At 38.8% G+C, this 115,343-nt stretch carries 95 protein-coding genes, 2 tRNA genes and 1 other annotated feature (1 of these 98 running past the window's edge); of the genes, 30 read left to right on the top strand and 67 right to left on the bottom strand.

All coding sequences use genetic code 11. From position 1 onward, the window contains the following. A protein-coding gene (gene rsmA, locus T501_RS07775; protein WP_026510973.1) for a 16S rRNA (adenine(1518)-N(6)/adenine(1519)-N(6))-dimethyltransferase RsmA crosses the window boundary here: on the top strand, window positions 1-67 show its final stretch. 800 nt of this gene lie to the left of the window's left edge; 67 of the gene's 867 nt are visible here — the last part of the coding sequence; the start codon falls outside the window, past its left edge; its stop codon occupies window positions 65-67. A 19-nt stretch (window positions 68-86) separates the two neighbouring features. Next, the gene (locus T501_RS07770; protein ID WP_044914141.1) at window positions 87-851 is read left to right on the top strand and encodes a TatD family hydrolase; all 765 of its coding nucleotides are present in this window, start codon (window positions 87-89) and stop codon (window positions 849-851) included. A gap of 70 nt (window positions 852-921) precedes the next feature. On the opposite strand, the gene nrdG is transcribed toward T501_RS07770, so the two are convergent. The 3 genes from nrdG to murI all read right to left on the bottom strand — a co-directional run bounded on the left by nrdG (window position 922) and on the right by murI (window position 4,905). Further along, the gene (gene nrdG, locus T501_RS07765; protein WP_026510971.1) at window positions 922-1,452 is read right to left on the bottom strand and encodes an anaerobic ribonucleoside-triphosphate reductase activating protein; all 531 of its coding nucleotides are present in this window, start codon (window positions 1,450-1,452) and stop codon (window positions 922-924) included. 232 nt (window positions 1,453-1,684) lie between these two features. Further along, window positions 1,685-3,901 (bottom strand): anaerobic ribonucleoside-triphosphate reductase, encoded by a 2,217-nt coding sequence (gene nrdD, locus T501_RS07760; RefSeq protein ID WP_026510970.1) that lies wholly within the window; start codon window positions 3,899-3,901, stop codon window positions 1,685-1,687. 173 nt (window positions 3,902-4,074) lie between these two features. Continuing rightward, complete coding sequence (gene murI / locus T501_RS07755; RefSeq protein ID WP_044914140.1) at window positions 4,075-4,905, bottom strand: glutamate racemase; 831 nt, start codon at window positions 4,903-4,905, stop codon at window positions 4,075-4,077. A gap of 31 nt (window positions 4,906-4,936) precedes the next feature. On the opposite strand from murI, the gene T501_RS07750 reads away from it, so the two are divergent. Further along, a complete protein-coding gene (locus T501_RS07750) occupies window positions 4,937-5,389 on the top strand; it encodes a hypothetical protein (protein WP_044914139.1) in 453 nt (150 codons plus the stop codon). Here the strand turns inward: T501_RS07750 and T501_RS07745 are convergent. The 3 genes from T501_RS07745 to trmB all read right to left on the bottom strand — a co-directional run bounded on the left by T501_RS07745 (window position 5,380) and on the right by trmB (window position 7,256). Further along, a complete protein-coding gene (locus tag T501_RS07745; RefSeq protein WP_044914138.1) occupies window positions 5,380-6,060 on the bottom strand; it encodes an SH3 domain-containing protein in 681 nt (226 codons plus the stop codon). The genes T501_RS07750 and T501_RS07745 overlap by 10 nt on opposite strands. A 180-nt stretch (window positions 6,061-6,240) precedes the next feature. Then, on the bottom strand, window positions 6,241-6,564 hold the full coding sequence (gene trxA, locus T501_RS07740; RefSeq protein WP_026510966.1) for a thioredoxin: 324 nt from the start codon (window positions 6,562-6,564) through the stop codon (window positions 6,241-6,243). 53 nt (window positions 6,565-6,617) lie between these two features. Then, on the bottom strand, window positions 6,618-7,256 hold the full coding sequence (gene trmB / locus T501_RS07735) for a tRNA (guanosine(46)-N7)-methyltransferase TrmB (protein ID WP_026510965.1): 639 nt from the start codon (window positions 7,254-7,256) through the stop codon (window positions 6,618-6,620). 141 nt (window positions 7,257-7,397) lie between these two features. On the opposite strand from trmB, the gene T501_RS07730 reads away from it, so the two are divergent. Beyond that, window positions 7,398-8,810, top strand: a complete 1,413-nt coding sequence (locus T501_RS07730) for a D-alanyl-D-alanine carboxypeptidase family protein (RefSeq protein WP_050008193.1) — start codon at window positions 7,398-7,400, stop codon at window positions 8,808-8,810. Window positions 8,811-8,821: 11 nt separating this feature from the next. On the opposite strand, the gene T501_RS07725 is transcribed toward T501_RS07730, so the two are convergent. Further along, a complete protein-coding gene (locus tag T501_RS07725; RefSeq protein ID WP_044914137.1) occupies window positions 8,822-9,778 on the bottom strand; it encodes a 3'-5' exonuclease in 957 nt (318 codons plus the stop codon). A 13-nt stretch (window positions 9,779-9,791) separates the two neighbouring features. Continuing rightward, entirely contained in the window at window positions 9,792-10,886 is a 1,095-nt protein-coding gene (locus T501_RS07720; RefSeq protein WP_044914135.1) for an NHL domain-containing protein, read from the bottom strand. A gap of 523 nt (window positions 10,887-11,409) precedes the next feature. On the opposite strand from T501_RS07720, the gene T501_RS07715 reads away from it, so the two are divergent. Beyond that, complete coding sequence (locus T501_RS07715; RefSeq protein WP_044914134.1) at window positions 11,410-12,792, top strand: TrkH family potassium uptake protein; 1,383 nt, start codon at window positions 11,410-11,412, stop codon at window positions 12,790-12,792. A gap of 12 nt (window positions 12,793-12,804) precedes the next feature. After that, window positions 12,805-13,458 (top strand): potassium channel family protein, encoded by a 654-nt coding sequence (locus tag T501_RS07710; protein WP_026510962.1) that lies wholly within the window; start codon window positions 12,805-12,807, stop codon window positions 13,456-13,458. A 19-nt stretch (window positions 13,459-13,477) separates the two neighbouring features. Here the strand turns inward: T501_RS07710 and T501_RS20115 are convergent, their stop codons facing one another. From T501_RS20115 to T501_RS07685, 5 genes are all read right to left on the bottom strand, one after another. Next, on the bottom strand, window positions 13,478-14,911 hold the full coding sequence (locus T501_RS20115) for a CapA family protein (protein ID WP_050008192.1): 1,434 nt from the start codon (window positions 14,909-14,911) through the stop codon (window positions 13,478-13,480). A gap of 6 nt (window positions 14,912-14,917) precedes the next feature. After that, window positions 14,918-17,284, bottom strand: coding sequence for a DUF3160 domain-containing protein (locus T501_RS07700; protein ID WP_050008191.1), 2,367 nt, complete (start codon window positions 17,282-17,284; stop codon window positions 14,918-14,920). Window positions 17,285-17,429: 145 nt separating this feature from the next. Next, window positions 17,430-18,086, bottom strand: coding sequence for a CD3324 family protein (locus T501_RS22520; RefSeq protein ID WP_330377017.1), 657 nt, complete (start codon window positions 18,084-18,086; stop codon window positions 17,430-17,432). A 1-nt stretch (window position 18,087) separates the two neighbouring features. After that, a complete protein-coding gene (locus tag T501_RS07690; RefSeq protein ID WP_044914133.1) occupies window positions 18,088-18,798 on the bottom strand; it encodes a hypothetical protein in 711 nt (236 codons plus the stop codon). Between the two features lie 130 nt (window positions 18,799-18,928). Then, window positions 18,929-19,159 carry a hypothetical protein gene (locus T501_RS07685; RefSeq protein ID WP_207641185.1) on the bottom strand — a complete coding sequence of 77 codons (231 nt, stop codon included), beginning with the start codon at window positions 19,157-19,159 and terminating at the stop codon, window positions 18,929-18,931. Between the two features lie 98 nt (window positions 19,160-19,257). Between T501_RS07685 and T501_RS07680 the strand changes: the two genes are divergently transcribed. After that, complete coding sequence (locus T501_RS07680) at window positions 19,258-19,728, top strand: RpiB/LacA/LacB family sugar-phosphate isomerase (protein ID WP_044914131.1); 471 nt, start codon at window positions 19,258-19,260, stop codon at window positions 19,726-19,728. 539 nt (window positions 19,729-20,267) lie between these two features. On the opposite strand, the gene T501_RS07675 is transcribed toward T501_RS07680, so the two are convergent. The 13 genes from T501_RS07675 to tig all read right to left on the bottom strand — a co-directional run bounded on the left by T501_RS07675 (window position 20,268) and on the right by tig (window position 34,865). Then, complete coding sequence (locus tag T501_RS07675) at window positions 20,268-20,738, bottom strand: GNAT family N-acetyltransferase (protein ID WP_050008190.1); 471 nt, start codon at window positions 20,736-20,738, stop codon at window positions 20,268-20,270. A 407-nt stretch (window positions 20,739-21,145) separates the two neighbouring features. Further along, the gene (locus T501_RS07670) at window positions 21,146-21,481 is read right to left on the bottom strand and encodes a type II toxin-antitoxin system RelE/ParE family toxin (RefSeq protein ID WP_044914130.1); all 336 of its coding nucleotides are present in this window, start codon (window positions 21,479-21,481) and stop codon (window positions 21,146-21,148) included. Further along, the gene (locus T501_RS07665; RefSeq protein WP_026498735.1) at window positions 21,478-21,792 is read right to left on the bottom strand and encodes a type II toxin-antitoxin system RelB/DinJ family antitoxin; all 315 of its coding nucleotides are present in this window, start codon (window positions 21,790-21,792) and stop codon (window positions 21,478-21,480) included. Before T501_RS07665 ends, T501_RS07670 begins: the two co-directional genes overlap by 4 nt. Before the next feature lie 534 nt (window positions 21,793-22,326). Further along, on the bottom strand, window positions 22,327-23,097 hold the full coding sequence (locus T501_RS07655) for a class I SAM-dependent methyltransferase (RefSeq protein ID WP_044914128.1): 771 nt from the start codon (window positions 23,095-23,097) through the stop codon (window positions 22,327-22,329). Then, window positions 23,090-23,608: an NUDIX hydrolase gene (locus T501_RS07650; protein WP_044914127.1), complete on the bottom strand. Its 519-nt coding sequence runs from the start codon at window positions 23,606-23,608 to the stop codon at window positions 23,090-23,092. Before T501_RS07650 ends, T501_RS07655 begins: the two co-directional genes overlap by 8 nt. Window positions 23,609-23,686: 78 nt before the next feature. Then, window positions 23,687-24,463 carry a class I SAM-dependent methyltransferase gene (locus T501_RS07645; RefSeq protein ID WP_044914125.1) on the bottom strand — a complete coding sequence of 259 codons (777 nt, stop codon included), beginning with the start codon at window positions 24,461-24,463 and terminating at the stop codon, window positions 23,687-23,689. A 3-nt stretch (window positions 24,464-24,466) separates the two neighbouring features. Continuing rightward, on the bottom strand, window positions 24,467-25,243 hold the full coding sequence (locus T501_RS20110) for a hypothetical protein (RefSeq protein ID WP_050008189.1): 777 nt from the start codon (window positions 25,241-25,243) through the stop codon (window positions 24,467-24,469). A gap of 514 nt (window positions 25,244-25,757) precedes the next feature. Next, on the bottom strand, window positions 25,758-27,413 hold the full coding sequence (gene guaA / locus T501_RS07635) for a glutamine-hydrolyzing GMP synthase (RefSeq protein ID WP_044914124.1): 1,656 nt from the start codon (window positions 27,411-27,413) through the stop codon (window positions 25,758-25,760). A gap of 105 nt (window positions 27,414-27,518) precedes the next feature. Next, window positions 27,519-28,949, bottom strand: a complete 1,431-nt coding sequence (locus T501_RS07630; RefSeq protein WP_044914195.1) for a deoxyguanosinetriphosphate triphosphohydrolase — start codon at window positions 28,947-28,949, stop codon at window positions 27,519-27,521. A 38-nt stretch (window positions 28,950-28,987) separates the two neighbouring features. Then, complete coding sequence (locus tag T501_RS07625) at window positions 28,988-30,427, bottom strand: C40 family peptidase (RefSeq protein ID WP_044914122.1); 1,440 nt, start codon at window positions 30,425-30,427, stop codon at window positions 28,988-28,990. 242 nt (window positions 30,428-30,669) lie between these two features. After that, window positions 30,670-31,905, bottom strand: a complete 1,236-nt coding sequence (locus T501_RS07620; RefSeq protein WP_155994811.1) for a glucosyltransferase domain-containing protein — start codon at window positions 31,903-31,905, stop codon at window positions 30,670-30,672. 299 nt (window positions 31,906-32,204) lie between these two features. After that, entirely contained in the window at window positions 32,205-33,596 is a 1,392-nt protein-coding gene (gene asnS / locus T501_RS07615; protein ID WP_026510953.1) for an asparagine--tRNA ligase, read from the bottom strand. 15 nt (window positions 33,597-33,611) lie between these two features. After that, the gene (tig, locus tag T501_RS07610) at window positions 33,612-34,865 is read right to left on the bottom strand and encodes a trigger factor (protein ID WP_044914120.1); all 1,254 of its coding nucleotides are present in this window, start codon (window positions 34,863-34,865) and stop codon (window positions 33,612-33,614) included. A 177-nt stretch (window positions 34,866-35,042) separates the two neighbouring features. On the opposite strand from tig, the gene T501_RS07605 reads away from it, so the two are divergent. Next, entirely contained in the window at window positions 35,043-35,516 is a 474-nt protein-coding gene (locus T501_RS07605) for a type II secretion system protein (RefSeq protein WP_026510951.1), read from the top strand. Window positions 35,517-35,622: 106 nt separating this feature from the next. On the opposite strand, the gene T501_RS07600 is transcribed toward T501_RS07605, so the two are convergent. Further along, window positions 35,623-36,903: an O-acetylhomoserine aminocarboxypropyltransferase/cysteine synthase family protein gene (locus T501_RS07600; protein WP_044914119.1), complete on the bottom strand. Its 1,281-nt coding sequence runs from the start codon at window positions 36,901-36,903 to the stop codon at window positions 35,623-35,625. A gap of 272 nt (window positions 36,904-37,175) precedes the next feature. Then, complete coding sequence (locus T501_RS07595; protein WP_044914118.1) at window positions 37,176-37,823, bottom strand: hypothetical protein; 648 nt, start codon at window positions 37,821-37,823, stop codon at window positions 37,176-37,178. A gap of 565 nt (window positions 37,824-38,388) precedes the next feature. On the opposite strand from T501_RS07595, the gene ispE reads away from it, so the two are divergent. Both ispE and T501_RS07585 read left to right on the top strand, forming a co-directional pair. Beyond that, the gene (gene ispE, locus T501_RS07590; RefSeq protein ID WP_081843079.1) at window positions 38,389-39,261 is read left to right on the top strand and encodes a 4-(cytidine 5'-diphospho)-2-C-methyl-D-erythritol kinase; all 873 of its coding nucleotides are present in this window, start codon (window positions 38,389-38,391) and stop codon (window positions 39,259-39,261) included. 19 nt (window positions 39,262-39,280) lie between these two features. Next, complete coding sequence (locus tag T501_RS07585; RefSeq protein WP_044914114.1) at window positions 39,281-39,715, top strand: YwiB family protein; 435 nt, start codon at window positions 39,281-39,283, stop codon at window positions 39,713-39,715. Window positions 39,716-39,717: 2 nt separating this feature from the next. On the opposite strand, the gene T501_RS07580 is transcribed toward T501_RS07585, so the two are convergent. The 3 genes from T501_RS07580 to T501_RS07570 all read right to left on the bottom strand — a co-directional run bounded on the left by T501_RS07580 (window position 39,718) and on the right by T501_RS07570 (window position 42,932). After that, window positions 39,718-40,623: a dihydroorotate dehydrogenase gene (locus tag T501_RS07580; protein WP_026510947.1), complete on the bottom strand. Its 906-nt coding sequence runs from the start codon at window positions 40,621-40,623 to the stop codon at window positions 39,718-39,720. Window positions 40,624-40,687: 64 nt separating this feature from the next. Further along, on the bottom strand, window positions 40,688-41,488 hold the full coding sequence (locus tag T501_RS07575; RefSeq protein WP_026510946.1) for a dihydroorotate dehydrogenase electron transfer subunit: 801 nt from the start codon (window positions 41,486-41,488) through the stop codon (window positions 40,688-40,690). 13 nt (window positions 41,489-41,501) lie between these two features. Continuing rightward, the gene (locus T501_RS07570; protein WP_044914112.1) at window positions 41,502-42,932 is read right to left on the bottom strand and encodes a dihydroorotase; all 1,431 of its coding nucleotides are present in this window, start codon (window positions 42,930-42,932) and stop codon (window positions 41,502-41,504) included. 85 nt (window positions 42,933-43,017) lie between these two features. On the opposite strand from T501_RS07570, the gene T501_RS07565 reads away from it, so the two are divergent. Then, window positions 43,018-43,749, top strand: coding sequence for a lysophospholipid acyltransferase family protein (locus tag T501_RS07565; protein WP_044914110.1), 732 nt, complete (start codon window positions 43,018-43,020; stop codon window positions 43,747-43,749). An 86-nt stretch (window positions 43,750-43,835) separates the two neighbouring features. On the opposite strand, the gene T501_RS07560 is transcribed toward T501_RS07565, so the two are convergent. From T501_RS07560 to T501_RS07530, 7 genes are all read right to left on the bottom strand, one after another. After that, window positions 43,836-45,050, bottom strand: a complete 1,215-nt coding sequence (locus T501_RS07560; protein WP_026510943.1) for a D-alanine--D-alanine ligase family protein — start codon at window positions 45,048-45,050, stop codon at window positions 43,836-43,838. Between the two features lie 70 nt (window positions 45,051-45,120). Next, entirely contained in the window at window positions 45,121-46,803 is a 1,683-nt protein-coding gene (locus T501_RS07555) for a DUF6020 family protein (RefSeq protein WP_044914108.1), read from the bottom strand. Between the two features lie 24 nt (window positions 46,804-46,827). Next, window positions 46,828-48,486: a Mur ligase family protein gene (locus tag T501_RS07550; protein ID WP_044914106.1), complete on the bottom strand. Its 1,659-nt coding sequence runs from the start codon at window positions 48,484-48,486 to the stop codon at window positions 46,828-46,830. A 15-nt stretch (window positions 48,487-48,501) separates the two neighbouring features. Then, the gene (locus T501_RS07545) at window positions 48,502-49,290 is read right to left on the bottom strand and encodes an alpha/beta fold hydrolase (RefSeq protein WP_026510940.1); all 789 of its coding nucleotides are present in this window, start codon (window positions 49,288-49,290) and stop codon (window positions 48,502-48,504) included. A gap of 87 nt (window positions 49,291-49,377) precedes the next feature. Beyond that, a complete protein-coding gene (locus tag T501_RS07540; RefSeq protein ID WP_044914105.1) occupies window positions 49,378-50,925 on the bottom strand; it encodes a glycoside hydrolase family 9 protein in 1,548 nt (515 codons plus the stop codon). Continuing rightward, entirely contained in the window at window positions 50,922-53,219 is a 2,298-nt protein-coding gene (locus tag T501_RS07535; RefSeq protein ID WP_026510938.1) for a hydratase, read from the bottom strand. The genes T501_RS07540 and T501_RS07535 overlap by 4 nt, the downstream gene beginning before the upstream one ends. 203 nt (window positions 53,220-53,422) lie before the next feature. After that, complete coding sequence (locus T501_RS07530) at window positions 53,423-55,903, bottom strand: glycogen/starch/alpha-glucan phosphorylase (RefSeq protein ID WP_044914104.1); 2,481 nt, start codon at window positions 55,901-55,903, stop codon at window positions 53,423-53,425. Window positions 55,904-56,182: 279 nt separating this feature from the next. On the opposite strand from T501_RS07530, the gene T501_RS07525 reads away from it, so the two are divergent. The 5 genes from T501_RS07525 (at window position 56,183) to deoC (ending at window position 61,999) form a co-directional block, all read left to right on the top strand. Then, on the top strand, window positions 56,183-57,430 hold the full coding sequence (locus T501_RS07525; RefSeq protein WP_081843078.1) for a BMP family lipoprotein: 1,248 nt from the start codon (window positions 56,183-56,185) through the stop codon (window positions 57,428-57,430). Window positions 57,431-57,676: 246 nt separating this feature from the next. Beyond that, complete coding sequence (locus tag T501_RS07520; protein WP_026510935.1) at window positions 57,677-59,212, top strand: ABC transporter ATP-binding protein; 1,536 nt, start codon at window positions 57,677-57,679, stop codon at window positions 59,210-59,212. 2 nt (window positions 59,213-59,214) lie between these two features. Beyond that, a complete protein-coding gene (locus T501_RS07515) occupies window positions 59,215-60,375 on the top strand; it encodes an ABC transporter permease (RefSeq protein WP_044914102.1) in 1,161 nt (386 codons plus the stop codon). A gap of 2 nt (window positions 60,376-60,377) precedes the next feature. Next, window positions 60,378-61,322 carry an ABC transporter permease gene (locus tag T501_RS07510; protein ID WP_026510933.1) on the top strand — a complete coding sequence of 315 codons (945 nt, stop codon included), beginning with the start codon at window positions 60,378-60,380 and terminating at the stop codon, window positions 61,320-61,322. A gap of 17 nt (window positions 61,323-61,339) precedes the next feature. After that, window positions 61,340-61,999, top strand: coding sequence for a deoxyribose-phosphate aldolase (deoC, locus tag T501_RS07505; protein ID WP_044914100.1), 660 nt, complete (start codon window positions 61,340-61,342; stop codon window positions 61,997-61,999). A gap of 69 nt (window positions 62,000-62,068) precedes the next feature. Here deoC and T501_RS07500 read toward each other — a convergent pair whose 3' ends face one another. From T501_RS07500 to T501_RS07485, 4 genes are all read right to left on the bottom strand, one after another. Then, window positions 62,069-62,818, bottom strand: a complete 750-nt coding sequence (locus tag T501_RS07500; protein WP_044914099.1) for an SGNH/GDSL hydrolase family protein — start codon at window positions 62,816-62,818, stop codon at window positions 62,069-62,071. Window positions 62,819-62,998: 180 nt separating this feature from the next. Continuing rightward, complete coding sequence (locus T501_RS07495) at window positions 62,999-64,492, bottom strand: glucosyltransferase domain-containing protein (protein ID WP_044914097.1); 1,494 nt, start codon at window positions 64,490-64,492, stop codon at window positions 62,999-63,001. A 182-nt stretch (window positions 64,493-64,674) separates the two neighbouring features. After that, a complete protein-coding gene (gene ileS, locus T501_RS07490) occupies window positions 64,675-67,866 on the bottom strand; it encodes an isoleucine--tRNA ligase (protein WP_044914096.1) in 3,192 nt (1,063 codons plus the stop codon). Window positions 67,867-67,905: 39 nt separating this feature from the next. Further along, window positions 67,906-68,153 (bottom strand) — a binding site (T-box leader). Between the two features lie 128 nt (window positions 68,154-68,281). After that, window positions 68,282-69,208, bottom strand: a complete 927-nt coding sequence (locus tag T501_RS07485; RefSeq protein ID WP_044914094.1) for a phosphatase PAP2 family protein — start codon at window positions 69,206-69,208, stop codon at window positions 68,282-68,284. A gap of 137 nt (window positions 69,209-69,345) precedes the next feature. Between T501_RS07485 and T501_RS07480 the strand changes: the two genes are divergently transcribed. Continuing rightward, entirely contained in the window at window positions 69,346-70,164 is an 819-nt protein-coding gene (locus T501_RS07480) for a TrmH family RNA methyltransferase (RefSeq protein WP_044914093.1), read from the top strand. Between the two features lie 28 nt (window positions 70,165-70,192). Here T501_RS07480 and T501_RS07475 read toward each other — a convergent pair whose 3' ends face one another. The 3 genes from T501_RS07475 to T501_RS07465 all read right to left on the bottom strand — a co-directional run bounded on the left by T501_RS07475 (window position 70,193) and on the right by T501_RS07465 (window position 71,935). Then, window positions 70,193-71,098 (bottom strand): tRNA modification radical SAM protein MnmL/YtqA, encoded by a 906-nt coding sequence (locus T501_RS07475; protein ID WP_044914092.1) that lies wholly within the window; start codon window positions 71,096-71,098, stop codon window positions 70,193-70,195. 110 nt (window positions 71,099-71,208) lie between these two features. Next, the gene (locus T501_RS07470; protein ID WP_044914091.1) at window positions 71,209-71,400 is read right to left on the bottom strand and encodes a helix-turn-helix transcriptional regulator; all 192 of its coding nucleotides are present in this window, start codon (window positions 71,398-71,400) and stop codon (window positions 71,209-71,211) included. Between the two features lie 10 nt (window positions 71,401-71,410). After that, a complete protein-coding gene (locus T501_RS07465) occupies window positions 71,411-71,935 on the bottom strand; it encodes a hypothetical protein (RefSeq protein WP_044914089.1) in 525 nt (174 codons plus the stop codon). A 253-nt stretch (window positions 71,936-72,188) separates the two neighbouring features. Between T501_RS07465 and T501_RS07460 the strand changes: the two genes are divergently transcribed. From T501_RS07460 to T501_RS07450, 3 genes are all read left to right on the top strand, one after another. Continuing rightward, window positions 72,189-72,261 (top strand) — tRNA-Gly (locus T501_RS07460). A gap of 416 nt (window positions 72,262-72,677) precedes the next feature. Next, window positions 72,678-73,172: an RNA polymerase sigma factor gene (locus tag T501_RS07455; RefSeq protein WP_044914088.1), complete on the top strand. Its 495-nt coding sequence runs from the start codon at window positions 72,678-72,680 to the stop codon at window positions 73,170-73,172. Between the two features lie 20 nt (window positions 73,173-73,192). Further along, window positions 73,193-73,966 carry a hypothetical protein gene (locus T501_RS07450; RefSeq protein ID WP_044914087.1) on the top strand — a complete coding sequence of 258 codons (774 nt, stop codon included), beginning with the start codon at window positions 73,193-73,195 and terminating at the stop codon, window positions 73,964-73,966. A gap of 138 nt (window positions 73,967-74,104) precedes the next feature. Here T501_RS07450 and T501_RS20105 read toward each other — a convergent pair whose 3' ends face one another. Both T501_RS20105 and T501_RS07440 read right to left on the bottom strand, forming a co-directional pair. After that, window positions 74,105-74,725 carry a nucleoside 2-deoxyribosyltransferase gene (locus tag T501_RS20105; protein WP_050008188.1) on the bottom strand — a complete coding sequence of 207 codons (621 nt, stop codon included), beginning with the start codon at window positions 74,723-74,725 and terminating at the stop codon, window positions 74,105-74,107. 183 nt (window positions 74,726-74,908) lie between these two features. Next, window positions 74,909-76,132, bottom strand: a complete 1,224-nt coding sequence (locus tag T501_RS07440; RefSeq protein ID WP_207641184.1) for a sensor histidine kinase — start codon at window positions 76,130-76,132, stop codon at window positions 74,909-74,911. A 155-nt stretch (window positions 76,133-76,287) separates the two neighbouring features. Between T501_RS07440 and T501_RS07435 the strand changes: the two genes are divergently transcribed. From T501_RS07435 to T501_RS07425, 3 genes are all read left to right on the top strand, one after another. Next, a complete protein-coding gene (locus tag T501_RS07435) occupies window positions 76,288-77,028 on the top strand; it encodes a LytR/AlgR family response regulator transcription factor (protein ID WP_044914085.1) in 741 nt (246 codons plus the stop codon). Window positions 77,029-77,195: 167 nt separating this feature from the next. Then, window positions 77,196-77,381 carry a hypothetical protein gene (locus T501_RS07430; protein WP_026510909.1) on the top strand — a complete coding sequence of 62 codons (186 nt, stop codon included), beginning with the start codon at window positions 77,196-77,198 and terminating at the stop codon, window positions 77,379-77,381. Window positions 77,382-77,760: 379 nt separating this feature from the next. After that, a tRNA-Gly gene (locus T501_RS07425) sits at window positions 77,761-77,833 on the top strand. Window positions 77,834-78,072: 239 nt separating this feature from the next. Here T501_RS07425 and T501_RS07420 read toward each other — a convergent pair. The 4 genes from T501_RS07420 to T501_RS07405 form a co-directional block, all read right to left on the bottom strand. Then, the gene (locus T501_RS07420) at window positions 78,073-79,326 is read right to left on the bottom strand and encodes a hypothetical protein (protein ID WP_044914084.1); all 1,254 of its coding nucleotides are present in this window, start codon (window positions 79,324-79,326) and stop codon (window positions 78,073-78,075) included. A gap of 336 nt (window positions 79,327-79,662) precedes the next feature. After that, the gene (locus T501_RS07415; protein WP_044914083.1) at window positions 79,663-81,459 is read right to left on the bottom strand and encodes a type 2 periplasmic-binding domain-containing protein; all 1,797 of its coding nucleotides are present in this window, start codon (window positions 81,457-81,459) and stop codon (window positions 79,663-79,665) included. A 226-nt stretch (window positions 81,460-81,685) separates the two neighbouring features. Continuing rightward, entirely contained in the window at window positions 81,686-82,624 is a 939-nt protein-coding gene (locus T501_RS07410) for a carbohydrate ABC transporter permease (protein WP_081843088.1), read from the bottom strand. Window positions 82,625-82,678: 54 nt separating this feature from the next. Continuing rightward, complete coding sequence (locus T501_RS07405; protein ID WP_026508973.1) at window positions 82,679-83,587, bottom strand: ABC transporter permease subunit; 909 nt, start codon at window positions 83,585-83,587, stop codon at window positions 82,679-82,681. A 266-nt stretch (window positions 83,588-83,853) separates the two neighbouring features. Here T501_RS07405 and T501_RS07400 point away from each other — a divergent pair, with 266 nt between their 5' ends. Further along, window positions 83,854-85,854 (top strand): right-handed parallel beta-helix repeat-containing protein, encoded by a 2,001-nt coding sequence (locus tag T501_RS07400; RefSeq protein WP_044914082.1) that lies wholly within the window; start codon window positions 83,854-83,856, stop codon window positions 85,852-85,854. Window positions 85,855-85,955: 101 nt separating this feature from the next. Here T501_RS07400 and mgtE read toward each other — a convergent pair whose 3' ends face one another. The 6 genes from mgtE to T501_RS20100 all read right to left on the bottom strand — a co-directional run bounded on the left by mgtE (window position 85,956) and on the right by T501_RS20100 (window position 94,725). Next, window positions 85,956-87,311, bottom strand: a complete 1,356-nt coding sequence (gene mgtE, locus T501_RS07395; RefSeq protein WP_026508975.1) for a magnesium transporter — start codon at window positions 87,309-87,311, stop codon at window positions 85,956-85,958. A 362-nt stretch (window positions 87,312-87,673) separates the two neighbouring features. Continuing rightward, on the bottom strand, window positions 87,674-89,938 hold the full coding sequence (pflB, locus tag T501_RS07390) for a formate C-acetyltransferase (protein WP_044914081.1): 2,265 nt from the start codon (window positions 89,936-89,938) through the stop codon (window positions 87,674-87,676). 289 nt (window positions 89,939-90,227) lie between these two features. Beyond that, window positions 90,228-90,962 (bottom strand): pyruvate formate-lyase-activating protein, encoded by a 735-nt coding sequence (pflA, locus tag T501_RS07385; protein WP_026508977.1) that lies wholly within the window; start codon window positions 90,960-90,962, stop codon window positions 90,228-90,230. 28 nt (window positions 90,963-90,990) lie between these two features. Next, window positions 90,991-91,656 carry a hydrogenase nickel incorporation protein HypB gene (gene hypB, locus T501_RS07380; RefSeq protein WP_044914080.1) on the bottom strand — a complete coding sequence of 222 codons (666 nt, stop codon included), beginning with the start codon at window positions 91,654-91,656 and terminating at the stop codon, window positions 90,991-90,993. A 42-nt stretch (window positions 91,657-91,698) separates the two neighbouring features. After that, window positions 91,699-93,708, bottom strand: a complete 2,010-nt coding sequence (locus T501_RS07375; protein ID WP_155994810.1) for a Na/Pi cotransporter family protein — start codon at window positions 93,706-93,708, stop codon at window positions 91,699-91,701. Window positions 93,709-93,780: 72 nt separating this feature from the next. Beyond that, window positions 93,781-94,725 (bottom strand): GNAT family N-acetyltransferase, encoded by a 945-nt coding sequence (locus T501_RS20100; RefSeq protein WP_050008187.1) that lies wholly within the window; start codon window positions 94,723-94,725, stop codon window positions 93,781-93,783. A 104-nt stretch (window positions 94,726-94,829) separates the two neighbouring features. Between T501_RS20100 and T501_RS07365 the strand changes: the two genes are divergently transcribed. Next, on the top strand, window positions 94,830-95,357 hold the full coding sequence (locus T501_RS07365) for a peptidylprolyl isomerase (RefSeq protein WP_044914079.1): 528 nt from the start codon (window positions 94,830-94,832) through the stop codon (window positions 95,355-95,357). Window positions 95,358-95,567: 210 nt separating this feature from the next. Here the strand turns inward: T501_RS07365 and T501_RS07360 are convergent, their stop codons facing one another. The 10 genes from T501_RS07360 to T501_RS07315 all read right to left on the bottom strand — a co-directional run bounded on the left by T501_RS07360 (window position 95,568) and on the right by T501_RS07315 (window position 107,872). After that, window positions 95,568-96,470 carry a diacylglycerol/lipid kinase family protein gene (locus T501_RS07360; protein WP_044914078.1) on the bottom strand — a complete coding sequence of 301 codons (903 nt, stop codon included), beginning with the start codon at window positions 96,468-96,470 and terminating at the stop codon, window positions 95,568-95,570. Window positions 96,471-96,722: 252 nt separating this feature from the next. Next, the gene (locus T501_RS07355; protein WP_026508981.1) at window positions 96,723-96,989 is read right to left on the bottom strand and encodes an HPr family phosphocarrier protein; all 267 of its coding nucleotides are present in this window, start codon (window positions 96,987-96,989) and stop codon (window positions 96,723-96,725) included. 36 nt (window positions 96,990-97,025) lie between these two features. After that, entirely contained in the window at window positions 97,026-97,970 is a 945-nt protein-coding gene (whiA, locus tag T501_RS07350) for a DNA-binding protein WhiA (RefSeq protein WP_044914186.1), read from the bottom strand. A gap of 5 nt (window positions 97,971-97,975) precedes the next feature. Further along, window positions 97,976-98,839 carry an RNase adapter RapZ gene (rapZ, locus tag T501_RS07345; RefSeq protein ID WP_044914077.1) on the bottom strand — a complete coding sequence of 288 codons (864 nt, stop codon included), beginning with the start codon at window positions 98,837-98,839 and terminating at the stop codon, window positions 97,976-97,978. After that, the gene (gene murB, locus T501_RS07340; RefSeq protein ID WP_044914076.1) at window positions 98,836-99,768 is read right to left on the bottom strand and encodes a UDP-N-acetylmuramate dehydrogenase; all 933 of its coding nucleotides are present in this window, start codon (window positions 99,766-99,768) and stop codon (window positions 98,836-98,838) included. Before murB ends, rapZ begins: the two co-directional genes overlap by 4 nt. Continuing rightward, window positions 99,765-100,733, bottom strand: a complete 969-nt coding sequence (locus tag T501_RS07335) for an ROK family glucokinase (RefSeq protein WP_242832924.1) — start codon at window positions 100,731-100,733, stop codon at window positions 99,765-99,767. Before T501_RS07335 ends, murB begins: the two co-directional genes overlap by 4 nt. 26 nt (window positions 100,734-100,759) lie before the next feature. Then, complete coding sequence (gene hprK / locus T501_RS07330; protein ID WP_026508986.1) at window positions 100,760-101,698, bottom strand: HPr(Ser) kinase/phosphatase; 939 nt, start codon at window positions 101,696-101,698, stop codon at window positions 100,760-100,762. 48 nt (window positions 101,699-101,746) lie between these two features. Beyond that, window positions 101,747-103,624, bottom strand: coding sequence for an excinuclease ABC subunit UvrC (gene uvrC / locus T501_RS07325; RefSeq protein ID WP_026508987.1), 1,878 nt, complete (start codon window positions 103,622-103,624; stop codon window positions 101,747-101,749). Window positions 103,625-103,675: 51 nt separating this feature from the next. Then, window positions 103,676-105,973, bottom strand: coding sequence for an ATP-dependent zinc metalloprotease FtsH (ftsH, locus tag T501_RS07320; protein ID WP_044914075.1), 2,298 nt, complete (start codon window positions 105,971-105,973; stop codon window positions 103,676-103,678). A 126-nt stretch (window positions 105,974-106,099) separates the two neighbouring features. After that, window positions 106,100-107,872: an ASKHA domain-containing protein gene (locus tag T501_RS07315; RefSeq protein WP_081843075.1), complete on the bottom strand. Its 1,773-nt coding sequence runs from the start codon at window positions 107,870-107,872 to the stop codon at window positions 106,100-106,102. A gap of 443 nt (window positions 107,873-108,315) precedes the next feature. On the opposite strand from T501_RS07315, the gene T501_RS07310 reads away from it, so the two are divergent. The 5 genes from T501_RS07310 to T501_RS07290 all read left to right on the top strand — a co-directional run bounded on the left by T501_RS07310 (window position 108,316) and on the right by T501_RS07290 (window position 115,142). After that, a complete protein-coding gene (locus T501_RS07310; protein ID WP_044914073.1) occupies window positions 108,316-109,527 on the top strand; it encodes an SPFH domain-containing protein in 1,212 nt (403 codons plus the stop codon). A gap of 19 nt (window positions 109,528-109,546) precedes the next feature. Beyond that, window positions 109,547-110,632, top strand: coding sequence for a TFIIB-type zinc ribbon-containing protein (locus tag T501_RS07305; RefSeq protein WP_044914072.1), 1,086 nt, complete (start codon window positions 109,547-109,549; stop codon window positions 110,630-110,632). A gap of 26 nt (window positions 110,633-110,658) precedes the next feature. Then, window positions 110,659-111,474: a TPM domain-containing protein gene (locus T501_RS07300; protein ID WP_026508992.1), complete on the top strand. Its 816-nt coding sequence runs from the start codon at window positions 110,659-110,661 to the stop codon at window positions 111,472-111,474. A 203-nt stretch (window positions 111,475-111,677) separates the two neighbouring features. Beyond that, entirely contained in the window at window positions 111,678-113,447 is a 1,770-nt protein-coding gene (locus T501_RS07295; RefSeq protein WP_044914071.1) for a GGDEF domain-containing protein, read from the top strand. Window positions 113,448-113,450: 3 nt separating this feature from the next. Beyond that, window positions 113,451-115,142: a GGDEF domain-containing protein gene (locus tag T501_RS07290; protein WP_044914070.1), complete on the top strand. Its 1,692-nt coding sequence runs from the start codon at window positions 113,451-113,453 to the stop codon at window positions 115,140-115,142. The last annotated feature ends 201 nt before the right edge of the window (window positions 115,143-115,343 follow it).

Below are 115,343 nucleotides of genomic sequence, written 5' to 3'. Positions count from 1 at the left end.
CGGGGAAAAACTGAGCTTGGAAGAATTTGCCAGACTTGCAAATTTACTCTATCCCCTGACTAAGTAAAGCATTTTAAGGAGAACTAATGATTTTTGAAACACACGCTCATTATGATGATGAGGCATTTGATAGCGACAGAGATTTACTTTTATCCTCTATGAAGGAAAATGGAATTGGAACTATTGTAAACGCAACTTCCAGTAAACGAACTGTAGAACAATCTATTGAACTGACGAAAAAATATCCATTCATTTATACAACCATAGGTGTACACCCCAGTGATTCTGCTGAAATGAACGATTCAGAATTGAAATGGCTCGAAGAAATGTGTTCTTATGAGAAAGCCGTAGCCGTTGGCGAAATTGGTCTCGATTATCATTACGATGAACCGTCAAAAGACATCCAGAAAAAGTGGTTTGAGGCCCAGATAGAAATGGCAAAGCGCACAAAACTCCCTGTTATCATTCACTCAAGAGATGCTGCTAAGGATACTCTTGATATGATGAAAGCTTTAAATGCCAGAGAAGTTGGCGGTGACATTCACTGTTTCTCCTATTCAGTTGAAACAGCAAGAGAATATCTTAATATGGGATTTTTCCTGGGAATCGGCGGAGTAATAACTTTCAAAAACGGAAGAAAACTTCGTGAAGTTGTCGAGTATGCTCCCATTGAGCAGCTCGTTATAGAAACCGATTCTCCTTATCTATCACCTGAACCCTACAGAGGAAAAAGGAATTCTTCCCTTAACCTGCCGTTTGTCATAGAAAAGATTGCTGAAATCAAGAATCTTTCCGCAGAAGAAGTCATTGCCATTACAGACAATAATGCCAGAAGACTTTATCATCTGTAATATTCGACTTCATGCAGCCTTGACCAGAATAGGCTTCGGATAATTTATGGGCGTGGGAAACATGTAACAGTTAATTATTTAACTCTGACAGAATAATTTCCCCGGCCCGTAACGATTCCTGAACCATGATAATTCTCTGATTGGAAGACCCTCTGAATTTTAATGTTATATCTTTAAGATCCAGCTTGAATTCTCCATCCACCAGCATATCGATATTATTCAGTATTTCCATGGTATCATCCGAGTGGCATCTTTTATTATTTTCATCCAATAGTTCTTCCCAGGTATAACCACTGTAAATCCATATGTTTTTTCCCGGAAGTTCCTCTTTTATACGCTTAATAAACGGATTTATAGCCTTCTGATTTAATATCTCCATAGGCTCGCCACCAAGAATTGTAAGTCCTGCGATATATGCAGGCTTCAGGGACTCTATAATTTCATCCTGCGCTTCCTCTGTGAAAGGCTTTCCAAAATTAAAATCCCATGTCTCCTCATTGAAGCAGCCTTTACAATGGTGAGTGCAGCCTGATACAAACAAGGAAGTTCTTACCCCCTGTCCATTAGCAATATCTGTAGTCTTTATTTCTCCATAGTTCATATTTTATTTCCTATATTCTTTCATTAAATTATGAATATCAATTGCGACATTCTCATGTGAATGGTCATTCATAGCAAGGTGCTGTTTATTTTATGAAATTCCACCGGAATTCCAATAAGTCAAAAAGGGACTACCTAAAGATAGCCCCTTTCTATATTTAATATGATTTACGTTTTCTGATCATGCCGGAGAACAAAATTAGAATTTCCGTCAAACTGAAAATCCCAAATATTTACAGATGTAATACTCTCTCTTTAATCTCCTGTGTACGTCCCTGATTCCAATACTGCGTACCAATGTATCCACATGTACGTCTGGCTACATTCATCTTTGCCTGGTCTGTATTTCCACAGTTAGGACATTTCCAGATGAGCTTTCCATCTATATCAGTTTCGATCTGTATCTCTCCATTATAACCACAGCACTGGCAGTAATCACTCTTTGTGTTGAGCTCAGCATACATAATGTTCTCATAGATATACTGCATTACAGAAAGTACTGCCTCTATGTTATCGTTCATGTTCGGAACTTCAACATAGCTGATAGCTCCTCCAGGAGAAAGTGCCTGGAACTCAGATTCAAACTTAAGCTTTGTAAATGCATCGATCTTCTCAGTTACATGAACATGATAGCTGTTTGTTATATAGTTCTTATCTGTTACACCATCGATAATTCCGAAACGCTTCTGAAGCGCTCTTGCGAATTTGTATGTTGTAGATTCAAGAGGTGTTCCATAAAGGCTAAAGGAAATATTTGTCTCAGCTCTCCATTTAGCACATTTATCATTCATGAACTGCATTACTCTCAGAGCAAAATCCTTACCGGCAGGATCAGTGTGTGTCACACCCTTCATGAATTTTGTACACTCACAAAGTCCTGCATAACCCAGTGAAATAGTTGAATAGTTTCCATAAAGAAGCTTATCAATAGTCTCACCCTTTTTAAGTCTTGCAAGAGCTCCGTTCTGCCAAAGAATAGGTGCAACATCTGAAGGAGTTCCAATAAGGCGATTATGTCTGCACATCAGTGCCTTTTTACATAACTCCGTGCGCTCTTCCATGATTTCCCAGAATTTTGCTTCATCACCGCCTGAAGAGCATGCTGCATCTACCAGATTTATTGTAACAACACCCTGATTGAATCGTCCGTAATATTTATGTTCACCCTCTGTATAATTCTGTGCTTTTGAAATATTACCCTTATTGCACAATCCCTCAGCATTTTCTTCGCTGTCGACTGTAAGGAAGCTTCTGCAACCCATGCATGGATAAACATCGCCTGATTTATATTCCTTCATCTTCTTGGCAGAAATATAATCCGGCACCATTCTCTTAGCTGTGCACTTAGCCGCAAGCTGTGTAAGGTACCAGTAACGAGTACCTTCATGGATATTGTCCTCATCCAAAACATAAATAAGCTTAGGAAATGCAGGAGTAATATAGACTCCCTTTTCGTTCTTTACACCGATGATTCTCTGCTTAAGCATCTCTTCTATAACAAGTGCAAGGTCATCTCGAAGCTGTCCCTCCGGAACCTCATCAAGATACATAAAGACTGTGATGAAAGGTGCCTGACCATTTGTAGTCATCAATGTGATGACCTGATACTGGATAACCTGTACGCCACGCTCTATCTCCTTGCGCACACGCATCTCAGCAATATCCTTTATCTGTTCATCTGTAGCGTCCATACCTGCATCTATAAATTCCTGACGCACTTCTCTTCTGAACTTTTGTCTGCTTACATCTACAAAGGGTACAAGATGTGAAAGTGTAATACTCTGTCCGCCATACTGTGAGCTTGCTATCTGTGCGATGGCCTGAGTTGCTATATTACATGCGGTAGAGAAACTCTTGGGTCTCTCTATCATAGTCTCTGAAATAACTGTTCCGTTCTGGAGCATATCCTCAAGATTCACAAGACAGCAATTGTGCATATGTTGAGCAAAATAATCTGAATCATGGAAATGTATTATTCCGTCCTTGTGAGCTTTAACAACATCCTCCGGCAGAAGGAATCTACGGGTAATATCTCTGCTCACCTCGCCTGCCATATAATCTCTCTGCACGCTGTTTACAGTAGGATTTTTGTTGGAATTCTCCTGCTTAACCTCTTCATTGCTGCACTCGATGAGAGACATAATCTGCTCGTCAGTAGTATTAGACTTACGGACAAGGGCATGACGATAGCGATATGTTATATATTTGCGGGCAACCTCAAATTTACCGGACTCCATGAGTCCATCCTCAACCATATCCTGGATTTCCTCAACGTTTGCCGCTCTGGTAAGTCTATTGCACTTCTCCTCTACCTTAGCTTCAATGTCCTTAATTTGATCTTCAGATAAGCTCTGGTCAGGAGTCACTTCCTTATTTGCCTTCTCGATAGCTGCCAATATCTTGGAACCATCAAAAGTAACCTCTTTACCGCTTCTCTTAATAATCTTCACTGGTTAACCCCCTAGTTATTAAATAATAATCAATAATTCCTCTAGAATTTTATACTTGTTGCGCTTAAAATCTAATTTTTTGGAAAAATAATAGCCACCCGAAACTATATCTTGTGGCTATATATAAAATATAATACATTATATAGTATTAATCAAGTAACAATTTATCGTTATCAAATATTCCTTACAAACTCAAGCCTGTTCAGCATTCTAAGGTATTTAGACAATCTGTTGTTATCCGTAATTTCGTCTCCTGACTCATAGTAGCTGGTATGATAACCAACCACTATATCTTGTGGTTGGTTAAAGATGATCTTACTATCTGCATCTTTTTTAATATTTAATCCAAGAACGTCTCCAAGATGATGAACTGTTCCGTAATTTCCATCTACCAGAAGCATTTTTTCACCGAGAATTTCTCTGTATAAAGGCTTAAAATAATTAAAGTGCGTACATCCAAGAACCAGCGTACTGTATTTCTCATCCGTAGCCCCTATTTCTGAAAATTGTTTCCTTATATAGTTCTTTACAGCATCGCTTTCATAATCCTCACGTTCTGCGAATCCAACAAGTTCCGGCATCGCCAAAAGATCGGCTCTGTGCTTTACATCAACTCTCATGAGAAGATTAGCTAGTTTCTTCTCTCTGATTGTCACAGGTGTTGCCATAACCAGAATCCTTTTATCACAATCTTCAGCATTCTCCACTGCCGGTTTTACAGCAGGTTCCATTCCCAAAATCGGAAGATCATATTTTTCCCTTAGCATTTCAACAGAAACACTTGTTGCTGTATTGCAGGCTATCACTATTGCATCAACTTTCTTTCCGATTAAAAATTTTACTATTTCATCGGTAAAACCTTTAATCTCTTCTTCGGTCTTTAAGCCATAGGGTACATGCCTGGTATCCGCATAAAATATATATTCCTCGTCAGGAAATCTATGATAAGCTTCGTTAAGAACTGATAGTCCTCCGATACCGGAATCAAAAATTCCTATTCGCATATCTTCTCTCCTTGTTGTATCATTATTAATTATGAAAGATTTAATTACATTTGAACTACAAAAATTATATGACGATTCACATGTAAGCCCATTTATTCAGGAGCTTTGTGAATACTACACCTACGGTCTCGACTATGAAGACGGATCTTACCAGGACGAAATCGAGCCTCGTAAAATTGTTGAGCCCGTTTATACTCTGTTCCTTTTACAGAGAAGAGAGATTTTCCTGGATGAGCTCTCTTATATCCGCAAAAAATATCCTCATCTGTTCTCAGGTGTAGAACAGCTTTATGAGGATATTCTAATAAACATGGACATACGTATTCTGGAATCAAAATGCGCTCAAAAACTTGCCGATGCGCTCGACAACAAAGTATCCTCATCAGAAATACTTGAAAAAATCGAAAACCTCTGCTCCCGATATGAGGATTTCTGTGAGGCCCTTGATCCATTCTATTCGTGGATCCATAACTTTTATTCCTGAACTGCCGCGTATTTCATAGAGCAAAAGAGAAGCTGACCTTCATAATTAATTTGAGCCCACTCCCCATCGTCACTTACAGCCACCCTGTCAATGACCGTTCCCTTGGGAACCTTCGTGACAATAAATTCATCACTGGCTGTAGATGGCGTATTTCTTAAATTCAGATCCGCGGTTGTGACTATTTTATCATCTGTACGAGTGTATCCGGCGAGCTCCAAAACCTCAACTTTGGTTTTTGCTTCATCAGGATCCGGCACCAGATATCTGTCATAGACCTTGGCTTTAAAAATCATTCCTATAAGGGTCAGTATTATGATTCCGGTGATGATTGAAGAAATCCTTACTATTATTAAGGGATCTATTCCTTTTCCACCGGTTTCTTCATCCTCCCAATCCTCATCAGCCACTACTCTGGTCTTCTTCCGAAAAGCTTTGGATTTTTCTTCTGCTGCCTTTTCATCCTCATCCAGATAAAACTCTGACGAATCCTCTTCAATACTATCCCGCTCTCTGTCCATCGCTTCGTGCTGAGTTCTATAGTACTCTTCCCTCTCATCAGCGCTCAAAAAATCAAGCGGATCCTGGATTTCAATATTTATTTCTTCTGTAACATGTTCATCATTTGTTATCTTTTTTCTATAATCGTTAAAATTTCTGATATTGTCCGACATGACTTCTCCTCCGGGAAATCCCTTGGTCAACATCTCCCCCTGAATAAGCTCCACTAAATAAATCCAATAGCCCGCACGAATGCACATCCATAGTGAAGCATTACATAAAAGAATGTCGGGTAGACTGACAAATCTGTCTACCCGAGCCATATAATATCACATATTCAAATCAAATTAAAATCATGACACAACTTTATCAATCATGCCCTGAAGCTTAGCTTTACTCTGAGCTCCTACTGCCTGGTCAACCAATTCGCCATCCTTTATGAAAGCAAACATGGGAATTGACATAACGCCATATTTCTGCGCAATCTCAGGCTGCTCATCCACGTTTATCTTACCAACCTTGAGTTCTCCATCATATTCCTTGGCAAACTCATCAATCATGGGTGCCATCATCTTGCACGGTCCGCACCAGTCAGCCATAAAGTCGATCAGTACCGGAAGCTTACTGTTGAGAACTTCTTCTTCAAAGTTGTCAGTTGTAAATGTGTACTCAGCCATCGTCCACCTCTTTCCGCGATAAGAATATCGCTAAAAAAAATAATGTAACCACCCTACCGCTTAATAATATATTTGAAGATTGGATTCCCTTTCGCGGAAAACTTCTCCTCATATTCTGTCATGATATTTCCTTCATTCATTGAAGCATCATTATGCAAGTCATAGGTAACAGCTTCAGCATGCCACCCTGCAGTATTAAGTTCCATCAAAGAAAAATCGAATAGCTCTCTGTTATCTGTCTTAAACTCCAACTGTCCGTCTTTTTTCAGAATCTGATCATATCTTCTGAGGAAGCTGCTGGAAGTAAGTCTTCTCTGTGCATGTCTCTCCTTGGGCCAGGGGTCTGAAAAATTAAGGTAAATCCGATCGACTTCCCCTTCTTCAAATACCTCTGTGATTATCTCAGCTTCCATCCTTATAAATCTGACATTTGTAAGTTCAAGCTCAGTCTGCTTCTGAACTGCTCTTAAAAGTACACTTGAGTACTTCTCAATTCCTACATAATTAATATCCGGATTGACTGCTGCCAAATCCATAATGAAACGTCCTTTACCCGTTCCAACCTCAATCCTTATGGGATTATCGTTACCGAACACTTCTTTCCATTTGCCCTTATTCTGTTCCGGGTTATCAATAGTGAACGGACTTTCTGCGATTCTCTCTCTTGAACCTGCTATATTTCTAAGCCGCATATAATAAATCTTACCTCTCAATATATAATTAAATTGTACCACCAAATGCCACATATTGAAAAGTTTTTGCAGCTTTATCTTTGGTTTTTATCCTCTTTTAGTGTATCATAAACTAACAGAATACTGCTATAAGGAGTTTATATGTATTTCAGTAATTTTGTTAAAAAGACATCTGCTTTGATCATATTTTTAAGCCTATTAATAGAATTCCCTCTTGTGAGCCATGCGGAGTCCGATGCAGAGAGTGCTCAGGTTGCAAGGAAGTCACTTCCTATCCAGAGTAATGAAATCCAGGGCTGGCCCGAGGGCCCACAGATAGGCGCTGAAGCCGCCATCCTGCTTGATGTAAACACAGGAACAATACTTTATGAAAAAAACATTCACGAAGAATTATATCCTGCCAGCACGACAAAGATAATGACATGTCTGCTTGCTGTTGAAAATGCAAGCCTTGATGACCGTGTAGATTTCTCTTATGATGCGATCCATTCCGTTCCTGCTGACGGATCAAAAATCGGAATGGATGCAGGAGAATACCTTTCACTTGAAGAATCCCTGTACGGAATAATGGTGGGTAGTGCCAATGAAGTATCAAATGCAGTCGCAGAGCATGTAAGCGGCTCAATAGATGCCTTTGTAAACCTTATGAACGAAAAGGCTTCGTCACTTGGATGTACCAATACCCATTTTTCAAATACAAATGGACTTCAGTCTCCTGACCACTATACAAGCGCCTACGATCTTGCCCTTATTGCAAAAGAGTTTTTCTCGAACGAACTGCTCTGCAGAGTAGGCAACACACCGCGATATCATTTTGCACCAAGTGCAGGACAACCTGATGACTTTTATCTTAATAACAAGCATAAACTTATCACCGGAGAAATACCTTACGAAGGAATAGTTGGAGGAAAAACCGGATATACTGACCTCGCCAGAGAAACACTGGTTACCTGCGCTGAAAAAAATGGCATGAAGCTGGTGTGTGTTGTGCTCATGGAAGAATCACCTGCACAGTTTACAGATACTGTGACTTTATTTGATTATGGTTTCAACAACTTTAAATCAGTAAATGTAAAAAGTGAAGAAACCGGATACATTCCAAATGATAACGCCTTTTTCACATCAAATGATGATATTTTTAATACTCAAAGCATATCTTTTGAATTTGGAAGAAATGATAATGTTATACTTCCTGTAACTGCTTCCCTGTCTGATGCAGTATCAACTGTTTCATACGACGGAAATACTGATTCTACAGGGATTGTATCCACAATCAACTACTCCTTTAACGGAGTTCCGATAGGTTCAGGACACATCCTCATTTCCCAGAGCGCCCAAGGCGGTTCTTCAAATGACTATTCTTCATCATCAAGAATGATTTATATCAATATGAAGATCATCCTTGCCGTTGTAGCCGTTACCGGAGGTTCAATAATATTTCTTATTTACCTGGCATCCTTGATCGGAGCATTTTCAGGAGTAAGTAAAGAAGACAGAAAACGACTTAACAGACGTAAACGTGAAGCAAAAAAGCGAAGCGGTCCAAGATTTTAAAAAAAGGCGGTTTAGTCCGCCTTTTTCTTATGATCTCCAAGTTTATTAAAATTTTTCTTTTCGGATTTTGCTTTAACCTCTTCCATCTCTTTATCAGTGATGAATTTAAGCGTCTTTACAGCATAATACTTCTGACTCTCTGCCTTTTTTAGTCTGACCTTTGCCTTCATAAAGCCATGCTCTTTACATAATGATACACTGTAAAAATGCTTTCCATTATTGGAAAACCACTTTACCTTTCGTTTTATCGGCTTATTGCAAAGGTAACACTTCGTCCCCATAACCTCAGGATCTGAGAGGAGTTCTTCTTTTGATTTAAACTCTCTGGAGATGTATTTTGCATAATGCTCGAAAATGATGTGAACCTCCTGGTCCTTGGTTTTTGGTGTCACATAATTATCGAATGAGTAATTATAAAAAACCTTTCTGCTCAGTTCACAAAAAATCCTCGCTGTATAATCCGCATCTGACAACGCCCTGTGAAATGCAGTATCCTTCTCCATCCCAAGACTCTCTGTGGCATGCTCAAGAGATCTTCTCATCTTACCATCTTCATATTGTATGCTGAAAAGCTTTTGAACATCATAAAAAGGTAATGGTCTGTCAGAAAGAAGTGGCAGATCATAAAAATCCATATTCCTTTGAAGCTCAGTCAGATCCAAAGGTCCCCATGTACAAAAAGTAGGCTCTTCACCGCACCAATCAAGAAATTCCCTGATAACAGTCACAAACTCTTCACCGCTCTGCAGATCTTCCATTGAAATATGAATCAGATCCTCAGTAATCTTATGCATTTTTTTATAAACAGTAGGTCTTATAAGTTTGCTGAATTCACCAGTTCTTTTTCTATTTTCATCAAGGCGCACCGCGCCTATTTCAATAATCTCAAAAGGAAGTGATTTTCCATTCTTCTCTTTTACTGTTTTACCTTGATTCCATTCCAGATCAAATACTATATAATTTCCCATGTTTTTATCCTGACTATATGCTTATAGAGTATATTCTCCTGCCAAAGTTGTCGGCAACATACAGTCTTCCTCCATAAATACAAATTCCAATAGGAGATACAAGCTCCGCATCAGGAGACAAACTATCCTTGATTTCAAGGCTCTTTACCTGCCCATTTTTTATACATCTGACAGCCCCGTTAACAGTATCCGCAACATAGACTGTCCCATCATCTCCTACAGCAAGTCCCTTAGGGGATGAAAAAGTCGCCCCTAGTGCATTTCCGTCATCAAACCCTTCTTCGCCGCTTCCTGCAACAACTTCCAGATCATTCTTTGACTTTGGAACGCTGAGGTCTGAAGTACTCACTTTTACAATGCGGTTTTTCCCGGTCTCTGCTACATACAGATAGCCCGCTTTCCAGAACAATCCCATAGGACTGTCAATTCCCTCAGCAAAAGTACCGACCGACCCATCTGAAAAAACAATCTTTACATCATCTGAATGTGTATCTGCTATGTAAAGATTTCCACCATCATCCGCAGATATTCCTGTAGGATAATCGTAAACCGAACCATCTTCAGATGAATTAAGTGTATCGACCTTTCCGGCATTTATAATTCTAAGCGAATTATTATCCGTATCAGTCACTGCCATTCCGCCCATAAAAGGGGCAATGGCCCAGGGCATTTTAAAGAGTGCCTCAGTTGCATCGGCATCATTATAGCCGCCCTGCGGTTTGTCATATATATCCCGCGAACTTTCTGCTCCCGCATAGATCTCTGCCGAACTGTCTGTTACTTTCCAGATACATTTTGAAAATGTATCCGTTACATAAAGGACATCATCATATACACACATTCCACATGGTTCAATTGTATCAGGCAATTCCTCCAACGCAAATTCCGCAGCATAGCCATTAGCAATTGAATTAATACCGTCTCCCTGTTCTAGGGAAGTTATCTCTGCATCATATGGTATTTCTTCTGACTCCTCTGCTTTATCTGCCGATTTGTCAGAATTTCGTTCCTTAAAAAGCCCGCAGGCAACCATAGAACCGGTAAAAGCTGTTACAAGAAGAACCAACACTAGCACTAACCATTTAAGGCCATTTTTCTTCTTTTTCATTCTTCCCCCTTATCTTCACACCATCCACAAAACTACAGCTTACCTGATATATATCGAATTACATCTATGTTTTACTATCCCGAAAAATTCAAAACAATTAACAAATTATCAATTACATTATACATTATTGATAGTATGCTTGAATACTTCTATATATATCGGCACAAACACATGATTTGTTACTGTTCACACCTTACGGTGCTCACAGCAACTGGATTTGCCCATTCCAGTTGCCTTCGGCAAAGGGGCAAATCCTATATTCAAGACGTAGAACATTCTCACGCTCAGCGCAGCAAGTGCGCAGAGCTGTCTGAACAGTAACCATGATTTCGTTTATATAATTCAATAGGCACGCTCTGCATAGCACTTACACATAGCTGTTTAAACAGTAACCTGGCTACACTATTTCTTCGGAAATTCAAAAATCTATAATGTTATGTAGTGATTTTATCTGCTATAATTGGCATTCAAGGAAACAAATTATCAGACAAAAATACTTTAACCTCTAAGGATTAATAAATAGATGACGGAATTATTCAACCTAAAAAAATTCAAACCGACACCTGTACAGATTATACCTGCAAGTTTCTTCATAACCATTCTCATGGGTACCATTCTGCTGATGCTGCCATTTTCATCTTCCAATGGGAATCATACAGGTTTTGTTACTGCATTATTTACTGCTACAACATCAGTTTGTGTCACAGGTCTTGTTGTAGTTGACACCTATGCTCATTGGAGTCTTTTCGGTCAACTTATAATCCTTATCCTTATTCAGATAGGCGGACTTGGAATGATTACCATTGCATCAATGCTTATGGTGATTACTCATAGAAAATTCACTCTCGGAGACAGGCTTCTTCTTCAGGATTCCTTTAACTTAAATTCGAATTCAAAGCTCCTTCTTTTCCTTATCAGAGTTCTAAAAGGAACGTTTATTATGGAAGGAATAGGTGCAATATTTTATTCCTTTGTATTTATCCCGGAATTTGGCGTAAGGCGAGGCCTATGGATTTCTGTTTTTAATGCAATATCTGCTTTCTGCAATGCCGGAATGGATATCATAGGCTCAAACAGTTTAATCGATTATAGAAGCAATCCCATTGTTATGAGTGTTACAATGATTCTGATCGTTATGGGTGGTATAGGATTTGTTGTCTGGTTCGATATTTTACATACATTTAAGCAGGGCTTATCCAGGAGATTTTCTCCATTCACAATTATTACAAGGCTCTCAGAACACAGCAAACTCGTTATTACTTTTACAGGGATTCTGATTATCAGCGGAATGTTACTGTTTTTGTTAACAGAATACAATAATCCCTATACTATAGGAGAGCTGGGATTTGGTGCCAAACTGGCAAATTCCCTGTTTGAATCCATAACCCTGAGAACTGCCGGTTTTGCTACGTTTTCTCAGGAAAAACTCACCATATCATCCTGTATAATAGCATACGTATTAATGTTCATTGGTGGATCTCCAATAGGAACCGCCGGCGGTATCAAAACTGTAACAATATTCTTACTTATTATGAATGTAAAGTCATACGTTGCACATCTTGAAGAAGATGTTGTTTTCAAACGCAGAGTTACCAGTGAATCAATGAGAAAAGCTTCTGCTGTAGCATTTATTGGAGCTGTGGCCATTTTCACCCTTTCACTTTTGCTTTCAATAGTAAACCCTGCCCCTCTGGAAGATATACTTTTTGAAATTATTAGTGCATGCGGTACTGTCGGGCTTACAAGAGGGATGACTTCCTCGCTTAATATCGGTGGCAGATTAACTGTTATTCTTGCCATGTATCTTGGAAGAATCGGACCCGTTTCGTTAGTTGCTCTGTTATCTCGTAAAAAATATGATAAGAATAAAATAAATCATGCTGAAGGCACATTTTATGTTGGATAAGGAAGGAATAAAATGAAAAAATCTATAGGTGTTTTGGGATTAGGAAAATACGGCGCCAGTCTGGCAGAAACATTATATGATCTCGGTCAGGATGTACTTATTGCAGATCATGATGAAAAAACTGTGCGTGATATGGCTTCAAAAGTCACATCTGCGGTATGTGCTGACCTTGAAAATGAAGATGAAATCTTAGCTCTTGGTCTACAGAATCTTGATGTGGTGATAACCTGTATGAGCAGCAATATTGCCGCCAGTATCATGTGTGTTACGATTGCCAAAGAGAAAGGGGTCCCGGTTGTCATAGCCAAGGCCTCATCCCCACGAATGATAAATCTCCTCACAAGATTAGGTGCAGATAAGATTATTTTCCCTGAAAAGGAAGGCGGTATACGTTCTGCCATGATTCTTGCATCACAATTTATTCAGGACTATTTCGAGCTTGATGAAAATCTCTGCATGATAGAATTGCAGCCAAAAAAGAACTGGATCGGCAAAAACCTCATTGAACTTGACCTCCGAAGAAAGTACAACATGAATGTGGCCGCTATAAAAAACAAAGGCGGATACTGGGGCTACGTCAATCCTTCACAAAAACTAAAAGAAGAAAACTTACTCATGATAATTGTCGAGAAGAATGACATAAAAAGAATCCAGCGGCTTGAATAAAGCACGCTGGATCGCACTACTAATAGGTAGCATCGATTTTTTTCAGACTATAATCTGTTATTTTTATTCCGTCATAGGTATACTTTATGGTAAATAAAGCCTCCCCTCCTACCTTTGTCTCATCAGACATTTTCTGATCAGCCCTGAAGTTTCCGAGGGAATAATATACCAGCATGTCTCCTCCATCAGGTCGTTTAAGCAATTCATATTTCTGCAATACATGTGGATGAGTTCCTATAACTACGTCTGCCCCAGCATTTGCAAGCAGTTCTGTCATCTCCTTTTGATAATCACTTATCTCTGTTTTATATTCATCTCCCCAATGGGCATATACCACAACAAAATCCGCTTCATTCCTGGCCTTCTTGATATCTTCCATAAGGCGCTTCTTTTCTTCTTCAGTCTTTGGAAAATAGTGCACAGTGTAAGGATATCTTTCCGATGCATCCATTTCTCCTGTTCCATACGTGTAGCTAAAAAGCGCAAGTTTTATGCCATTTTTGCTGAAAACTTCATAAGGTCTGTATTCTATATCTTTACTATTTTGAATTCCCAAAACCGCAATATCGTTATCATTATAAAAATCAGTTGTAACATCTATTCCGTATATTCCTTTATCAAGCGCATGATTGTTTCCGCAAACAGCTATATCAAAGCCTGCTTTCTTTATTGCTTCGCCAACCTCAAGCGGTGATCCGAAAAACGGATATCCGGAAACTGCTGCCTTTTTATCAACAAGTATTGTCTCTGCCTGTATCGAAGCAATATCTGCAGAATTAATTTCCTTTAAAAACGGCTTATATAAAAAATCAAAGCTTCCAGCTTCATAATTAAAGGCATGCTCATAAATTGTTTTATGAATTATGTTATCCCCAAAAGCAATAAATTTTACCCCATTATCAATGTTTTTTAGCCCAAAACCTTTCCAGGTCCAAAGTGAACAATTATCATCTAAATCTTCCGTCAAAATAATGGCATTGTTTTTCTCCATGAGCTTCATTCGTCGCACAAACATCCCTATATCAGAGGCACACCATTTTTGTCTGACATTTTCCTCTTCAATATCATAGATGAATATGTGCTGAGAAAAGCTGTCTTCATCATCGGTAACCCAGAATGGCATAGCTTTACCATATCTGCCAATTTTCCACAAAAGAAGTATCAGCTCTTCATCATTATCTCTATCCAGATCAGTAATAAAAGCATCCTGAACAAAAATCTCTTTACCACTCTTCCATATTTCTTTTCCGGAACTATTGTATATTGTTGCACTTTTTTCGGAGAGACTAAGCTTAATCTGATCTGTCACAGTCACTGTCTTTTCGTTCCACATGATCCATTCGGGAAGTGATTGCAGCTCTGCTGCCCTTACGCTAAGTCCCTGCCTATATGAAATTGTAATAAAAAAGGCTGCCGCCAATAATAGCAGCAGCCATAACCTTTTCTTACTCATATATTTTTACTTTATGAGATATCCCTTTGTCCAATCAGGTTTTTCCGGTGAATCCTCATTTTCAACCCAGTTCCAGTCATCATCAAAGTGTCCGTTTGACAGCGCTTCACGCCACTCTGAATCAGTCATACGGTTAGAAATCGGAACTGTAAACTGATAGAAGCTGTAAACACTTCCTTTTCCTACATGAAGTTTTCCATTATCAATCGGAAATACTACATAAATTGTATTTGCTGTTCCTGTTCCTACCTCAAGAACCTCTCCATTTGGATCAGTTGCAATATCTGCAACCACCGGACACGGAGCCTGATAACTGTAAATAAGATCCTCATCTACATTCTCTTTATTAGCCTCAATCCAGAAATGCTCGAGATTTCCACCGTACTCCCTTATGAAATCATAATCCTCTTCAGTAAGCTCCTCGTTCTTAAGCTCCTTTTCCGATATTGCAAGAAGTCGCAGTGCTATCTCTGACAAAAGATCCAGATCCTTTTTTGCATTATCATCAATCATTCCAAAGGAATCCAGTCCTTCTTTTGTCTTTGTGGAAAGGAATGCAAATCTGCTGTATACCTTTGGTTCGGGATCTACATAACCTCTATCATCAGGAATCTCATCATCTTCTCCACCACCCATTTCTGCAAGAACTTGTTTTGCATACAAAATGGTGTCGTGTTTAAGTTCAGTATAAGAACCTGCAAAGGTTTCCAGATCTTTCTTTGCCCAATCATCAGAAAGCATATATGAAGGATAACCTTCCGTCTTCTTTTCAAGAAGCGGTCTTAATGTGTTTAACCACCCGGAATAAAGGCTCACATTCCAAAGCTCAGGATCATCTCCTGCAAAATAGCTCTTAAGAGTAGTTACATTATCTGTATAATTTTTAAAATCGGTTGCTCCCTGCTCATCAAGTATTTTAAATGCTTCTTCTGATCCAAGGACAGCAGCTGTATCCAGTGCATCAGGAAGATATCTCTTCTCGTCTTTACTGTTTTCCTCGACAGAACGATAAATAAGTCTCTGCATTATAGCAGCATCAATAGTAAATCTTTGTCCCATAAATCTGAAGGAAGGAATTACATTCTCCTCGGTTTCCATAACCGGTATGGAATTGATTTTAGGAGGATCCAGCTTCTTAACTGCGTCAGCAACCTTACCAAAAGCTTCTTCATTTTCTGCTATTTCAGAAATCTCAGGAATCTTGCCATAACTATTATCGAGTATCTCTGAAAGACATATATATCCCGGATCATCCGAAGTTCCTGCGAAAAAGCTTGTAATATTATATATACTCATCCAGTCATCCGGATTCTCTGAAACAGCTTTTGTGATAAGAATTGCACTTCTAAGTTTGTCCTCATCCTCAAATGCAAAAGGAATCCTTCCATACCACATCATGGTGCGGAAGTACTTTTCCATTTTCTCATCGCCTTCATAATATCCCCTGGGCTTATACTGGCTATAGTCTTCCTTATCACCTGATACTGCACATTCATCTATTCCTTCAGCAGCCATTATCTTGTCATATTCAGCTTTTACAACTTTGCTGAAGGCTTTGTCATCTATTGGCGCTTTTACGGAATCATCCAATAACAGATTACCAATATAGAAAAATTCAAGGTTAGCCAGAGCTGATTTCTCATAAGCTGTTCCCTTTAATTCTTCATATTGCTCCTTTGTTATATTAAGCATAGACTCACTGAGAGCTTTTAGCTTATCCGAAAGATAGTTAGACTCTGTCTTTTTCATCAAATATGAAAAATATAAGTGGTATGTATGCATTAATGAATCTACAGTTATGAAGCTCGGAAACATATTGTATCTGTTTGCTTCATAAATATCGAAGAATTCATCGTAATCCGAATCTGTAACCGCAAATGAGTTTTTAATAAGCAGGTCCCTAAGCTTTCCGGGATCATTATACTCACTGGCATTTTCAGGATTGAAAATATAGTCAAATCTTTCATCGTATTCTACATTAGAAAAATCATCCGCCACTTTATAAGCAGGCACGGAAGGAACAAGATTTTCGTCATAATATATTTCTTCTTTATCTCCAAGCAGGTAAACATTATTTACTTTAATGCCTTCAGAAGAATCTGATTCAGCATCCTCATTTTCTGAACCATCTTCGGTATCTTCATCCTGTACCTCAACCTCACTATCTACGGAAGTATCATTCTTCTGGTCGTCTTCTACTGTTTCATCAGACTCATCAGATGTCTTTTCCGTTCCCGTAGCATCAGTTTCTTCAGCTTTTCCCGTATTTTCAGTAGAAGTATCATTCGAAGCAGTATTAGCACTATTTGCAGATGAACACCCTGATAAAACAATAGTCAGGGCCAAAATCATTGATATTGTCCTTTTTCTCATTGTTATTTCCCTCATCTAATAATATGAAATTACGTTTTCGATGTGACAATATAAAGTATATCACAAAATCTACATCAATGCTTAATACACTTCAACGCACTATTATGTCTTCATGTGCTCATACCGGTAGCTTTTTGTTATAAGTTCATTTCCCTCTCTGAAACTGCTTTCCGAAATTATTCAAGTAATAACTGTATTCCTCGTTTCTGATGAAAACAAATGCCTGGTGGGCATTTTTCTTTTCCTTTCTCAAAAGAGCCAGATAACTTCCTCCACAGAAACTTCTAAATCTGTGATTCTCAAATATGATAATCAGCGGTACATCAGCACCGCAATCCGACTCTTCCCCGGCACATTCCCTGCCATCATCCTCTATAAGGCGAAGCGGAATCTTTACAAGTTCAGATAAGAAAAACTTCGATTCACCAGGCATTTCCAATCCTGCGTTCTCCAGGTATATCCTTGCCCATTCTTCGCCTACACCTGCATTCGAATACTGCTCGGCAGAATATATAGATGGTGAATACTCAGGAAGCTTTATCTTCTTTCCATATACAATCTTTTTAATTGATTCGGGAGACAGGTAAAACTCCTCAGCCAGTTCCATTATTCCGGCACCAGCCGCATATCTGCTGCAAATGACAGCATTTCTCTTATTCAGTTTTTTACGATATCCGGATGCTTCTCCCCAACCCTTTGATTTTTCGTTTTTTGGTATATAGATTACTTTTCCTTCTGCATACTTTTGCACTTCCTCCAAAAGGCTTGCAGGGAGAATATCCTTGGCATTTTCATATTTCATATTACTTAGTCAGTCTGTTCAATCGTTCTTCCAGTTCATTTATTGATTTAGTAATGGATTCACAGGACTCAATATCATCGATGGAAGAGTGCCACATGAGTGTATGAAGCCCTTTAAAATACGCCATACAAAGAAATCGTTCCCTAAAGTTCTTTATCTCAATATTCTTTTTCACGGCATATGCATACAACTTTTCCGGAACCAGTAGATATGGCTTGTTGAGATCGAGAATAGCAAAATCCATCAAAAAGTCCATTATCCCGGCACGTCCCCAATCTGCGCAGTATACTTTTCCTGCATCATCCACGATCATGTTAACAAAAAATGTGTTATTGTTTGCAAGGAATCTTTGACCTTCACAGTAGGGTTCATACTGCATGATCTTTGCATATATACTATCAAAATAGTCTTTCTTCAAGAAAGTTGTCTCAAACATCTGTGTCCAATTATGCCAATAACCTTCCTGATTCTCATTAAAGGTCTCCCGGACAAACTCTTCGAAGGTAGCAAATGGTGCTTTATTATCTTCGTCAAATTCACCGTATCCGGTTAAGGAAGAAATGTCAGCTGCAGCTATCTCAAAGATCATATCAAAAAAATGTTCATAGTTCTTTTCAAACTCTTCTACTGAAAGTTCATTGGCACATCTGCCCTTTGGACTCATTTCAATCTTATCAACAGTCAGATTTTTTATAAAAATATCTCTGTTCATTTTTATCATCCTTTCGTATTATCATGTTTGCTTTTTAGTATCGGCGCCTTACAAAAAGAATAATAACGAACATCTGCGCTATGTCATATAGAAAGAATCGTTATAATGAAACTTTACTCATTCTCTTTTGTCATAGTACTATCTCATAATACAGATAATCCCCTGTATAAGCGTATTCTGTATCATTCGTTTTTCTGTCATACAAATCAAATCCAACCGACTCATAGTTCTTAGGTGCAACCAGATTGCTGTTCGTGCATACAATAATTCTTTTTAAGCCTTCGTACATATTCCTTTCAGCTTGAAGATTCTTATTGTAGTTCCATATATACAAATCTATCCGGGTCTTCTCCCATGACAATAATATATTCAGGCATTTACGCTTTCCCTTAGATAATTATAAATGTTATGATGTTTGTAGAAAACCTTATATTCTGCTTTGTATAGGAGGATGATTCCATGAAAATAGCAATGGCAAATGATCACGCCGGAACTGCAATGAAGAACGAAATCAAGAAATATCTATTAGAAAATGGCTACGAAGTTGAGGATTTCGGAACCTATGATGAGGAAAGCTGCGATCTTTCCGATTTTGTTTACCCTGCAGCTCTCTCAGTAGCTAAGGGTGAATGTGACAGAGGAATCTTCTGTGATGGAGTTGGATATGGCAGCGCACTCATCGCAAACAAGATAAATGGCTGTTATGCCGCTGTATGCCAGGATCCCCTTTGTGCCACCCTTGCCCGTCAGCATACGGATTCCAATATACTCTGCCTTGGCGCTAAAATAATAGGCACTCTTATTTCCATGGAGATAGTAAAAACCTGGCTTAATACTGACCCTCTTATGGATGAGAAATACAGAAGAAGAGTTCAAAAGGTATGCGATATTAACGATAAATGCTGCGTACCGGTAAGTGAACTGAAATGATATTAAGCGGTTTTTCATAGTCGAGATGTTTAAGAACTCCGTAAGTAAGATCACCACCGGAGATGCCATATATCGCGGTCACCTCGTTATCTATGTAAAACCGCATCTGTAAACCTACAATTATGTTCCACAATCATCCCCACAATAAATGTATACATGAAGAAAGCATGCGTTACTAGTGTTTTGTCTGGGTGACTTTTGATTTAATTACGAAGTATCATTCTCAATAGGCTAGGAATCTGAATGAGTCGTAGCGGTGGCTACGGCGATTGAAGATGACGAAGCGTATTGAGAATTAGACAAGTAATTTATCAAATTGTCATTCAGACAAGACACTAGTGCTGCTGTCATTAAATACCTCTACTTTTTACGAAGTATAAATTGTTCTTCTGCAAGGCGATTGACGCCAACGCAGCAGAAGACAATTTAGACAAGTAATAAAGTCGACTTATTTGATGACAGTAGCACTAGGGTGCAGTTCTCTCGTTTACTTGTCAATTATTGCACAAAACGTTCCGCTCTTTCCTTTGTTTGGCAGATTATCTCCGCAGTTGATAATACTTGAAATCGCCTTCCTCCCTAATAAACTTAAACCCATGCTTATCGAGTATATGCTGACTTCTTACGTTCTTTGCAACAGTATCAGCGTTGACAGCTAGCATTCCCAGTTCTTCAAATGCATACTGAATAGCCAGGCGCTCAGCTTCTGTTCCGTATCCCTTGCCCTTAACCTTATCATTCTGCATGTGGATACTAAGTGTGCATTCCTTCTTATCATAATCAATTTGCTTTAGCTGCAATTCGCCGATAGTCTTTCCGGAAAGCATGATTACAAACATTATTCTTGATGAATCTTGCTTGGAATCAAAATATCTGTTTACCACATCTTCGTTATATACATATGGTTTGAATAACCCCATATCCATATAGATAGATTCATCATTTTCCCATTGTTTATAAAGTTCGTGGCAAAGTTTTCTCGTCATGCCTTGCAATTTCAGTTCTTCCATTTACTTCCTCTCCCTAAAGCCCATTAAAAAAAACCCCGAATTCGGGGGTTTTAAATCACTTGAAAGTCTTTCGACACTGCTTCAAATCCATATGTAGACCAACAGATATTACTCTAATTCTAGAAAAGCATCAACATCTAGTGAGATTAATTTTCTTTTATAGCTATATATTGTTATGGTTTTACATTAATTCCATCGATTTTTTTGCTTTTTATAACTTTTTGCAACCAAAATGCAAAGGTAACGACCATAACAAATTTTTTCTTTTATTACTATAACGTAAGAAAAAAGTATTAGTGACACATCTTTCCATATATCAAAAAACAGCCTCTAGCTAAGACTGTTTTTAAATAGTAAGCCAAACACCGATGGTAATAATGAAATTTGAATAGCATAATTTCAAAGTATCACTCATCTAAAATCATCTGCTTTAAATATTTATCCTGATCCCTTGAACTGTGAACAATACCGGTAACCTGTACCGCAGCGTGTTCAACATCAATCCAGAAATAAACAAGATAATTTCCAATATTTGTTTTCCTGACTCCTTCCGTTCTCCATGGTTCTTCATCTACAAGAAACCATTTCTCAGGATTTACTGAAAGATTTTCAAGAAGTTCATCAAATGAATCCATAAGAGTCTCTGCAGCATCCGGATTTTTCAATACAACTGCTATATGCCATGCAATACATCGGAGCTGTTCTTCCGCCTGCCTGGTCAGTCTAACTTCAAATCTGTTCAACGCGTCCACTCCCTTATATCCTTTTTAATGTCAGAAATAACATCTTTTGCAGGGCGGCTCTCATTATTTTTTGCCTGCGAAAGGCCTCTTTCCATCATAATGTCGAATTCCCTGTCGGTCATTTCATCCCTGGCTACAGGATTAGTAGATAAGTCGAATGTAAAAGGTATTCCCCTTGTTCTTATAATTTTCTTATAAAGTGCATTTATGACTACAGAGCTTGATATACCAAGCTGGCTCAGAATCTCCTCTGCTTCTTCTTTTACTTCAGGCTCAACTCTTGCCAGGATGGTTGCTGTTTTGTTTGCCATACATATCACCTCTCTTTCTGTCTTTATTTTAATGTATATCTATTAGATATACAACGGTCAGGTTGAAATTTCATTCTATGTTCATAACTCTTCATGCCAATATCCTTCCAATCCTAGTAATTTTCTATACTTGACGGCGTATGGTGGGGCTCCCATCTGATAAAGTTCCCATTTCGCTTGGTAAGGAAACCAATACATAGTGTACCTTTGTAATATCTCCACAAATTGATTTTGCACCTTTATCCGGCTTAAGATTCTTGAAAAGAGTGAATGCAAAATTTTTGCAACCATTTTGCAACCACTAAAAAAGGGAACCCACTGTTTAAGCGGATTCCCACAATTTATCGTCTATTCAAGCTCGCAAATATAAATTTGCTATGTGGTGCAAAACATGATGTTTTCGTTCATTATCAGTTCATTTCTGAACGATTTGAATGATTTCAATACATTTTTCTAAGATTGTATTGTCATTTTATTGTCACGAGTGACAATGCGATTGTAACACACTTTTCACCGATTAAACACTATTGCCTTCTAAAGTTTCCTTGCTTTTATACAAAATGATAGCGGTAGCATTTTGGCTTTTCTAGTCTTTGCATCCACACCTCCTGATGCATTTCTGGATGCTTCATCGCATTCCTCAACAAGCTGCTCTATCACAAATCCTGCTTTTGCAAGCGCGTTTATATATGTGGATATCTTGCGATTACACAGCACTATCTCACTATCATGAACAGGCATCTTGAAGTAACTTTCATCATAATAGCTTTTTGTCATAGAAAGCTTATCACCATCAAAAACATCCTTCCTCTCGGCACAGGACCAGGCTATGCAATAGTTAAGTGTATGATGCCAGCTAAATATAAACACGCCGTCCTTTTTAAGGTAAGCTGCTATCTTGTCAAACGTTCCCTGCAGATCCGTTGTCCATCCGATGCCATAAATAGAATAGACATAGTCAAAATAGTTCTTGGGAACATTTAGTTCATCCTCCATTTTGGCGCAGGCAAGATTCACTGTATATCCATTTTCTTGTAAAAGCTTTGCAGCGTTATCAAGCTGCTTTTGAGATAAATCAATTCCCCAAAGCTCTCCTGCTCCTCTTTTTGCATTATATAAAAGAGAATGCCCACTACCACAGCAGATTTCAAGCATCTTCTTATCATTTACATTCCCAAATAATTTAAGATCATCTTCAGTTGGAAAACGAACCCCATACTCAGGAAGCGCTGTAGTCCCAAACCATAAATCTGCATGCTCATCCCAGTAGTTTCTGTTAATCTCTATTATCTCTTCATCACGCATAAAACGTAGTAGTCTCCCCACCTATTAAGTTTCTCTCGTCTGAAACAATATGTTCTACCCCATCATGATTTGATTGCAAATATTCTTTCATAAAAGTCGGAAATGCTTTGTACTTATCTAGCTCTGATATGGGAAGCCAGTGCATGCTCTCCCTGACACCCTGTGTATAACTGTCACTGTTTAGCTGCCTTGTTCCTCTGGACTTCATCACAAAATAAAATGCTATCTCATGACAGTCCATGCCTTTTAATGCTCCCTTATTTTCATTAAAGAAGTTTTCATGAATAACGGCAAGATGATCAATTTCATAATGAATGCCTGTTTCTTCAAACACCTCTCTTTTAGCTGCATCCTCAGCGGTTTCTCCCATATGAACAGCACCGCCAATTGAATAGTAGTAATCATCCTTTTCATTCCCGGCAAAAAGTACGCAACCATTTTCTACAATAATGGCTGCTGCGCGGTACCTAAACCACTTATTGTCCTGCGTAAATCCGCAATTATATTCCATATCTCCTCCAACAAACATTTTCTTTGATTGGTAATTCCCTTTTGTACATCTACAACTATTATTTTCACACTATATTCTTCATTTCCGTATATACCAGCTGTATCCATAGAATACTAGCTGTCTTTCTATCCCATCAAAAACCGGAGACAAGGATTCCATCATCCATTTTCTTGTCTCATCAGCACTGACATTTCCGTTCTCTATCTGAGCATTAACATTAGACTGGATCATCATAAAATCCACGAACTTATCAAGGGTAAAATGGTACTCCATGTCATATTCTGTCTGCTTTTCCATGACAAAGCCTTCAATCAGGTCAGCCTGAGTCCACTTGTTTTCTTTTCTTGGCGGCTTAGGAAATCTGCTCAGATACTCATCCCGGTACCATCCGGTATAGGCATCATTTCCTACCATTCTGTCTGTAATCCCAAAATCATAGATTACAACAAGCCCATTATCATCCAGAATTTCAGCCATATTCTTCATGAACTTCTTTTCATCAACCCAGTTGATGCATCCTGCTGCCGTTACAATATCGTATTTTTCATCCGGAATCCTTGTTTCTTCCGCCTTTGCCGCATAAAAGGAGTATGACTTGTCTGTGCCATAAATCTCATTGCATACTTCAACCATCGATTCAGCTATATCTGTTCCTGTCACCTTGTCACAAATGAGCCTCAGTGCCTTGGTTGAAAGCCCTGCTCCGCAACCCACGTCAAGACCATTTTTGAACATATAATCCTCAGGAAGTCTTAAGTCTTTCTTGAGCTGCTCTATCACTGACTTATGAAGCCAGGGTCTCTTGGCATAGCCATGCGCTATTCTTTTAGAGTCAAATGCCTTATTATCCATCATGAATTATAACAAAAACTCCTTTATCTTCTTTTCTATTTGCTTAATGTCCAGCGTTATTTCATCGGATTCCATAGAAATAACCAACTCTTTTCCCACTTCAATTCCCATCTTATCAAACTGATTAATCTTTAACAACGCGTGTCTGGCATAATCCCCGTCCGTTATTAACCCAAAATGCTCCCAATAGATCGTTTTTCTTGTTCGCACATTAAGCAATGCAAAATCAGGGTATAGTTTTTTCCCATTGGGAAGAGCTATTTGAGGCTCATAGACGTAAGGAATGTCGAACTTTTCAAACATGTCTGCCAATATCTTTTCTGATTTTGATCTGACAAATTCTCCCCTTGCCGTCAGATATTTCCCCTTCTCAGGAAAAGTATTGGTTTCTCCGATGTTATGCGCTCTCCAATCTGTAATATATGCTTCATCGGAGGGAAATAGTGGCGTTACCAACGCTTTTCTGGCTTCGCTTAAGTCATCATAAACTCTTACAATAGAACCAATATCATATATTTTTGTAAACCTTTCAATACGGTATCGCACTGTCAACAAATTATCCAATAGCGCAGCGTAGTAGTCTCTTTGAACAATACGCTTTACCTTATAAATATCCTTTTCTTTAACATATTCCAGCTTACCGTCATCTTTCTGTAAATAGTATTGATATCCATTCTTTCTCTTTGAGCTTCTGACCGGTCTGTCGTCACTAACTTTTATAGCATTTAGAGATTTCCTTGTTGCGGTTATAAGCTGATCAAGCCATTTGATCTGCTGCTTCAATTCATTTGAATAGTCTTGTATTGCCTTTTCCTCCAGATTACATTTATTATTGCTTTTTATTTAATTTCAGCCTTTCTTTGATAACACTCCAGATAACTTGTGATCTTGTCAGAAGTGTCTTTTGGGGCATCACACGCTTTCTTTCGACACTCGAATATTTCTCTAATACTTATACGAGTGTCGAAAATCACTTTTTCTCTTTATTTCTTGGGAAATTCAACACTCCATTCCACTCTATATCCTTCTGCAAGTGTCAAGAAGCCTCAGAGCATCCCTCCAAACACGTAAAGCATCCTAAAAACGACACTCCCAGCCTCATGATTGCATTAATCGAGTGTCATATTATAATGGATTCTGAGTGGCCGGATAATACATGCCACAAAAAAGAAAAACTTAGAAGTTAGAAACCTAAAAGACTATAACTCAAAATAATCAAAAAAGCAAGAAACACCCCGGAAGCTGCAGTTTCATACAACTTCCGGGGTGTAGCATTCACTAAATATACTCGGAAATATTATTCCATCTCAATTGTTCCCGGTGGTTTAGAAGTCAGATCGTACATTACTCTGTTGACTCCCTTTACCTCATTAATAATTCTGTTCATAACAGTCTGTAATATTTCCCAAGGAAGGTTTGTAGCATCAGCTGTCATGAAGTCTGAAGTATTTACTGCACGAAGGGCAACCGCGTAATCGTAGGTTCTGAAATCTCCCATAACGCCTACTGAGCGCATGTTTGTAAGTGCTGCAAAATACTGAGCAGGTAACCAGGAAGGATTTTTACCATTCTCTTCGCGGTAGGATGCTGCTGCCTTTGCAATCTCCTCACGGTATATTGCATCTGCGTCCTGAACAATTCTTACTTTCTCAGCAGTTACTTCACCAATTATTCTGATTCCAAGTCCCGGTCCGGGGAAAGGCTGTCTGAAAACAAGGTGTTCAGGAATTCCAAGCTCCAATCCTGAAGCTCTTACTTCATCCTTAAAGAGCATTCTGAGAGGTTCAATTATTTCCTTGAAATCAACATAATCAGGGAGTCCACCTACGTTATGATGGGACTTAATAACAGCACCCTCTCCGATTCCACTTTCTACAACATCGGGATAAATCGTTCCCTGTACGAGGAAATCGACCGCGCCAATCTTTTTGGCTTCTTCCTCAAATACACGGATGAACATTTCTCCGATTATTTTTCTTTTCTTCTCAGGCTCTTCAACACCCTTAAGTGCTTCATAAAATCTTTCCTGAGCATTTACACGAATAAAATTAAGGTCATAGTCACCATCAGGACCAAATACAGCCTCAACTTCATCGCCTTCATTTTTCCTAAGAAGACCATGATCTACAAATACGCAGGTTAATTGTTTACCTATGGCCTTACTCATAAGAACTGCTGCTACTGATGAATCCACTCCTCCTGAGAGTGCGCAAAGAGCACGACCATCTCCAACCTTCTCGCGGATTTCCTTTATGCTGCGTTCAACGAAATCAGCCATTTTCCAGTCACCGGCACAGCCACAAATATTCATAACGAAATTTCTGAGCATCATTGTACCGCACTCTGTATGCATTACTTCCGGATGGAACTGTACAGCATAAATATTTCTATCCTGGTTTTCCATGGCTGCAACAGGGCAGTTTGCTGTTTTAGCAATTACCTTAAAGCCTTCAGGTGCCTTGGAAATATAGTCAGTATGGCTCATCCATGTTGTAACAACAGCCTTGGCACCACCGATTTCTCCATCATTAAGCTCGCTTTCAAAAGCATTATCTGAATAACGAACAGGAATACCTTCCTCGTTTTCAACAAAACCGTTAAAAAGTGCTGATGCAGTATCCAAAAATGTTTCTGTTTTCCCGTACTCACTTACTGGAGCGGTCTTAACCTCACCACCATTTAAAAATGCAGTAAGCTGAGCACCATAACATATGCCCAACACCGGAACTCCAAGATTAAAAAGCTCCTTGTCACATAATACTGCCTGATCTCCATAAACACTATTAGGACCACCTGTTAAAATGATTCCTTTGAGATTCATCTTGCGAAGTTCATCAAGCCCGATATTGTAAGGGTGTATCTCACAATATACATTACATTCCCTGACACGTCTTGCGATCAGCTGCTTATACTGTCCGCCAAAGTCAAGAACTACAACCATTTCTCTTGCCATATTATCCTCTTTCATAGGTGATTATTATAAAAACAAGTTATTGCTCCAATTACAATAAATGTAATACAGGAAAAATGCAAGCAAAAAGCACAAATCAAAGCTATATTAAATCAGACCATTAAGCTCCTGATACAATCTTTTTGCGTAGCTGTCTGTCATTCCGCATATGTAATCTGTAACAAGCAGAAGCCTTAAATATAATTTCTCATCCTTCGGCCTGCCCTCTGAATAGATGTGATATATTCTTTTATAATTATCAGAGATAAATGAAATCATTCTCAAATCGATAGGTCTTAGCTTTTTATCTGTATCATAGTAAATGGCTGCAGGAACAAGTCTGTCTAAAAGATAAGACAAAATCTGATTAGCGCTCACTTCTATCTTAAGTATAGGTTCTGAATTAAAGGCATATTTTACGGCTATATCTCCAAGTGCATCTACAATATGCTTGCCCTCAGTTCCGTCAAGAAGTTCTTGCCCAAAGGAGCCATCCATTATAGCAGTATAATGTGAAGCAAAGCTTTCTGTCGCCTGATAAATCAACTTGCCCTGAACTGCAACTATCCAGTTCTGTACTGCATATTCTCCGGGATCATTTACTCCATGTTCAATACCCTTTTCATATCTGTATTTAAGTGTTTCTATAAGTGATCGGTATTCTTTGTCAGAATTATCCTCATAACATCTTAGTTCAAGTTCCCTCAATAATATATCAAAGCTGATTCTTCCCTTTTTATATGAATCCTCAATATCTGCAGTCCTATATGCAATATCATCAGCAGCTTCCAATATGTATGTTAATGGATGCCGTCTTCCGTTTAATCCGCAGGAATACTCAATATCTCTGAAAAGCTCTCTATCTGCATAATAGTAACCCATTTTGTGACAGCAGATATCCTTACTTTTTTTATCTACGTTCAGTGAAGATACCGGGTATTTTATTATTGTAGCAAGCAGAGCCTTGGAAAGATTCATACCGTGTTCATCAACAAGATAATGAAGTTTGGTAACAAGTCGCAAAGCCTGTGTATTACCTTCAAAATTGTAAAAATCATTCTGCATCTGTGGATTTAGAATCTGACTTAAAGTTTTCCCTTCTCCAAAGGAATCCAGCTCAAAATTAAGCTTTGGCAGGTTCTCTTTAAACCATTCTCTTATCACGGTCTCCCCAAAGTGCCCAAAAGGAGGATTTCCAATATCGTGTAAAAGCCCGGCACATTGGAGAATATCGCATATATCCTGCTGATATGATGCTTCAAAGCTCTCATCTTTTATTTCAGTTACAATTTTTCTCGCAATATTCTGTCCAAGCGATTTACAAAATGAAGATACTTCCAGTGAATGCGTAAGCCTGGTGCGCACAAAGTCAGATTGATCCAATGGAAAAACCTGCGTTTTATCCTGAAGTCTTCTAAATGATGCACTTCCTATTATTCTGTGATAATCCTTTTCAAATTCACTCCTCAGATCCTTTGAGCCTTCATGCCTGCTAATTGGCCTGATTCGTTCTCCACAAAGTAATTTCTTCCACTCCAATATAAAATCTCCTCTGACAATCTCAGCCTCTGGCAAGATTATCCTACAAATCTTCTAATAGTCAATATCGTCCTGTATGTCGCATTTTCATATTTTATTCCTGTTCTGGCGGTACTTGCATGAACGATTTTGCCGCCACCAAGATAGATTGCAACATGTCCGCCATAATATATAACGTCTCCTGCCTGAGCATTCTGATATGAAACCTCTCTGCCGTATGTTGCCTGTGAATATGATGATCTTGGAACAGTTATTCCAAATTGTTTATAAACAGCATATACAAAGCCGGAACAATCAGCGCCGTTAGTCAGACTTGTTCCTCCCGCAACATAAGGATTACCAACAAACTGGCATGCATAATTAGCAATATTCTGACCTGTCGCAGAACCCGACGGAGCAGGTACTGTATTTGCCGGTGCTGCTGATGAAGCTTCACTGGCAGCATTTGATGCATCTGATGAACTCTCCTGAGTGTTGTCTCCATCATCCGGATCATCATCGTCATCATTATTTTGAGCAAGTAGTTCTGCTTCCTTTGCCTCTTTTTCTTCTTTAGCCTTTTTCTTTGCAGCTTCCTCTGCTTCTTTCTTTTTTCTGGCTTCTTCCGCTTCCTTTGAAGCAGCTGCATCAGCGGCTTTTTTAGTTTTCTTTACCTCATCCTGTTTGGCATCAATTTTAGCCTGTAATTCTTTAATCTGAGCCGTTTGCTGCTGCAATTGCGCGGTATATAATGCCGCACTTTGCCTTGCTTTAGCCAGCTGAACATCAAAATTGGCATACTGTTTTCTATATTGGTCTATTACCTGTTCAACATGCGCCTGTTCTTCCTTAAGCTCATATTGAGAAGTTTCCAGCTCAGACTTAGCCTCCTCAAGCTCATCGCCATACTGCTTTGCAGCTTCCTTAGCTCCTATAAATTCAGCCAGTTTAGTTCTATCATAGTCATACAATTCCTCTACATAACCGGCTTTGTTCAACATATCTCCAACACTTTCAGCCTGAAGCAGAATCTCAGCATAAGAAAATTCTCCTTTCTCATACATGAATTTTATTCTCTTCTTCATGGCATCATAGAGAGTTTCTTCCTGTGCTTTTGCTTCCTCATATTCCTGTTGTGTTTTCTCTATTTTTATCTGTGTGTCTTCGATATCTGCCTGAATGAGATCAATACTTGTAAGGAGCCCTGTGAGTTCTTCCTTAGCTTCATCAATTCCTTCCTGGATTTCAGCCTGTTCTCCCTGGATTGAACTGATGTTTTGATTTGCACTGTTTAATCCACTTTGGCTTTCCTTTTTTTGAGACTCAATGTCGTTCTGCTGTTTTTCAAGCTCCTTCTGTTGCTTCTCAAGTTCTTTCTGCTGCTTTTTCAGTTCTTCACTTGTTGTAGCAAAAGCCGTAGTCGTAGTAATAGTAAGCGTAGCTGCAGTTAAACCTATGCACAATATCCTATTAAATATCTTAAAATTAAATCTTTTCATTTATTCCCCATTGCTTATAAACAAAACTTTTTATCATATTAATTATATCATATGAACAATTTTTTGCTTGAAAAATACCTCCTTCACACATTATGTGTAAGGAGGCATTAAATAAATTTGATTATTCAAAGATCATCTGATATGCAGTTATCACCTACAAATTATTACCTTTCAATCATTAGCCGGTATCATCTTGCTATTGAAGTAATGGCGATCACATAAGCTTACGTATAACATATATCTTAATAGATGCACCAATATGCAGTGTTACCATCAATCACTACCTGCTCATCTACATCAAAATGATCCCAATTCATATCTTTGAAATACTTTTTTCTGACTTTATTCCCGGACATAGAACTCTTTTTGAATCGCCTTCCATAAGGAGTTCCATTTGTCTCTTCTGTATTAACGAAATTATTATCATCTGCGCTGTATTTCAGATTGTTCGTATACTCTAAAAGACTATACGCTACATTTCTGGACGTACGCTCATTTATCTGATCTAATGTATAGTAGACATTTTCGTAGTAATTAAAGGACTCATCATCTACACACACAGCTATTTCATCTACCGTAACTCCATTTATTTCTTCATAATTGTCAATTTTATTAAGTACAGCTTCTGCACATGCTAAATCCTGCGTGTTGGATATGTAGTGATTTATGGCAATCTGCTGGCAGGAAAAAATCTGTACAATAACAGCAATCATGGTTACAGCCTGCGCATACTTTTTAACCCTTGCGCCTAATTGAACATATCCAAGAAAAGTCATGCATCCAAGCGCAGCATAAAGCGTATATATAACTCGCGGTGCCTTAGACTGAATAAGTGGAATCGCCAGCGCAAGTAAAAACATCACAATTCCTGCAAACAGGAACGTAAATACTCTTTCATTTTCCTTCTTACGCGAAATTATGAGTAATAAAGTGATTACAATAACAACTAACAGATTTATAAAAGGAACCGGAAGCAGTCCTATTCCATTTTTAAGGAAGTCCCAAAAAAGTCTTATTACACCGGCTATACTATCCAGAACCCCCACCGATGAAATGGGCTTCGGGTTATCTGTCATAACTCCCAAAAACTGCATCAATTTGGTGGATTCATAATTCAGGAGTCCCACAAAAAGACAGCTGAAAGAAACTATAAGTCCTCTTACCAGCATTTTAATATTCAGCACATAGTTGCCCTCGATCAGAATGTACAAAAGTGCATATATTGCACAGACAATTACAGAGACCTGATATGTCGATCCTCCAAGTATCATGAATATGGCAGCCAAGACATATTTCTTCCCGGCAAAAAAATAAAGCGCGATTGCAGTAAATAACACATAAAAACTGTAAACAAAGCACTCAGGAAACATCAGATATTCTGAAAACAGAGTACTGATAAAAGGCAAAATAAGAAGTGCTCTTCCGAAATACTCTTCATAAATACTGCCAAATTCACTATTCTTTTTTACCTTTGCCATGATGACTTGCTGATATATAAACGCACCAAGGGACACAATAAAAATATGGAGTATAAAGAAATATTTATATTTATCAGGCAATATTATTCCCATTTTATATAGAAGCAGTTCCATAACAAACGGGATATAACGACCATATGTGAATTCAGACTCGATGTTAATTAGCGGACTTAGATAATGAATCATTGTATCTGATCCAAACCCAAATCTATAAAATCCCTGGTACGCAAAAATAATGAGTACCAGGGTAAAAATATACGCTACTATTGAATTTATGTCTTTTTTGATTCTATCCATAATTATAAGTCGCAGTTTCCAACTGTTCTGGGGAATGACTCAACGTCACGAATGTTACCCATACCTGTAAGATACATAACGCAGCGCTCAAATCCAAGACCAAATCCTGCATGTCTTACTGATCCATAGCGGCGAAGATCAAGATAGAACTGATAATCTTCCTTCTTAAGTCCCAGCTCATCCATTCTCTTTTCAAGGATTTCGAGGTCATCTTCTCTCTGGCTTCCACCTACAATCTCACCAATTCCAGGTACAAGGCAATCAGCAGCTGCTACTGTCTTACCATCCTCATTAAGCTTCATATAGAAGGCCTTTATTTCCTTAGGATAGTCAGTTACGAATACAGGCTTCTTAAATACCTGCTCTGTAAGGAATCTCTCATGCTCTGTCTGAAGGTCTGAGCCCCACTCAACCTTATAATCAAACTGGTCATTATGCTTCTTAAGTATTTCAACTGCTTCTGTATAAGTAATTCTTCCGAATTCACTATTAGCAACGTTCTTAAGTCTTTCGATAAGTCCCTTATCAACAAATGAATTGAAGAACTCCATCTCAGCAGGAGCGTTTTCAAGTACATAATTAATTACATACTTGAGCATAGCCTCAGCACAATCACAATCATCCTTCAAATCTGCAAAACACATCTCAGGTTCGATCATCCAGAATTCTGCAGCATGTCTTGTTGTGTTAGAATTCTCTGCTCTGAATGTAGGTCCAAAAGTGTAAACATTCTTAAAAGCAAAGGCATATGTCTCAACATTAAGCTGTCCTGATACTGTAAGGTTAACTGGTTTTCCGAAGAAATCCTGTGAGTAATCAACCTGTCCATCCTCTGTCTTAGGTACATTGTTTAAGTCCATGGTTGTTACCTGAAACATTTCGCCTGCACCTTCACAGTCACTTCCTGTAATAAGAGGAGTGTGAACATAGACAAAACCTCTCTCCTGGAAGAATGAATGTATTGCATATGCTGCAAGAGAACGAACTCTGAACACTGCCTCAAATGTATTTGTGCGGGCACGCAGATGAGGAATAGTTCTCAAAAACTCAAGGGAGTGACGCTTCTTCTGAAGAGGAAAATCCGGAGTAGAAGGTCCCTCTATTGTGACTGTCTCAGCCTGCATTTCGAAAGGCTGCTTTGCGCCTGGTGTCAAAACAATTGTACCCTCAGCTATTATTGCTGATCCAACATTTAACTTACTTACCTCAGCAAAGTTATTAAGACTATCTGAATATACTACCTGTAATGGTGTGAAATAAGTTCCGTCATTCAAAACAATGAATCCAATTGCTTTTGAATCGCGGATACTTCTGATCCATCCACCAACTGTTACTTTTTTATCAGCATATTTCTCCGGAGCCTGAAAAAGCTCTCTGATATCTGTCAGTTCCATTCTTGCCTCCTATTATCACTCAGCAGTATCTGCTTCTTCTGAACCAGCTGCCGCATCTGTACTTTCTGTTGCCTCTGCATCCTCTGCAGTATCGTTACCTTCCTCAGCTTCACTGCTCTCTGCTTCTGCTGCATCTGAAGTTGGTGCAGGATCAGTAACATTAGCATTTTCAGCAAGGAATTCAATCACCTTATTAGTGAGGAGATTCTCTTCAATATTTTCTACATCTACAGTCTTTTTATATTCATCAACACTGTCAATTGTCTTGCCTTCTTCAGCAGTAATATTGGCATTGGTCATATCATTCTGAAGCTTCTCATTAAGCTCATCCTCTGTCACTTCAATTCCCTCAAGCTTGGCAATTGCTCCAAGCATGATAAACTGCTCTGCAAGCTCTATTGATTTATTATCAAGATACTCAGTCTGCTCACCTGAAAAGCCTTCCTGTGCCATCATCATTGAAAGAACCTGATCTGTTGTGTAGTTAGTTCCATAATTTGCTGAGTAATATGATGCAACCATGTTAGCCTGATCGCTGTAAAGTCCTTTGAATCTTTCCAAAGCAGACTTGGGAGGCTCAACAAATTTACAATTGGCAGTAACAGCTTCAAGTATTTTTGAGTTTACTTCGTTCTTATAATCTGTCTGTTTTTCCTCAAGAAGTCTGTCTTTAAGGTAAGTCTTAAGCTCATCAATTGTTGAAACATTCTCAATTCCCAGTGAAGCAGCATATGCATCATCAAGATCAGGCTTAACTTTAATACTGTTAACCTTTACGGTAAAGATTACGTCTGCTCCTGCAAGCTCTGCAGCACTGTAGTTATCAGGGAATTTAAGGTTCAGATCCCTTGTCTCACCAATCTGAGCACCTACAAGACCATCTTCAAAACCATCTATAAATGTTTTGGAACCTATTGTAAGATCATAACCTTCAGCAGTACCACCATCGAATACCTCTCCGGTATCAGCTCTTTTGCCGGAATAATCAATATTTACCGTATCGCCTTCCTGAACAGCTCTGTCAGTCACCTCAACGGTAGCTTTCATTGAAGAGCTGATATACTGCATGTATTGCTCAACTTCTTCGTCATTAACCTCAGGGGATTTAACCTCAATTGAAACGCCTTTATAATCTCCAAGTGTCACATACTTATCTAAATCAATATCTTTAAGATATGCAGCATCTGCACCCGCTCCGGATTTTGCACATCCTGCAAGCATACTGGCAGCAACTACTACAGCCGTCATTGCAGTTATAAATTTTTTCATAAATATTTACTCCTTAATTTAACTTCCATATTAAAATAAACTTTTTTTATACTAGCACAGTTTCTTCTTATGTTAAAGTATTTTGTTGCCTGATACGCAATTCAATGATAAAATACAATCTGCACAGAAACTTGTAATATTTAATAAATTGTTTAGTTTTAAATTTGGAGGAATGTTTTGAATCCGGTATTAATCGTTATTTTAGTAATCTTTGTTATACTCGCAATCGCTCTGGTTGTGCTTACAATTCTCGGAAGACGGGCTCAGAAACGACAGGAAGAGCAACAGGCACAGATGGAGGCAATGAAACAGAGTGTTTCGATGCTTATCATTGATAAAAAGAGAATGAGAATCAATGAAGCTGGTCTTCCCTCCGCAGTTCTTGAGAACACACCTAAGCTCCTTCGCCGTTCCAAGCTTCCAATCCTAAAAGTTAAGGTTGGTCCTCAGATCATGAATCTCGTTTGTGATGAAAAGATTTTTGATTCTGTTCCGGTAAAGAAAGAGGTTAAGGCAGAAGTCAGCGGTATCTACGTTTTATCTGTAAGAGGTATTCGTGGTGGCAATGCAGTAGTTGAAGAAAAGAAAGGCTTTTGGAAAAATCTTGTTGCTAAGGCTCAGGAAAAAGCCGGTGCAAAGCCCGTTAAATAATCTTATAAACATCAAAAAAATTAAACATCCTTAATTCATAAGCTTATGAATTAAGGATGTTTTTTTGGTTAAAGGATATTTTTAATAATGGCAAATTTTAAATTATTTATATTGCTGCAAAGCCTTTTTCAAGGTCTGCAATAATATCATCAATATGTTCCGTACCTATTGAAAGTCTGATTGTACTCTGACTTATTCCCTGATCCTTAAGCTCTTCATCGGAAAGCTGGGAATGAGTTGTTGTAGCAGGATGAATTACAAGGCTCTTTACATCCGCAACATTTGCAAGAAGTGAGAATATCTCAAGATTGTCGATAAACTTCCATGCTGCTTCTTTTCCACCCTTAATTTCAAATGTGAAAATGGATGCACCTCCGTTAGGGAAATACTTTTCATAAAGTGCATGATCAGGATGATCTGCAATTGAAGGATGATTAACCTTTTCAACCTGAGGATGTGAATTCAGGAATTCTACAACCTTCTTGGTATTCTCTGCATGTCTGTCAAGTCTGAGCGACAATGTCTCTACACCCTGTAAAAGTAAGAATGCATTGAATGGTGATATAGTAGCACCTGTATCTCTAAGAAGGATTGCTCTGATAAATGTTACAAATGCAGCAGGGCCAACAGCATCATAGAAAGATATACCATGATAGCTGGGATTGGGCTCAGCGATATTCGGATATTTGCCGCTTTCCTTCCAGTTAAACTTTCCTGACTCAACAATTATTCCGCCAAGAGTTGTACCATGACCTCCGATGAACTTTGTAGCAGAATGTACAACAATGTCTGCACCATGTTCAATAGGTCTGATAAGATAAGGTGTTCCGAATGTATTATCTATAACAAGAGGAAGTCCATGCTTATGTGCAATCTCAGCAATCGCATCAATGTCCGGAATATCACTGTTAGGATTTCCCAATGTTTCAAGATATATAGCTCTTGTATTATCCTGAATAGCACCTTCTACTTCATCAAGATTATGTGCATCAACAAAAGTTGTATTTACACCGTACTGCGGTAATGTATGTGCAAGAAGATTGTAGCTTCCACCATAGATGGTCTTCTGAGCAACGATATGTCCACCATTTGCTGCAAGTGCCTGTATTGTATATGTTATTGCTGCTGCTCCTGATGCAACCGCAAGTGCTGCACTACCGCCCTCAAGAGCTGCGATTCTTTTTTCCAAAACATCCTGAGTTGAATTTGTAAGTCTTCCATAAATATTTCCCGCATCAGCAAGTCCGAATCTGTCTGCTGCATGCTGGCTGTTTCTAAACACATAGGAAGTGGTCTGATAAATCGGAACCGCTCTTGCATCTGTTGCCGGATCAGGCTGCTCCTGCCCAACGTGTAACTGAAGTGTCTCAAACTTATAATTGCTCATACCTTTTCTCCTCTCTTGCAAAGCTCTTAAGCTGTTTTTTCGTCTCTGTAACTTGTTGAAAAAATAATACTTCTATTTGCCTACCATGTCAATAGGTAATACAATCACTATACACTTACGTTACCTATAAGATCTGCTTATATATAAAAACCTCTTTCTCCGAAACTACTCAGAGAAAGAGGTTATACCCTTCTTTCATAATTAAATTTATCCCAAAACTCAATAAAACCGCATAAAACACCGAAGACTGTGATCACTTTAAAATCTCAGCTTTAAACGATTTCAGGGTTATCCTCAACCGGCGCTTCTGTATTATTCTTAGCTGCCATATCATCGAACCCTTTCATCACAGCATCATATGTCTGCTTTGAAATATCAGGCAATTCTTTTCCCCAGGATTTTGTGGCTTCTTTAAAGCCTTTTTCAAATGCGGAACGCATCTTGTCAATCTGGCCGGGATCCCCGCCTGTTAATGCATTTGCAAAATCCAAAATGCGTTGTGAAGTCTGCTTAACTCCCCAATAGCCATCCTCAGAGATCTCTTCCTGCGCCTTTTTCTTTGCAGCTTCATCAATAGTAAAATCACCCTTTGCCAAAAATGACCAGATATCATCAGCTTTTCCAATGGCAACGCCCTGCTTTGACATCATCTGTGAAACAATATCCTTAAGCTGATTCTGCCTCTCTTCAAGGTCATTTTTCAACATACTGATCACTGCTTCATTCTTCTTATAGGTTTTATTGGTCGAACCTACGGCACTGGTATTATCCGACTTTTCAAAAACCGCAGCCTTATCGTTTTTTGCCTCAGCGGTCTTTGCCGTTTTATCTTCAGATGTAGCTTCTGCGGCTTTTGCGGTCGTTGTCGGCTCGTAATACGTGCTGGCCTGGTCTAAACATGTAACTCCGTTTACGCCCATATGAACTCCTTTTCTACGCCAAATGATCTGACGCCGATACGACTATGTATGCCTAGTGTTTTGTCTGGGTGACTTTTGATTTAATTACGAAGAATCATTCTCAATAGGCTAGGAATCTGAATGAGTCGTAGCGGTGGCTACGGCGATTGAAGATGACGAAGCGTATTGAGAATTAGACAAGTAATTTATCAAATTGTCATTCAGACAAGACACTAGACATACTTACAGTATTACTCATCTTATTTATCGTCTTATATCACTTTAACCTTAAGTAGTTTTTCCATACTTTTCAATTAAAAAAATATAAAATTATTGTTGCCTCTTTTCTTATAAATGTATCCCATAAACAATTTATAAACTCCGCCTGTTTTAACTATTTGGGTCATTTTGTGCTATTATACAAACAGCTAAGATAATCTTTGGACATTAATTTTATACCTTTGCCGGGTATACTTTCTAATTAAAGATGCAGACCGGTCAAATATGGTTTCTTCTTTCCTAAGAAAAATTATGCCTTAGATGTCTTATCTGATCATGTTCTTATAATTAATGGAGGATAATAAATTTGATCACTAGAAACGCATATGCAAAAATCAACCTTGGCCTTGATGTCACAGGCAGGCGGGATGATGGTTATCACCTCGTAAGAATGATAATGCAAAGCATTGATCTATCTGATAAACTTAGTTTTTCTGAAAGAACAGACAGCAAAATAGTCATAGAAACTGATGATCCCAGGATTCCTACAGATGAGCATAATCTCATATGGAAAGCCGCTGACCAGCTAAGAAATTACTGCAATGTTCCGGACAAAGGCGCTACAATCCATTTGGAAAAGCATATTCCCATGGCAGCCGGAATGGCAGGTGGCAGTACAGATGCTGCTGCAACATATATCGCATTAAACGAGCTTTGGAATCTGTCACTTTCCATAGAGCAGTTATGTGATCTTGCTATAAAAAAAGGTGCAGATATTCCCTACTGCATCAAGGGTGGCACAGCACTTTCTGAAGGAATCGGAGAAATTCTTACTCCGCTTAAAGACATGCCATCATGCCATATCGTTATAGCCAAGCCGGCGCTCGACGTTTCCACAGCCTGGGCTTATACAACCCTGGACTCCGCTCCTATTGAAGATCATCCTGATATAGACGGCATCAAAGATGCCATTGAAGCCCATGATCTTTCAGGGATAACAGCACGTCTTGGCAATGTATTGGAGCCTATAACATCCGGAAAATATACTGTTATAGAAGAAATACGCCAAATTCTGCTTGCTAACGGTGCTATGGGGGCACGTATGAGCGGAAGTGGTCCTACAGTTTTTGGTATCTTCGATAATAAAGATCTTTCACATGCTGAAAATGCTGTAAAAGAACTGCAGAGCAAAGGTATTGCCCCGGAGTTATTCATCACAAAGCCACTTACAACAGTTTAATATATTAGAAAGGATTTACATGAACGGTACTATTAAAATAATTGGTGCCCACGACCACGGAACAGGAAAACCTGAAATCGTAAAACACGAGCAGAAGGCTTTCTGTGAATTTGATGGTTCAAATTATATAATTACTTATTCCGACAATAACGAGGAAGAGGATTCTGCCTCCGGCATATCAACTCACAGACTGGAGATTGGAGAAGGTTACCTGAGAATGGCACAAACAGGAGCCGTCACATCAGATCTTCTATTCAGACTTGGTGAGACATGGGATACTGATTATCAGACACCTTACGGATTAATGAAGATGACTGCTATAACCCGTAATCTCATGATGGAACTCAGTAAAAAGAAAATCACCGCCCATGTGCAATATGAACTGCAGCTGGACGGTGAAAAGCTATCTGATTCCAAGGTACGTATATCATTTATACCTGACATGACAGATTGACATTATTTAACTGCTCCTATCAGTTCGTTAATGTCATCAATTTTCTGTTCAGACATATATCTTTCTATTCCTTCAATTGTGTTTATGGTAGCATATGGATCATGAAAATTCATGGCACCAACAGCAATTGCAGTTGCTCCTGCAAGCAGGAATTCGATAGCATCCTCTGCATTAGCAATTCCTCCCATACCTATAATAGGTATATTTACAGCATGAGCCGCTTCATAGACCATTCTTACAGCAATTGGTTTAATTGCAGGACCGGATAATCCTCCGGTTCTGTTTGCAATTGCAAAGGTCTTCCTATAAATATCAATTTTCATTCCTGTGATTGTATTAATAAGTGAGATAGCATCGGAGCCTGCTGCCTCAGCTGCTTTCGCCATATCGGAAATACTTGTTACATTTGGGCTTAGCTTCATTATAATTGGCTTTTTGGAGTGCTTTTTTATCTCTTTTGTTATGTCATACAAAGCATCAGCATTTTGTCCAAAAGCTATTCCGCCTTCCTTAACATTTGGACATGATACATTGATTTCGAGCATATCCACAGAATCTTCATCAGAAAGACGTTCAACAACATCCACATAATCCTGAACACTTTTTCCGCATACATTAACTATAACTTTTGTATCAAAATCCTTTAAAAATTTCAGATCTCGCTCAATCATCACATCCACTCCGGGATTCTGAAGTCCTATAGCATTTAACATGCCTCCATAAACCTCTGCAACCCTTGGTGTTGGATTTCCTGGCCATGGCACATTTGCAACGCCCTTTGTAACGACGGCCCCAAGCCTGTTGAGATCAACAAATTCGGAGTATTCCATACCTGAACCAAAAGTTCCGGAAGCTGTCATAACCGGATTTTTAAATTCCACCCCTGCTATATTAACTGATGTTTTCATCGATTTTCACCTCATTATACTCTGTATCTATATTTTACCTGAATAATTTGAATCCGGACAAAGATCACAGTTCAAGATCATCTGCATCAAACACGGGTCCATCAGTACATATTCTTGCATTATTAACATGTGAATGCTCATCGACGTTTTTGGTCTTGCATACACATCCAAGACAGGCTCCAACACCACAGGCCATGCGTTCCTCAAGACTTAAATATGCCTTTGCGGATATTTCCTTTGCATAAGCTGCAATTCCTCTAAGCATTGGCATGGGACCACATGCGTAAATAACATCTGCCGTAATATTATTTTCTTTGCAGGCATCTATTACATTCCCTTTTGTTCCCACACTACCGTCTTCTGTTGCTATAAATAGCTCTCCATTATTCTTAAATTCATCCAAAAGAAACGTGTCTGAATTTCTATATCCCATAACCATGGTCACACTTTCAGCAGCATCATTTCCTTCTTTGCCTTTAAGCTCTTTTGCAAGTCCTAAAAGCGGCGGAACACCTATGCCTCCACCGATTATAAGCACTCTTTTGCCAGCTGCTTTATCAAGAGGAAACCCATTGCCTAAAATTCCTAACACATCTACGGATTCTCCCTGCCCGTATAGAGCAAACTCAGCAGTACCACTACCTGCTATTCTGTACACAAGCCTTAATATCTGCTCATTCTTATCATATTCGCAAATGCTGATAGGTCTTGGAAGAAGAGTTGATCTGTTATGTGTATAAACTCCTATAAACTGTCCTGGATTAGCATCCTCCGCAAGACAGGTCCTTAACCTTAAATCCATGATGTCGTTTGATAACATATGCTGGGATACAACCTCAGCAGTTATTTTTTTCTTTTTGGGCATGTTCTTCTTCCTTTCAATTCTTATAAACTATTTTTCCTGCACATATAGTGAAATGAATTTTCCCCGGTAATTCCTCGCCTATAAATGGTGAATTAGATGCTTTTGATGCAAAGCTTTCCACTTTCCAGGTTTCTTTGTCTGAAAAAATCACAATATCTGCCGGACCGCCTTCATATATTCTGCCAACCGGAAGTGCAAGATAGGTATTCTCCATTGGATCCTCCATATCCGGTACAATGGCATTAAGGTTATAAATTTGGGCAGGCTGACAGGTCATTCTTGAAAGCAGTGTCATAATATCCATATGACCTTTACTTACAAGCTCTCTAAGGCCAAGCCCCAGAGATGTCTCAAGACCTATTATCCCGCTGGGAGCTTTTGTGATTTCTCTTTCCTTCTCCTCCTTTGTATGGGGAGCATGGTCAGTTGCAATGGTTTCGATAGTACCATCCACCAGACCTTCTATAATAGCCAGACGATCTGCCTCTTTTCTCAGTGGCGGATTCATCTTGGCCATGGTTTTATGCTCTATGACTGCAGAATCGGTAAGTGTGAAATGATGCGGTGTTGCCTCCGCATGTATCCCGGGATTAAGCTTTCTGGCTTCTCTTATCATCTCAACAGCTTCCCTTGTACTTATGTGCTGAATGGTAATCTCTGCGCCTGTCTCTTTAGCTATCTCAATATCCCTTTTTACCATTTCAATTTCAGCTTCTCTTGGAGATCCTTTTATTCCTAAGGCATCCGCAGCTTCTCCGGCATTGATACCGTTATCTGTAATAAAGGACGGATCCTCTTCATGAAGACTTAGAACTTTTCCCAGTTCCTTTGCCTTTAAACAAGCTTCTCTCATAAGTTTCTCGTCAATTACAGGCTTTCCATCATCAGTGAAAAGGACAACTCCTTCCTTTAAGAGAGCCTCCATATCCGTAAGTTCTTTTCCGTCCATCCCTTTAGTGATGTTTCCACAGGTAAAGACTCTGATACCTGTCTGTTCACCTTTTTTTAGTGCATATCTTATTGTCTCCGGATTATCCATGGACGGTTTTGTATTCCCCATCATTACAACAGATGTGAACCCACCTTTTTTTGCAGCTTCGGCTCCGGTATTTATATCCTCTTTATTGGTAAATCCGGGATCTCTGAAATGTACATGTGCATCTACAAGGCCTGGAGCAACAATCATTCCTCCTGCGTCTATTTCATCCAGCTTTGGTCCGCTAAAATTATCCGCATTAAACCGGTTATCTGCATTATCCTTATCACCTGCCTGCTCAATGCCCATCTGCATCATGCTAAGGTATGATAATGCTTCACTTGCCATGTCATCAAGTGTACCGCAAAACCCTATTTTGACAATTCTTCCATCGTTTATCAAAATGTCTCTGTAACCATCGATCCCACTTGCAGGGTCGATCAATCTTCCATTCTTTATTAGAAGCATATTGTTTTCCTTTTCTGAATTCTTATTCCTTATCGTATTGTGGTATAATATAACATCATACTATATGTTTGTCGGAGATTCATTCATGATACGTTTAATTTTAGTTTTTTTATTTTTGCTTGTATTTCTGCTTTGCAGTATTTTTATACAATTTGTTCTTTGGATAATTGGTAAGTTCAACATTGATATTAAGAAAAAAACATCCCTTCGCATAGTTAGTTGGGCTTTTAGATGTGTAGCATTCCTGGCAGGTGCCAAACTTACCGTAATAGGAGAAGAAAACGTTCCAAAGGATAAAGCAGTTCTATATGTAGGAAATCATAGAAGTTACTTCGATATTGTTCTTAGTTATTCCAGAGTCCCAAGACTTACAGGATATATAGCCAAAAAAGAAATCATCAAGGTTCCGGTTCTATCCCAATGGATGAAAAACATGGATTGCCTCTTCCTGGACAGATCTGATATAAGACAGGGACTCGAAGTTATCCTGTCTGCAATTGATAAGGTCAAGAATGGAATTTCAATCACAATATATCCTGAAGGAACACGAAACGGTACAGACGAGATGCTTCCATTCCATAAAGGAAGTTTTAAAATTGCTCAGAAAACCGGTTGTCCTATAATTCCTATGACCATAAATAATTCCAATGCGATCTTCGAGGATCATCTTCCTTTTATTAAGAGATCACATGTGGTTCTCGAATATGGAAAGCCTATATACATAGATGACCTCTCTCCAGAGGATAAGAAGAATATCGAAACTTATTGTCACAATTTAATTCAGGAAACATATCAAAAAAATAAGGCGTTGGTATAACGCCTTATTTTTTCGCTCCTGGTATCTTGTCTTGATGACTTTTGATTTAATTACGAATCATCCAGCCAAGACACTCGTAAAGAAAATCACATTTTGCTTCCCTTAGAACCACCACCAAGCTTAACTCCTTCAAGAACGTTAGTCTCAAATGAGAATACAAGCTTATGGTTCTCACGATCCTGTTTAATTGCAATTTCTATCATATCATCAAGCAGCTGAGAATACTTCTTTCCAAGGGGCTCCCATAAATAGAAAGATAATGATCCCGGAATAGTATTGATCTCGTTGAGGTAGATTTTTCCTGTCTCCTCATCCAGCATAAAGTCTATTCTTGAAACTCCGCTGCAGCCAAGACACTTAAATGCATCTACAGCCATTCTGCGAACTTCAGATCTCTGCTCATCAGTTATATTTGCAGGTATTTTTCTCTTAAGGCTTGCCATACCCTTGGATCCGCCACTCTTTGCTCCGCCTGTCTTTGCTCCCTTTGAACCTGAGCCACCGATATATTTATCCTCAAATGATAAAATATCATCTGAATTTACAGGCTCTTCACATTCTGACGCCTCAGCATTTTCATAATCACCAAGGACTGAACAGTTGATTTCCTTAAGTTTAACGATAGCAGGCTCAACCAGAATTTTCTTTGAAAACTCAAATGCCAGCTCAAGAGCCTCGGTAAGCTGCTGTCTGTTTCCGGCCTTGGATATTCCGATACTTGAACCAAGATTTATAGGTTTAATGATCACAGGATACTTGAAATTCGATTCAATCTTATCCATCAAACCTTCAGCATCCTCATAATCTGTCCAGGTATAGCACTTGCAATCAAGAACAGATATTCCATTGTCCTTGAGCACTGTCTTCATTACATATTTATTCATTCCAACTGCTGAAGAAAGAACATCACAGCCAACAACAGGAAGTCCCAATGTCTGTAAAAATCCGGTAAGAACTCCGTCCTCTACGTTAGTTCCGTGTACGATAGGAAAAGCAATGTCCACGCTGGTAATGATATTATTACCAAACTTCTTCATTGGATAACGGACAAGATTGACTTTGTTTCCTTCTTTTATCCAGACAACCTTGGTGCTCTTGTTTAAAAGCTCCGGAATATGTGTATACTCCTCGATCTTATCCATGCTCTCACCAACATAGAAGTCATTATCCTTGGTCATGTATACCGGAATAACATCATACTTATCTCTATTTATATATCCTATAGCCTGAATAGCTGAGATGATGGAAATCTCATGCTCTGTACTTTTTCCTCCAAAGAGAACTGCAAGCTTTAATTTCAAAATTAACACTTCCTTTCAAAAACATCTTTTAAAGTCATACACCAAAAGTATAGACTTATCTGCGAAAATTTCAACTTCTTTTATTTTTAACCCCAGCCATGGCAAGTATGATCGGTGATGCGAATATCAGGCATAGCGCGTATCTACTGTAATTCATCGGACTGACAACCAAAAACAACACCGATACAAAAAGCGGTACCAAGATAATCAGCTCAGGTCGCTTTCTTCCATTTTTGTTTAGTACTTTTTCTCTAATAACCATATAATAAAATAAATAAACAGGTATCCAGAAGGAGTATAGTACCTGAGAGAAAAGCAGTCTTATTACCGGCAATAGTGAAATCTTATAATAAAGCGAGATCAATCTGTCTCCCAATACTCTGGGTAATATATGATGTATTTCCCCAAAAACTCCTGCTGCCATAGGAATATCCCCAAAAACCTGTATTCCGGCTCCGGGAGAAAAGAAATTCCCACAGATAGAAAATGTAGCTCTCAGATATACTATAGGATGTCTCAGTCCCATCCTGAACCATAACTTTAAGTATTCACTTATGTCTCTGTCACTTGCACTGAGTTTAAATGTATCTTTTACAGGATCTGTAGCTTCAAAAGAGAAGTTCTCCTTTATTTTTTCATAATCCAGAACAGCATCAATAATTTTCTTATCTTCTTCTGTAAACTCCTCTTCGTTATCACGGACAAGTCTTGCAGTCTGATGGAAGATCGTTCCATAAAGTTCCTGCTTACCTCCCGGATAGACATTTAATGCAGGGTATACAACCTTTGGAAATATTACAAACCATACTACCATGCTGATCATTGAAACCAGAATTATTTTGTACCGGTTCCTGTCTTTAATAAAAAGTGTGGCAATGCCTGTAAATAACACTACATAAACGCCGGTATTCAGAGTCACGCAAAGCATCAATAATATCAAAAGGAAAAGTATCCAGGATTTTGCTGGTTTACTATCCATCGCTGCAAAATATCTATAAAGACTATAGATGAAGAGAATAAACAGCAGACTATGCATAGTGTTTTTCAACATGCAGATCATGTACATCGGTATGAAAGGCATGAACATAAAAAATACTCTTACTGCTTTGATCAGATATCTTCCATTATTTGTCTCTGCATTATTGTACAAATCATCCAAAATACCGGAAATCAGAATTGCACCAAGTGCCATCTGACATAATATGTATAATAAAAATCCGGCTGTTGCGCTTCCGAAGAATCTCCCGATTCCTATAAAAAATGAAAAGATGAAAGTTGGAACTATCGGATGATGGGCATTAAGAAAGACATTTACAGTCTCCTGTCCTTCAATAAATCCAAACGGGACAGGTGCCACACCGTCAAAAAAGTCATTAACCTGATTTACTGTATCATAGTTCGCTACACCGGGAAGAAAAATTATAAGATATGGAACCCACGCCAAAAACATCATAACAGCCTGCTTTAAACGGTTGATCTCCACAGATGATGAAGCTGTTGCTTTTGATTTTTCATTATTAACCAGAAATTCTATTATTCTTACTGCCGCATAAAACATAGCTGTATACACAAAAAACAGGACTATATATCGACGTACAATAAACCTGTCCAGAAAAAGATGATCGTCTACAGCATTTTTGTTAAATACAGTTATCAGGGACATAATAACAGAAAAGGCAGCATCCAATGCTACCGCCTTTTCTCCTCCACCAAAGAGTGTCCTTTTTAAAATAAGACTTTTCTCCTGCTTCATTTTTATCCTTACTGTTCTAAAATTTTAGAGATAATTGTCCGGAAGATCATTTTCCAAAAGAATAACCTTTTGCTTACCTGCATCAATCTCATACATAAGATCTGTTGCTTCCTTAAGACCTTCCTTTACAAATAACTTATCTTCTGAAAAGCCTGCTTCCAAAGCGCCTTCCCTGATGGGCTTTGTGTGCTCACTGCCCACTAAGATTATATAGTCTGCGGCTTCTGCTGCCTGCTTTCCAAATTCCTTGTTGTATTCAGCTTCTTTTTCACCAAGTTCAACCATACCCGGTGTAACAAGAATCCTTACACTATCTTCAAATTTTGACAATGTGTCCAGAGCTCTCCTTGCTCCCATAGGATTTGAATTATATGCATCATCAATTATACTAATATTTCCATGCTTCTTAAGCTCTTGTCTGTGCGGAGCAGGTGTAATCCTTCGTACTGCCATTTTAAGTTTACCCATGGGAATCCCCATCGTATGTGCCATAGCAATAGCACCGGTAACATTTGTGACATTGTGCTCGCCTAAAAGCTTCATTGAAAAATCTGCCGTATCCCCGTTAGGAGCTGTAACGGTAAAGCTCGCGCCATCAGATGAATACTTAACATTCGAAGCCCTGTAATCACATACCTCACTAATACCGTAAAGGATGACATTTTTATGGCGAATGTTATTTCTTATCAGTTCATTATCACCATTAGCAAATTTTAATCCCTGGCTGCTCTTCTCCTGGACTGCGTCAAAAAGTTCGAGCTTCGTATCAACAATATTCTCTATAGAATGAAATGTCTCCAAATGCTGCGGTCCAATCGATGTAAGCATTCCATCGTCAGGATGAACTATGTCCGTGATTTCCTTTATATCATGAACATGTCTTGCTCCCATCTCACAGATAAATATTTCATGCATCGGTGTAAGCTGTTCACGTATAGTACGCACAACTCCCATGGGAGTGTTATAGCTCTCAGGAGTCATAAGAACTCTGAACCCCTCTGAAAGCAAAGTCCACAAGTAATACTTTACACTGGTCTTACCATAGCTACCGGTAATACCTATAATTCTGATACCGGGATGCTCTTTTAAAATTCTCTGAGCATCATGTATAAACCAGTCATTTACTTTCTTCTCAATTGGTTTGTTGATTAAATTAGCCAGCGCAACAACAAGCGGAAGAAGTCCGACAAATATGGCAATAAGCAGGAAAGCCACTCCTCTTCTTCCATTCGTATCAAGCGTGAAATTTGTCACACCATTCTTAGTCGCAATAAAGAAACCTGAAAGAGCTTCTTTTGATGTGACAAGAAGGAACACCGCTGATACTGCAAATATAATTAACAATACAGCATAAGTAACAAAAAGCCTCTGTACTCTTTTAGTAATCACAAACTTCTTCTTTGCCTTATGCGGAATATACTGGAATATAAGAAAGATCAGAAATACCAGCGACAGGATTCTTATTATTCTTGCAGTGCTGTTACTTCCCAGAAATCCGGCAATTATCGTAAGGAATAAAAATCCGACATGTAATCCGTATCGCTGCGGTTTTGACCTAAGATACCTGAAATATCCCTGAAACTGATAGGATGAAAGCTGTAGCATATGAGTATAATGTCTAAGTCCAAGTACTACCACTGCCAGATAGGCAACTAAATATATAACAGAAATAAAAATATTCATTTGTTTTCCTCGGTTCTACATTTCAATCTTCAGGAAGCTTCCCAAGATTTTGTTATACATATATTGATTATCTAAAAACGAATAATGCCCTGCTCCCGGTATAACGGCGAGCCCTGCTTCAGGCATAAGCTCCTCCATCTTCTTTCCATCAGAGAGAGGTGTTGCAGTATCCTGATCCCCCCAGATAAGTAAAGCCGGCATATTTACACTTGGCATATATTGGGTAAGGTCCTCATTAACAACCTTTACCAGACTTCCTCTCATCACAGGTGATGCAGCTGCATAGTCTGCTGATCCGAATTTCTTTTTCAGATTTTCCAATGTATTAGGGAATGCTTTAGCTATACCGGTTTTTATCAAAACATTTTTATAGAACTTATACCGTTTCGTTCTGCCTGACTGTTTTCCTGATGGTACAGGCTTTATACCTGCACTATCCGTAAGAATCACTCTCGGAATCCTAAATCCAAGCTCCTCTTCAGTCTTTGTTCCTATCATTTTTATTATGACTCTGCCGCCCATTGAATGGCCCAAAAACATTATTTCTTTCTCATCAGGGTAAAGCTTCTTAATAAAATGGATAACAAAAGTCACAAAATCGCTGACTTCCCATGAGTCCTTTGGCTCATCGCTTTTTCCAAAGCCTGGCATATCCATTCCAACTACATGGTATTTTTTTGAAGCAAATCTGAATATTCCGTCAAAAAGATCCACGTTTGAACCCCATCCATGTAGCAGAATAAGCAGCGGTCCCTCGCCTTCATCCCTGTAATATATTTTTAAACCATCTATTTCTGTGTTCATAATATTCCTCTGTGTATAAATAATATACCCTAAACGATATTGCACAATCCGCGGATACAGCAGTTTTCATAAGAACATAATACAGTATTATTCTTTAATCACACTCAACATAAAAATAAATTTCGCATTAAGCAGCGGCTGGTTCATTATTCCCAGAGCTTCATCAGAGTCCTTATAGGTTCTCTCAGTAGTATCTGTTACATAATTAATAGCCTCGGGATTTCTACCCATAAGGTAATGCGCATGATTTTCTATAATAGTAGTATACTCATAATTATATATTATATGATCCGTAATTGTTATAGTTCTCATATCATCCAGAAGCTGCTCATGGTCTTCACTTGTTACCATATACTCAGAGCTCCTTGCAGCATCAACAATATCTGTGGTTTTTGCCATCAAAAGCTTCATTATTTTAGAACATACATCTACATTCACCTTCTGATTTGTAGAAATATAGGTTATGCCTCCAAGAAATATATCTTCATTACTTCTAAAAAGAGACTCAAATCCATCTGACCCAAAATAAGATGTAAGAACCTGCTCATAATTTGAAGCACCTGTGGCCCTATACAGCTGCGCTGCTGCATAAAAACCCTCAGCATTTTCTCTTACATTTTCTTTACCTGCATAAAGATTGTATGCTCTGTCAGCACATTTTAAACAATTGGTGGCAAAATCAGAATCATAGCTCTGATATAAATAACTAAAATCAGCCAACAGCGTGGCAAATCTTATTGTCGCTTCCATTGTAATGGGAGTTATCTCGACTTCTGCCTGCATTAAGTCATCAGATTCATCTCTTATAGTAAGGGCAGAGCCATAAACCCCGCCTGTTCTCTCATCCTGCATTTTGATGAGCCAGTCAACCTCATATTTTACCTCATCAAGAAGATCTGGTATTCCATTTCCACTTTCCGGTATTCCTGAATCATCTGTAACAGCATTTGGATTCATCTCATAAGCAAGAAGCAGATTTTGAGCTATCTTGCATCCAAGTACTGTATCTCTGTCAGCCTGAGAATTAAGGTGCCATCCCCCGGAAACATCCAGCTTCCTGGCCGGATTCTCCTGAAGATGAGCCTCTGTTGTATGGCATGCCGCATGTGCTTCTTCACCGCTAAATTCCTCAGAGATCAGCATCCCACATCTGTTTTTGTAATACTTTTTACAGGCTTCATTAAAAATGTCATCGTACAGATCATTCTGAATTCTAAAGGCATATGAACTTCCAATCTTATCAGCATAAATATAATAAGATCCATCCTCTATCAGGTCAGAAAAATAGCCTTCTTTAATTTCAACACCTTCATCATCGTGATTAGTTGTCCTCATCTGACCTGTATATTCAAGTTCATTATCCAGATTATAAACATAAAACTTATCAGGAAGATCATTACCTTTAAATATTACTGCCTTCTCGGCACCGGTTCTATAGCCGTTCTGATCCACTAAAGCACTTGGAATACTTACAGGAACATCATATACGACATTTAGAGCAGGCTCGCCTCCCTGCGTATCCTGCTCTGTCACCATTTTATCATTTTGATCAGCTTTGGCGCACCCACACAACAAAGCTGTCATCATCAGAGCCGCTAAAGGCCCTTTAATTCTATTAAAATTAATTCTTATCATTTCTTGCCTGCGCGATTGTAATTAATCAGACAGCCATCCAATATAATCTCGCGTTCGTTATCTGTAAGATCTCCAAGAGTCATTGTAAACTCTGTAAGCTTTCCTTCTGATACTGCTACTGCCTTGATCAATTCAGATTTTTCTTCAACCTCACTTCTGATATTCGGAAGGAATATGAAATCGAGATTTTTAAACGGAAGATCTCCTTCCTTAATAACCAGCGGAAGCATTCCCCAGTTGATAAGATTTGAACGATAGCGCTTTGTAGCATACTCATTAGCCACATTTGCCCATCCACCGAGAACCTTCTGGCAGGATGCTGCCTGTTCTCTTGCAGAACCATCACCGGGTTTTACAGCAAATATTGTTGATCCAATTCCTGTATTTGATGTAGCAACATCAGGATATGAAGCCAGTACAGCTTTTACAGCCTCTTGTACATCACTACTCATATCCTCAAAAGGAATATCCTTAAGTCTCTTCTCTTCCTGCTCATGAATTTCCTTTGCTCTTCCTACGTATTCAGGATCCTTTCTTGAGAGTGTAAACTCTGCAAGACCAATAGGATTAGATCTGTAGGATGATGTCTCTCCTGAAGGAATAAGCTCATCTGTAGTAGTAACAGGATCATGAATCTCAGAAACAACCTTAAGAAGAAGATTCTGAGGAAGCTCTGACATTTTAGGCCAATCCTTGATATTTGGTCCAAACTGCAGCTCTGCATTTGGATCTGCAACACCGTGAGAGTCAAATACACGGTTTGCATAAATTTCCTTATCGAAATGATAAGTGTATTTGTTAAATTTACCGTCAAAAGCTGTAGCAGGTGTAAGAACGCCCTGATTTGCTGCTGTTGCGGCAATTGATCTGGCATCCATCAAAGCTACAGATGCAATCTGGCCATTCTGAACCTTGGATCCCTCACGGTTAGGGAAGTTTCTGGTTGAATGACGTATACTGAATGCGTTATTTGCAGGAGTATCGCCCGCACCGAAACATGGTCCGCAGAATGCAGTTTTTAATATTGCACCTGTTTCAAGAATCTTAGCAGCAACACCGTTCTTCACTATTTCCATGAATATAGGAGTGGAAGCCGGATATACGCTAAGTGTAAATCTGTCATTTCCCGTAAATCTGCCTTCGAGTATATCGGCAGCTGCACAAATGTTCTCAAAACCGCCGCCTGCACATCCGGCTATAACACCCTGATCAACCATAAACTTTCCGTTTCTGATCTTCTCTTTGAGTGAATACTGGATCTTGTCTCCAAAGCTTACTTTTGCACGCTTCTCAACATCTGCAATAATATCCTCAAGATTAGCATTTACTTCATCAATCTCATAGGTATTGCTTGGATGGAAAGGCATAGCTATCATTGGCTTGATTGTAGAAAGATCAACCTCTACAACTCCATCATAATATGCAACTTCTCCGGGCTTAAGTTCTTTGAAATCGCCGCTTCTTCCGTGAATTTCATAGAAATTCTTAATCTCATCATCTGTTTGCCAGATAGATGAAAGGCATGTTGTCTCAGTCGTCATAACGTCGATTCCAATACGGAAATCAGCGCTGAGATTTTTCACACCGGGACCTACAAATTCCATTACCTTGTTTTTAACATAACCATCGCCAAAAACTTTTCCGATAATAGCAAGTGCCACATCCTGAGGTCCTACCCCATGCATCGGTTCACCGCTAAGATAGATAGCAACAACACCGGGCATTGAAATATCATATGTCTGGCTAAGAAGCTGCTTTACAAGTTCCGGTCCGCCTTCACCCATGGCCATTGTTCCAAGTGCACCATACCTTGTATGTGAGTCGGAACCAAGTATCATCCCGCCTCCTGTCGCAAGCATCTCTCTTGCGAACTGATGAATTACTGCCTGATGAGGCGGTACATAAATTCCGCCGTATTTCTGGGCAGCTGTAAGACCATACATGTGGTCATCTTCATTTATTGTTCCACCAACTGCACAAAGAGAATTGTGACAGTTAGTAAGTACATATGGAATAGGAAATTTCTCCAGTCCTGACGCACGCGCTGTCTGAATAATGCCTACGTAAGTAATATCATGGCTTGTAAGCTTATCAAATTTGATTTCAAGCTTATCCATGTTTCCTGATGTGTTATGCTTTTGTAAAATACCATAAGCAATTGTGTTTTTCTTTGCTTCTGCCTTATCAATCTGCTTACCAAGCTTTGCGCTAACAGCTGCTCCGGCACCATCTGTATCCGGTATCAGATCCGTTCCGTTAACTAAAAATGCGCCAGTTTCATACGTCTTAACCATTAAATCTCCTACCTTTCTGCTTAAATTATCTACTCCCACGTATTATACTTTAATATGCTAAATTTGTGTACTTTTTTATTACTGTAGTGTCATGGTTTCTGTTCATAAAGCTGTGAGCACCGTAAGGTGTGAACAGCCTTACCAGGTACTCTAAAAAGAATTAAGCCGGCTGGATAACCAACCGGCTTATTTTACCCTTTGTTTCAGCTCTTTGATAAATCAAGCTTATCAATGTGCCAGATTTCATCAACATACTCCTGAATTGTTCTGTCAGAAGAGAATTTTCCACATGATGCAGTATTAAGTATTGCCATCTTAGCCCATTTTTTCGTATCTCTGTAAGCTTCAGAAATTGCTCTCTGGGCTTCGATATATGACTCGAAATCCTTGAGGATAAAGTACTGATCAGCCTTGTTTGAATTATAGGTGTTCAGAAGTGAGTTAAACAAAGGTCTGAAAAGTTCTCTATCATTTGAGAACGTACCGTCAACCAAATGATCCAATGTCTTCTTAACATTTGGATCTCTTTCATAAATCTCTCCGGGATTGTATCCTCCATTCTTTTCAAATGCAATTACTTCTTCTGATGTGAGACCGAAGATAAACATGTTCTCATCTCCAACCTCCTCAAGCATCTCTACATTTGCTCCATCAAGCGTTCCAAGTGTAATGGCGCCATTTAACATCATCTTCATGTTACCTGTGCCGGAAGCTTCCTTACTTGCGGTAGAAATCTGCTCTGAAATATCAGCTGCAGCAAATATCAGTTCAGCATTTGATACTCTGTAATCCTCTATAAATACAACTTTCAGCTTGCCATTTATTGAAGGATCGTTATTAATTACATCTGCAACAGAATTTATAAGCTTGATCGTGAGCTTCGCAGTCTGATACCCGGCTGCTGCCTTGGCTCCAAATATATATGTCTTTGGAGTGTAATCCATATCAGGATGTTTTTTAAGCGTATCATACACATACATAACATGAAGTATATTAAGAAGCTGGCGCTTATACTCATGAAGTCTCTTAACCTGCACATCGAATATAGAATTGGGGTCAACATCTATACCGTTGTGCTCCTTAATATATTTAGCCAGACGTATCTTATTGGCATGCTTGATCTCCATGAATTCCTTCTGGGCTTTTTTATCATTTGCAATATCCTTAAGCCCCTCAATAAGTGATAAATCTGTAATCCAGTTTTCACCTATTTTCTCAGTAACCCAATCCGCAAGGAGAGGATTTGCATGCATAAGGAAACGTCTCTGGGTAATACCGTTTGTCTTATTATTGAACTTTTCGGGATACATCTCATAGAAATCCTTAAGTTCTCTCTTTTTCAGGATTTCTGTATGGAGTCTTGCAACACCATTTACCGAGTGTCCGCCCACAATGGCAAGGTGAGCCATCTTTACCTGATTATCATACAAAATGGCCATACTTCTAATCTTACCCTGCACATCGATGCTTGGAAGATTTGAATACTGTCTCATGATCTGATCCACAAATCTTCTGTTTATCTCATCAACAATCTGATAAATTCTTGGAAGCAGTCTCTGGAAAAGGTCTATCGGCCATTTCTCCAATGCCTCAGCCATAATAGTGTGGTTAGTGTAGCAGCAGGTTTTCATTGTAACGTCCCATGCTGTATCCCATGAAAGGAAATACTCATCCATAAGAAGTCTCATAAGCTCTGCAACTGCCACAGTCGGGTGAGTATCATTTAACTGGAAAACTGCTTTTTCATAGAACTTGCTGATATCATCATGGCGTCTCAAATATCTCTTAAGTGCAGTCTGAACTGATGCAGAAATAAAGAAATACTGCTGCTTAAGTCTCAGTTCTTTTCCGGCTATATGATTGTCATTGGGGTAAAGAACCTCGCAAAGCTGACTGGCAAGATTTTCCTGCTCAACCGCTTTCTGATAATCGCCCTTGTCAAAGGAATCAAGCTCGAAGCAGTTGATTGGCTCAGCATCCCATATTCTCAAGGTATCAACCACACCATTGCCATAACCAACTATAGGAAGATCGTAAGGAATCGCACGTACTGACTGATAACCTTCCTGCCTGAATACATTTCTGCCCCTGTCATCAACGAAAACATTTACATATCCGCCAAATTTTACTTCCTTGGCATATTCAGGTCTTCTCAGTTCAAACGGATTACCATTTTCAAGCCAGTTATCAGGCGCTTCTACCTGATATCCATCTATGATCTTCTGTTTAAACATTCCATATTTATAACGTATTCCACAGCCATAAGCCATATATCCCAGTGAAGCAAGGGAATCCAGGAAGCATGCTGCAAGTCTGCCAAGACCGCCATTGCCAAGTGCCGGATCAGGTTCCTGATCTTCAATAACATTAATATCAACCCCCAGCTCATCAAGGGCTTCCTTAACCGGTTTGTATGCCTGCAAATTGATGAGGTTATTACCAAGTGCGCGTCCCATCAAAAATTCCATTGACATATAGTAAACAATCTTTGGATCCTGTTCGTTTGCCGCCTTCTGGGTTGTCATCCAATGATCAACAATCGCATCTTTAATTGCATAGGCAGATGCCTGGAAAATTTCCTGCGGTGAAGCCTCTTCGATAGTTTTACGATACAACGTTTTTACATTATATAAAACGCTTCTCTTGAATAATTCTTTGTCGAATGCTAATGGTTTTTTCTTCATCATTTCCCTCCTCTAAGAAAAGAACAATACATTGACATTATAACGTAATATCGCTCACTGGTGTAGTTGTTTTTACATTTTCCTGAATATATTGCTCATATATAACTAATTATCTTTTGCATTATCATGCTTACAGTGTAAGGCAGATAGTACAAAAAATCATAGTGCAACTTGTGAAAAATATAATATATGATTATAATGTAATTTAGGATTGTATGTTTTCTTGCATACAATGATTCTAATGTTTAGTTTTTATTTAAAGAAAGGGAGAAAAACATTATGAAGAAGTTACTTGCAATGGTGCTTACAGCATCACTTACTTTCAGCCTTGTTGCTTGTGGCGGATCTGCTTCCACTACAACCGATACAGCTGAAACCGCTGTAGAAGAGACATCTACAGAAGAGACAACAGAGGCAGCTGCTGAGGAAGAATCTACAGAAGCTGCTGACGCTACTGAAGAAACTGCTGAGACTGCTGACACATCTGACAAGAAAATCGCAATGATCACAGACTCAGGAGACATCACAGATATGTCTTTCAACCAGACAACATATGAAGCTTCAAAGGCATTTGCAGAAGCTAATGGTGTTGATTATCAGTACTACAAGCCCACAGAAGATTCTGATGAAGCTCGTATCGCAGCTTTCAACAACGCTGTAGCTGATGGCTACAATGTAATCATCGTTCCCGGCTATCTTTTCGCTGGCATGATTGCTAACGTTGCAGAAGCTAACCCTGATGTAACAATTATCGCTCTTGACTGCTCAGAGTTCGATTTCACAGACGCTGGAATGCCTTCACTTCCTGAGAACGTTTGCTCATTCACATATCAGGAAGAGCTCGCAGGCTACATGGCTGGTTATGCTGTAGTTAAGGAAGGCTACAAGAAGCTTGGCTTCCTTGGCGGAATGGCTGTTCCCGCTGTTATCCGTTATGGTTTTGGTTTCGTACAGGGTGCTAACGATGCTGCTAAGGATCTTGGCAACGCTGATGAAGTAGAAGTTAACTATGTATATGGTGGTCAGTTCTACGGTGACGAATCCATCACAGCTACAATGGATACATGGTATCAGGGTGGTACAGAAATCGTATTCGCTTGCGGTGGCGGTATCTTCTCATCTGCTTGCGAGGCTGCTATCAAGGAAGGCGTCAACGGCAAGGTTGTTGGTGTTGACGTTGATCAGTCAGGTACAATCGAAAGCCAGTACGGCGTTAAAGGCCTCTGCGTAACATCAGCTATGAAGGGTCTTGGTGCAACAGTTAATTCTACACTTACAGATCTCTTTGCTGGTGACTGGTCTAAGCACGCTGGTAAGATTGAGAACCTTGGTCTTATCTCAGGTGATGATGTTTCTGTTAACTATGTACAGCTTCCTACAGAGACATGGTCAATGACAAACTTCACAGTTGATGATTATAAGACACTTGTTGCTTCTATGTATGCTGGTGATATCACTGTTTCAAGCGATATCGAGACTATGCCTGCAACAGATATCAAGGTTACTGAGTTTGATAACATCCACTAATATATAGAATTTCTTAATTTTCTTAGAGATTCCATCTTATAAAATAACCGACTATTATTTTTGGAGCTGACGTACGAAAATACGTCAGCTTCTTTTTTTCTATAAGCAGTATTAAATTTTTAAAAAAACTTGCAGTAAAATATAGTTTCGGCCATGAAGTCATAGCAACCTAAATGTACTACTTAAGCGTGTTTTATGGTATTATAAGACTGTAAATTAATTACTTTAACAGAAAGGTGTGCCACTATGGAAGATTATGTAATTGAAATGTTGCATATCACTAAAGAATTCCCCGGCATAATTGCAAATGACGATATTACGTTGCAATTGAAACGCGGCGAAATCCATGCACTGCTTGGAGAGAACGGCGCAGGGAAATCCACTCTTATGAGTGTACTTTTTGGTCACTATACACCTGAAAAGGGTGTAATAAAAAAGGATGGCAAAGAAGTAAAAATCAGCAATCCAAATGATGCGACCGCACTTGGTATAGGAATGGTTCACCAGCACTTTATGTTGGTTGATATCTTTTCTGTACTTGACAATATCATTTTGGGTTCAGAGCCAAATAAATTTGGCTTTCTTACAAAGGCAGCTGCCAGAAAAAAGGTATTGGATCTGTCAAACAAATACAATCTCAAGGTTGATCCCGATGCTTTGATTGAGGATATCACTGTTGGAATGCAACAGCGAGTTGAGATTCTCAAGATGCTCTACAGAGAAAATGAAATCCTTATCTTTGATGAGCCAACTGCTGTTTTAACTCCTCAGGAGATCGACGAGCTCATGAAAATCATGAAAGAGCTCGCAGCAGAGGGTAAATCCATTCTTTTCATCACACACAAGCTTAATGAGATTATGGCTGTCGCTGACAGATGCTCAATTCTCAGAAAGGGCAAATATATCGGAACAGTAGATGTAAAGAACACTACAAAAGAAGAGCTTTCTTCCATGATGGTAGGCCGTAACGTAAAATTTGCTGTTGATAAAGCACCTGCACAGCCAAAAGAAGAAATCCTTAAGGTTGAAAATGTTTGTGTAAAGAGCAAACTTCACAACAACGATTCTGTCCACAATGTTTCATTCAATGTACGTGCCGGCGAGATCGTATGTATAGCAGGTATCGACGGAAATGGTCAGACAGAATTTGTAGGAGCTCTGACAGGTCTTGATGATATCGAGAGCGGCAAAATATCTCTTTGCGGCGAAGATATAACCAAGAAGTCCATACGATATAAGAGCACACATGGCATGAGCCATATTCCTGAAGACAGACATAAACACGGCCTGGTACTTGATTACACCCTTGAGGAGAACATGATACTCCAAAGATACTTTGAGCCTCAGTTTTCAAAGAATGGAATTTTGAAAAAGGGTGAAATGAGAAAATACTCAGACAAACTTGCTGCTGCCTTTGATGTCCGCTCAGGTCAGGGGGCTACCACAATAGTTCGCGCAATGTCCGGTGGTAATCAGCAAAAAGCTATTGCTGCCAGAGAAATGGACAGAGATCACAAGCTTCTGATTGCTGTTCAGCCAACCAGAGGTCTTGATGTAGGTGCCATAGAGAATATCCATGAAGCAATCGTTAAGGAACGTGACGCAGGAAACGCTATCCTGCTTGTTTCATTGGAACTCGATGAGGTAATGAACCTCTCCGACAGAATTCTTGTAATGTATGAGGGTGAAATTGTCGGTGAAGTTGATCCCAAAACTACTACCCTTCAGGAACTTGGACTATATATGTCCGGCGCTAAACGCGATACGAGAAAGGAGGCATAATTGTGAAGGAGAAAAAAAGTCTTTTTCAAAATCCCGGATTTCAAACACTTTTAGCTTCTATTCTCTGCGCAGTTTTTGGAATAATTCTTGGTTTTATCATTCTTTTACTGATGAATCCGGAACATGCGACTGAAGGAATGTTTGCTATCCTCAAAAACTTTTTCAAATATGCAAATAATAAAACTAATCTGATGTATTACTTCGGATCTACACTTGTAAAGTCAGTTCCCGTAATACTTTGTGCAGAAGCCATCCTCTTTGCATATAAAACCGGTCTTTTCAACATTGGTTGTGCCGGTCAGTATACAGTAGGCATCATTGCAAGTCTATATACTGCCCTCGCCCTTCATTGGAACTGGTTTTTCTGCCTCTTATCAGCTATTGTGGCAGGTGCTGTATGGGGTGCAATCTGCGGATTCTTTAAAGCATATTGCAATGTTAATGAAGTTATTGCAGGTATCATGCTTAACTGGATTTCGCTCTACATCTGTAACATTGTACTTGGTAATAAGATTTGCATGAATACCACAAAGTCTGAAACCTATGACATAGCAGGTAAAAATCCTTCCGGTATACTTCCGGCATTTCTTGCAGACTTTTTTGGTCAGAATAAATATGTTACTATTGCCGTTCCGCTGACAGTTATAGTTGCCATATGTATTCTTTTTGTTCTTAACAAAACAACTTTTGGTTATGAATTAAAAGCAACCGGTCACAGCAAGGATGCTGCTAAATACGCAGGAATGAATGCAAAAAGAAATATCATACTCAGTCTTGTAATTTCCGGTGCAATCGCCGGTCTTGCAGCTGGTCTGTACTATCTGACAGGAATTGAGCATTACAAGATTGCTTCCTCAGTACCCGGCATGGGCTTCTCAGGAATAGCTGTTGCATTCCTTGGAGGACTTAACCCTATTGGTTCAATATTTGCAGGCTTCTTTGTAGAATACATAACACTTGGTGGTCAGTATCTCAACACTAACTACTATAATCCTCAGGTTGCGGATCTGATGATCGCTATCATCATTTACCTTTGCGGTTTTGTTCTTTTCTTCAAGACAATAATGTCAAAGCCGGTAAGCAAGCTGGGTACAGCACCATCACCCACACCTGACAAAAAAACTGATGCAGCTGACAATACAGCTGACAAGAAGGAGGTGTGAGTATGGGATTACTTATTCAGTACACACTAATTTTCTCCGCTGTATTAATACTTGTTGCACTTGGAGGTATGTTTTCCGAACGAAGCGGAATCATCAATCTGGGACTTGAAGGTATAATGGTATTTGGAGCCATGTCAGGCGCTATGGTAATGGTACTACTTCCTGCAGATGCTTCAAAAATAACTGTTATCTTCCTGACATTGCTTGCTGCTGCCGCAGCCGGAATGGTTTCATCCCTACTGATTGCAGTCGCTTGTATTCATTTTAATGCGGATCAGACACTTATTGGAACCGCTCTTAACATGCTTGCAACTGCAGCAGCTACAGTTATTGTAAAAGCATTTAACACAGCACGCTCAAATGGCACTGATTTCTCAGCAAAACTTGATTATGTCAAAGGTCATGATGCTTTTGTCTTCAACGCTTTTGGCATTCAGCTCAGCTGGTTTATTATAGTAGCCGCATTATTACTGATAATCTCTATCGTAATGTTCTATAAAACCAAGTTTGCTCTTCGTCTGCGCGCCTGCGGTGAGCATCCTCAGGCTGCTGAGTCTGTTGGTATCAGTGTATATGCAATGAGATATTCCGGCGTACTGATCTCAGGATTTTTAGCTGGTATTGGTGGAATAATTTACATTGCTGCAGCAAACTCAACATGGCATTTCGACTATGGTGTTGCAGGTGCAGGTTTCCTCTCACTGGCAGTTATGATCTTTGGTCAGTGGAAACCTGAAAGAATTGCCTGGTCTGCAGTACTTTTTGCAGTATTCAGATCACTTTCTAACGTATATATGGGTATTGATTTCTTACATGCTCTGCCCATATCCGGAACTGTATACAACATCATGCCTTATGTGATTTCACTCCTTGTACTTGCATTTACTTCCAAGAATTCCAGAGCACCCAAGGCAGAAGGAATTCCTTATGATAAGGGACAAAGATAATTTGAAAGGATATAATTATGGATATTAAAGAAATTCTCAATCATTGCGATCACACACTTTTAAAGCAGGAGGCAACCTGGGATCAGATAAAAGAGATTGCTGATGATGCTATTAAATACAACACAGCTTCTATTTGTATTCCTCCATGCTATATAAAGAGAGCTAAGGAATATGTTGGTAATAAGGTTCAGCTTTGCACAGTTATAGGTTTCCCCAATGGAAACATGACAACAGCTACCAAAGTATTCGAGACAAAGGACGCTTTAGAAAACGGAGCTGATGAAATTGATATGGTAATCAATATCGGTGAGTTAAGAGCTAAGAACTATGACTATGTACTCAATGAGATAAAAGAGATCAAAGCTGCATGCGGCGACAAAATCCTAAAGGTAATCATTGAAACCTGCCTACTTACTGACGAAGAGAAGATTAAGATGTGTGAGCTTGTTACAGAAGCAAAAGCTGACTACATCAAAACATCCACTGGTTTCTCTACTGCAGGTGCTACTTTTGATGACATCGCATTATTTGCAAAGCACATCGGTCCCGATGTTAAAATGAAAGCAGCCGGCGGAATCGGAAGCATTGCAGATGCTGAAAAATTCATGGAGCTTGGCGCTGACAGACTCGGAACAAGCCGTATCGTAAAAATAGTCAAAGAAGAAAACCTTCTTTAAAAACATAAAGCTGATGGATGATCATTACTTCATCCATCAGCTTTTAAATTACTGGAAAAAAATAGTTAATTACCGAATAACACTAATTGCCTCTGTACTGTCTTTATCAGACTCTTCTACAAGACCGAATTCATCAACCTTTTTAATTATCTGATTCACAGTATAATTCCAGAGTCTTACTGTCGGATTTGGAACATAGTGAACACCATTATTATCTCTGGCAGCTATATGCTTCTTAGTATAAGAATACAGATTTATGGTTTCAACATCATTCTTCTTTGCCCATTTATTAAGTCCCTGGTTAAATCTCTGCATGATTCCATCATTATAATAGAGACAGTCTCCAAGATCTCCAAGCTTGCTGTTATCAGAGTAACCAATGGTACATAGAACCAAATGCAGATCTTTCTTCTTGTTCAGCTTTTTATAATATGAAGAATACTTTGAGAAATCGCCATGATCATTGGCACCCATCCAGGATACTACTACATCAAAATTATTCAGATTAACTTTTTTCAATGTGGATTTCATATATCCATATGTAGCACCGTCTTTAGCATAAACAGTAATATTGTTATATACTTTACCTTTGATCTCACTCTTTTTGGCACTAAACATGTCCACTGTTCTTGAATCTCCAATGAACAATACCCTGACACTATCATCTATACAAGTTTCACAATACTTATCAGAATGTGCTGCTTTTGAAACAAGCGCAAAATCTGCATCTAGTACAACGAAAGAGCTTGCAAGCATAATAATAGATAAAAAAATAGATACTTTTTCCCTGATCTTTGAAATAGAACTGCTCTTACTCATATATCTTCTCTCCCACCACTTAGAAAACCGCAAATAAACCATTTGCTATGAATAATTACTCTAATAAAAGTGTATAGGATAAAAGTGAAGATATACTTTACATACCCTTAAGTATCAATAAAAGATAATAAAATCTTTTTGAACAAAAATAAATATTGAGTTTATGTTTTATCCAATTTCTTAATATATACATATATGAAGAGTATTGCCATCAAATATCAGCTGTTCATCTGAATAAGTATCCCAATTTAAGCTACCAAAATAATCCGTCAGCTCCGACTTTGGTTCTCCTTCTGTGTAATCAGTTCCAAGATAATAGTTCAAAGAATATGTCCTGCTCCAGCCGGTAGCCTGGGCTCTTGTACTGCTTTCGGTTTTTTCAAAGCCTGTATCCTGCCAGGTCCTTGCCATATCGCTGTAATAACATAAAGTATCTACAGTACTTCCCGTCGCTGTTTCGTACTCTTTAATTTTCTCGCCTATTATATTGCACAGATACAAATCTGCCTGATTGCATCTATATCTCTCAATAAAACACTTATGGAAAATAGTGTATTCTGATATGCAGATTATCCCTATTAAAGCAAATGAAAAAACTTTAATCGCATAATTCAGTCTGTCTTGTCGCTCACCCTTCTTTAACTCTGCAATAACATAGATAATGATGATACCAAACAGTGATGCATAAGTATAAACAACCCTTGGTGATATTTCAGAGTCATTAAGGAATACTATGGCAAAACTCATTACAATACAGCCAATCGTCTCATATGTAATAAGTAAAAAGTGCCTTATAAAGTCTCTTCTTTCGTAGACAAGAAAAAGCACAATGATCACCGCAAGTATCATCAGCCAGGTGCTAAAGGAGCCTCCTCCCAGATATGAAAACTTTTCAGTACTTACACTTTTAATTGATCTGAAAAAGGCTGAAAATGACTCTGATAAACTACCTCTTTGAGATAATCGCTCTACCGGAAAAACGAATTTAGCCAACAGGAATGCGATCATCATCGGGATCAGATACATACATGCAACATATATGTTCTTTTTAATGAATTCTTTTGTATTAAGAGCAATAAAGGCCAGACAAAGCACCACATATAAGGCTATCAGTGTCTGATACATTAAAACCGATATCAGCAATGATATAAGAACCAGCACCGACCGACCAGCATTTCTTCCGGTTAAAAGACCTTCCGAATCATCCCTGTCCCCACGAAAGATCCTTTCTGTCAAATACAAAGCATATACATTCAATAAAATGACAAAACAGAACATTCCTTTTTCAATAAACAGAAAAAACTCCACAAAGAACGGATTTACAATAGTCACAAACGCTGTGACAACAGAAAGAATGTCATTCTCAAAGTATCTGTTAATGACACGTGAAAGGAGGAAAATTGAAAATCCCAAAAATAAAAATGCAGATAAATAGGATATCTGATACTTTATTCCTGAGGACAAATGTAATTGCTCAATCAGATAATACAGTGCTCCCTGAAGAACTCTTCCATTGTCATATATCTTCACTTTCCAGTTATCATCCATCATGAGAGCTGCATAAGAATCTGTTGCATATTCTATTGTTCTGTCTATTCCAAAATAAATCAGCACTAATAAATATGAGCATATAATACCAACTCTGGAATTTTTAACTGCTTTTATAAAATCCATAAATCCTCCCATTGCGAACAAAACTGTTTACCATGTACCTGATTGTAAAATGAAAACACTATTTACGGTTTTCTTAAGAACATGCTTCATAATATTTTGTAACACAATATCTGTATAAATAACAAATGATCCCTTCCTGTACTTAACATTTGTTTCATACAAAAAGAGATCATTTGTATTAATTAAAGTTTTTCAACACCGATTGTAACTTTTTCGCCGTTGATATCCCATTCCTTGGCATTTGCAACATCACTGTCATAAACAATTTCAGTAGCAAGTACCTTTGTTGAAATGGATTCAGCATTATCTTTTACGATAGCTGCAATCTTGTCGTTACCATTTATTGATAACTTGATGTGATCCATTACTTCAAATCCGGAATCCTTACGCATTGTCTGAACCTTACTGATAACTTCATACATGAAGCCTTCGTTTAAGAGTTCCTCAGACAGATTTGTATCAAGAACTACTGTAATTCCATGATCCTCTGTGCTCTCAAAGCCTTCCTTCTGAGCCATATCGATAAGAAGATCATCCTCCGTAAGCTCTACCGCTACGCCATTAACTTCGAACTTGAGTGCTCCATTAGCCTTGAGCTCATCCATAGCATTATTTCCATCGAGACTGCCTAAGTATTCTTTTATTCCGCCGAGTACTTTACCATACTTAGGTCCTACTGTCTTGAGCTGGGGCTTAAAGGTATATGTTGTGAAGTCTCTTACATCATCTGCAAAGATAACCTTCTTAACATTAAGCTCTTCCTCAATTATCTCCTGATAGAACTCAGATACAGACTTTTCAGCTTTAACGTACATCTGTCCGATAGGCTGACGATTCTTGATTGCAGCTGCGTTACGGCATGCACGACCAAGCACAACTATCTGAAGTACCTCATCCATGTTCTCCTCAAGATCCTTATCAATAAAGCTCTCATCAACAGCAGGGAAATCACAAAGGTGAATTGACTCCGGTGCTGATGCATCACTGGTTCTGACAAGATTCTGATAGATAGACTCTGTCATGAAAGGAACCATGGGAGCTGCTGCCTTACATACATTTACAAGAGCTGTGTAAAGTGTCATATATGCAGAAATCTTATCCTGCTCCATTCCTTTAGCCCAGAAACGCTCACGGCTTCTTCTTACATACCAGTTAGAAAGATCATCAACAAAAGCATCCAGTGCCTTTCCTGCTTCAGGTATTCTGTAGTTCTCAAGGTTCTTATCCACTTCACCGATCATGGTATTCATCTTGGAAAGAATCCACTTATCCATTACAGTAAGCTTATCCTTTTCAAGGGTATACTTGGAAGCATCAAAACCATCAATATTTGCATAAAGCACGAAGAATGCATAGGTATTCCAAAGAGTTCCAAGGAATTTTCTCTGTCCTTCCTGTACTGTCTTTCCTGCAAATCTTGAAGGAAGCCAGGGAGCACTGTTTGTATAGAAATACCATCTGATAGCATCTGCTCCGTATTTCTCAAGAGCTTCGAAAGGATCAACCGCATTACCCTTTGACTTACTCATCTTCTGTCCGTTTTCATCCTGCACAAGTCCAAGAACTATAACATTTTTAAATGCAGGCTTGTTGAAAAGAAGTGTTGCTTCAGCATGAAGTGAGTAGAACCATCCTCTGGTCTGATCCACAGCCTCTGAAATAAACTGAGCAGGGAACTGCTTCTCAAAAAGCTCCTTATTCTCAAAAGGATAGTGGAGCTGTGCAAAAGGCATTGCTCCTGAATCGAACCAGCAGTCGATAACTTCCTTAACTCTGTGCATCTTCTTGCCACACTTAGGACATGTGATCTCATACTTATCAATATAAGGTCTGTGAAGCTCACAGGTCTCTGCTGAAGGATCTCCTGAAAGCTCAGCCAGCTCTTTTCTTGATCCTACGGAAAGCTGATGTCCACAGTCATCACATTCCCAAATATTAAGAGGTGTTCCCCAATATCTGTCACGGGAAATTCCCCAATCCTGAATGTTCTCAAGCCAGTCACCGAAACGTCCCTTACCAATTGATTCAGGAACCCAGTTGATCTCCTTGTTATTTCTTATAAGATCATCCTTAACTTCTGTTACCTTGATGAACCATGAAGAACGTGCATAGTAAAGAAGCGGTGTTCCACATCTCCAGCAGTGAGGATAATCATGCTCCATCTTAGGAGCTGAGAAAAGGAGCTGTCTTGAATCCAGATCCTTAAGTACTTCGGGATCCGCACTTATAGCACCTTCGTCCATCTCCTTCTGTGTAGGTTTGCAACGCATTCCTGCAAACGGAGTCTCAGGCTTAAGTCTGCCTTCACCATCAACCATCTGTACAAGAGGAGCATCATATTTTCTTCCAACACGGGCATCATCTTCACCAAATGCAGGAGCAATATGTACGATACCTGTACCATCTGACATGGTTACGTAGTTATCACAATAGATAAAGAATGCCTTTTTATGCTGCTTCTCAGTCTCATCAGCTGCACACTGGTAAAGAGGCTCATACTCTTTGTATTCAAGATCTGTTCCAACATAGGACTCAAGTACTTCGTAGGGCTTTTCTCCCTCTTCCTTAGCAAGTCCGCCAAGAACTGTATCAGCAAGTGCCTCTGCAAGATAATATGTATATCCATCAGCTGCCTTAACTTTAATATACTTTTCATCGGGATTCACACAAAGTCCGATGTTAGAAGGAAGTGTCCAGGGAGTTGTTGTCCATGCAAGGAAATATGCATCCTCACCCTTAACCTTGAACCTTACAACCGCTGTGCGCTCCTTAAGTGTCTTATAACCCTGTGCGACTTCATGAGATGAAAGAGGTGTGCCACAACGAGGACAATAAGGAACTACCTTGAATCCCTTATAAAGAAGACCCTTCTTCCAGATTTCATTAAGAGCCCACCATTCTGACTCTATGAAATTATCATCATATGTAATGTAAGGATGATCCATATCTGCCCAGAAACCAACTGTGCCTGAAAAATCCTCCCACATTCCTTTATATTTCCATACAGATTCCTTACATTTTTTAATGAAGGGCTCCATACCGTATTCTTCGATCTGCTCCTTGCCATCAAGACCAAGAAGTTTCTCAACTTCAAGCTCTACAGGAAGACCATGAGTATCCCATCCGGCTTTACGTGGAACTGTGTAACCTTTCATAGTGCGATATCTCGGAATCATATCCTTTATGGCACGTGTAAGCACATGTCCGATATGAGGCTTTCCGTTAGCTGTTGGCGGTCCATCATAGAACATATACATATCGCCCTTGCTTCTGGTGTCTACACTCTTCTGAAAGATATCCTGATCTTTCCAGAATTTCTCGACTTCTTTTTCACGAGCGACAAAATTCATGTCTGTATCAACCTTCTTATACATAATTACTCCTTTCAGGAAAAATAAAAGCCCGTCCTTTGTAAAAAGGACGAGCCACAACTCGCTATACCACCTGTTTACACATACTCCCCTTTTCAGGTTTTATATGTTTCTCCATTACGGGGAGATTCCGACACAACTTACTTATCTGCCAAATTCAATCGACATACATCTTTCAGTCATGCAGCTCAGAAGTGATTTTCTGTGTTCTGTACTTGCACCTGTTCGCACCACACACAGGCTCTCTGTAGCGTTCCAAAAATACATACTGTCTTCGTCATAGCTTTTATTATGCAATTTAAAAATAATTTTATTCACACAAATATAAAAAGTCAATAGGTTACCATAATTTTTAATATCTCAGTTCTATACAATGTACGATTTGAAAACAGAAGGAATGAGCCATAATAACCTATAATTATGCTTTCTTTTTATTCACCAGTTTAAAAGCCAGAGGATACACTCCAAACATCACAAAAATTATTATTGCATACCTTAAAAATCTTACCACAAAGGCACCCATGGTGTATGATTCAAGAAATTCTTTTGAAAACGGCAGCTTAAGCAGCATATTTAAAACCAGATATATTAAGAAGCCGCCTGCGAATCTCATGATTATACTCAGTGGCTTTTTTGTCCCTTCAAATTTTACATATCGCTTTTCAAACTCTATCGCTGGGAAAAAACCTGCCATCAACCCCATTCCTGTATAATAATCGGTAGTTTTACAAAAGAAAAATCCGGTTGCAAACACTACGAAAATAATAAAATTAACGAGTGTCCTTTTCTCCTCACCGGCCTTTTCATATATAAATGGAAGAAGAAAAACTAAAATTGCTCCCACTCCCCATCCAAACATAACATCTGAAGGATAATGAACACCTACCACAATCCTTGAGATACCAATAAGAAACGGAAGAAGAAATGCTAAAATCGTAAAAATCCGGCCTTTTGTATATCTTGCAAGTGAACCATATATAATCGTCGAATTCATCGAATGTGCACTGGGAAAAGAATACCCCTGTGCTGCAACATCGTAAATATCAGCACTTTTATCCTGCGGTCTGTAGCATACGATCTCTTTGTGAACTATATATGGTCGCAGCCTTAATGCGATATTCTTAATAAAGCCGTTAAACACAACTCCTGTTATCACATTAGTAGCTATATAAATTCCAAACTGCTTGTCATAGCACCAATAAAGAAAGCCTATTATCACAATAGCTACTGCCTCTTCGCCTAAAGCGGATAGATGTGAAATAGCCAGCGCCCCTTTTTCTCCAAGCATATTTTGTAACCAGATCATTAAATGTGGCTCGAATTCAAAATAAAAAGCATTCCCCATAACATCCCCCTTAGAATACATGTAAGTCTATTTATTTTAGCAAATACTCCCATGTTTTACCATGTTGCAACCTACCTGATAACCTGTCAGAAACAATTATGTTATACTTTTTAAATCAATACTATTGGAGAAAAGATATGATACATATAAGAAATACTGATTCCTTAGACACTGCTGAGCTTTCTATATATAATGAGCAGTCAGAAGTACAGCTTTACCGTATAAATGAGCCAGAACCCGGAATTTTCATAGCCGAGAGTCCAAAAGTAATAGAAAGAGCATTAAATGCCGGATATGAACCTATTTCTCTACTTATAGAGAATAGCCAGATAAAAGGCGAAGCTGCTGAATTACTTGCGAAATTTGACTCTTTTCCAGAAGAAGTTCCGGTGTTTTCAGCAGATGACAACCTTCTGACATCAATCACAGGTTTCCATCTGACACGTGGCGTACTCTGTGCGATGAAAAGAAAGCCTCTGCCTTCAGTATCTGATATATGTGCAAATGCAAAAAGAATTGCTGTTTTGGAAAATGTTACCAATCCAACAAATGTTGGTGCAATAGTCAGAAGCGCTGCTGCACTTTCGATAGATGCCGTACTTTTTTCTCATGGATGCACTGATCCGCTCTATAGAAGAGCAATACGCGTTAGTATGGGAAATATTTTTCAAATTTCCTGGACATTCCTTCCCAAAAACTCAGGCACTGATTTGCTCAAAGATATGGGATTTTCTACCGTAGCCATGGCTCTTAGAGACGATTCAAGATCCATAGATGATCCGGAAATTTCTTCATCCGACAAAATTGCAATTTATCTTGGAGCAGAAGGTGACGGTCTCTTGGCAGAAACAATTGACAGCTGTGATTTTTGCGTAAAAATCCCCATGTCTCATGACGTGGATTCTCTTAACGTAGCTGCTGCCAGCGCTGTAGCATTCTACGCCATCTCACATTAGATTTAACTGAAAAAAACTCGCTAAGTACTCAAACAAAATAGCCTTCTGTTTTTCTGTTTATTGTATTCAGGACATTCTTTTTGTTCAGGCTCCAAAGTGGTTCTACCAAAAGCTTCCTTGGTCCATCTCCGGTCAACCTGTGCACAACAATACTCTCCGGAAGAATACGAAGGCTCTCCACCAAAAGATCGGAATACTCTTCAAGACTAAGAATATGAAATTTATTTCTTTCATATTCTTCATACATCTTAGTCCCTCTCAAAATCTGTAGATTCTGAAGCTTTATTCCATCAAGCGGAGGCTCAAGCTTTGACAGATAATCTATAGTAAGAAGCATATCCTCCCTTGATTCATGCGGAAGGCCAAAAATCACATGGACAATTACATCTACCCCTATCGCCTTCAGCTTACTGTATGCTTCCTCAAAAACATCAAGAGCATAACCTCTGTGAAAATTCAGTGCCGTTTTTTCATGAATTGTCTGCAAACCAAGTTCAATCCATACAGGCTTTATTGCCCGAAGCTCCTTTATCATTTCCACTGCTTCATCACTTAGACAGTCAGGCCTTGTCCCCAGTGAAAGAATAGCGATATCATCTCTTTTTATCGCCTCAAGATAGAGTTTTTTTAATCTATCTATATCACCATATGTATTTGTATAAGACTGAAAATAGGCAATAAACCGTTTTGCATCAGTTTTGCCCTGTATCCGCCTTTTGGCATCCTCTATCTGAACATCTATCGGAGCGATATCTGCGGCAAATTCTCCGGATCCTCCCTCTGAGCAAAAAGTACACCCCCCTGTAATCGGAGTTCCATCAGGAAGCCTCACACTTCCATCTCTGTTAGGGCATGTACACCCGGAAGATAAAGATAGCCGGTAAACCTTCTCACCATATTCTTTTTTCAAATACTCCGATAGCCTTATTGCCATGTAAATACCTTTCAAATAAGCAAGCCTAATCCGGCGCTGTAAACGGCATCAGGCAAAACCTAATGCCGTTACGATAACTCATTTCACAATATATTTGCTTTAGATTACACTTAATTCCAAAATAGTTCATCCAATGTCTTGTCCAGTGCCTTGCAAATAGCAATACATAAATTAATTGTGGGATTATAATTCCCCTTCTCTATAGCACTGATAGTTTGGCGTGATACATCACAAAGCTTTGCCAGATCCTCCTGTGACAAATCTTTTGCTGCACGGGCGGACTTCATTCTCAGATTTTTCATAATGTCCACCTCATTCCTTACTTGCAATATTTCTTCTTATAAAAATTAAAAGCGAAAGACCTGCAAAATATATTCCCATCAGAATGTAGAAAAGTGCGCCCTCAAATACTTTGATTCCTTCCTCTAAGGCTTTAAGATCATCAATAACACGATATACTCCGGTCAGCAGATATATAGTTCCTAATACGCCCCATGTTAAGCAAAATCTCTTCCAGCGATTCTCATTTGACAAGTCGAAATATGAATCATGTAAAACTGCGTAAAATGTATCTACAATAAGTCCTACATAAATAACCAGTATAACAATGGAAGAAGTATCCGGTGAAAAGGGCAAAGGAATATCTAAGGCATCTATTGCAAACCATGCAGACAATAATAATATAATTGAATAGAACCCATACCTGTCCCCTCTAAGCCTGTACAACTCCTGCATTTCATCATAATGCTGTTCACTACTACTCTTTTTTGCCATAAAAACAAATATGGCAATGAATAATATCATAACTAAAACATTCATAACTGATGATGTTGACATAATAGTTCCCTCCTTATCTATAAGTTACCGCCGGTTACCTCTCCATTTCCCCCGTCCTTATGGCATCATTATATCTGTTGATTTTATAATAGAATCGAATATGAATTATGTCAAGTATATTTGACATAATTCTATAGATTTTTGTATGGTATATTTTACATATCGACTTTATAAATTTTGATAAAATTCTTGTTGACAATAAATATATCTTTGTGTAATATATTTATTGCGTTGTTAAATAATTTATAACTTTGCGATAGTAGCTTAGTTGGTAAAGCGCCACCTTGCCAAGGTGGAGACCGCGGGTTCGAGCCCCGTCTATCGCTCTAACAGTTAAATTCCGAAATGCCTTGTATTGATGAGCATTTCGGAGTTTTTTTATTTGTCCAAAATCGACGATTTTGGTGTGTGTATACGTGTGAATGGTACTAGTGTCTTGTCTGAATGACAATTTGATAAATTACTTGTCTAATTCTCAATACGCTTCGTCATCTGGACCACGTCGGGTCATTTTTTTATAAGGAAGTACAACATGACAGAGACATTTTTAAAAATATCTACATGTCTTGCAGCATACATTCAGCAGAAGGACGAGAAGAAAAATAAAGAACAACTACAACAGTAATAATTGGAATTAACCAAAACTTCCGGCTTTTTTGTAAATAGTGTGTTAGGTTTTGGCATCTTGAATTGTATTATATTTAGAAGGCCTTCTAAAAGATATCAGAAAGTGAGTGTATTCATGGAGGAGAAAGAAGCAAGACGGTTGGTGGAGAGCTATACAGATATGATTATGCGCATTGGCACCAACTACCTTAAAAGTACTGTAGATGCAGAGGACATATGCCAGGCAGTTTTAGTTAAATACATTACATCGAGTCCGCATTTTGCCAGCCCCCAACATGAAAAAGCATGGGTTATCAGAACCACTATTAACATGTGCAAAAATGAATTGAAGAGTTCGTTTTTCAAAAAGACTACAGTGTTGGAGGAAGCAGATGACATAAAAGCTGCTGCTTCACCAGACCTTGGTATAACTGAAAAGGTCATGAAACTGCCCAGAAACTATCGCATTAGTATCTATCTTTTTTACTATGAGGGATATTCGGCAAAGGAAATAGCAGACCTGCTTGGAAAAAAAGAATCTTCTATAAATATGTACCTATCAAGAGGAAGAAAGAAACTCAAACTCTCCATCATGAATGATTTTGGAATGTCGAGTAGTATAAACGGATAGGCAGACAAGGAGAAACCGAAATGAGCGAATACAGAAACAAAGAATATATTGAATCCATGCGCCTTATTAAACTTTCTGATTATAAAAAGGAAAAGATGATATCAGACTTAACGAAAATTAGTCCGATTAGAAAGGAAGGCACGATGAAAAAAAGAATGGGAGTAAAGAAAATAGCGATAATAGCTGCTGCATGCGTTGCAGTTTTTGGAATCTTAGGATTTGCCTATAAAATGGCTGGTGGAATTGTTAGTCATTCTATACGTGATCAATATAGAAATTTTTCAGATCTGGCAAAGCTTGAAGAAGAAGCCGGAATAGATGTAAAAGCGTTGGATGCCTATGAAAGCGGATATACATTCAGGTCAATGTCCATAAATAACATAACAAGCTATGATGACAATAATGAAGCTACCAAATACAAAGGGATAAGCATTTCTTATGAAAAGGAAGGACTTTCAAAGCCTATAGGTCTGTATATGGAAAGTAGCATCTATGCATCCGACGGTAAGATGGATTATATTGAATGCAGAAATATTGATGGCGTTGATGTGTACTATAAACTGACACAATATAAGTGGGTTCCCAGCGATTATGAACTTACTGATGAAGATAAAATACGTATGGATGAAGGCAGCCTCCAAATATCAGTGGGGAGCCAGAAAGTATCAGAGACAACTGTTACAAATCTAACATGGACCTTAGATGGGGTATATTATGATATTGTTTATACTGAAGGTGCGATTCCTTCTGATGAATTATATGAAATTGCTGAAGAGATAATAAACGCAGAATAAGTTTAGGCGGCATACAATCACAATTGTGATTATATGCCGTCTTTTCAATTGACAATATTGGTGTCTACGAAATATTACCATTTTTAATTATTTTAAGGATTACACTGATACTAAATGGCCTAAAAAAGTGCGTGCAAATTAAAGCTCATTATCCTTCAAATACTCCTCTAAAGATTTTATGAGTTCTTCGCCATCCAGATTGTAGAATGTTTTTGTGAAGCACCCGGCGATCATTGGATTTAAATCCATGTCAAGTTCAAGGCTTCTTGCATCGGACTTAAAGCCGTAGCATCTTTTCCCACTGGCATAACCTATGCCCAGTTCAACACACGCACCTTCGTCAGGTACTCTGCCATCCATCACAAAAAATAGTATATCTGACTTCAGAATTTCCTCTCTGTCCTTAGCAAAAATTTTCTCTATCTTCTCTGCTTCTGTCTTTCCCTCAAGTTCAGAAGCAAGAAAACCATCCCGTTGCGGAAGGAACACATCATAACCGTGATTTTCAAGGATTGTTGCTATTTTGAGGTTATACTCTCGCTCTGCTTCACTAAAAAGCGGCGCTGCAAAATATATTCTTTTGCCCGTCGTGGACACATCAGCCTGTGCATGTACCACAGCTCCGCCATTATTGGTATTACCCTCCTTTTGTGCATGCTGCCCACAGCCGGTCGTTGCCGCCAGCATGATTACGGTCAAAGCAAGTGCTAATAATCTGTTATATCTCCTAAAAGTATTTTTCACTCTTATTAAACTCATAAACGCACCCCCTTTTATCTCACATTTATTTTATCATTTTTCGTTTATTTGTTTTGTAAAAAAAGAATTAAAAAGGATGGAATAAATTCTGCTTCGTGTTGAGGAACGCAAATGGGATAAGACCATCTGAGCGATGGAAAGGTTATGGAAAACAGCGTAATCAAGCAGCATTATGCTATTGATTTATTTTGAAAAAATCTGTAACTTTTGAATAAACAAGCCATTCTCCATAGAGGTCTCGGTAAAAGTATTATCGTATTTAGCAAGAATTGTGGCTACGTTGTACAGACCAAGCCCACGATCTTCGCCTTTTGAAGAAATGCCCTTTTTATACATCTGAGAAACAGATATTCCATGATCAATAAACGAATTAGATATCATAAAAAGGATACCATTGTCTATTGAGCAGGAATGCACATTCAAAGCAGGGTGGTCAGTTTCTAAAGCTGCTTCAATTGCATTATCAAGGTATATTCCAAGTATTCTCGATAAATCCATCGCATCTATATTGGGCTTTTCAATTTCGTCCGGGATATCAACGGTTATTTCTATGTTTTTGCTGGTAGCCAAAAGCAGCTTGGAATAAAAAATACTCTTAAGTTCCAGATTTTTTATCCGGGAAAGATTGGCAAGTGATGCATTGTTTTGCGTAAAATCCCTGGAAAGCGGCATTATATTCTGATGGAAAAAAGTATCAAGTTCGTCATATCTTTTTTCATCTATAAAAACTGCTAACGTAGATAAAATATTTACATAGTCGTGCTTGAATGAACGCAGGTTATTATAGGTTGCCTCCAGAGTGTCAGTGTATTCTTTAAGCGTATTAAAATCCTTGATTTTTTGCAGCTGCTCGAAATTTTTCTTAGTTGAGACAAGAATTATTGTGACAGAAACAATTGTCAGAACCATATATAGCGTGATCAGACCCACAAGCGGATAATAGCGATCTTCATCTATCCCCGCAGCTAAAGTCATAACTCCATATATGAAAAAAGCACAAAACGCCAATAAAAGTGTGATGAAAAGAAATAGCTTCTCATTTATTTGGTCAAAAATTACCACAAGATATTTTTGGTATAAATGCTTAAGAACCAGGATTATAGGCACATATAATATTGCTGCAGTTACAATGAGTTGTATAGCACTTGTAAGTTCAAGAGTTGAATGATCGGATGTATGCCTTGCATATGGGTCAGCGATAGCAGACGACAATAAAACCGAAAGTCCAATGATGATATATAGAATAAAAAATAAAGTTGAAGACTCTTTCCTGCCGGTAATCCATCTTAAAAAGATTGAAGGAGCTACAATGAAGATAATTATTACAGGCCGAATATCAAAGAAAGCTCTAATAAACGTTATAGAAAATAATAAACCAAAGAATAATATATAATCTTTTATCCTCAACAAGCGATTATAAAATGTAAATAAGCCTATAGTAAAAAGTATTGCAAGGCTAAAAGAATTAATTAAAGCCGCTTCCAACATAGCTACTCCTTGTAAAACCGGGTATTTAGATACTATTATAATCTATATCCATTCAATTTTGAGAGGTTTTCAGAATGATGAAGGTTTATTTATGTGAAGACAATTCTGAGCAAAAACTTCACTTACAAAAAATAATTGAAAATGTAATTCTGATGGAGAATCTGGATATGGAGTTTTCCCTTGCAACAGAGAATCCCTATATTCTTATTGATCAGATAAAAGCAGATCATAGCGTTGGTCTTTACTTTCTTGATATAGACTTAAAGACTGACATGACCGGTCTGGAACTTGCCAGGGAGCTCAGAAAATACGATCCCAGAGGTTTTATAGTTTTTGTCACAACCCATTCAGAAATGAGTTACATGACATTTATGTATAAGCTCGAAGCATTGGATTTTATTATTAAAGACGATCCTGAAGCACTTGGAAGAAGGATATCTGAATGCATTCTTAAAGCTAATGAGAGGTTTTCATCCAAGAATAACAAAACCGGGAATATTTATACTATAACAGTTGGCGATAAGGTATACACTATTGGCTATGACGAGATATTGTTTTTTGAAACATCTACTAATGCTCATAAAATACTACTGCACTGTAAAACGAGGCAACTGGAATTTTCAGGAAAAATAAAAGATATTGAAAATGCCCTGGACAACAGATTCTTTAGATGTCACAAGTCCTTTTTAGTCAACACAGATAATATAAAAGAAATAGACATAGGTAATAATATTATCCGAATGGTTACAGACGATGAATGTCTTTTATCATTTCGAAAAATCAGGGGATTAAAAGACAGGTTTAATTGCAGATAACGGCATAATCCAAGATTTACGTTCATGAATCTTAAACGTATAATACCTCTTGTTATTCTGACGAAAAAGATTCTATGGATGCATTTTAGTACATAAATGCGTATATTTTTCTTTCTTTTGTAGAATCATATTAGTAATAAACTATCGGAAAGGGAGGAAAATATTCTATGAACAATATTGTTAAGGGAGCTGTTATAACGATAGGAATTCTTATAGCGCTGATTGTAGTTAATATTATCTGTAACAAAACCGGTCATGAATTGGATTCACTATACACCGGAGTTGTAACATCAATATTATCAATGGCAATCTATGATAGAGTGTCTGATGCCTCAGCAAAAAAGCAAGCCTGATTTACCGGCTTTAGCATCTCACAACAAGAGCTTAATATCACAAAATCAAATATGCTTTATCATGACAAATCCGCGTAAATCGCTCTTTTATTGTAAAAACCTCAGATGATGTCTGAGGTTTTTGTTATATATCTACTATCTTAAATTAGATGATTTGTAGTCTATAAAGAATATACCTGATCCATAGACTGTCTAAAGAATAAGATCAGAACATTGTCTCTACCTCATAATATGTGGGATATACTATTTGTTAACGCATAAATTTATTCATTTTCACTTTTGTTTTCATTATAACAGAATTTTTTTAAAAAGTTATTGACAAGACAATTTAAAAAGGGTAATATGTGTTTTGTCGTCACGAAGACGGCTTCACATATACGCGATAGTAGCTTAGTTGGTAAAGCGCCACCTTGCCAAGGTGGAGACCGCGGGTTCGAGCCCCGTCTATCGCTCGCTGATTTAAATACCGGAAAGTCTAGTATTCATGGACTTTCCGGTATTTTTATTTGTCCAAAATCTACTATTTTGGTGTGTGTATGTGTGTGTATAGCTTCGTTTGATGCATCTGGAGCACCATTTGTCTGGCATTCTCTTGCCGGTCTTGTTCATCATAAAAGCGTAGCAGTTATTATCCTGCTACGCTTAACATAAACAAATTCCTGATGGTTAAAGTAAAAATAATCTCACAAAATCACTCTTTTACAACAGTCGCGAAATATATAACCTCACCACTGGTCATTTCTTCTATTAGTCTTTCAAATATTTTCTCATATTCTGCTGAATCAAGATTACTATGATCCTCGCCATCATTATTCTCATAGTAATAGGTTTCGTTTCCGGATTCGTCATAAACAACATGTATTGATTCCATTACTGTCAATTTATCATCTGCAACAGTATATTTACTTACAAAGTGATTGCCTCCGCAGTATAAATATCCATCATTTAAAGTTATCGGGTATGCTGTTCCACCGCTGCTTATACTGCCAACCTCTAAAATGGCATCTCCTTTATACTCAAACCCTGTAGCATCAATTGCTGCCATCTTTCCATCCATATTGTCAAAGGTTCCGCTGCTTACAAGAAGTAAAGATGTGCCTTGTACTGTAGCATTTGCATACCCCATGCCGTTCTCAAGCTTTTTATCAACTATCTGTGTAAAAGTATCACACCCTGATATATCTATTTGGGGAGCAACTATTTCTTCTGATTCTGCCTCATCATCAGGCATATTGGCACCTATCTGCTTTGCCGGATCATAAATCTGGGCAGCAACTCCTTCTATATCAAATCCATCAAGATCCTTATCTTCAGCGGAAAGTGAATATGCATAGCCCGTCTCAATATCAAACCAAAGGCATACGTCAACATATCCGTCATCACCGATATATCTGCTGGTTCTGCAAGGCATATTACCATCTGCCCAGTTCTGTAACGTTCCCTCATCGGTGACAGTCCATTCATAATTCATTCCGGAAATATCTACAATCTCTTCTCCGGGAACCGGTTGTTCTCTTGCTACTAATTTGGTACCATCCATCTCAAATGACATCTGTACCATTGTTCCGGGAAGTGCTGTCTCACTCTCTGCTTCCATAATGCTCCATTTAACATTTGTTGCGCCTTCAGGAGCACTAAAGCCATTTGGGCCATACTGATAAGCCTCTTCTTCAGTACATTCTCTCCATGGATTTGCCAGCCCTGTGTTTTTATCTGTTTCTGAATCCTCTTCTACAGCCTCAGCATCATCTGCTTTTTCTTCAGTTGACTCTGCTTCTTTTTCGATTTCCTGATCAGCACTTTCTACCGGTCCACTCTCTGATGCCTCAGTCTGAGTTTCAACATCAGTCATATTAGTAGATGAACTATCGGAATTACCACCACATGCAATTAAAGATAAAGAAATTGTTCCTATCAGGATAAGCGATACTAATTTGTTTTTCATTTTCTTCCCCCTAATTAGTGTCATTATGAATACCGCTACAGCAGTTCCATATGACTGTCCATTATTCTACATAAATCACTTTATGATGTATTTATGCGTGATAATTGATTCATTTCGTTCTAATAGTATCATTTGTTGTCCAACATATGTCCAACATAATACTTAATTAGTTAAAAATCAGCAAATCGATTCGATAAAACCTGCAAAGTCAGCTTTCATTACTCTCACTAAGCTAGTGGAATCCCTCACAAAAACTCCGTGTAAATAATTACCCCCGGTCCTCATCATTAGAGAAACCGGGGGCAATCATCACTATTCTATTTCACTATACTCAAATTACTGAGCTGCCTTTCTTGCATCAAGCATAGGCTGATATTTTTCTGTATCAAATGTTACAAGATCAGCAAATCCAAGACCCTCAAGCTGAGTTGTCATTTCATCCCACTGTGCATCGAAATCAGCATCATCCTTTGCGAATACCATTCTCCAGGAAGAATCTTTGATTACGTCACCGCACTGCTTACGGATAAGGCTGATATCTGTTGTATCAATTGCAAGAGCAATATTGATTGAAGGAACAACTGTCATCATGCCATTATTCTTAAGATATTCAACATCATCAGCAGCACCAAACTTTTCTGTCCATTCCTTAGTTGTCTTTGTCTGGTTCATTTCAATTGATGTAGACCACATATCTGAAGCATAAGGTTCACCTGTATCAGGATTTACGTCACAAGAAGCTACAATCCACTGATTGATCTGGTTGTTACCATCATTCCAGTTACCGCCACCCATTTCATCGGGTACGATTACTTCTGCTGAGAATCTGTTGAGACCATCTTCTGTCAATGTGTACTTACCATCTTCAATTGTGTATGTAAGTCCTTCTGTACCGGCATGCTGAATCTGAACACCTTCAGGTGATGCATACCAGTCAAGGAACTCCATAAGTCTGTTAAAGTTTTCATCTGAAACCTGAGAACCTACGCAGAGTACACGACCGTCTCCATAATAGGTATCAGAAGCCTGGTAAAGGTTTGTATCAGCTACGGGAATCTCTACATAGTTTGTTCCCTCTTCACCTCTTGCAGGGCTGTTCCAGAATCCATACTGCCAGCTATACCAATAGAGGTATACTCTCTTATCCTGCATCTTGGAAACGATTGCATTCCAATCCTGTGTTGCAGAATCAGGATCAACAAGCCCCATCTGGTTTGCTTTGTAGAAGAACTTAAGCATCTTGTAATATGCTCCGTCCTTATCGATGATAGGAGTTATGCTGTTATCTGTTCCAATAAGAACTGAACCGTTAACTTCCTGTCCATACCATTTTGCGATCTGTGCTACATTTTCCATGTATTGTGAATCCCAGTCTTTCCACATGCTGATAGCATATGCGGGATCACCATTTTCATTTGTCGGATGTGCATCCTGAATCTTCTTGAGGCAGTCAAGAAGGTCATCTGTATTCTTAAGTTCAGGTGCTCCTACTTCGTTATACATATCCCATCCCATACGAGGATATGAGTAAACATGAAGCTGCTTATAATCTGTAGGACCATTGTTGTTCATTTCGAGCGGAATAGCATAAATCTTTGAGCCATCACCAATCTGTGAATTGAACTCTTTGATCTGCTTTTCATACTTCATAAGATTAGGATATTTGGGAAGTGCATCTGTAAGATCATGGATAAGTCCTGATTCAACACACTCCGTTGCATCAGCATTATCAAGAATGATCAAATCTCCAAGTGCGCCAGCTGCACATCTTGTCTGATAAAGAGCTGCACCATCGCCTGATACCTGAGGTGCGATTATGTTAAGGTCCATATTGAACTTGTCCTTAACAATCTTTCCGTACCATCCGGGCTGGATACCCTGGAAGTTTGCAGCCACATCATAAAAATCTACTGTGTATGTCTCATCATGGTTAGCTGCAGGTGCTTCCGTAGCTTCAGCACTATCAGTAGCTTCTGTGCTTTCTCCGGAATCTGTTGCCTCTGTCTTTGTTTCTGTGCTGCTGTCCCCACCGCCTGAAGTAGTGTCAGCTCCTGTGCTTCCACCACATCCGGCAAGCATGCTTACAGAAAGTATAGCTGTAAGTGCCAGAGATGAAAGTTTCTTTAGTTTCATTTTCATTCCTCCTTCTTTAACCCCTCAAAAGGGTAATTTACTTGATTAGTTGTTTCTGCTGGTAATGAATATGTAATTTTGTTCGAACCTCTATGGGATTCTCACCAGGCTCAAAAGGAAGTTCTGCTCTTGCCTCTCTGGGATTCTCACTAGGCTCGAAAGTACCTCGCCAAGTGTTCACCCATGGCTCGCACTAAGCTCACAAATACTTCGCTAAGTGCTCTGCTCAGCCCTTTACTGCTCCGATCATGATTCCCTTTACAAAGTATTTCTGGAAAATCGGATAAACCAACATAATAGGAAGTACTACTATAACTGTAATTGTCATACGAACACTGGTCGTAGTCTGCGCTGTTGCTGCTGCCGCTGCAAGTGAAGCCGTACTTGAAGTGCTTTGTGCAAGTGAAGCGAGTGAACTTGCCTGATTAAGATACTGATAAAGCACGAACTGTAACGGATAAAGCTTCGTATCTGTCATCAGAAGCAGTGTGTCCTGGAAAGCATTCCACTGGCTTACAGCAGAGAAAATTGCAACTGTCGCCATAATAGGCTTTATAACCGGAATAATTACTTTGAAAAATACTGTAAGTACTCCTGCACCATCCATCTCTGCAGCTTCCTGTAATTCCTTCGGAACTGATTCAACGAAGGTCTTTGTAAGAATCAGATTGAAAGGTGATACGATTGCAGGAAGTATATATCCCCAGAAATTGTTGGTAAGATGCATTGATTTCATTACCAGATACCAGGGAATAATACCGGCATTAAAATACATGGTTGCTACAACAACTCTGTACCAGAATTTTCTTTTCCACATCTTTTCCTGAGTGAACATAAATCCAAGAAAAGCAGAGGCAAAAACAGTTAATCCTGTTCCAAGAATTGTTCTTAAAAGTGATATCTTAAATGCCTGCGGAAGTCCTTCAATCCTGAATGCAGAAATATAATTATGGAAGTGTATCTGCTGAGGCAAAAACAATATATCGCCTCTGGCACTGATATCATTAGCGCTAATTGTATTGATGATTATGTAATAGAAGGGATACAAACATAAAAATGCAGCTATCGAAAATACAATGTAGCAAACAATTTCAACTGCCCTATCCCCTGCACTTACATGCATCTTGGTTTTATTTGTAGTCTTAGAATTATTTGTAGATGTCATACTATCCACCGTCTTTGTCATAGAATGTGTAATCGCCATAGTTTTCACCTCCAATTACAGAATACTCTCACCGCGAATTGACTTGGAGGCTCTGTTAACTACGAATAAAAGTACAAGGCTGACAAGACTCTTCAGCATACTTATCGCAACTGAAACTGAATAACCACCACTTCCCATTGCCATGTTATAAACATACAGATCAAGAACCTGAATATAATCCTTATTAAATGCATTCTGGAAAACGTAGTATTGTTCCATTCCGTTGTTCAGGAAATTCGCTACATTTAATACAAGAAGTACAAAATATGTAGGGAGCAGACTTGGTATTGTTATATTCCAAATGATCTGCATTCTTGTGGCACCATCTACTCTTGCTGCCTGAATCAGTTCATCATCTATACTGGAGATTGCTGCAATATACATGATTGCTGCCCATCCGAGATTTTTCCAGGTAAGCCATAACCACTGTGTAAACCATACATGTGATGAGGATTGAAGGAAAAGTATCGGAGTCGTGATCAAACCTGCCTTTGTAAGAAGTGAATTCATCATTCCGGTACTGTTAAACAGTGAGAATGCTATTGAGTAAACCATTACCCAGCTTACAAAGTTAGGAAGAGTCGTTACTGTCTGAACGAATTTTCTAAACTTGACACCTTTAATTTCATTAAGAAATACAGCGAAAAGCATTGGTAACCAGCTTGTTCCAAGTGTAAGACCACTCATTGCGAATGTGTTTTTCAATACCTGTATGAGCTGTTTTACCTTTACATCACTACTAACTAGTGAAGCAAACCATTTAAAACCGACAAAAGCACTGTTTGCCAAAGTTTTTGGTGGCTTATAATCATAGAATGCATACAACCATCCATAAAGCGGGTAATAACTAAATAGTAAAACCAACACTATAAATGGAAGCACTAATAGGAAAAGTTGAAATGAATACGCTTTTTTCTTTGTCAATTGGCACCTCCCTGTTTATCGAGCTTTAGAAAAACTCACTAGAATACATTTAAATATTAGCCTCTTCAAATCATGCTGGTCTATTCATATATTGTCATTTTGCATATAATTATTGCTATTAATCATTTTATTTTATGCATATTATTGACATATTATTTTTAAAGCGCTTAAAATAGTCCATGATTCGTTATTTTATACTAAATATGTACATGTTTTATCGCAAAAGTGTACAATTTATCTCGCTTAATGTTTAATGGAGGACAGAAATGATATTTTATGTAGACACAAATGCTTTTCGTGATGGTGACGGTTCTGAAACAAGACCTTTTAAGACAATCAATGATGCAGCAAAAATTGCTAAAGCAGGTGATGAGGTTGTAGTAAGACCGGGTATCTATAGAGAACATGTAATCCCTGTTAATTCAGGTACGGAAGATGCAAGAATTACATATCGCTCCGAGAAGCCTCTCGAAGCTGTTATTACAGGTGCCGAGTTAATTACCGGATGGAAGAAAGAAAAAGGTACTGTTTGGAGCGCAAGAATAAGTAATTCCATTTTTGGTGATTTTAATCCTTATAAAGAGCGCGTTTACGGCGACTGGTATTTTTCACCTAAAATTCGTCACACCGGTTCTGTTTTCATCAATGATCTGATGATGTACGAAACAGATTCATTGTCCGAATGTGAAAAAGGCGAACCGGATCCCTTCGCATGGCATCCTAAGGAAGCAATGTATTTATGGTATACAGAGCAGGACAAAGATGAGACCGTAATTTATGCAAATTTCCACAAGCTGGATCCCAACAAAGAGAAAACCGAGATTACTGTAAGAAGAAACTGCTTCATGCCTGATCAAAACGGTATCAATTATATCACTGTAAGCGGTTTTGATATTACAAAAGCTGCTACAACATGGGCTCCTCCAGCAGCATATCAGGATGGTATGATCGGACCTCACTGGAGTAAAGGATGGATTATTGAAGACTGTGAAATAAGCAATAGCAGATGCTGTGGTATTTCACTTGGAAAATATCTTGATCCCGAAAATGATATGTACTTTACAAAGCATCATGTAAAGAGTCCTACCCAGATGGAGCGTGATGCTGTCTGCAGAGGTCAGTATCATGGCTGGCTAAAGGAGAACATAGGACATCATATTGTAAGACGCTGCAATATTCACCATTGTGAGCAGACAGGTATTGTTGGAAGAATGGGCGGCGTTTTCTCAACTATTGAGGATTGCCATATTCATCATATCTGCAATTCACAGCAGCTCGGTGGCGCAGAAACTGCCGGCATCAAACTCCATGCAGCGATTGATGTGACAATAAGAAGAAACCATATACACGACTGCATTATGGGTGTATGGCTTGACTGGCAGGCTCAGGGTGCAAGAGTCACTCAAAACTTTATGCATGACAACTGCAGACCTGAAGGAATCGAACAGGCTCCCGGAGCAATGTTCAACACAGATGTATTCATCGAAGTTGGCCATGGCCCCACTCTGATTGATAACAACCTTCTGCTTTCACCTGTTTCAATTACTATACCAAGTGAAGGTATCGCTGTTATCCACAACCTTATACTTGGAAGCTTCAGCCTGATAAATTCGGGTGTGGACAGCATTGTAAACGATCAAAGAGAGCCCAGATACACTCCTTACCACATTCGTCACCGCACCGAGGTTGCCGGATTCATGACCATCCTTCACGGTGATGACAGAATTTACAATAACATTTTTGTTCAGCAATATAAGATTACAAATAAGGAAAAGACCGCTGCAGATGCAGATTATGAGGTAGTAGGAACAGCTCCGTTTGATATATTCCCCACATATGAGGAATGGAATGATCAGTTTGATTTTGAAAAGAACCCTGATATGGGTGGCCTTGCAAAAGCACACTTTGGTCATCTCCCTGTCTGGGTTGACGGTAATGCATACTTTGGTGGCGCAACTGTTTATCATAAAGAAAACAACAAACTTGTAGACACTAAATCCAAGGTATCAGTTTCAATAACTGAAAAATCCGGAAGCTGGTTCATCAAATCAGACTTATTCAATAAGCTCGGTGATTTTTCATGTGATATTCTCACTACAGAATCACTTGGAAAAGCCTTTGAACCTGAACAGTACTTTGAGAACCCCGATGGAACCCCTATAACCTTTGATAAAGATTACTTTGGAGCTCACAGAGATCCCTCAGCGATTCCCGGACCTTTCCTTGCAGGTGGAAACAGTAAGGAAATACTTGTGTATAAAGATTAATCGATCCTACAATGTAGCTGTTTTATTTTCAGCTATATCATTTAAATAAAATTTGTAAAAACAAAGCCTTCCCAAACTGCGGGAAGGCTTTAATATTTCTTTCAGACTGCTAAATGTAACAGCTGTGTAGCAATAGTAAAATATGCAAGAAGTGATATAGCATCCACAATTGTTGTGATCATAGGAGATGCCATAACAGCGGGGTCAAAACCAAGCTTATCTGCACACATAGGCAACAGGCATCCTATACTCTTTGCAATAATAACTACAAGAACCAGTGTAAGGCAAACAACTGCAGCAACAGAAACTGCCAGTCTGTCAATCACCAGCAATTTTACAAAATTTGCAACGGATAGTGTTATTCCACAAAGGACTGCGACACGGACTTCTTTCCACCAGACCTTAAATATATCTGCAAATTCAATCTCTCCAAGAGACAAACTACGAATAATAGATACACTTGCCTGAGATCCCGCATTACCACCGGTATCCATCAGCATTGGGATATAAGCTGTAAGTACCACATATGCAGAAAGTGCATCTGAAAACTTTGTAATAATAGCCCCTGTAAAGGTTGCACTTATCATCAAAAATAATAGCCATGGCATTCTGTTTTTATAAATATCGAAGATTCCTATACGGGAATAAGGCTTATCTGAAGGGATAATAGCTGCCATCTTCTCGATATCCTCAGTTGCCTCTTCTTCGATGATGTCGACAACATCATCAATGGTGATAATACCGATCATTCTATTCTCGTTATCCACCACAGGCATGGCTGTAAAGTCATACTTCTTGAACATGTTGGCAGCTTCTTCCTGGTCAGTCATAGTATTTATACTAATGACCTTGGTGTTCATGATGTCACCGATTTTTTCTTCTCCATCCTTTATGAGAAGATATCTGAGCGCCACTGTTCCTACCAGTATTCTCTGGTTAGTAACTACATAACAAATATTAACTGTTTCTGAATCCAGACCTATCTTCCGTATTCTGGCAATTGCCTGAGAAACTGTCATATACTCTTTAAGATCAACATACTCTACAGTCATTATTGAACCTGCAGAGTCCTCAGGGTATCTCAAAAGATGATTGATGTCTGCTCTTGTATCAGGTCTTGCATTAGCAAGGATTTTCTTTACGATACTGGCTGGCATCTCCTCCAAAAGATCCGTCGCATCATCAGCCATCAGGTTATCGATAATATTACCGGCTTCTTTATCTGAAAGAGACTGAATGATATATTGCTGATCCTCAATTTCAAGGTTGGCAAAGACATCCGCAGCCATGTCCTTAGGCAGAATGCGGAACATCTTCAGTGAGTCTTCGTTTTCCATATCATCCATGATTGCAGCGATATCAGCAGTATTCATGTCCGCAAAAGCTTGGCGGAGCTTAGTATACTGCTTGCTCTCGATGAGGTCACGGATTACGTCCATGATTGTATTTTCTTCCATGGAAATCTCCTTTCGGTGTGGTTTTTAATTAAGTTCGTACTTCGAGGCACAGGTTTATCGCTACATATATGATTGTCCTGCTTCATTTAACCACCACCCTTCATTTGGAGATTTCCCGATATGCGGGATATTTTGAAAAAGACTGTTCCGGATTCATTGAAAACTATCATAGTTTAGAGAAACTTTGGAACACCCTTTAGTTTAACACATTTAGAAAAAAAAACCATTATTAAGTAAAAATAATGAATAAAAAAAACTGAATTCATCTGCATGCTTTTCTGTATGCAAGCTATAGAAAAACGAGCAACAAATCTTTGCTGCTCGTTTAATCTATAATTTATATAAAATTGTTCTTATGAAACTTACATGCTCTCGTGGCAGGTTCTGTTAATTACGTCAAGCTGCTGCTCTCTTGTAAGGTCGATGAACTTAACAGCATATCCTGATACACGAATTGTGAAGTTAGCATATTCAGGCTTTTCAGGATGTTCCATAGCATCCTTAAGCTTTTCAACACCAAATACGTTAACGTTAAGGTGATGAGCACCCTGATCAAAATAACCATCCATTACACTAACAAGCTTATCTGCACGCTCTTCATCATCATGTCCAAGAGCACCAGGGTTAATTGTCTGTGTATTTGAAATTCCATCAAGTGCATACTCGTAAGGAAGCTTAGCAACAGAGTTAAGTGATGCAAGAAGTCCTGACTGCTCTGCGCCATATGCCGGATTTGCGCCGGGTGCAAAAGGTGCGAATGCAGGTCTTCCATCCGGAAGAGCACCTGTTGCCTTACCGTATACTACGTTAGATGTAATTGTAAGGATTGATGTTGTAGGCTCAGAGTTTCTGTATGTATGATTCTTCTTAACCTTTTTAAGGAAAGTCTTAAGAAGCCATACTGCTATCTCGTCTGCTCTTTCATCATCGTTACCATATTTAGGGAAGTTACCCTCAATCTTGTAATCAACAACAAGACCTGACTCATCACGGATTGTCTTTACTTTTGCATACTTGATAGCGCAAAGAGAGTCAACAACATGTGAGAATCCTGCAATACCTGTTGCAAATGTACGGCGAACATCTGTGTCGATAAGAGCCATCTCAGCTGCTTCGTAGTAGTATTTATCATGCATATACTGAATAAGGTTCAGGATATTTACATAAAGGCTTGCAAGCCAATCCATCATCTTATCATATTTGTGCATAACCTCATCAAAATCAAGGTATTCTGATGTAATAGGTGCATATTCAGGACCTACCTGCATATGATTGCCCTGCTTATCAAGGAATTTCTCATCCTTACCACCATTTATAGCGTAAAGCAGACACTTTGCAAGGTTTGCTCTTGCTCCGAAGAACTGCATCTCTTTACCTGTCTGAGTTGCTGATACGCAGCAGCAGATGCTGTAATCATCACCCCATACAGGACGCATAACATCATCATTCTCATACTGGATAGAAGATGTTGTAACTGAAATCTTAGCAGCATACTTCTTAAATGTCTTAGGAAGTCTTGATGAATAAAGGACAGTAAGGTTAGGTTCAGGTGAAGGTCCCATATTCTCAAGAGTATGAAGGAAACGATAGTCATTTTTAGTAACCATGTGACGACCGTCCATTCCAAGTCCACCAACCTCAAGTGTTGCCCATACAGGATCACCTGAGAACAGCTGGTTGTAGCTGGGAATACGTGCAAACTTAACCATACGACACTTCATTACAAGGTGATCGATAAGTTCCTGTGCCTCTGATTCTGTAAGTGTACCTTCCTTAAGGTCTCTTTCAATATAGATATCAAGGAATGTTGAAACACGTCCAACTGACATTGCAGCACCATTCTGAGTCTTAATAGCTGCAAGATATCCGAAGTATAACCACTGAACAGCTTCTCTGGCGTTGTTAGCAGGCTGAGAAATATCAAATCCGTATACTTCAGCCATTTCCTTCATTCCACGAAGTGCTCTGATCTGCTCAGCTATCTCTTCACGCTGACGGATAATATCATCTGTCATAACTCCGCATCCGCAAAGTGCAAGATCTTCCTTCTTCTGCTCGATAAGGAAATCTATACCGTAAAGAGCAACTCTTCTGTAATCGCCTACGATACGTCCACGTCCATAAGTATCCGGAAGACCTGTAACGATATGGCTGTGACGTGCTGCCATCATCTCAGGTGTGTAAGCATCAAAAACTGCCTGGTTATGAGTCTTATGATACTCTGTAAAGATCTTGTGGAACTTTTCATTTACCTTATAACCATAAGTATCAGCAGCCTGCTCAGCCATCTTGATACCACCATAAGGCATGAATGCTCTCTTAAGCGGCTTATCTGTCTGAAGTCCTACTACCTGCTCAAGATCCTTCATGGATTCATCAATGTATCCGGGACCATAAGCTGTTAAGCTTGATACAACCTCTGTCTCACACTCAAGTACGCCGCCGTTCTCACGTTCCTTCTTCTGAAGCTCCTGAAGCTTACCCCAGAGCTTATCTGTAGCGTCTGTAGCGTCTGCAAGGAAGCTCTCATCACCATCGTACATAGTGTAGTTATTCTGGATGAATTCTCTCAGATTAACTTCATCCGTCCACTTGTTACCTTTAAAACCTCTCCATTGTTCTTTCATAAATCTTCACTCCTCTCTATTGCGTTAACAAACCACCCTCAGAGTCTATGTAAAGCTGCTATCGCAGCAAAAATAAATAAATTTGGTTTATATTTTCCCTGCTTTACTATATATAGTATAGGGAAATTAACAAACCACAAGATATATTTTTTTACTTTGACACCAATTCGTATTGTCACATATACTGGCTCACTTTTCAACTAAAATCCCATAAAAAAAGCCATAGCTGATAACTTTTGTCAACTTTGGCATTTTTTTAACATAATTTATGTATATAGTTGTTACTTTTTTAACTTAAATTTGCTCCGAGAATTTTCTTGGCGTTTTCTATCCTGTCAGATGAAGGTGCTTCAACACCCTCAAGCTGATATGGAATACCAAGCTGCTCCCACTTATACTTTCCGAGTGAATGATAAGGCAATACATCTACTCTTTTCACATTGGATAGCGTATCAAGAAATTCTCTTGTCTTTTTAAGATAATCATCATTATCTGTGATTCCTGGTACAAGCACATGTCTTATCCACACAGGTTTTCCTATCTCTGATAAATATCTGAGGCAGTCCTTTATGTTCTCATTCGGTTTACCTGTAAGCTTGATATGCTCCTCATTATCTATATGCTTTATATCCACAAGCAAAAGATCTGTATTATCAAGTAACTGATTAAACTGTGAAAAGAAAGGTTCCTGTCTGGTAAATGGCTCAGCAGCTGTATCAATACATGTATTGATTCCTCTTTTTTTAGCTTCTGCAAAAAGCTCATTTAAAAAATCCAGCTGAAGCAGCGGCTCTCCACCACTTACTGTAATTCCGCCCTCTTCTCCCCAGTAGCTCTTGTATCTCTCAGCTCTGTCCAGAAGCTCTTCAACTGTTCTTACATCATCGGATTCAGGATTCCAGGTGTCTGCGTTATGACAATACTTACAACGCAGATTACAGCCCTTTAAAAATATAATAAATCGAACTCCGGGTCCATCTACTGAACCAAAAGTCTCTATTGAATGGATTTTTCCTTTTGTCATTGGGTTTTCTTAATCCTCGTTATCTAAATTAATTCTTCCAGTCCTCGACCTGGTTACTAAGCCACTTGGCAAACTCATCAATTCCTTCACCTGTCTTGGCACAAATAGGAATAATCTCAGCCTTGGGATTTCTCATATGAATGTATTCTTTACATTTTTCAAGATCGAAATCAAAGTATGGAGCAACATCAATCTTATTTATAAGAACCACATCACAAATGCTAAACATTAAAGGATACTTAAGAGGTTTATCATGTCCCTCAGGAACTGAAAGGATCATGGCATTCTTTGAAGCTCCTGTATCAAATTCTGCAGGACATACAAGATTACCTACATTTTCCAATATTGCCAGTTCTACATCTCCTTCAACAAGAGCATCCAGGCCCTGTCTTGTCATATCAGCATCAAGATGGCACATTCCACCTGTGTGGAGCTGGATTGCTTTTACACCGGTTTCTGCGATCTTTTTTGCATCAACGTCAGAATCAATATCAGCTTCCATAACCCCTATCTTATACTTATCCTTAAGGGCTCCGATTGTTGCTTTAAGAGTTGTTGTCTTTCCTGATCCGGGTGATGACATCAGATTAAGAAGAAAAATTCCTTTATCTTTAAGTTCCTTTCTAAGGAGCTCAGCTCTCTCATCATTACTTTCAAACACACTTCTTTTAAGCTCAATTACTCTGGTACTCATAACTAATCCTTTCAAAAATAATATCTAAAATGTTTTATCAATCTATTTATTTGCTTTTTTCTTATCTTTCTTTACTTTAGATTTATCCTTAGTCTTTTCCTTAGACTTTTCTTTTACCTTTTCGGCAGTATTCTCTCTATCAAACACTCCCGCTGATCCCATTGCTTCGTTGATAATTTCCATATCATCAGTATTCATAAGATCTGTGATAACGGGATGGTTTTCGATAAATGAAGGATCTACATCTTCATCCTCAAAGCCCTTCTTCATGGCAGGAAGGCGATACTTTCTCTCATAGAGATCAACTGCAATCTCAAACTCCTGATTCTTTTCCTCTTTCAAATGCTCAATATACTCATGTGTATCGAACAATCCTTCGCTTACTTCCAGGAGACATACTGCTATATTGCTACAATGATCAGCAATTCTTTCAAAATCCGTACCAAGTTCTGAAAGGCTAAAACCTATGTCGATGGTGCATTTACCTTTTCTTAAACGTCTGACATGTCTTCTCTTCACTTCCATATTAAGACCATCTATGACTTCCTCAAGAGGCTCAACGGATTTAGCAAGCTTTAAATCCTGATTTTGGAAGGACTGGAATGACAGATCAACAATTTCCTTAACGGCATTTGAAAAAATACGAACTTCTTCACTCGCCTTTGCTGAGAAATGTTCATTTTTCTCATGCATGTTACGGGCAATCTGTGCAATATTAAGTGTATGATCACTTATTCGCTCAAAATCTGTTATACAGTGAAGTATTATTGAAAGTGTTCTTGAATCAGTCTCTGCAAGGTGATGATTGTTGATCTGCATAAGATAAGTACCCAGCTGATCTTCATATCTGTCTACCTTTTCTTCGAGGCGTCTTACTTCATCTGCAACCTCAGCTTCATAGTTTTCCAAAAGAGGAATAGCCTTTTCAAGCCCCTCTCTTGCAAAGCTTGCCATATCAACAGCAACCTGTTTAGTCTGTTCCAAAGCAAAAGGCGGATTTGAGAGGAATCTGGGATCCAGTTTTGTGATTCCCTGCATCTCCTCCTGCTCTTCTCTTTCCTTCTCATCAATCGGAATAGTAGAAAGTGCCATCTTAACAAGCAGTCCTGAGAAAGGGACCATGAGAGGTGTTGCTACCAGATTTATAAGGGTGTGAATTGAAGCAATACCAACCATTCCTGCTGTCTCATGCATAAAAGCAAAATCAACTGCTGTATGGATAGCATAGAATATTATCATGAAAGAAACTGCCTTGATCACATTAAAGTACAAATGCATAAGTGCTGTTCTTTTACCATTTTTGTTAGCTCCCAGTGAAGAAAGAATTGCAGTTATACAGGTACCCACCTCAGCACCTACTACAACCGGAAGAGCCACACTATATGGAATATGAACAGACGCAGCCAAAGCCTGCATAATACCTATCGTTCCTGCAGAGCTTTGAATTACCATAGTGAAAAGAATACCTACAAGAAATCCTACAACAGGGTTACTGAAGGTCATAAGTACACTCTGAAATCCAGTATTGTCTTTAAGCGGTGATACAGCCCCTGACATCATACTCATTCCGTACATCAGAACAGAAAAACCAATAAGTATTAGACCAATATTATTCTTTTTATCATTCTTTGAAAACATGTAAAGAACTATACCGATTATTGCTAAGAATGGAGTAAATGAAGTTGGCTTTAAAAGATTAATGAGAAAATTGTCACTGCTTATAGCATTCAAACTCAGCAACCATGCGGTAAAGGTTGTACCAAGATTCGCTCCAAGAATAATATTGACAGCTTCCTTAAGTGTCATTATCCCTGAGTTAACAAGACCAACAACCATTACGGTTGATGCTGAAGATGACTGAACAAGTGCAGTAACTCCTACACCAAACAGATATGCAATGATAGGATGAGCTGTCACTTTGCTCAGAGCCATCTCAAGCTTTCCACCGGCAGCCTTGGTAAGACCACCACTCATTACATTCATACCATACAGAAACAGAGCTAATCCTCCGAGAAGCCCTGTAATTAACGAAAACAAATCCATTGAATTCATCCATACCTCCTACTTTTGGGTATTACGTAATAATATGCCTCTTTCCTCAACTGTATCGTAACTGAAATAAAGTCAAATATCAAGCACCATTCTCACATACTTACCAAATTGAGCTTTAGATGGTTCAACTTTTATCCCATCATGGTATTCCTCCCCATAGATGTTTTCTTCTATATCCACTTCTTCTACTTTAACAAACCCCAGCTTTTCACAAAGATGAATAGAAACCAGATTCTCAGCCTTTACAAAAGTCTGCATCTTCTCAAACTGAAGAATTTCCCTTCCATATCTTATGATTGCACTGCACACCTCAAAGGCATATCCCTGACGCTGATATTCCGTACCTATTAAAAAACCAAGCTCCACATCATTGAAGCCGCTTCTTATACTAAACCCGGCACGGCCAATAATTGCGCCATCCTCTTTCCTGACAACGGTCCATGTTCCGAATCCCAAAAGTCCGTATACTTTTTCAATATAATCTCTTGTATACTTTTTCTCATCTTCAGGGTTCTTGAATAGTCCCTCCATATATCTTGTCATCTCGGGATCTGCATATATTTCATAAAATGTATCCACATCCTCAACTGTGGTTTCCCTTATCAGACAGCGCTCTGTCTGCAATATATTCCAGGGAAGATTGGCGTATCTCTGATAGGCCTTTTCATATGAATCAGCCACAACTTCTTCAATATCAGTAAATACATATTTTAATCCCGGAAAAATCTCGCTCTGATTTTCTTCATGCTGTATTCCAACGACATAGGCTCCGCTGCATAACAGGATTTCTGCAAGATCGGAAGAATCTGTCATAAAAAGAATATTCCCAAGATTGTCCTCACTTGTTCCCTCCATAATTCCGAGAAGGAGCTTTTCTTTAGTCTGAATAAGCATGTCCGGATAAACTATCCGGCTCTTGAATCCCAGATCTGTCAGATAGGTAGATGCACTATTAATTTTTTCGCTGATATTAACATCAGTCTGATATTTTAAGACAAAAATGATTTCCCTAAGCAACTTTTCTATACCTCATCTATATTGTATAATTAATCGCAGTTTTCTACCATGAAAACCGAAATAAATAAATTTCAGATGAACCATGAATAATAAAGGAGAAAATAATGGCTGAAACTAAAAATCCTATTGTAACTATTACCATGCAAAACGGCGATGTCATAAAAGCTGAGCTTTACCCCGAGATTGCACCTAATACTGTTAACAATTTCATATCCCTTATAAACCACAATTTCTATGATGGTGTTATTTTCCATCGTGTTATAAAAGGTTTCATGCTTCAGGGTGGTGATCCTGAAGGAACAGGTATGGGTGGCCCCGGCTATTCTATTAAGGGTGAGTTTTCACAGAACGGCTTTAAGAATGATCTTCTTCATACTGAAGGTGTTCTTTCAATGGCACGTACACAGATTCCTGACTCTGCAGGTTCACAGTTCTTCATTATGCACAAAAATGCGCCTCACCTCGATGGAGCCTATGCTGCTTTTGGTAAGGTAATTGAAGGAATGGATGTAGTAAATAAGATTGCCGAGACTGAAACAGACTGGCAGGACAGACCTACCACCGAACAGGTAATGGAAAAAGTAACAGTTGAAACATTTGGAGTAACTTATCCGGAACCGGAAACACTTTAAAAAAGCCCCTAAAAAGGGAGGATGCCAAGGAAACTCATGTTTCCTTGGCATATTATGAAAAAGTTATTTTTATTGGTATTGCCTTTCTTCATCTGACATCTTTAGTATACCGAAAATAAATGTCTAAGAAATAATCTGGCGTTAATAGTCTTTTAACGTTTTATGAACAAAAAATGAACGGGCAAATTCACTGCCCGTCCACATAAACGTCTATTTTTTATCTTTTGGAACCATGATCGTCACGGCTTTATTCTCATTTCTGATATCTACATATTTATGCTCTCCACCAAACTCGCCATCTCTGGTCCATGCAATACTTTCCTTGGATTCAAATATAATGTGCTTTGTCTTAAAGCAGTACATAAGCTCTGTATTGATATCTCTGTTTATGAAAGCCGCCATCAGATTACTCATATCCAGCATATTATCCGGGAGCTTAACCAATGTAACCTCAAAGACACCATCATCCAGCTTGATATGCTTACCGGTAATATCCTTAAATCCGCCTACTGACATTGAGTTTGTAACCATTCCGAAAACAAAATCATCTTCAATCACACCTTCATCTGTTGTGACCTTCATATGATAGGAACGAATTTCGGACAAACGTCTTGCGCCTTCTATAATATATGCCATATGTCCAAGAACATTTTTGATATCCTGCTTGGTAAGGTATGAAACATCCGTAAACAGCCCAAAAGCTGCAATGTATACAAATGTATCCTCATTCATTACACCAATATCACAGGCATACTCTTTTCCATTTACCAGGGCTTCTGCTGAAGCATGCATAGCTGAAGGTATTCCAAGACTCATGGCAAAATCATTTGTGGAACCGGCTGGAACATACCCAATAGGTATTCTTTTCTCAGATTTCCACATTCCGTTTACCACTTCATCAAGGGTTCCATCACCTCCACTGCAGGTAACGATGTCATATCTGCTGTCCCTGTTTCTTACTACTTCTATGGCATCACCACTTTCCTGAGTCGGGTATACAGTGACTTCATAATCTGCTTTTGAAAAAATATCTATAATATCCAGCAAATTACTTCTTATTCGTTCCTTGCCAGCCTTTGGATTATAGACAAAAAGCATATTTTTTTTGCTCATACATTCCTCCATAATTCGATAATTTGAACTAAGAGTACTTTTTGCTCGCCGCTGCTAAATTTTTAGCATTAAAATTTATCAAGTCCGCAAGTTCACATCTAAAGCGGGGTCTTTTAATCGTGTTTGAACAGATCCTTTCAAAGCAAGGGACGTGTCATAGAAAATACCAACGGAATTTCCTCATAATAAGATTAAAAAACCGGTTACATTCATTATATAGAATGTAACCGGTGCTTTCCACAAATTTATTAATTAAGAAAGCTGCAGGTTTCCCATCAAAAAACTTTCCATTCCTGCTACTGCATCCTTTTCATCAGAACCATCAGCAATTACAGTAACTTCCTCACCGCTGCTAAGGCTAAGTGTCATCATTCCCATGATGCTCTTCGCATTAACTTTCTTTGACTGTGCTTCAATGTGTACTGTGCTGTCAAAACGACTGGCAAGTTGAACCAACTCGGCAACTGGACGCGCCTCAAGTCCACCTGGAAGCTTAATCTCGATAGATTTTGTGATCATAAATTCCTCCTCTTACTGCAGATATCGCAGCCTCACTCAACCTCTAATCTTGTCTGCGAGCTCACTTAGTTTTCTAAGCCTATGATTAACACCTGATTTACCTACAGGTGGATCAAGGTATTTCCCAAGCTCCAACAATGTTGCATCCGGATATTGCAGCCTGACTCTTGCCATATCTTCAAGACCCTTCGGAAGATTCTCGAATCCGTAATGATCTCTTAAATATAGTATATCAGTAGTCTGTCTCGAAGCTGCATTGACTGTTTTGGTTATATTGGCCGTTTCGCAATTAACCCTTCTATTTATGGAATTGCGCATTTCCTTGACTATGCGTTCATTTTCCATATTCATAAGGCTTATCGGAGCTTCCATTACATTGAGCATATCTACTATAGATGTACTCTCTTTAATATAAACGACATAATACTTCTTTCGCTTTACAATTCTTGCTTCTATGTCAAAGCTCTCTATCATCTGTTTCAGATCATCAGCAAATTGCTTTGATACACATGCAAATTCTAGATGATAAGACTTACTTGGATCGCTGACCGAACCAATACATAAAAATGTGTCTCTTAAAAATGCTCTCTTACAACAGGACTGCTTAACTAAACTATGACTTATTCCATCCTCAGCTGTCCTGATATTTCCGTCCTCATCAGTTATATGAATCGACTTTAATATAGAAGAAATCTCTCCTCTGCCTTGAAGTACAAGTTGATAAACCTTACCTCCAATATGCTTTTGAGCTATTTTATCGAACACGCTAGCCTCTATATTAAATGCTTTTTTTAGGATTGTAAAGAACTTTCTAGTCTGAACCTCTGAATCAGCTTGCAAAAACACAGTGTACAAGCCGTTTTCATCACATTCGACTGCACCACATAGCAGAATGAGTGCAGATAGTTCAGATAATTGACAATGACGAGGCGAGGCAATCTGTTTTGCCAGCTCATTTTTTACATCACTTGAAAATGACATGGTTTTCACCTAACATGCTTCAAATCTCGGTGATAAATCTTAACACCAAAATCGTCTTCTTCCTTAAGTCTCTTATATATCTCATTGGCTATTGTAACTGATCTGTGCTGACCTCCGGTACATCCTATGGCAATGACAAGCTGATATTTACCTTCATTTATATAGCCCGGCATAAGGAATCTAAGCATATCCTCCAGTTTGTCAAGGAACTGTCCGCATTCTGGAAAGCTCTTAACATAATCCTGAACCGGTTTGTCATTACCTGTCAGATGCTTAAGATCATCAATATAAAATGGATTTGGTAAAAATCTCACATCAAACACGAGATCCGCATCTGACGGAATACCATGCTTGAAACCAAATGAAAGCACCGTAACCATGAGATTCTTATGTTTCTCATTAGAGACGAATATTCTCTCCATCTCCGCCTTGAACTCACGGGTTAATAGCTGAGAAGTATCAATTATATAATCTGCCTGCTTACGAAGTTTTGCCAACATGGTTCTTTCTTTATTTATTCCGTCTTCAATTCTTCCGTCAGGCGATAACGGATGCCTTCTTCTGGTCTCCTTATATCTTTTAACCAAAACTGCATCTGAACACTCAAGAAAGAGTACTTCAACAGGAAGCCCTCTTTTCCTAAGCTCTTCAATTACTCTGGGAGCATCTTCAAATCTTTGTCCTGATCTTACATCCAGACAAAGTGCAACCTTTTGAACCTCGCTATCAGGCAGAGTAATAAGTTCAGCAAATTTTTCAAACAGGCTTGGCGGCAGGTTATCAACACAGTAAAAACCTGCATCCTCAAGCATGTGAATTGCAGTGGATTTTCCACCACCGCTCATTCCAGTAACAATAACTATTCTCATTTTTCGAAATCTCCCAAAAGAATCACTTCCGGGGAAAGATTAACTCCGGATGATTTAAATACCTTTTCCTGAATATCTGATATCAGTCTATATACGTCTTCTGATGTAGCATTCCCCTTATTTATCACGAATCCGCAATGCTTCTCAGAAACCTGTGCACCCCCTACTGAATATCCCCTAAGCCCGGCATCCTCTATAAGTTTACCGGCGAAATATCCCTCCGGTCTCTTAAAGGTTGACCCTGCGCTGGGATATTCAAGTGGCTGTTTGGAAATACGTTTTTCCTTGAGCTCATTCATAAGGCTTTCGATTTCGTTTTTTTTGCCCTTTTTAAGCTCAATATCACAGCCTGTAATTACATAATTTTTCTTTTTAAATATGCTAGTTCTATATCCAAATTCCAGTTCATCAAGATCAAGTTTCCTAAGTGAAGCGTTTTCATCAAAGGCATATACACTTCTAACCACCTGTTTCATTTCTCCGCCGTAGGCTCCTGCGTTCATCACAAGAGCTCCACCAATAGAACCCGGAATTCCGTGTGCAAATTCAAAACCGGTCAACTCATTGTCTCTTGCCAAATTGGCTACTGCTACATTAAGAGCTGCTGCTCCGGCCTTTATATGATTATCCCCTGTCATACTGCATTTTGAAAAGTCTCCGCAAAGTGACAGGACTACCCCTCTGAAACCTGCATCTGAAACCAAAAGATTACTACCGTTTCCCAAAACATAGTAATCTTCCTTTGGCTTCATTTTCATCTCTTTCAAAAGATTGAGAATACTAACCAGTTCCTCATCGGAGCTTATCTTTATAAAATAATCGGCAGGCCCACCAGTTCGAAAAGTGGTGTGCCTGCTCATATCTTCATTTTTTATGATGCTGTCTTCCGGAAGTATTCCGGCAAGTTTTTCATCTAAATCAAATCTCATAATACAGAATCCAAAACAAGTTTAGCTGCTCCAAAAATTCCTGCATCATTTCCAAGCTTAGCAAGAGCAAACTTTGTTCTCTTAGCACCCGGGAATACATACTTTTCAAAAGAAGGGCGCACAAGATCAAATAAAATATCTCCTGCCTTGGAAACACCGCCACCAAATACGATAATCTCAGGATTGATGGTTGATGCGATCATTGCAAGTCCTTTTCCAAGGTAATCGCCATAACGCTTAAGTGCCTCATTAGCAAGGTTGTCTCCATTTTTAGCTGCATCAAAGATATCCTTACATTTGAATTCTTTTCCGCGAAGAACACAGTCCTCATCGCTCTCCTCAAGAAGTCTGTTCATCAGAAGAACTGCTCCGGTAGCACTTGCATACTGCTCAAGACAACCCTTGTTACCACATCCGCAGGTAGCTGTTTCATCATCATTAATATGAATGTGACCTATCTCTCCGCCTGCACCTGTTGCACCATTAAATATCTTTCCTTTGTGGATAATTCCTCCACCTACACCTGTACCAAGTGTAACCATAAGCATATCTTTGTAGCCCTGGCCACCACCCATCCAGTATTCGCCAAGTGCTGCAACATTTGCATCATTACCGCACTTAACGGGTATCTTTACAAGATCATGGAGCTCATGCTTCATGTTGAATTCGCTCCATCCAAGATTAACTGCCTTAAAAATTGTTCCGTCATCACTGAAGGGTCCGGGTGCTCCTGCACCTACTCCTACAACCTGAGAATCCTTTATTCCTCTTTCTTCCATCTTTTTTCTTATTGATTCTGCTATATCAGGAAGAATATTTTTTCCTTCGTCCTCAGTTCTTGTGGGAATCTCCCACACTTCAATCTTGTGTCCATCCATGTCAAGGAGTCCGATCTTTACGGTTGTACCACCTATATCAACTCCAAATACATAGCTCTCCAATAAACTGTTTCCCTGGTTTTCCATACAAAAACTTCCCCTATCTTAATTTATTAGTCATCATCCTCGCGGCTCTTGGCAAGCGAGTTCTGTACTCTGTTGTAAAGTTCCTGAGCAGCATTGTAGCCCATCATCTTCTGTCTGTGGTTAACTGCCGCAGATTCACAGATAATCGCAAGGTTTCTACCCGGACGGATAGGAATCCTGTGACATACTATTTTGTTTCCAAGATACTCTGTATATTCTTCCTCAAGACCAAGTCTGTCATATTCCTTGTCTTTATCCCACTCTTCAAGTTTGATTGCAAGATCAATATTCTGAGTATCACGTACACTCGAAACACCAAACAAAGTCTTAACATCGACAATACCAATACCACGCAGTTCGATGAAGTGTCTGGTAATATCGGGAGCTGTACCGATAAGTGTTACATCACTTACCTTCCTGATCTCTACTACATCATCAGATACAAGTCTGTGTCCTCTCTTGATTAATTCAAGAGCAGCTTCTGACTTACCAATTCCGCTTTCACCGGTAATAAGAACTCCGACACCATAAACATCCACCAATACACCATGAATAGAAATGCAGGGTGCAAGCTCAACATTCAACCATCTGATTATCTCTGCCATAAATGATGATGTGGGCTTCTTGGTTACCATGATCGGAACCTTTTCCTCAATCGCAATTTTTACAAATACGGGATCCGGTATAAGATTTCTGCAGAAAACAACACATGGAATATCAAAAGAAAGGAACTCCCTATAAACACGTTCCTTCTCTTCAATCGGTATGGATTCCATGTAAGTATATTCAACGAATCCAATGATCTGAAGTCTTGTTGCTTCAAAATGTTCAAAATAACCCGCCAGCTGAAGTGCCGGTCTGTTTATATCAGGTTGATGGATCCTTATCCTGGAAATGTCCAATTCAGGTGTAAGATTTTCCAGCTCCATCTTTTTAATAACTGTTTTTAGCTTTACCGTTGACATTCGATACCTCCCTCTAACTTACCACAGTTTAGCACAAACACTGGGCTTTTACAATTCAGCGGAATGAAAGAATTCATAGATCTGCCTTGCCTGATTCTCAGGAATTTCAGGTACTTGTTTTAGAGTTTCCACATCTGCATTTCGAATATCCTCAATGGATTTAAAATGTCTCATCAAAGCTTTTCTTCTTGCAGGACCAACTCCCGGTATCTCATCAAGTGAGCTCTTTACCTGCGCTTTGCTTCTAAGAGATCTGTGGTATTCTATTGCAAATCTGTGAGCCTCATCCTGAATTCTTGTTATCAGCTTAAAGCCTTCTGATCTTCTGTCGATTGGCAGTTCTTCATTATTAAAATACAGGCCTCTTGTCCTATGGTTGTCATCCTTAACCATACCGCATACCGGAATGTTTATACCAAGCTCCTCCAGCACCTGCAGACAAATATTCACCTGACCTCGTCCACCATCCATGAGAATCAGATCCGGGAACTTCGTAAAACTTCCATATCTTGCATCTATTTCCCTGACTTCAAGCTCGTGTCTTTCCTCAAGACCATGCATCAGTCTCCTCGTCAGCACTTCTTTCATACATGCATAGTCATCAGGTCCTGACACGGATTTAATCCTGAACTTTCTGTAGTCACTTCGTTTCGGTTTACCTTTTTCATAGACTACCATGGAACCTACATTTGCAAAGCCACTGATATTTGAAATATCATATGCTTCCATTCTTGAAAGTCCTGTAATACCCAGGAGCTTTTCTATTTCCTTGACCGCTCCTATTGTCCTTCCTTCTTCACGCTTTAGCCTCTCCTTATCCTTGCTTAGAACAAGAGCGGCATTTTGGGCGGCAAGCTCCATCAGTTTTTCTTTCTGGCCTCTCTCCGGAACCTTTAGATATACGCGGCTGCCCTTTCGCTGAGTGAGCCACTTTTCAATAATGTCCATATCCTCAATCTGTTCCGGAAGCATAAGTTCTCTTGGTATAAAAGGAGTTCCGGCATAGAACTGCTTTACAAAATTCAGCAATATCTCCTCCTGGGGATTTTCAGATACATGTGTCATATAAAAATGTTCTCTGCCGATAAGTCGTCCGTCTCTTACAAAGAAAACCTGCACAACTGCATCGTTTTCATCTGAAGCAATTGCAAGAATATCCTTATCCTCCATTGCCTGATCAGTCATCTTCTGCTTTTGTGCAACCTGTCTTACACTTGAAAGAAGATCTCTGTAGGTGGCAGCTCTCTCAAAATTCAGTTCTTCAGATGCTTCTTCCATCTTATCAGTGAGGTCTTTTATTATCGGAGCATAATTTCCCTCAAGGAAATCCAATGCTCCCTGTATTCTCTTGGCATACTCCTCTTTTGAAATTCTCCCATCGCATGGAGCAGAGCATCTGTTCATATGAAAATTCAGACATGGTCTGTCTACCCCGATGTCCCTTGGTAAAACTCTGTTACAGGTTCTGAGTCCATAAATCTTATTTATGAGCTCTATTGTGTCTTTTACTGCAGCTGCACTTGTAAAAGGACCAAAATACTTGGACTTATCCTTTTTCATAAGTCTTGAAAACAGTATTCTTGGAAACTCCTCTGAAACCGTTACCTTAATGTAAGGGTAAGTCTTGTCATCCTTAAGCATAGTATTATAGCGCGGGCTGTTTTCCTTAATAAGGTTATTCTCAAGGACCAGCGCTTCAAGCTCTGAATCAGTTACAATATATTCAAAGCGCGCTATCTGTTGTACCATTCGATCTATCTGAGGTCCTCTTCCTACTATTTTTCGAAAATAAGACCTCACACGATTGTGCAGGTTTACAGCCTTCCCGACATACATTATGGTGTCATTTTCATCTCTCATAATGTAAACACCGGGCTGATTAGGTAATTTTTTTAATTCTTCCTGAACGTCAAATTTTTCTTCCATACTCTTTATAATATCAGAAAGGCTGCCGCAGCGCGGCAGCCCACAAAACTTTTAATTATTTTTACTATCAAAGTTATCAGGAACATGTGAGAAACGTCCGCCTGAAGGCTGTTCCTTATCATCATTCTCTGATACGACATTCTGACTGTTTCCGGTAGTAATTGTCTGTCCGCCGTCATCATTCACTTCAGCTTCAAAAATACTACCTACTGTTCTTTGCTGCATCATGTTTTCAAAAGGAGCATTTACCTGATTGTTATAGCTTTGCGGATTAGCATAACTCTGCTGTCCGTACTGAGCATTATCAGGTGTTGTCTGATTCTCCGCAGGAAATGAAATAGTCTCTTCCTTTGGTTTTTTCTCCTTAATTGGAACATTTTCACCTACTGCTGCAGATTCAGGTCTTGTAGCATATATTCTACCGTGCTTTGAAGCCTCTATCTCCTCTTCAGTAGGTTCCGGAATATTCTCAACCTCACGATAGATAGTCATGAATTCCTTACCGGTAATAGTTTCCTTTTCGATAAGGAACTGAGCAATCTTATCCATTGTGTCGATATGATCTCGGATTATCTGCTTAGCCTTCTCGTAACAATCAGCAAGAAGCTTCTTTACTTCCTCATCTACTAGATACTCGGTCTGAGGACTGCAGTTGAGCACTCTGTTTCCGTCCAGATATCTGTTCTGAATGGATTCAAGCTGCATAAGTCCGAATTTATCACTCATACCAAACATTGTGATCATGCTTCTTGCCATTGATGTTGCTTTTTCTATATCATTCTCAGCACCGGTTGTTACTGTATTAAAGATAACCTCCTCAGCAGCACGACCTCCGAGAGATACGATAATGTCATCAACAAGCTCGTCTTTTGTCTGAAGATATTTTTCATCTTCAGGTACCTGCATAACATATCCAAGTGCTCCCATGGTTCTGGGTACTATGGTTATTTTCTGTACAGGCTCTGTATTCTTCTGAACAGCACTGATAAGAGCATGTCCAACCTCGTGATAAGAAACTATCTTTCTCTCTTCTTTACTGAGGATTCTGTCCTTCTTTTCTTTTCCGACAAGAACCTGCTCAACAGCTTCCATAAGATCCTGCTGGCAAACATATTCTCTGTGTGCCTTAACCGCATTTATCGCAGCTTCGTTTATCATATTAGCAAGATCAGAACCTACTGCACCGCTTGTAGCAAGGGCTATTGCCTTAAGATCTACAGTCTCATCCATTTTGACATCTTTTGAATGAACCTTAAGTATTTCCTCACGTCCCTTGAGATCCGGCTTATCAACAATAACTCTTCTGTCAAAACGTCCGGGTCTGAGAAGTGCCTTATCAAGTATTTCAGGTCTGTTTGTAGCTCCAAGAACAAGTACACCCTTAGATGAATCAAAACCATCCATCTCTGAAAGCAGCTGGTTCAGAGTCTGCTCACGCTCTTCATTTCCACCGCCATACTTGCTGTCACGGCTTCTTCCGATAGCATCTATCTCATCAATGAAAATAATACAAGGAGCATTCTTGCTGGCTTCTGCAAAAAGTTCACGAACACGGCTTGCACCGACACCTACATAAAGCTCAATAAAGTCTGAACCCGCAAGAGAATAGAAAGGAACATGCGCCTCTCCGGCTACTGCTTTTGCAAGAAGTGTCTTACCTGTTCCGGGAGGTCCCACAAGCAGTGCACCCTTTGGAAGCTTTGCACCGATTTTCACATATCTTCCGGGATTGTGAAGGAAATCAACAACCTCAACAAGGGATTCTTTTGCTTCATCTTCTCCGGCAACATCCTTAAATGTAACCCCTGTCTCTCTCTGCATGTAAACCTTTGCATTGTTTTTACCGATACCAAGGGGGCCACCGCCTTTAGACATACGTCTGAATACGAATGACAGGATGAGCCACATCAGCAGTATTGGAAGAACATAATATACTGCAAATGAAATAATAGCGCTGGAGGAATCAGGTACTTCACTGCTTACCGGTATGCCTGCATCCAAAAGTCTCTTTGTAAGAGTGGAATCATCCTCCGCTTTTCCTGTGTAATAATTCATTACGGTAGTAGATCCGTAAAAAGGATTGTATTTAAGTTGATCAGAACTTACTTTGGGGATAATTGCTATCCTGTCATCCTCTATTACTACGCTCTCAACTTTCTTTTCAGCGATCATCTGAATAAATTCAGAATATGTAATCTCCTTGTTACTGGTAGAAGTTACTGCTCGCATGAAATATGTCATAAAGAGTACTGTAACCAGAGCAGCGACAACCAAAAGCAATATATTTTGCTTCTTGGGACCGTTATCTCCTCCTCCGGATCCATTATTGTTGTTATAATTGTTATCCATTGCTTACCTCTTAAATATTGTATTTCGTTCTATTATAAGTATAACAAAATCATAAATCAATTGTGCACATGTGAAATTGAGGACACAATTATTAAATTTTTATAAACTTAAAACGCATTGTTTACTTCAGATAAATCTGAAATTCATAGCTTCAATGAACTCTTCACTAAAAGAATCCGTCTCAGCAAGAACTAAGTCTTTTGACTTTTCTGCTATATCCTTAATGATCAATTCTGTACTGCTCTGTAAATCCCGGACATCTTTATCAGGACTATTTATATCTTTTCCATCAGGATGTACCGTAGTTTCTATAAGCTTTTCGCAGCCCAAAAGTGAAGTATTTCCTACGCAATCTATTACCCCTCCTCTTAAAAATTCTTCCGGGAACATATTAAGATATCTTATTTTTTCTGTATCAAGATGCTCTGAAAAGCCTCCTGCCAGAAATACCTTATCTATTTCACCGGCTCTACAGCCATGAGCTTTAAGCAGGCTGTCTATCCCACTCCTTATAGCGGCCTTTGCCAGCTGTACTGCACGAATATCTTTTTGAGAAAAAACAATCTCTTTTCCATCAGCTGATGAATATAATCTTATTCCATCATCAAACAGACCATCTATAAGAAGTCCTGTCTCATCTATGAGTCTTGTTCTGCAAAGCTCTGAAACCAGTTCGAGTACTCCACTTCCGCAAATTCCTCTGGGTTCTTCATTTTTTATAGTCGTAATATCTGCTTCATATCGTTTTCCATCAGTTTTGTCTAAAGTAACATGCTCAATTGCCCCGGGTACCCCAGCCATTCCACAGGAAATTCCTCCACCTTCAAATACTGGTCCTGCTGCGGTAGAACATACACTTATATTCTCTGAATCAGCGACTGCCATCTCTCCATTTGTTCCAAGATCGATCAGCATGTACTTCTTATTTGCAGGAATTTTATCAAATGAAAGAGAATACATTCCCGACACTATATCAGCTCCAACAAATGCAGATATTCCGGGCATTATCACAACATTTATGTTTTCACTGTCACAAAAGTCACCAAGTAGTCCGCTTCTTATCTTTTCAGGCATCTGAGATAATTTTGTTACAGGGTAACTGAGTCTTACCGGTTTATAAGGCGATTTTCCAAGCCCCTCACAGCTATCTCCCATAAGGATATGAAGCATTGTTGTATTTCCAGCTATGACTATAGTTTTAAGCACAAAATCCTTCTTATCATATCTGTCTTCATAAGCTTGTTTGTCTGAGATAAAAATTCCAAGAAGCTCTGTGATAACCTTCCTTAGATCATTTATGACAAGTTCCTGCAGCTGTTTGGCTTTCCCACTGCAATCTGCCTGGATACGACTGATGACATCTGCACCATAAACAGCCTGGCTATTCATGGTACTTGTTTTTTTTACGGTATTACCTTTATTTAATAAAGATGCTGCTATCGTGGTTGTACCAATATCAATCGAGATACTGTAAAAATCATTTCCGCAAATATTATTTTCTTCTATATCAGAGACATTCGCTCCCTTCCCGTATAGGCTTTCATTTCCTGTCTTGCTTTTCCTATCTGATAAGTAATCGCTGTCTTTGACTGATATATTTTCACTGTCAGAAATAAAATAGTCTCCCAAGCTCTCCAGCACTGCATCATGCTTTATCAACGCTCTGCATGATAATCTATAACCATTATTAAGCTCTTCCTCCGATAGAAATTTCCTGTCTGCTACCGTGACCGCTGATGCACCGCTTTTAAATCTGACAACACATTTTCCGCATCTGCCCATCCCTCCACAGGGCATGTTACGTACTATTCCTTCCCTTATGAGTAACTCAGAAAGAAGGGTCCCCTCATTTATTACATAGCTTTGTCCTTTATAAACTAATTCACATTTCTTCTTCAAATAGGCTCACCGATCTAAAAATGATTTCTTTTCTCATACTCCATAGAATATTGAATTTGTTCAGGAATTCGAAATTCATATTGGACAGGTCCTCGCAAAGCGAGGGGCATGTCCTGTAAAGACAGGATTCTTTAACGCTTTTTCCTTATTGCGTTCAAGAAGTCATGCAATACACCTACTATTATACTATAAAACGAGAATACAAATATGCTATTTCACTAATAAGTATTATTTATCTGTTATTTTATCGTTTTAGATTGTTTTTGTTCGCATCTCGTTGTGACTTGTATTTCAATAATTACAAAAAATGGCAATTTACTATATATTTGATATTATTTTTCAAAATTACCCTGTCAATTGTGTTATAATTTTTTCAGTGTCTGACAATGATCTGACAATAATACATAATAACAAATATGTGAAATTAAGGAGGGTATGTAAATATGGGAATTTTAAAGGCTGGAATCGGTGCTGCTTCAAGCGTTCTTTCTGATTCCTGGAGAGATTATTTCTACTGCGATGCAATGCCAAGTGACACTCTTGCTATTAAAGCTGCAAAACGCACAGGTAAGGGAAGTTCAAATACAAAAGGTAACGATAATATCATTTCCAACGGTTCAATTATTGCAGTTGCTGATGGTCAGTGCATGATCATTGTGGATCAGGGAAAGGTTACTGAAGTTTGCGCAGAACCCGGTGAGTTCGTATATGACGTAAGTACAGAGCCCTCTCTTTTCTACGGTAGCCTCTCTGACAATATCAAAGAGACATTCAAAAAAATAGGTAAGCGTATCAGCTTCGGCGGTGATGCTGCTAATGACCAGCGCGTTTACTATATAAATACTAAGGACATCATTGGAAATAAGTATGGAACAGCTAATCCGGTTCCTTTCCGCGTAATTGACAGAAACATCGGTCTTGATGTAGATATCTCAATTCGTTGCCATGGTGAATATAGCTACAAAATTGTAGATCCTATTCTTTTCTACACAAATCTTTGCGGCAATTTCCAGGGCGAATACAAGAGAGAAACCATCGAGTCTCAGCTTAAGAGTGAGCTTCTTACAGCTCTTCAGCCTGCTTTTGCAAAGATTTCCGAAACAGGTGTCAGATATAGTGCCCTTCCGGGTCATACAACTGAAATCGCCGATGCATTAAATGAAGTCCTTTCATCAAAATGGGGCGGCACCTATGGCATCGTTATTTCAACCTTTGGTATAAACTCTGTTAATGCTTCTGAAGAAGATGAAAAGATGATAAAAGAGCTTCAGAAGAATGCTGTTCTCACAAATCCTAACATGGCAGCCGCTACCCTTGTAGGTGCTCAGGCACAGGCTATGCAGGATGCTGCAAAAAATACAGCAACAGGTCCTATGATGGCATTTGCAGGAATGAATATGGCTCAGCAGGCAGGTGGAGCAAACGCTTCAAATCTCTTTGCCATGGGTCAGCAGGCACAGCCTGTTCCTCAGCCTCAGCCCCAGATGCAGCCTCAGAGTCAGGCAGGATGGACATGCTCCTGCGGTACTGTAAATAATGGCAATTTCTGTTCCAATTGTGGTAAGCCGAAACCGAGTGCTGATTGGACATGTTCTTGCGGTACCGTTAACAGTGGTAAATTCTGCTCTAACTGCGGAACACCAAGACCACAATAATTTTATATAGGAAAAGTCTATGGGATTAACCGAATATGAATGCCCCGCCTGTGGCGGGGTGATGAATTTTAATGCTAAAAACCAAATGTTATCCTGCCCCTACTGTGACACACAGATAAAGGTAGGCGATTATGTTGCTCCAAGACAGGCAGAACAGGATAAAGATGCAAAAGCTGACAGTAACGAATGGCTTTCAGAAGGTACAGAATGGAAGCCCGGAGAAACTGATGGCATGGTAGTCTATTCCTGCCAATCCTGTGGTGGTGAAATTGTTGCTTCAGAAAATGAAGGTTCACTTACCTGCCCTTTCTGCAGTAATAATGTTGTTGTCAAAGAAAAGTTTGCCGGTGATTTGCGTCCTGATTACGTCATTCCATTTAAGAAAAACAAGCAGGATGCTATGGATGCATATGCAGGATATGTAAAAGGAAAACTACTTCTGCCAAAGGTATTCTTTGCCCAGAATCATATAGACAAAATTCGTGGAATCTATATTCCTTACTGGCTGTATGATGCAAAGATAAATGCAAACTACAATTTCCATGCAACAAAGGTAAGAACCTGGAGCGACAGTGACTATAACTACACAGAAACAAGTCACTTTGATGTAGTTCGTGAAGGAAATGAAGAATTTTCTCATGTTCCTCATGATGCATCAAAAGAAATGCCTGACGATCTGATGGAATCAATAGAACCCTTCAGTTTTGGTGAAGCAGTTCCTTTTAACAGTGGTTATCTTGCAGGTTTTCTTGCAAACCGTTATGACGTAAATGCAAAGGATACCCAAAAACATATTCTGGATAGAATGAAGCATACCGTAGAGGAAGACATTAAAAATTCTGTAACCGGTTATTCTTCTGTAAATATTTCATCAAAAGACCAGAAGATAAGCTCTTTAACGCATAAATATGCTCTCTATCCGGTTTGGCTTCTTAATACCAGCTGGAACGGAAATAATTATCTGTTTGCCATGAATGGGCAAAGCGGCAAGTTTGTAGGTAATCTTCCTGTGGATAAAGGCAAAGCAGTCCTTCTTTACATTTTATCAAGTCTGGGATTCACAGCTCTTGCCTGTCTTATTTGCCTCATCATTATTTCTTTTTGATATTAGTAGCCCGGAAGGATAAGTATATGAAATGCAAAAAAATTCTAAATAATCTAATGCCTCTGCTTATCTGCATGATCCTGACATTGCCTTTATTGTCTTCTTTTCAGGTAAAGGCTGACGGTAGCGGAATGGTGGATCCTGTTTATTGCCAGGATGGAACACTTTTCCCAGTAATAGATGCTGCGGATCTTATGACAGATGATGAAGAGAACGAGCTTGCACAGCATATTTATCAGGTTGAGGATAAATATGAATCGGCTATAGTAATAGTTACTATAGATGATCTGGGTTCAAGAAATGTTGAGGAATATGGCGATGATTTTTATGACTATAATGGATATGGTTATAATGGAACAAATAACGGAATATTATTCCTGATCGACATATCCACAAGACAATGGCATATCACCACAACCGGTACAGCCATTAACATATTCACGGATTCAGCCCAGGAAGATCTGATTGATGCCTGCAAAAGTAGCCTGTCTGCAGGATACTATTATCAGGCCTTTGATCAGTTTGTATCCGCTTGCGATGAAAGACAGCAGGATGTAATTGACAGTAAAACCTTTACTACCGGAAAATTTCTTATATGTCTGATCGTAGGTTTAGTACTTGGATTAATTGTACTACTTATGTTTATTGGTCAGTTAAAAACTGTTCATTGGGAAGCAGGTGCATCCAACTATTCTCAAAAGGGACTTTCTCTTTCCCGTAAACAGGATCGCTTCATTAGAACAACAGTTACAAAAACAGCAAGACCAAAAGAAAGCTCCGGCTCTTCAACCCATTCCGGTTCTTCAGGAACTTCACATGGTGGAAGCAGCGGCTCATTTTAAAATAACCTGACATAAAATAATAAGTTCACTTGCACAGATAAAACCTTACCGTTCCAAAGCGGTAAGGTTTTTATATTTTTAGAGCACTTACCAAGGCTTTTCACGAGCCTGATCCTGGCTTGTTATACAAAATTTACAAACATCACTCTTTTTTTATAAAATGCCTTAATATTTATTGATATACTAGAGAATAGGAGAAAAAGATGCGTTTACGTGATTATTTTCATTTAAATGTGTGGTTACTGCCTATTCTTGTAATACTTGTTCCAATTATGCTCATGGTATTTGGCAGTTCCTACTTAACTACACCAAATACATATTATTTGACTGTTCTTGAAGATGGATGGTCTGTTCAGTATGACAAAATCAGTCTGTCTGATACTAAACTATCTGAGATCAATCTTGGGCCTTCTCGAAAAGGTGACAGCATTATTTTCAGTAATACCATACCCACCGAGCATGTGCCTTCAGCCTGCTTAATGTTCAAAAGTGTTCTTGCAGTGGTAACAGTTTCCATAGATAGCGAAGTTATTTATACCTATGGTAATGAATATCTGGAATCCGGGAAAATGATCCCAAAGCATTACAATTTTATTCCGCTTAACAAACTTGATAATCCTGAAGGAAAAACTTTTACTATAAAGCTTGTTTCTTCTGAAAATAATGCATTTTCAGGTATACCATCTGTTCGATATGGGAACAGGTATGATCTTGAGCAGGAATTCATGCAGGGAAAACGTCTGCCTTTGTTCGTCGGATGCTTCTTGTGCATGTTCGCTTTTATACTTCTTACATTATCATCATATCTTTACATGTACCATAGTCATGACCTGTCTCTGTTTTTTAGTTCTTTAATATCATTTGTACTTGGTGCCTATAATCTGGCATTTAATGATATTTTTTGCTTTTTATCTGATGCTGAATCCTTTTTTACTTTTCTTGAGTATATAACCTTATACCTTGTTCCTTTTGCAATTATAGCTTTTCTGATATCATCTCACCCTGAACTCAATTCTAGAATTAATACAATTATCATTATTATCAATATCCTCTTTCCATTAATTGCACTGATCCTTCATTTCACAGATATTATTCATGTTAATATTTTCATTCCTGTTCTTCATATTATTGCTATAGCAGAAGCAATATATGAACTTCCACAGCTCGTACTCAATATTTGGAAGGAACACAAAGACAAAATTAACACACCTGAATATACAGGAATAACATCCGACAGTCTTCTTGTAATTGGCCTTGCCTTTTTCATAGTCTGCTCAGTAATCGATATAATAAAATACAATATTTTAAAGCTTTTCTTTGGTGGCGCAGAAGCTTATGCTGATATCAATTTCATGACAATTGGTGCTCTATGCTTTGTTCTTACCTTGTTCCTATCCTACTTTTATCATGGAATAGAGCATATGAACGCGGTTTACATGAAAGATCATCTTGAAGGACTTGCTTATACTGACTCACTTACAGGCCTTATGAACAGAGCAAAATGTATGCAATACATGGCTTCAGTTCATGGAAAATTTGCAATTATTAGTATCGATATGGATAATCTTAAAACCGTAAATGACAGTCTCGGGCATCAGGAAGGTGACCGCATGATTAGATCATTTGCGGACATAATGAAGCAGTCCTTTGTCGGATCTTCTTTGATTGGAAGAACAGGCGGCGATGAATTTCTTGTTGCAATTGAAAATCCCGATAAAGATATTTGTGAAAAAATGATTGCTGACTTAAAAACCCGCATGCAGATTTTTAATAAAAATGAGAAAAATATCAATCTGTCAGCATCCTGCGGCTATGCCTACAGCTATGAAGCTGACGAAAATGATGCAAGCAGTGTTTTTGTTCTTGCAGACAACCGGATGTACAAAGAAAAAGAAACCCATCATCAGGCTAAATTGGACAGATTCGTGAATGATATATTTGGTGGTTCTGAATCAGATGAAAGGAGACAATAAGTTATGAAGAAACGCATAATATTCCTTATTATCTCCATATTAACTTTTATAGTGATAATAACAATATGTCATTTCCTGTTTCTTCCAAAACTGACCAGTCCTGTTATAACTCTGGATAAAAACTGGAATATTCAATATAACGATTTTACTTTGGATAATGTATCTATAAAGGATTTGGATAGAAGTCTGCCTTCTTCTTCTTCAAAAGGCGATATTCTAAGATTATCAACCACGCTGCAAAATAGCTCTGATTATTCATTTCCGACACTCATGTTTCTTTCGAGATACTCTGCAGTGGAAGTTTACATCGACAACAAGCTTGTTTTATCAAAATTCACTGACAAACTTGCTCAGGATAAATATATCGGTTGTTTCTATAATATTGTAACTGTACCATCCAGTGAGAACACTCAGCAGTTGGATATTATTTTATTCAGCTCCGAAAACAGTGCCTACAGATATTTTATTTCACCTACTTATGGGGAATACCATGATGTTATCAGATCCTATATTTTCAAGCACATATTTCCTTTGTCCAGCGCCATTTTCCTGATCATATTCGGTATAGCATTTTTAATTATCACTTTAAGCTTTTACAAAACTCTGCCTACAATTCTTTCGCAGCTCTTTTCTTCTTTGCTTTTCATTAATGTTGGCATTTGGATGCTATGCTATTTCAGACTTCTCGACTTTTTTATCAATACACATGGAATCACCACAGAGATAGAATATCTATCTCTATATATAACGGTTCCTCTTACCTATATAATAATCGGTTGCATTCAGGATCATTACAAAGACTGGATTTTCCTTGTTGTAGCTTCTACAAGTTCAATAATATGTATATTTTTGATTGTTCTTCATTTTTCGGACATTGCAAGAATGAATAGAACTTTAAGATATTTCCAGTGCATTTCGCTAATGTGCTCCATTTTCCTTATAGTGGTCATAGCAAAAGACATTAAGCAGAAAAAGATTTCACCTTCCGAAACCATAGAGCTTATAGGACTTAGCTTTTTTTCTCTTTCATATATATTAAACTTTGTGGCATTCACATTTGAGATTTTTCATATTTTCCCGGAATCAATTCTGACTGTAAGATTAATTCCTATGGGCGGTCTTATTTTCGTTTTTGCAAATCTTATTAACTATTTTATTTATATCTCTGAGTCATTTGCCATGAGAAAAGAGTATGCCTCTCTTACGCATCTGGCCTATGCTGATGGTCTTACTGACCTTCCCAACAGATCAAGATATGATAAATACACTGCAGATCTTGATAAGGGAACAGCTGAATATTGCATCATAAGTCTTGATCTTAATGGTTTAAAGGAAATCAATGATAATGACGGACACGCTGCTGGTGACAAATATCTTCAGGAATTCTCATCTGTACTAAAACAGTGCTTTAATGAAAAATGTTTTATAGCCAGAATTGGCGGTGATGAATTTGTTGCAATATTAAAAGAACCTTATTTTTCAGATATCGATTCAATCCTTACAAGACTTAAAGATGCTCTGGAAATAAAAAACATTCTTTATCCGGGATATAGAAGAAGTGTTGCCTGCGGTTATGCTTTTAGCACAGAAGTTAATCCAAAGGACTCCCACAGCGTATATCTTCTCGCTGATAAAAGAATGTATGAAAATAAAAAGATAATGCATGAAAGACTTGGTATTGCAGCCAGAATATAAATAGTTAACACGAGACAGATGAACATGTAATATGTCATCCTGTCTCGTGCTTTTGTCTACAAGAAGTCATGACTTTTTGTGGGCAAAAGCGGAAATCGCCCGCAAAAATCCTGCCTTCGGCAGGACACGCCCCTCGCTTCGCGAGGACCTGGTCCAATACGATTCCCGTTTTTCTGAGGAAAAACAGGAATCTATAGATTC

The organism is Butyrivibrio sp. WCE2006, assembly GCF_000701985.1.
In the GTDB taxonomy this organism is placed as follows: domain Bacteria; phylum Bacillota; class Clostridia; order Lachnospirales; family Lachnospiraceae; genus Butyrivibrio.
The sequence above is the reverse complement of the archived record's forward strand: the minus strand, read 5'-3'. Positions and strand labels throughout refer to the sequence as shown.

What these genes read in the sequence shown, in the direction of transcription:
- T501_RS07495 (WP_044914097.1), bottom strand. Translation starts at nt 64,492, where the DNA reads ATGGATTTTATAAAAGCAGTTAAAAATTCCAGAGTTGGTATTATATGC.
- asnS (WP_026510953.1), bottom strand. Translation starts at nt 33,596, where the DNA reads ATGGAACTGACAGATATCAGAGAGCTTTTTCAGGCTCCGGAGAAATAT.
- T501_RS07675 (WP_050008190.1), bottom strand. Translation starts at nt 20,738, where the DNA reads ATGGAAGAACTGAAATTGCAAGGCATGACGAGAAAACTTTGCCACGAA.
- T501_RS07520 (WP_026510935.1), top strand. Translation starts at nt 57,677, where the DNA reads ATGGAAGATTATGTAATTGAAATGTTGCATATCACTAAAGAATTCCCC.
- deoC (WP_044914100.1), top strand. Translation starts at nt 61,340, where the DNA reads ATGGATATTAAAGAAATTCTCAATCATTGCGATCACACACTTTTAAAG.
- T501_RS07400 (WP_044914082.1), top strand. Translation starts at nt 83,854, where the DNA reads ATGATATTTTATGTAGACACAAATGCTTTTCGTGATGGTGACGGTTCT.
- T501_RS20115 (WP_050008192.1), bottom strand. Translation starts at nt 14,911, where the DNA reads ATGAGTAAGAAAAGGTTATGGCTGCTGCTATTATTGGCGGCAGCCTTT.
- T501_RS07730 (WP_050008193.1), top strand. Translation starts at nt 7,398, where the DNA reads ATGTATTTCAGTAATTTTGTTAAAAAGACATCTGCTTTGATCATATTT.
- T501_RS07650 (WP_044914127.1), bottom strand. Translation starts at nt 23,608, where the DNA reads ATGGAATATAATTGCGGATTTACGCAGGACAATAAGTGGTTTAGGTAC.
- guaA (WP_044914124.1), bottom strand. Translation starts at nt 27,413, where the DNA reads ATGGCAAGAGAAATGGTTGTAGTTCTTGACTTTGGCGGACAGTATAAG.
- T501_RS07500 (WP_044914099.1), bottom strand. Translation starts at nt 62,818, where the DNA reads ATGAGTAAGAGCAGTTCTATTTCAAAGATCAGGGAAAAAGTATCTATT.
- T501_RS07510 (WP_026510933.1), top strand. Translation starts at nt 60,378, where the DNA reads ATGGGATTACTTATTCAGTACACACTAATTTTCTCCGCTGTATTAATA.
- T501_RS07465 (WP_044914089.1), bottom strand. Translation starts at nt 71,935, where the DNA reads ATGTCAACATCATCAGTTATGAATGTTTTAGTTATGATATTATTCATT.
- T501_RS07620 (WP_155994811.1), bottom strand. Translation starts at nt 31,905, where the DNA reads ATGGCAAAGGTAAAAAAGAATAGTGAATTTGGCAGTATTTATGAAGAG.
- T501_RS07290 (WP_044914070.1), top strand. Translation starts at nt 113,451, where the DNA reads ATGAAGAAACGCATAATATTCCTTATTATCTCCATATTAACTTTTATA.
- ftsH (WP_044914075.1), bottom strand. Translation starts at nt 105,973, where the DNA reads ATGGATAACAATTATAACAACAATAATGGATCCGGAGGAGGAGATAAC.
- T501_RS07770 (WP_044914141.1), top strand. Translation starts at nt 87, where the DNA reads ATGATTTTTGAAACACACGCTCATTATGATGATGAGGCATTTGATAGC.
- trxA (WP_026510966.1), bottom strand. Translation starts at nt 6,564, where the DNA reads ATGGCTGAGTACACATTTACAACTGACAACTTTGAAGAAGAAGTTCTC.
- whiA (WP_044914186.1), bottom strand. Translation starts at nt 97,970, where the DNA reads ATGTCATTTTCAAGTGATGTAAAAAATGAGCTGGCAAAACAGATTGCC.
- T501_RS07470 (WP_044914091.1), bottom strand. Translation starts at nt 71,400, where the DNA reads ATGAAAAATCTGAGAATGAAGTCCGCCCGTGCAGCAAAAGATTTGTCA.
- T501_RS07420 (WP_044914084.1), bottom strand. Translation starts at nt 79,326, where the DNA reads ATGAAAAACAAATTAGTATCGCTTATCCTGATAGGAACAATTTCTTTA.
- T501_RS07540 (WP_044914105.1), bottom strand. Translation starts at nt 50,925, where the DNA reads ATGATAAGAATTAATTTTAATAGAATTAAAGGGCCTTTAGCGGCTCTG.
- pflA (WP_026508977.1), bottom strand. Translation starts at nt 90,962, where the DNA reads ATGACAAAAGGAAAAATCCATTCAATAGAGACTTTTGGTTCAGTAGAT.
- T501_RS07575 (WP_026510946.1), bottom strand. Translation starts at nt 41,488, where the DNA reads ATGCCCAAAAAGAAAAAAATAACTGCTGAGGTTGTATCCCAGCATATG.
- hypB (WP_044914080.1), bottom strand. Translation starts at nt 91,656, where the DNA reads ATGAGTACCAGAGTAATTGAGCTTAAAAGAAGTGTGTTTGAAAGTAAT.
- mgtE (WP_026508975.1), bottom strand. Translation starts at nt 87,311, where the DNA reads ATGGAAGAAAATACAATCATGGACGTAATCCGTGACCTCATCGAGAGC.
- T501_RS07745 (WP_044914138.1), bottom strand. Translation starts at nt 6,060, where the DNA reads ATGTCGGACAATATCAGAAATTTTAACGATTATAGAAAAAAGATAACA.
- T501_RS07295 (WP_044914071.1), top strand. Translation starts at nt 111,678, where the DNA reads ATGCGTTTACGTGATTATTTTCATTTAAATGTGTGGTTACTGCCTATT.
- tig (WP_044914120.1), bottom strand. Translation starts at nt 34,865, where the DNA reads ATGAAAAAATTTATAACTGCAATGACGGCTGTAGTAGTTGCTGCCAGT.
- T501_RS07720 (WP_044914135.1), bottom strand. Translation starts at nt 10,886, where the DNA reads ATGAAAAAGAAGAAAAATGGCCTTAAATGGTTAGTGCTAGTGTTGGTT.
- T501_RS07585 (WP_044914114.1), top strand. Translation starts at nt 39,281, where the DNA reads ATGAACGGTACTATTAAAATAATTGGTGCCCACGACCACGGAACAGGA.
- T501_RS07535 (WP_026510938.1), bottom strand. Translation starts at nt 53,219, where the DNA reads ATGGTTAAGACGTATGAAACTGGCGCATTTTTAGTTAACGGAACGGAT.
- T501_RS07475 (WP_044914092.1), bottom strand. Translation starts at nt 71,098, where the DNA reads ATGGCAATAAGGCTATCGGAGTATTTGAAAAAAGAATATGGTGAGAAG.
- T501_RS07485 (WP_044914094.1), bottom strand. Translation starts at nt 69,208, where the DNA reads ATGGGGAATGCTTTTTATTTTGAATTCGAGCCACATTTAATGATCTGG.
- murI (WP_044914140.1), bottom strand. Translation starts at nt 4,905, where the DNA reads ATGCGAATAGGAATTTTTGATTCCGGTATCGGAGGACTATCAGTTCTT.
- pflB (WP_044914081.1), bottom strand. Translation starts at nt 89,938, where the DNA reads ATGAAAGAACAATGGAGAGGTTTTAAAGGTAACAAGTGGACGGATGAA.
- T501_RS07725 (WP_044914137.1), bottom strand. Translation starts at nt 9,778, where the DNA reads ATGGGAAATTATATAGTATTTGATCTGGAATGGAATCAAGGTAAAACA.
- T501_RS07565 (WP_044914110.1), top strand. Translation starts at nt 43,018, where the DNA reads ATGATACGTTTAATTTTAGTTTTTTTATTTTTGCTTGTATTTCTGCTT.
- T501_RS07550 (WP_044914106.1), bottom strand. Translation starts at nt 48,486, where the DNA reads ATGAATATTTTTATTTCTGTTATATATTTAGTTGCCTATCTGGCAGTG.
- T501_RS07310 (WP_044914073.1), top strand. Translation starts at nt 108,316, where the DNA reads ATGGGAATTTTAAAGGCTGGAATCGGTGCTGCTTCAAGCGTTCTTTCT.
- T501_RS07580 (WP_026510947.1), bottom strand. Translation starts at nt 40,623, where the DNA reads ATGAAAACATCAGTTAATATAGCAGGGGTGGAATTTAAAAATCCGGTT.
- T501_RS07335 (WP_242832924.1), bottom strand. Translation starts at nt 100,733, where the DNA reads ATGGAAAACCAGGGAAACAGTTTATTGGAGAGCTATGTATTTGGAGTT.
- T501_RS07415 (WP_044914083.1), bottom strand. Translation starts at nt 81,459, where the DNA reads ATGAAACTAAAGAAACTTTCATCTCTGGCACTTACAGCTATACTTTCT.
- T501_RS07530 (WP_044914104.1), bottom strand. Translation starts at nt 55,903, where the DNA reads ATGAAGAAAAAACCATTAGCATTCGACAAAGAATTATTCAAGAGAAGC.
- trmB (WP_026510965.1), bottom strand. Translation starts at nt 7,256, where the DNA reads ATGCGGCTTAGAAATATAGCAGGTTCAAGAGAGAGAATCGCAGAAAGT.
- T501_RS07450 (WP_044914087.1), top strand. Translation starts at nt 73,193, where the DNA reads ATGAGCGAATACAGAAACAAAGAATATATTGAATCCATGCGCCTTATT.
- uvrC (WP_026508987.1), bottom strand. Translation starts at nt 103,624, where the DNA reads ATGGAAGAAAAATTTGACGTTCAGGAAGAATTAAAAAAATTACCTAAT.
- ileS (WP_044914096.1), bottom strand. Translation starts at nt 67,866, where the DNA reads ATGTATAAGAAGGTTGATACAGACATGAATTTTGTCGCTCGTGAAAAA.
- T501_RS20105 (WP_050008188.1), bottom strand. Translation starts at nt 74,725, where the DNA reads ATGAGTTTAATAAGAGTGAAAAATACTTTTAGGAGATATAACAGATTA.
- T501_RS07665 (WP_026498735.1), bottom strand. Translation starts at nt 21,792, where the DNA reads ATGGCAAACAAAACAGCAACCATCCTGGCAAGAGTTGAGCCTGAAGTA.
- T501_RS07710 (WP_026510962.1), top strand. Translation starts at nt 12,805, where the DNA reads ATGAAAAAATCTATAGGTGTTTTGGGATTAGGAAAATACGGCGCCAGT.
- T501_RS07680 (WP_044914131.1), top strand. Translation starts at nt 19,258, where the DNA reads ATGAAAATAGCAATGGCAAATGATCACGCCGGAACTGCAATGAAGAAC.
- T501_RS07455 (WP_044914088.1), top strand. Translation starts at nt 72,678, where the DNA reads ATGGAGGAGAAAGAAGCAAGACGGTTGGTGGAGAGCTATACAGATATG.
- T501_RS07715 (WP_044914134.1), top strand. Translation starts at nt 11,410, where the DNA reads ATGACGGAATTATTCAACCTAAAAAAATTCAAACCGACACCTGTACAG.
- T501_RS07595 (WP_044914118.1), bottom strand. Translation starts at nt 37,823, where the DNA reads ATGGGCGTAAACGGAGTTACATGTTTAGACCAGGCCAGCACGTATTAC.
- T501_RS07410 (WP_081843088.1), bottom strand. Translation starts at nt 82,624, where the DNA reads ATGACATCTACAAATAATTCTAAGACTACAAATAAAACCAAGATGCAT.
- T501_RS07700 (WP_050008191.1), bottom strand. Translation starts at nt 17,284, where the DNA reads ATGAGAAAAAGGACAATATCAATGATTTTGGCCCTGACTATTGTTTTA.
- T501_RS07435 (WP_044914085.1), top strand. Translation starts at nt 76,288, where the DNA reads ATGATGAAGGTTTATTTATGTGAAGACAATTCTGAGCAAAAACTTCAC.
- T501_RS07645 (WP_044914125.1), bottom strand. Translation starts at nt 24,463, where the DNA reads ATGATGGATAATAAGGCATTTGACTCTAAAAGAATAGCGCATGGCTAT.
- T501_RS07750 (WP_044914139.1), top strand. Translation starts at nt 4,937, where the DNA reads ATGAAAGATTTAATTACATTTGAACTACAAAAATTATATGACGATTCA.
- T501_RS07570 (WP_044914112.1), bottom strand. Translation starts at nt 42,932, where the DNA reads ATGCTTCTAATAAAGAATGGAAGATTGATCGACCCTGCAAGTGGGATC.
- rapZ (WP_044914077.1), bottom strand. Translation starts at nt 98,839, where the DNA reads ATGAGAATAGTTATTGTTACTGGAATGAGCGGTGGTGGAAAATCCACT.
- T501_RS07600 (WP_044914119.1), bottom strand. Translation starts at nt 36,903, where the DNA reads ATGAGCAATTATAAGTTTGAGACACTTCAGTTACACGTTGGGCAGGAG.
- nrdG (WP_026510971.1), bottom strand. Translation starts at nt 1,452, where the DNA reads ATGAACTATGGAGAAATAAAGACTACAGATATTGCTAATGGACAGGGG.
- T501_RS07305 (WP_044914072.1), top strand. Translation starts at nt 109,547, where the DNA reads ATGGGATTAACCGAATATGAATGCCCCGCCTGTGGCGGGGTGATGAAT.
- T501_RS07300 (WP_026508992.1), top strand. Translation starts at nt 110,659, where the DNA reads ATGAAATGCAAAAAAATTCTAAATAATCTAATGCCTCTGCTTATCTGC.
- T501_RS07480 (WP_044914093.1), top strand. Translation starts at nt 69,346, where the DNA reads ATGATACATATAAGAAATACTGATTCCTTAGACACTGCTGAGCTTTCT.
- hprK (WP_026508986.1), bottom strand. Translation starts at nt 101,698, where the DNA reads ATGTCAACGGTAAAGCTAAAAACAGTTATTAAAAAGATGGAGCTGGAA.
- T501_RS22520 (WP_330377017.1), bottom strand. Translation starts at nt 18,086, where the DNA reads ATGAAATATGAAAATGCCAAGGATATTCTCCCTGCAAGCCTTTTGGAG.
- T501_RS07690 (WP_044914133.1), bottom strand. Translation starts at nt 18,798, where the DNA reads ATGAACAGAGATATTTTTATAAAAAATCTGACTGTTGATAAGATTGAA.
- murB (WP_044914076.1), bottom strand. Translation starts at nt 99,768, where the DNA reads ATGAGATTTGATTTAGATGAAAAACTTGCCGGAATACTTCCGGAAGAC.
- T501_RS07430 (WP_026510909.1), top strand. Translation starts at nt 77,196, where the DNA reads ATGAACAATATTGTTAAGGGAGCTGTTATAACGATAGGAATTCTTATA.
- T501_RS07545 (WP_026510940.1), bottom strand. Translation starts at nt 49,290, where the DNA reads ATGAACACAGAAATAGATGGTTTAAAAATATATTACAGGGATGAAGGC.
- T501_RS07365 (WP_044914079.1), top strand. Translation starts at nt 94,830, where the DNA reads ATGGCTGAAACTAAAAATCCTATTGTAACTATTACCATGCAAAACGGC.
- T501_RS07355 (WP_026508981.1), bottom strand. Translation starts at nt 96,989, where the DNA reads ATGATCACAAAATCTATCGAGATTAAGCTTCCAGGTGGACTTGAGGCG.
- T501_RS07555 (WP_044914108.1), bottom strand. Translation starts at nt 46,803, where the DNA reads ATGAAGCAGGAGAAAAGTCTTATTTTAAAAAGGACACTCTTTGGTGGA.
- T501_RS07360 (WP_044914078.1), bottom strand. Translation starts at nt 96,470, where the DNA reads ATGAGCAAAAAAAATATGCTTTTTGTCTATAATCCAAAGGCTGGCAAG.
- T501_RS07655 (WP_044914128.1), bottom strand. Translation starts at nt 23,097, where the DNA reads ATGCGTGATGAAGAGATAATAGAGATTAACAGAAACTACTGGGATGAG.
- T501_RS07375 (WP_155994810.1), bottom strand. Translation starts at nt 93,708, where the DNA reads ATGAATTCAATGGATTTGTTTTCGTTAATTACAGGGCTTCTCGGAGGA.
- T501_RS07525 (WP_081843078.1), top strand. Translation starts at nt 56,183, where the DNA reads ATGAAGAAGTTACTTGCAATGGTGCTTACAGCATCACTTACTTTCAGC.
- T501_RS07625 (WP_044914122.1), bottom strand. Translation starts at nt 30,427, where the DNA reads ATGAAAAGATTTAATTTTAAGATATTTAATAGGATATTGTGCATAGGT.